94 protein-coding genes, 2 tRNA genes, 3 rRNA genes and 3 pseudogenes (2 of these 102 cut by a window edge) are annotated in these 115,343 nt (G+C 61.6%); 42 read left to right on the top strand and 60 right to left on the bottom strand.

The genetic code is table 11. The features are described from left to right. From mdeB to AC1M7R_RS14875, 4 genes are all read right to left on the bottom strand, one after another. Window positions 1-350, bottom strand: the beginning of a protein-coding gene (gene mdeB / locus AC1M7R_RS14890; protein ID WP_490609713.1) for an alpha-ketoglutarate dehydrogenase. It extends 2,347 nt beyond the left edge of the window; 350 of the gene's 2,697 nt are visible here — the first part of the coding sequence; the start codon lies at window positions 348-350; the stop codon falls past the left edge of the window. After that, window positions 347-769 (bottom strand): hypothetical protein, encoded by a 423-nt coding sequence (locus tag AC1M7R_RS14885; protein ID WP_092182050.1) that lies wholly within the window; start codon window positions 767-769, stop codon window positions 347-349. Before AC1M7R_RS14885 ends, mdeB begins: the two co-directional genes overlap by 4 nt. Window positions 770-815: 46 nt before the next feature. Continuing rightward, entirely contained in the window at window positions 816-1,274 is a 459-nt protein-coding gene (locus AC1M7R_RS14880; protein ID WP_072388649.1) for a transketolase, read from the bottom strand. A gap of 135 nt (window positions 1,275-1,409) precedes the next feature. Beyond that, the gene (locus AC1M7R_RS14875) at window positions 1,410-2,426 is read right to left on the bottom strand and encodes a 1-aminocyclopropane-1-carboxylate deaminase (protein ID WP_076405610.1); all 1,017 of its coding nucleotides are present in this window, start codon (window positions 2,424-2,426) and stop codon (window positions 1,410-1,412) included. Between the two features lie 200 nt (window positions 2,427-2,626). Here AC1M7R_RS14875 and AC1M7R_RS14870 point away from each other — a divergent pair, with 200 nt between their 5' ends. Next, on the top strand, window positions 2,627-3,136 hold the full coding sequence (locus AC1M7R_RS14870) for an Lrp/AsnC family transcriptional regulator (protein ID WP_072388653.1): 510 nt from the start codon (window positions 2,627-2,629) through the stop codon (window positions 3,134-3,136). A gap of 168 nt (window positions 3,137-3,304) precedes the next feature. Here the strand turns inward: AC1M7R_RS14870 and AC1M7R_RS14865 are convergent, their stop codons facing one another. Together AC1M7R_RS14865 and AC1M7R_RS14860 are read right to left on the bottom strand one after the other, a co-directional pair. Next, window positions 3,305-4,243 (bottom strand): AraC family transcriptional regulator, encoded by a 939-nt coding sequence (locus AC1M7R_RS14865; protein ID WP_072388655.1) that lies wholly within the window; start codon window positions 4,241-4,243, stop codon window positions 3,305-3,307. Between the two features lie 21 nt (window positions 4,244-4,264). Then, window positions 4,265-5,098 carry an oxidoreductase gene (locus AC1M7R_RS14860; RefSeq protein ID WP_072388657.1) on the bottom strand — a complete coding sequence of 278 codons (834 nt, stop codon included), beginning with the start codon at window positions 5,096-5,098 and terminating at the stop codon, window positions 4,265-4,267. Window positions 5,099-5,129: 31 nt separating this feature from the next. Here AC1M7R_RS14860 and AC1M7R_RS14855 point away from each other — a divergent pair, with 31 nt between their 5' ends. The 4 genes from AC1M7R_RS14855 to AC1M7R_RS14840 all read left to right on the top strand — a co-directional run bounded on the left by AC1M7R_RS14855 (window position 5,130) and on the right by AC1M7R_RS14840 (window position 9,324). Then, complete coding sequence (locus AC1M7R_RS14855; RefSeq protein ID WP_156682187.1) at window positions 5,130-5,270, top strand: hypothetical protein; 141 nt, start codon at window positions 5,130-5,132, stop codon at window positions 5,268-5,270. 54 nt (window positions 5,271-5,324) lie between these two features. Continuing rightward, the gene (locus AC1M7R_RS14850; RefSeq protein ID WP_072388761.1) at window positions 5,325-5,840 is read left to right on the top strand and encodes a sigma-70 family RNA polymerase sigma factor; all 516 of its coding nucleotides are present in this window, start codon (window positions 5,325-5,327) and stop codon (window positions 5,838-5,840) included. Beyond that, window positions 5,827-6,810, top strand: coding sequence for a DUF4880 domain-containing protein (locus AC1M7R_RS14845; RefSeq protein WP_072459566.1), 984 nt, complete (start codon window positions 5,827-5,829; stop codon window positions 6,808-6,810). Before AC1M7R_RS14850 ends, AC1M7R_RS14845 begins: the two co-directional genes overlap by 14 nt. A 141-nt stretch (window positions 6,811-6,951) precedes the next feature. After that, a complete protein-coding gene (locus tag AC1M7R_RS14840; protein ID WP_490609712.1) occupies window positions 6,952-9,324 on the top strand; it encodes a TonB-dependent siderophore receptor in 2,373 nt (790 codons plus the stop codon). A gap of 98 nt (window positions 9,325-9,422) precedes the next feature. Here AC1M7R_RS14840 and AC1M7R_RS14835 read toward each other — a convergent pair whose 3' ends face one another. Further along, window positions 9,423-10,931: a leucine-rich repeat domain-containing protein gene (locus AC1M7R_RS14835; RefSeq protein WP_490609711.1), complete on the bottom strand. Its 1,509-nt coding sequence runs from the start codon at window positions 10,929-10,931 to the stop codon at window positions 9,423-9,425. 67 nt (window positions 10,932-10,998) lie between these two features. After that, window positions 10,999-11,339 (bottom strand): annotated as a pseudogene (locus AC1M7R_RS14830) (DUF6124 family protein). 691 nt (window positions 11,340-12,030) lie between these two features. Between AC1M7R_RS14830 and AC1M7R_RS14825 the strand changes: the two are divergent. After that, entirely contained in the window at window positions 12,031-13,950 is a 1,920-nt protein-coding gene (locus AC1M7R_RS14825; protein WP_072388665.1) for a HAMP domain-containing methyl-accepting chemotaxis protein, read from the top strand. Window positions 13,951-14,057: 107 nt separating this feature from the next. On the opposite strand, the pseudogene AC1M7R_RS14820 reads toward AC1M7R_RS14825, so the two are convergent. The 5 genes and pseudogenes from AC1M7R_RS14820 to AC1M7R_RS14800 all read right to left on the bottom strand — a co-directional run bounded on the left by AC1M7R_RS14820 (window position 14,058) and on the right by AC1M7R_RS14800 (window position 18,607). Further along, window positions 14,058-14,280: pseudogene (locus AC1M7R_RS14820) on the bottom strand (FitA-like ribbon-helix-helix domain-containing protein). Between the two features lie 68 nt (window positions 14,281-14,348). After that, window positions 14,349-14,717, bottom strand: coding sequence for a glyoxalase superfamily protein (locus AC1M7R_RS14815; RefSeq protein WP_072388667.1), 369 nt, complete (start codon window positions 14,715-14,717; stop codon window positions 14,349-14,351). 123 nt (window positions 14,718-14,840) lie between these two features. Next, window positions 14,841-16,313 (bottom strand): N-acyl-D-amino-acid deacylase family protein, encoded by a 1,473-nt coding sequence (locus AC1M7R_RS14810; protein WP_490609710.1) that lies wholly within the window; start codon window positions 16,311-16,313, stop codon window positions 14,841-14,843. 1 nt (window position 16,314) lies between these two features. Further along, window positions 16,315-17,175, bottom strand: coding sequence for a MurR/RpiR family transcriptional regulator (locus AC1M7R_RS14805; protein WP_072388671.1), 861 nt, complete (start codon window positions 17,173-17,175; stop codon window positions 16,315-16,317). An 82-nt stretch (window positions 17,176-17,257) separates the two neighbouring features. After that, window positions 17,258-18,607, bottom strand: coding sequence for a GntT/GntP/DsdX family permease (locus tag AC1M7R_RS14800; RefSeq protein ID WP_490609709.1), 1,350 nt, complete (start codon window positions 18,605-18,607; stop codon window positions 17,258-17,260). A gap of 370 nt (window positions 18,608-18,977) precedes the next feature. Between AC1M7R_RS14800 and AC1M7R_RS14795 the strand changes: the two genes are divergently transcribed. Beyond that, window positions 18,978-20,423 (top strand): SulP family inorganic anion transporter, encoded by a 1,446-nt coding sequence (locus AC1M7R_RS14795; protein ID WP_072388675.1) that lies wholly within the window; start codon window positions 18,978-18,980, stop codon window positions 20,421-20,423. 88 nt (window positions 20,424-20,511) lie between these two features. Here the strand turns inward: AC1M7R_RS14795 and AC1M7R_RS14790 are convergent, their stop codons facing one another. Both AC1M7R_RS14790 and mdaB read right to left on the bottom strand, forming a co-directional pair. After that, window positions 20,512-21,414 carry a LysR substrate-binding domain-containing protein gene (locus AC1M7R_RS14790; protein ID WP_490609708.1) on the bottom strand — a complete coding sequence of 301 codons (903 nt, stop codon included), beginning with the start codon at window positions 21,412-21,414 and terminating at the stop codon, window positions 20,512-20,514. Window positions 21,415-21,500: 86 nt separating this feature from the next. Next, window positions 21,501-22,091, bottom strand: a complete 591-nt coding sequence (gene mdaB / locus AC1M7R_RS14785) for an NADPH:quinone oxidoreductase MdaB (RefSeq protein ID WP_072388679.1) — start codon at window positions 22,089-22,091, stop codon at window positions 21,501-21,503. Window positions 22,092-22,288: 197 nt separating this feature from the next. Between mdaB and AC1M7R_RS14780 the strand changes: the two genes are divergently transcribed. Beyond that, window positions 22,289-22,603, top strand: a complete 315-nt coding sequence (locus AC1M7R_RS14780; protein ID WP_072388681.1) for a putative quinol monooxygenase — start codon at window positions 22,289-22,291, stop codon at window positions 22,601-22,603. On the opposite strand, the gene AC1M7R_RS14775 is transcribed toward AC1M7R_RS14780, so the two are convergent. Next, entirely contained in the window at window positions 22,593-23,357 is a 765-nt protein-coding gene (locus AC1M7R_RS14775) for a sulfite exporter TauE/SafE family protein (RefSeq protein ID WP_072388683.1), read from the bottom strand. The genes AC1M7R_RS14780 and AC1M7R_RS14775 overlap by 11 nt on opposite strands. Before the next feature lie 218 nt (window positions 23,358-23,575). Between AC1M7R_RS14775 and AC1M7R_RS14770 the strand changes: the two genes are divergently transcribed. Both AC1M7R_RS14770 and AC1M7R_RS14765 read left to right on the top strand, forming a co-directional pair. Further along, complete coding sequence (locus tag AC1M7R_RS14770; RefSeq protein ID WP_072459573.1) at window positions 23,576-24,460, top strand: LysR family transcriptional regulator; 885 nt, start codon at window positions 23,576-23,578, stop codon at window positions 24,458-24,460. Between the two features lie 99 nt (window positions 24,461-24,559). Next, complete coding sequence (locus tag AC1M7R_RS14765) at window positions 24,560-24,904, top strand: cupin domain-containing protein (protein WP_053152030.1); 345 nt, start codon at window positions 24,560-24,562, stop codon at window positions 24,902-24,904. Window positions 24,905-24,970: 66 nt separating this feature from the next. Here AC1M7R_RS14765 and gntB read toward each other — a convergent pair whose 3' ends face one another. The 8 genes from gntB to AC1M7R_RS14725 all read right to left on the bottom strand — a co-directional run bounded on the left by gntB (window position 24,971) and on the right by AC1M7R_RS14725 (window position 34,425). Beyond that, the gene (gntB, locus tag AC1M7R_RS14760; RefSeq protein WP_072459574.1) at window positions 24,971-25,957 is read right to left on the bottom strand and encodes a guanitoxin biosynthesis L-arginine gamma (S) hydroxylase; all 987 of its coding nucleotides are present in this window, start codon (window positions 25,955-25,957) and stop codon (window positions 24,971-24,973) included. A 142-nt stretch (window positions 25,958-26,099) separates the two neighbouring features. Beyond that, a complete protein-coding gene (locus AC1M7R_RS14755) occupies window positions 26,100-27,215 on the bottom strand; it encodes an aminotransferase class V-fold PLP-dependent enzyme (RefSeq protein ID WP_072459575.1) in 1,116 nt (371 codons plus the stop codon). A 3-nt stretch (window positions 27,216-27,218) separates the two neighbouring features. After that, window positions 27,219-28,427: an MFS transporter gene (locus tag AC1M7R_RS14750; protein WP_490609707.1), complete on the bottom strand. Its 1,209-nt coding sequence runs from the start codon at window positions 28,425-28,427 to the stop codon at window positions 27,219-27,221. Then, the gene (locus tag AC1M7R_RS14745) at window positions 28,424-29,728 is read right to left on the bottom strand and encodes a hypothetical protein (protein WP_072388693.1); all 1,305 of its coding nucleotides are present in this window, start codon (window positions 29,726-29,728) and stop codon (window positions 28,424-28,426) included. Before AC1M7R_RS14745 ends, AC1M7R_RS14750 begins: the two co-directional genes overlap by 4 nt. After that, window positions 29,725-30,786 (bottom strand): threonine aldolase family protein, encoded by a 1,062-nt coding sequence (locus tag AC1M7R_RS14740; protein ID WP_490609706.1) that lies wholly within the window; start codon window positions 30,784-30,786, stop codon window positions 29,725-29,727. Before AC1M7R_RS14740 ends, AC1M7R_RS14745 begins: the two co-directional genes overlap by 4 nt. Window positions 30,787-30,796: 10 nt before the next feature. After that, a complete protein-coding gene (locus tag AC1M7R_RS14735) occupies window positions 30,797-31,759 on the bottom strand; it encodes a proline dehydrogenase family protein (protein ID WP_490609705.1) in 963 nt (320 codons plus the stop codon). A gap of 241 nt (window positions 31,760-32,000) precedes the next feature. Beyond that, window positions 32,001-32,888 (bottom strand): 3-hydroxyisobutyrate dehydrogenase, encoded by an 888-nt coding sequence (mmsB, locus tag AC1M7R_RS14730; protein WP_072459579.1) that lies wholly within the window; start codon window positions 32,886-32,888, stop codon window positions 32,001-32,003. A 10-nt stretch (window positions 32,889-32,898) separates the two neighbouring features. Continuing rightward, complete coding sequence (locus AC1M7R_RS14725; protein ID WP_072432062.1) at window positions 32,899-34,425, bottom strand: CoA-acylating methylmalonate-semialdehyde dehydrogenase; 1,527 nt, start codon at window positions 34,423-34,425, stop codon at window positions 32,899-32,901. Between the two features lie 138 nt (window positions 34,426-34,563). Here AC1M7R_RS14725 and AC1M7R_RS14720 point away from each other — a divergent pair, with 138 nt between their 5' ends. After that, the gene (locus AC1M7R_RS14720) at window positions 34,564-35,511 is read left to right on the top strand and encodes a LysR family transcriptional regulator (RefSeq protein ID WP_072388704.1); all 948 of its coding nucleotides are present in this window, start codon (window positions 34,564-34,566) and stop codon (window positions 35,509-35,511) included. Here the strand turns inward: AC1M7R_RS14720 and yfiB are convergent. From yfiB to aptA, 13 genes are all read right to left on the bottom strand, one after another. Further along, window positions 35,508-35,960: an outer membrane lipoprotein YfiB gene (gene yfiB, locus AC1M7R_RS14715; protein WP_490610484.1), complete on the bottom strand. Its 453-nt coding sequence runs from the start codon at window positions 35,958-35,960 to the stop codon at window positions 35,508-35,510. The genes AC1M7R_RS14720 and yfiB overlap by 4 nt on opposite strands. Window positions 35,961-36,031: 71 nt before the next feature. Continuing rightward, a complete protein-coding gene (dgcN, locus tag AC1M7R_RS14710) occupies window positions 36,032-37,282 on the bottom strand; it encodes a diguanylate cyclase DgcN/YfiN (RefSeq protein WP_072388708.1) in 1,251 nt (416 codons plus the stop codon). Then, window positions 37,279-37,854: a regulatory sequestration protein YfiR gene (gene yfiR / locus AC1M7R_RS14705; protein ID WP_072388710.1), complete on the bottom strand. Its 576-nt coding sequence runs from the start codon at window positions 37,852-37,854 to the stop codon at window positions 37,279-37,281. The genes dgcN and yfiR overlap by 4 nt, the downstream gene beginning before the upstream one ends. Window positions 37,855-37,984: 130 nt before the next feature. Further along, window positions 37,985-40,081, bottom strand: a complete 2,097-nt coding sequence (recD, locus tag AC1M7R_RS14700) for an exodeoxyribonuclease V subunit alpha (protein WP_072388712.1) — start codon at window positions 40,079-40,081, stop codon at window positions 37,985-37,987. Further along, window positions 40,078-43,767 (bottom strand): exodeoxyribonuclease V subunit beta, encoded by a 3,690-nt coding sequence (gene recB / locus AC1M7R_RS14695; protein WP_490609704.1) that lies wholly within the window; start codon window positions 43,765-43,767, stop codon window positions 40,078-40,080. The genes recD and recB overlap by 4 nt, the downstream gene beginning before the upstream one ends. Then, window positions 43,764-47,216, bottom strand: a complete 3,453-nt coding sequence (recC, locus tag AC1M7R_RS14690; RefSeq protein ID WP_072432066.1) for an exodeoxyribonuclease V subunit gamma — start codon at window positions 47,214-47,216, stop codon at window positions 43,764-43,766. Before recC ends, recB begins: the two co-directional genes overlap by 4 nt. Before the next feature lie 156 nt (window positions 47,217-47,372). Then, window positions 47,373-47,488 (bottom strand): 5S ribosomal RNA (gene rrf / locus AC1M7R_RS14685). Between the two features lie 159 nt (window positions 47,489-47,647). Further along, window positions 47,648-50,539, bottom strand: a 23S ribosomal RNA gene (locus AC1M7R_RS14680). A gap of 251 nt (window positions 50,540-50,790) precedes the next feature. After that, window positions 50,791-50,866: transfer RNA gene (locus tag AC1M7R_RS14675), tRNA-Ala, on the bottom strand. Between the two features lie 27 nt (window positions 50,867-50,893). Next, a tRNA-Ile gene (locus AC1M7R_RS14670) sits at window positions 50,894-50,970 on the bottom strand. Between the two features lie 65 nt (window positions 50,971-51,035). Next, a 16S ribosomal RNA gene (locus AC1M7R_RS14665) occupies window positions 51,036-52,572 on the bottom strand. Together the 16S, 23S and 5S rRNA genes with 2 tRNA genes alongside form the textbook arrangement of a ribosomal RNA operon. 622 nt (window positions 52,573-53,194) lie before the next feature. Continuing rightward, a complete protein-coding gene (locus AC1M7R_RS14660) occupies window positions 53,195-54,688 on the bottom strand; it encodes a CoA-acylating methylmalonate-semialdehyde dehydrogenase (protein ID WP_072458595.1) in 1,494 nt (497 codons plus the stop codon). A 72-nt stretch (window positions 54,689-54,760) separates the two neighbouring features. Further along, a complete protein-coding gene (gene aptA / locus AC1M7R_RS14655) occupies window positions 54,761-56,110 on the bottom strand; it encodes an omega-aminotransferase AptA (protein WP_072431746.1) in 1,350 nt (449 codons plus the stop codon). A gap of 122 nt (window positions 56,111-56,232) precedes the next feature. Between aptA and AC1M7R_RS14650 the strand changes: the two genes are divergently transcribed. From AC1M7R_RS14650 to AC1M7R_RS14640, 3 genes are all read left to right on the top strand, one after another. After that, complete coding sequence (locus AC1M7R_RS14650; RefSeq protein ID WP_072397786.1) at window positions 56,233-57,153, top strand: LysR family transcriptional regulator; 921 nt, start codon at window positions 56,233-56,235, stop codon at window positions 57,151-57,153. Window positions 57,154-57,286: 133 nt separating this feature from the next. Further along, the gene (locus tag AC1M7R_RS14645) at window positions 57,287-57,937 is read left to right on the top strand and encodes a TetR/AcrR family transcriptional regulator (RefSeq protein WP_072397787.1); all 651 of its coding nucleotides are present in this window, start codon (window positions 57,287-57,289) and stop codon (window positions 57,935-57,937) included. Between the two features lie 8 nt (window positions 57,938-57,945). Continuing rightward, the gene (locus AC1M7R_RS14640; RefSeq protein WP_072431745.1) at window positions 57,946-58,548 is read left to right on the top strand and encodes an IMPACT family protein; all 603 of its coding nucleotides are present in this window, start codon (window positions 57,946-57,948) and stop codon (window positions 58,546-58,548) included. 302 nt (window positions 58,549-58,850) lie between these two features. Here the strand turns inward: AC1M7R_RS14640 and AC1M7R_RS14635 are convergent, their stop codons facing one another. Next, window positions 58,851-59,279, bottom strand: a complete 429-nt coding sequence (locus AC1M7R_RS14635) for a hypothetical protein (RefSeq protein ID WP_271902890.1) — start codon at window positions 59,277-59,279, stop codon at window positions 58,851-58,853. Window positions 59,280-59,359: 80 nt separating this feature from the next. Here AC1M7R_RS14635 and AC1M7R_RS14630 point away from each other — a divergent pair, with 80 nt between their 5' ends. The 3 genes from AC1M7R_RS14630 (at window position 59,360) to AC1M7R_RS14620 (ending at window position 62,018) form a co-directional block, all read left to right on the top strand. Beyond that, window positions 59,360-59,710 carry a MerR family transcriptional regulator gene (locus AC1M7R_RS14630; RefSeq protein ID WP_072397790.1) on the top strand — a complete coding sequence of 117 codons (351 nt, stop codon included), beginning with the start codon at window positions 59,360-59,362 and terminating at the stop codon, window positions 59,708-59,710. A gap of 24 nt (window positions 59,711-59,734) precedes the next feature. Next, the gene (locus AC1M7R_RS14625) at window positions 59,735-60,421 is read left to right on the top strand and encodes an SDR family oxidoreductase (protein WP_072397791.1); all 687 of its coding nucleotides are present in this window, start codon (window positions 59,735-59,737) and stop codon (window positions 60,419-60,421) included. 238 nt (window positions 60,422-60,659) lie between these two features. Next, the gene (locus AC1M7R_RS14620) at window positions 60,660-62,018 is read left to right on the top strand and encodes an 8-oxoguanine deaminase (RefSeq protein WP_341965590.1); all 1,359 of its coding nucleotides are present in this window, start codon (window positions 60,660-60,662) and stop codon (window positions 62,016-62,018) included. Between the two features lie 43 nt (window positions 62,019-62,061). Here the strand turns inward: AC1M7R_RS14620 and AC1M7R_RS14615 are convergent, their stop codons facing one another. Continuing rightward, window positions 62,062-63,153 (bottom strand): calcium:cation antiporter, encoded by a 1,092-nt coding sequence (locus AC1M7R_RS14615; RefSeq protein WP_072397793.1) that lies wholly within the window; start codon window positions 63,151-63,153, stop codon window positions 62,062-62,064. A 196-nt stretch (window positions 63,154-63,349) separates the two neighbouring features. Here AC1M7R_RS14615 and AC1M7R_RS14610 point away from each other — a divergent pair, with 196 nt between their 5' ends. Further along, a complete protein-coding gene (locus tag AC1M7R_RS14610) occupies window positions 63,350-64,303 on the top strand; it encodes an adenosine deaminase (RefSeq protein ID WP_072431743.1) in 954 nt (317 codons plus the stop codon). A 76-nt stretch (window positions 64,304-64,379) separates the two neighbouring features. Here AC1M7R_RS14610 and AC1M7R_RS14605 read toward each other — a convergent pair whose 3' ends face one another. The 3 genes from AC1M7R_RS14605 to vimR all read right to left on the bottom strand — a co-directional run bounded on the left by AC1M7R_RS14605 (window position 64,380) and on the right by vimR (window position 67,750). Continuing rightward, window positions 64,380-65,756, bottom strand: a complete 1,377-nt coding sequence (locus tag AC1M7R_RS14605; RefSeq protein ID WP_072397795.1) for an MFS transporter — start codon at window positions 65,754-65,756, stop codon at window positions 64,380-64,382. Between the two features lie 86 nt (window positions 65,757-65,842). Next, the gene (locus AC1M7R_RS14600) at window positions 65,843-66,577 is read right to left on the bottom strand and encodes an ArsR/SmtB family transcription factor (protein ID WP_072397796.1); all 735 of its coding nucleotides are present in this window, start codon (window positions 66,575-66,577) and stop codon (window positions 65,843-65,845) included. Window positions 66,578-66,820: 243 nt separating this feature from the next. After that, a complete protein-coding gene (vimR, locus tag AC1M7R_RS14595; protein WP_072458597.1) occupies window positions 66,821-67,750 on the bottom strand; it encodes a transcription regulator VimR in 930 nt (309 codons plus the stop codon). A gap of 112 nt (window positions 67,751-67,862) precedes the next feature. Between vimR and AC1M7R_RS14590 the strand changes: the two genes are divergently transcribed. Beyond that, entirely contained in the window at window positions 67,863-68,876 is a 1,014-nt protein-coding gene (locus AC1M7R_RS14590) for a zinc-binding alcohol dehydrogenase family protein (RefSeq protein WP_123595667.1), read from the top strand. Window positions 68,877-69,068: 192 nt separating this feature from the next. Next, window positions 69,069-69,239 carry a hypothetical protein gene (locus tag AC1M7R_RS14585; protein ID WP_165887848.1) on the top strand — a complete coding sequence of 57 codons (171 nt, stop codon included), beginning with the start codon at window positions 69,069-69,071 and terminating at the stop codon, window positions 69,237-69,239. A gap of 1 nt (window position 69,240) precedes the next feature. Here the strand turns inward: AC1M7R_RS14585 and AC1M7R_RS14580 are convergent, their stop codons facing one another. Both AC1M7R_RS14580 and AC1M7R_RS14575 read right to left on the bottom strand, forming a co-directional pair. Continuing rightward, on the bottom strand, window positions 69,241-70,434 hold the full coding sequence (locus tag AC1M7R_RS14580; protein ID WP_072458598.1) for a multidrug effflux MFS transporter: 1,194 nt from the start codon (window positions 70,432-70,434) through the stop codon (window positions 69,241-69,243). Between the two features lie 96 nt (window positions 70,435-70,530). Next, window positions 70,531-70,728, bottom strand: coding sequence for a heavy-metal-associated domain-containing protein (locus tag AC1M7R_RS14575; RefSeq protein ID WP_072397800.1), 198 nt, complete (start codon window positions 70,726-70,728; stop codon window positions 70,531-70,533). Window positions 70,729-70,877: 149 nt separating this feature from the next. On the opposite strand from AC1M7R_RS14575, the gene AC1M7R_RS14570 reads away from it, so the two are divergent. From AC1M7R_RS14570 to cueR, 3 genes are all read left to right on the top strand, one after another. Next, window positions 70,878-71,261, top strand: coding sequence for a hypothetical protein (locus AC1M7R_RS14570; RefSeq protein WP_072397801.1), 384 nt, complete (start codon window positions 70,878-70,880; stop codon window positions 71,259-71,261). A 165-nt stretch (window positions 71,262-71,426) separates the two neighbouring features. After that, entirely contained in the window at window positions 71,427-73,808 is a 2,382-nt protein-coding gene (locus AC1M7R_RS14565; protein ID WP_337349684.1) for a heavy metal translocating P-type ATPase, read from the top strand. Beyond that, the gene (cueR, locus tag AC1M7R_RS14560; RefSeq protein ID WP_072397803.1) at window positions 73,808-74,221 is read left to right on the top strand and encodes a Cu(I)-responsive transcriptional regulator; all 414 of its coding nucleotides are present in this window, start codon (window positions 73,808-73,810) and stop codon (window positions 74,219-74,221) included. Before AC1M7R_RS14565 ends, cueR begins: the two co-directional genes overlap by 1 nt. A 127-nt stretch (window positions 74,222-74,348) precedes the next feature. Here cueR and AC1M7R_RS14555 read toward each other — a convergent pair whose 3' ends face one another. Next, entirely contained in the window at window positions 74,349-75,242 is an 894-nt protein-coding gene (locus AC1M7R_RS14555) for a PA4780 family RIO1-like protein kinase (protein WP_072397804.1), read from the bottom strand. A 212-nt stretch (window positions 75,243-75,454) separates the two neighbouring features. Continuing rightward, window positions 75,455-76,246 (bottom strand): AraC family transcriptional regulator, encoded by a 792-nt coding sequence (locus tag AC1M7R_RS14550; protein WP_072397805.1) that lies wholly within the window; start codon window positions 76,244-76,246, stop codon window positions 75,455-75,457. Between the two features lie 78 nt (window positions 76,247-76,324). Here AC1M7R_RS14550 and AC1M7R_RS14545 point away from each other — a divergent pair, with 78 nt between their 5' ends. Next, window positions 76,325-77,353: a bile acid:sodium symporter family protein gene (locus AC1M7R_RS14545; RefSeq protein ID WP_072458601.1), complete on the top strand. Its 1,029-nt coding sequence runs from the start codon at window positions 76,325-76,327 to the stop codon at window positions 77,351-77,353. On the opposite strand, the gene AC1M7R_RS14540 is transcribed toward AC1M7R_RS14545, so the two are convergent. Then, window positions 77,340-78,617, bottom strand: a complete 1,278-nt coding sequence (locus tag AC1M7R_RS14540) for an acetyl-CoA C-acetyltransferase (RefSeq protein WP_341965589.1) — start codon at window positions 78,615-78,617, stop codon at window positions 77,340-77,342. The two genes, AC1M7R_RS14545 and AC1M7R_RS14540, sit on opposite strands and share 14 nt — an antisense overlap. A 258-nt stretch (window positions 78,618-78,875) precedes the next feature. Here AC1M7R_RS14540 and AC1M7R_RS14535 point away from each other — a divergent pair, with 258 nt between their 5' ends. Both AC1M7R_RS14535 and AC1M7R_RS14530 read left to right on the top strand, forming a co-directional pair. After that, window positions 78,876-80,228: a 3-oxoacyl-ACP reductase gene (locus AC1M7R_RS14535; RefSeq protein WP_103894363.1), complete on the top strand. Its 1,353-nt coding sequence runs from the start codon at window positions 78,876-78,878 to the stop codon at window positions 80,226-80,228. 2 nt (window positions 80,229-80,230) lie between these two features. Next, window positions 80,231-81,085 (top strand): MaoC family dehydratase, encoded by an 855-nt coding sequence (locus tag AC1M7R_RS14530; RefSeq protein ID WP_490609703.1) that lies wholly within the window; start codon window positions 80,231-80,233, stop codon window positions 81,083-81,085. A 175-nt stretch (window positions 81,086-81,260) separates the two neighbouring features. Here the strand turns inward: AC1M7R_RS14530 and AC1M7R_RS14525 are convergent, their stop codons facing one another. Genes AC1M7R_RS14525 through AC1M7R_RS14510 form a run of 4 tightly spaced genes read right to left on the bottom strand, consistent with a single transcriptional unit; the run spans window position 81,261 to window position 83,520 of the window. Then, window positions 81,261-81,818: a DUF4136 domain-containing protein gene (locus tag AC1M7R_RS14525; RefSeq protein WP_072397810.1), complete on the bottom strand. Its 558-nt coding sequence runs from the start codon at window positions 81,816-81,818 to the stop codon at window positions 81,261-81,263. A 20-nt stretch (window positions 81,819-81,838) separates the two neighbouring features. Next, on the bottom strand, window positions 81,839-82,456 hold the full coding sequence (locus AC1M7R_RS14520) for a DUF4136 domain-containing protein (RefSeq protein ID WP_076405634.1): 618 nt from the start codon (window positions 82,454-82,456) through the stop codon (window positions 81,839-81,841). 12 nt (window positions 82,457-82,468) lie between these two features. Beyond that, the gene (locus tag AC1M7R_RS14515; protein WP_072458606.1) at window positions 82,469-83,218 is read right to left on the bottom strand and encodes a methyltransferase domain-containing protein; all 750 of its coding nucleotides are present in this window, start codon (window positions 83,216-83,218) and stop codon (window positions 82,469-82,471) included. Beyond that, window positions 83,215-83,520 (bottom strand): MazG-like family protein, encoded by a 306-nt coding sequence (locus AC1M7R_RS14510; protein ID WP_072397813.1) that lies wholly within the window; start codon window positions 83,518-83,520, stop codon window positions 83,215-83,217. The genes AC1M7R_RS14515 and AC1M7R_RS14510 overlap by 4 nt, the downstream gene beginning before the upstream one ends. A 164-nt stretch (window positions 83,521-83,684) precedes the next feature. Between AC1M7R_RS14510 and AC1M7R_RS14505 the strand changes: the two genes are divergently transcribed. After that, window positions 83,685-83,978 carry a hypothetical protein gene (locus tag AC1M7R_RS14505; protein WP_072397814.1) on the top strand — a complete coding sequence of 98 codons (294 nt, stop codon included), beginning with the start codon at window positions 83,685-83,687 and terminating at the stop codon, window positions 83,976-83,978. A gap of 124 nt (window positions 83,979-84,102) precedes the next feature. Then, window positions 84,103-85,452 (top strand): MATE family efflux transporter, encoded by a 1,350-nt coding sequence (locus AC1M7R_RS14500; protein WP_490609702.1) that lies wholly within the window; start codon window positions 84,103-84,105, stop codon window positions 85,450-85,452. Window positions 85,453-85,456: 4 nt separating this feature from the next. Here AC1M7R_RS14500 and AC1M7R_RS14495 read toward each other — a convergent pair whose 3' ends face one another. The 6 genes from AC1M7R_RS14495 to AC1M7R_RS14470 all read right to left on the bottom strand — a co-directional run bounded on the left by AC1M7R_RS14495 (window position 85,457) and on the right by AC1M7R_RS14470 (window position 92,082). Beyond that, a complete protein-coding gene (locus AC1M7R_RS14495) occupies window positions 85,457-86,254 on the bottom strand; it encodes a DUF4123 domain-containing protein (protein ID WP_072397816.1) in 798 nt (265 codons plus the stop codon). Then, a complete protein-coding gene (locus AC1M7R_RS14490; RefSeq protein ID WP_072397817.1) occupies window positions 86,251-87,564 on the bottom strand; it encodes a type VI secretion system Vgr family protein in 1,314 nt (437 codons plus the stop codon). The genes AC1M7R_RS14495 and AC1M7R_RS14490 overlap by 4 nt, the downstream gene beginning before the upstream one ends. 303 nt (window positions 87,565-87,867) lie before the next feature. Further along, on the bottom strand, window positions 87,868-89,781 hold the full coding sequence (gene speA / locus AC1M7R_RS14485) for an arginine decarboxylase (RefSeq protein WP_072397818.1): 1,914 nt from the start codon (window positions 89,779-89,781) through the stop codon (window positions 87,868-87,870). 130 nt (window positions 89,782-89,911) lie between these two features. Beyond that, on the bottom strand, window positions 89,912-90,283 hold the full coding sequence (locus AC1M7R_RS14480; RefSeq protein WP_072397819.1) for a translation initiation factor Sui1: 372 nt from the start codon (window positions 90,281-90,283) through the stop codon (window positions 89,912-89,914). Window positions 90,284-90,453: 170 nt separating this feature from the next. After that, a complete protein-coding gene (locus tag AC1M7R_RS14475; protein WP_072397820.1) occupies window positions 90,454-91,011 on the bottom strand; it encodes an NUDIX hydrolase in 558 nt (185 codons plus the stop codon). A gap of 3 nt (window positions 91,012-91,014) precedes the next feature. Further along, the gene (locus tag AC1M7R_RS14470) at window positions 91,015-92,082 is read right to left on the bottom strand and encodes a DUF2333 family protein (RefSeq protein ID WP_072397821.1); all 1,068 of its coding nucleotides are present in this window, start codon (window positions 92,080-92,082) and stop codon (window positions 91,015-91,017) included. Window positions 92,083-92,356: 274 nt separating this feature from the next. Between AC1M7R_RS14470 and AC1M7R_RS14465 the strand changes: the two genes are divergently transcribed. The 5 genes and pseudogenes from AC1M7R_RS14465 (at window position 92,357) to accC (ending at window position 98,549) form a co-directional block, all read left to right on the top strand. Beyond that, window positions 92,357-94,027: a diguanylate cyclase gene (locus tag AC1M7R_RS14465; RefSeq protein ID WP_072397822.1), complete on the top strand. Its 1,671-nt coding sequence runs from the start codon at window positions 92,357-92,359 to the stop codon at window positions 94,025-94,027. Between the two features lie 1,473 nt (window positions 94,028-95,500). Continuing rightward, window positions 95,501-96,025 (top strand): annotated as a pseudogene (locus AC1M7R_RS14460) (methyl-accepting chemotaxis protein); the annotation flags it as partial. Window positions 96,026-96,210: 185 nt separating this feature from the next. Next, complete coding sequence (gene aroQ, locus AC1M7R_RS14455) at window positions 96,211-96,663, top strand: type II 3-dehydroquinate dehydratase (RefSeq protein WP_072397824.1); 453 nt, start codon at window positions 96,211-96,213, stop codon at window positions 96,661-96,663. A 48-nt stretch (window positions 96,664-96,711) separates the two neighbouring features. Beyond that, window positions 96,712-97,176 (top strand): acetyl-CoA carboxylase biotin carboxyl carrier protein, encoded by a 465-nt coding sequence (accB, locus tag AC1M7R_RS14450; protein WP_076405638.1) that lies wholly within the window; start codon window positions 96,712-96,714, stop codon window positions 97,174-97,176. Between the two features lie 17 nt (window positions 97,177-97,193). After that, a complete protein-coding gene (gene accC / locus AC1M7R_RS14445; protein WP_072397826.1) occupies window positions 97,194-98,549 on the top strand; it encodes an acetyl-CoA carboxylase biotin carboxylase subunit in 1,356 nt (451 codons plus the stop codon). 76 nt (window positions 98,550-98,625) lie between these two features. Here accC and AC1M7R_RS14440 read toward each other — a convergent pair whose 3' ends face one another. After that, window positions 98,626-102,456: a dermonecrotic toxin domain-containing protein gene (locus tag AC1M7R_RS14440; RefSeq protein WP_490609701.1), complete on the bottom strand. Its 3,831-nt coding sequence runs from the start codon at window positions 102,454-102,456 to the stop codon at window positions 98,626-98,628. Window positions 102,457-102,777: 321 nt separating this feature from the next. Between AC1M7R_RS14440 and prmA the strand changes: the two genes are divergently transcribed. From prmA to AC1M7R_RS14400, 8 genes are all read left to right on the top strand, one after another. After that, window positions 102,778-103,656, top strand: a complete 879-nt coding sequence (prmA, locus tag AC1M7R_RS14435; RefSeq protein ID WP_123595681.1) for a 50S ribosomal protein L11 methyltransferase — start codon at window positions 102,778-102,780, stop codon at window positions 103,654-103,656. A 30-nt stretch (window positions 103,657-103,686) separates the two neighbouring features. Further along, entirely contained in the window at window positions 103,687-104,928 is a 1,242-nt protein-coding gene (locus AC1M7R_RS14430; RefSeq protein ID WP_072458613.1) for a DUF3426 domain-containing protein, read from the top strand. Between the two features lie 184 nt (window positions 104,929-105,112). Next, window positions 105,113-106,120 (top strand): tRNA dihydrouridine synthase DusB, encoded by a 1,008-nt coding sequence (dusB, locus tag AC1M7R_RS14425; RefSeq protein ID WP_072397830.1) that lies wholly within the window; start codon window positions 105,113-105,115, stop codon window positions 106,118-106,120. Further along, window positions 106,117-106,437, top strand: a complete 321-nt coding sequence (fis, locus tag AC1M7R_RS14420; protein WP_025211617.1) for a DNA-binding transcriptional regulator Fis — start codon at window positions 106,117-106,119, stop codon at window positions 106,435-106,437. Before dusB ends, fis begins: the two co-directional genes overlap by 4 nt. An 83-nt stretch (window positions 106,438-106,520) precedes the next feature. Beyond that, window positions 106,521-108,128, top strand: coding sequence for a bifunctional phosphoribosylaminoimidazolecarboxamide formyltransferase/IMP cyclohydrolase (gene purH, locus AC1M7R_RS14415; protein WP_072397831.1), 1,608 nt, complete (start codon window positions 106,521-106,523; stop codon window positions 108,126-108,128). Between the two features lie 154 nt (window positions 108,129-108,282). Next, window positions 108,283-109,578, top strand: a complete 1,296-nt coding sequence (purD, locus tag AC1M7R_RS14410; RefSeq protein ID WP_072397832.1) for a phosphoribosylamine--glycine ligase — start codon at window positions 108,283-108,285, stop codon at window positions 109,576-109,578. A 99-nt stretch (window positions 109,579-109,677) separates the two neighbouring features. Continuing rightward, window positions 109,678-112,449 (top strand): hybrid sensor histidine kinase/response regulator, encoded by a 2,772-nt coding sequence (locus tag AC1M7R_RS14405; protein ID WP_072397833.1) that lies wholly within the window; start codon window positions 109,678-109,680, stop codon window positions 112,447-112,449. A gap of 62 nt (window positions 112,450-112,511) precedes the next feature. Further along, window positions 112,512-113,108 carry a MarC family protein gene (locus AC1M7R_RS14400; protein WP_072397834.1) on the top strand — a complete coding sequence of 199 codons (597 nt, stop codon included), beginning with the start codon at window positions 112,512-112,514 and terminating at the stop codon, window positions 113,106-113,108. 13 nt (window positions 113,109-113,121) lie between these two features. Here the strand turns inward: AC1M7R_RS14400 and AC1M7R_RS14395 are convergent, their stop codons facing one another. Continuing rightward, window positions 113,122-113,940 carry a hypothetical protein gene (locus AC1M7R_RS14395; RefSeq protein ID WP_072397835.1) on the bottom strand — a complete coding sequence of 273 codons (819 nt, stop codon included), beginning with the start codon at window positions 113,938-113,940 and terminating at the stop codon, window positions 113,122-113,124. 214 nt (window positions 113,941-114,154) lie between these two features. Between AC1M7R_RS14395 and AC1M7R_RS14390 the strand changes: the two genes are divergently transcribed. Next, window positions 114,155-114,805, top strand: coding sequence for a hypothetical protein (locus AC1M7R_RS14390; protein WP_490609700.1), 651 nt, complete (start codon window positions 114,155-114,157; stop codon window positions 114,803-114,805). 36 nt (window positions 114,806-114,841) lie between these two features. Here AC1M7R_RS14390 and AC1M7R_RS14385 read toward each other — a convergent pair whose 3' ends face one another. Next, window positions 114,842-115,343 carry the end of a TcdA/TcdB pore-forming domain-containing protein gene (locus AC1M7R_RS14385; RefSeq protein ID WP_490609699.1) on the bottom strand. Its footprint extends 6,569 nt past the window's final position, so 502 of the gene's 7,071 nt are visible here — the last part of the coding sequence; its start codon lies beyond the right edge, outside the window; its stop codon occupies window positions 114,842-114,844.

The raw sequence follows: 115,343 nt of genomic DNA, 5'->3' as shown, positions 1-115,343 counted from the left end.
GCATAACTGGCGATGTGTCCACCCAATTCGCCATAGGCGTGATTGGCCCGGGCAACCATCGCCAGGGCATTCCAGCGCATGATGGATGCCAGGCGTTCCTCGATCGCCAGGTCTCCGGGAAACACCGGTTGCCGCTCGACGCCGATGGTATTGATGTAGGGAGTGCCATGGCTGGGCCGCCAGCCGATGTCCGCAGTGCTTGCCACGGCCAGCAGCATGTCGAGGATCTGTTTGGCCCGGTCCGTGCCGCCGTGGGCGGCGACCGACAGCAAGGCCTCGCGCCACTCGGCCATTTCTTCATCCTCGACAGCCCGGGCCGGCCATTGGGCATGGGGATTGGACAGGTTCATGGGCAACTCCTGCTGATGTCGGGTATCGCTTCGAGGTGGCGCGAATGACTGCCTCGGGCGAGGTTTTTGACTTGCTCTACCGCCGCCATGATGGAGCGCTCGCTCGTCTCGTCTGGGGCGACCGGGTAGAGGCATGGCTGAGCGATGGAAAGGTCGTGCAAGACGTGCTCATCGAGTTCACCGAGCACCACGAAACGGTAGTCACGCTTGGCCACGTGCCCTTCGACGAGCTTGCCAGGCGCGGTGTTCACCGTATCGACATGGATCAGCGCGACATTGTCGAAACAGCTGAACCCCTGATGGATCAAGTCAATGTGATCGCTATCGAGTCCGCTCACGATGACCACGATACGCGTATGACTGGAAGGCTCGCGCATCCACTTCATTGCGTGGATGCGCGCATGGGCGGTTCGGCTCATAAGCGTTGCCTTACTGGTTTGCACAGGCGAATTGACGAGGGCTGGGTTAAATGACGCCGCGCGCCTGCAGCACGCTTTTGGCCAGACGCCGGGTCGCCGATAACACCTCTTCCACCTGCCGATCCATCGCCGCAGTGGATGAAGCGATTGTTCCAAGTTCGACGACACGCAGCGGATGGCCGCAGACCGATCCCAGCCAGGTCAGGCCTGGCACCGTGCCGACTTCCAGCAGAAAGCTGTCGTGGGGAACGCCGCGCAACAGTTGGCTGGCATAACACGCGTCGCCTCCGGCAGACGGCTGCGCACTGGACCCGACCCGCAACCAGTCGACCCTCAGCGCCTCCGACTGCTGGACGGCCAGGTAGGCCACCTGGTCCCAGTCATCTATCGTCACGTGCAGCTTGTCGATCATGTACTTGGGCAACGCGGCGCTGGTCACGATGACCACTCCGGCATCCGCCGAAGGTTCCTTGATCCAGACTGCGGATTGCGATATCGCATGCATGGCGGTACTCCCGGCGGTTGGATTGCAGCGGCTCGCTCCGAGCGGCGATCCGGCGATGAGGCCGTGACATTCAACATGCATGCCGACTGCCCCACCGCCTCGTGAGCAAGCGCTCGCCTACAGGTCTGGTGTGAATCAGCCGTTGCGGAACAGGAAGCTGTAGGCGTTCAGGGCAGGCGCTCCGCCCAGGTGCGCGTAGAGCACTTTCGAGCCTTCGGGGAACTCGCCACGGCGGACCATTTCAATCATCCCGTGCATGGATTTACCTTCGTACACCGGATCGGTCAGCACACCTTCCAGGCTGCCGCACAGGCGAATGGCTTCCAGCGTGCCGTCGTTGGGCAAGCCGTATTCCGGATAGGCGAACCGAGTGTCGAGCACCACGTCCTCCTCGGTGATTTCGCGGCCCAGCTCCACCAGTTCCGCGGTATGCCGGGCGATACGCAGGATCTGTGCCTTGGTTTTCTCTGGCTTGGCCGAGGCATCGATGCCGATCACTTGCTTCGAACGGCCGTCCGCGGCGAAACCGACCACCATGCCGGCCTGGGTACTGCCGGTCACGGAACAGACCACGATGTAGTCGAACGTGAAGCCCAGCTGTTTTTCCTGCTCTCGCACTTCTTCGGCAAAGCCGACGAACCCGAGGCCGCCATAGGGATGCTCGGAACAACCCGCCGGGATCGGGAACGGCTTGCCGCCGCGCGACACCACGTCGTCCATGGCCTTCTCCCAGCTTGGCCGGATACCGATGTCGAACCCCGCGGCGTCCAGTCGTACCTCCGCCCCCATGATGCGAGACATCTCGATGTTGCCCACCCGGTCATACACGGCATCGGAGTAGTTGACCCAGTTTTCCTGCACCAGCACGCACTTCATGCCCAGGTGCGCGGCCACCGCCGCCACCTGGCGGGTCTGGTTCGACTGGATGCCACCGATGGAGACCAGGGTATCGCAGCCTTGCTCGATCGCTTCGGGAATCAGGTATTCGAGCTTGCGGGTCTTGTTCCCGCCGAAGGCCAGGCCACTGTTGCAGTCTTCACGCTTGGCATACAGCTGGACCTTGCCCCCCAGATGTTCACTCAGGCGCTTCAAGGGCGTGATGGGAGATGGACCGAAGGTCAACGGATAACGTTTAAAACGATTCAGGTTCATGACTCTGCTCCTCGATGATTGAATATCCAAGCGCCAGGCCGAGAAGCAAAGGGCTGCATTCCAGGCTCTTTCACGGGGGGCTTCGATGAGTTCAATACTAAGAAGAAACCAGAAAATATGTATTGCAAATTATTAGCAATTAAAGAAACATAATTTTTAGCTAGAACCATCAAACACACTTTTACTGCGTATAAACCCATATGAGCGCAACAAATACTCGCAAGAAGCCGAGCGAAACAGCGTCAACGCCACAGCCGCTGGATCGAACCGACCGCGCCATTCTCAAGGCCCTGCAGCGAGATGCCTCCATCTCCAACGTGGCGCTGGCCGAGAAGGTCAAACTGAGCGCGCCGGCCTGCCTGCGACGCGTCGAACGGCTCAAGCAGGCCGGCCTGATCAAGCACATCGTCGCACTGCTGGACAATGAAGCGCTGGAGGCGGGGATGGTGGTCTTGATCGGGGTGGTGCTGGATCGCTCCACGCCGGAGTCCTTCGCCGCATTCGAGGCGGCCGCGCAGAAAGTGTCCGGCTGCATGGAATGCCATGTGGTGACGGGAGAGTTCGACTACTTCATGTTGATACGAACCAAGGACAGCAACAGCTTCAACCGGCTCCACGCGGAGCAACTGCTCTACCTGCCCGGAGTTCGCCAGATTCGCTCGTTCATGGGGTTGCGCCAGGTCTTGTCGACCACTCACATTCCCCTTTGAGGCTCGTTGGCCCCGATCGCCAGATTGGCCAGATTTCCCTTGGGGGTGGCTTCGCGCATGCCCTCGCTTCATTCCACATTCTCAGGGCATGCCTGGACTATCGCCCAAAAAGTGGCGCAACGTCCTTATGCAATGACAGGGGCAGGATTTCCCCACGTCGTCACGTGGCTAATGCGATGACACATAGACAGACGGCGTGGCAGGCGCGGGTAACGCATAAGTCGCCTTCATCCACTCGATCTCGGCCTGGGGGGTGCGGCCGAAGAAGCGTTTGAACTCGCGGCTGAACTGCGAGGCGCTTTCGTAGCCGACGCTGAATGCCGCGGCAGAGATGTTCATGGTGTTGCGCAGCATCAGCAGGCGAGCCTGGTGCAGGCGCGTCGATTTCACGTATTGCATGGGCGAGGTGTCGGTCACGCTGCGAAAGTGCAGGTGGAAGTTGGGTATGCTCATGCCCGCTTCCTGGGCGAGGGATTCGACGTCCAGTCGCTTTTGGTAACCGCTGTGGATCTTGCGGATCGCACGGGTGATCTGGCCGAAATGTCCCTGGCGGCGCAGGGCGGCGCGCATTGAGCCGCCCTGCTCGCCGGTGAGGATGCGGTAGTAGATTTCGCGCCTCAGGGCAGGGCCGAGTATCTGCGCTTCGCCGGGGTCGCTCATGGCTTGGAGAAAGCGCAGGGTCGAGGCGCGCAGTGAGTCGTCCATGGGCGAGGCGTACATGCCTTTGGGCGGGGCATCGCTGGGGCCGAGGACCTCGTCCACCTGCAGCAGCAACTCGCTGGCCACCTGAAAATCCAGGCGCATGTAGATGGCCAGCATGGGCTCTGTCTCGCTGGCGTCGGTCTCCATGGTGAAAGGCACTGGCACGGACACCACCAGATAATGCTGGGCATCGTAGACATAGACGTCTTCGCCCAGGTAGCCGCGCTTGCGGCCCTGGCACAGGATCACGATGCCGGGGTCGTACAGCACCGGCGTGCGGGTCAGGGGGCGGTTCGAACGCAGGAAGCGGATGTCCTCCAGCGCGCTGAGGTTGTAGCCCTCCACCGGGGCAAGTTGTTCCAGCAACTGCACCATGCATGCGGTGCGGGGGTCGGCCTGAGTCATGGGTGTCCTCTTGCTTGGCGCTCAACCGTCGGTGGAACGGCTCAGTGTTTCCCATTGATCGATCTCGCGGGCGGTGCGGCTCAGTTTTTCGCGTACCAGGCTCAGTGCGTCACTGCCCAGCAGCAGGTGGGCCGGTGGCGTCGCGCTGGCGATCAGCTGCAGCATCGCCTGGGCGGCCTTGCGGGGGTCGCCGAGCTGCTTGCCGCTTTTCTCTTCCCGCGCTTTACGAACCGGGTCGAAGCTGGCGTCGTAGTCGGCAATGCTGCGCGGGGTACGTTGCATGGAGCGACCCGCCCAGTCGGTGCGAAACGAGCCGGGAGCCACCGCCGTGACGAAGATCCCGAACGGCAGCAACTCCTTGCTCAGCGTATCGGAGATCCCTTCCAGCGCAAACTTGCTCGCGCAGTAGTAAGAAATGCCCGGCATGGTGATGGTGCCCCCCATGGAGGTGATATTGAGGATATGACCGGCGCGGCGCTCGCGAAAATACGGCACGAACGCCTTGGTCACCGCCACCGCGCCGAACACATTGACGTCGAACTGGCGGCGCATCTCTTGCAACGGTGACTCTTCGAAGATCCCCTCGTGGCCATAACCGGCATTGTTCACCAGTACGTCCACCGGGCCATGACTGGCTTGTGTGGCGGCGACCACGCTGTCGATCCGGTCGAACTCAGTGACATCCAGGATGACCCCGCGGGCATGATCCGGCGCCAGTGCCTCGAAGGCCTGCAACGCCGCGTCACTGCGCACGGTGCCGATCACCCGGTGGCCCGCCGCAAGTGCCTCCCGCGCCAGGGCATTGCCCAGGCCACTGCTGACGCCGGTGATGAATAGGGTTTTCCTGCTGCTCATGGCGAGCCTCCGATAAGGTGGGGACGAGGCCATGGTATCGATGGGAAACCGCGGCACCTATGCCGGTTTGCCTTGCAGCCTTGCCTATTCCTATCAGGGCCGGACTGGCGTGACGGACGTCAATGCCCGGGCCGTTGACCTGGGCCGCTCGCGCACATTTGCCCTGGCGTGATCTGTCTGAATATAATGCGATTCATTATCAATTATGTCTGTTTCCGGGATGCTGATGCGCAGCAACGACACACTGGGCAATGCCGATCTCGCGCTGCTCTATAGCAGCCACCACTCCTGGTTGCACAGCTGGCTGAGCCGGCGCATCGGTTGCCGCGAAAGCGCTGCGGACCTGGCGCAGGACACCTTCGTACGGCTGCTCAAATCGCGTCAATTGAGTCCTTTGCGCGAACCCCGGGCTTATCTGAGCAGCATCGCACGTGGACTGATGATCGATCGGTATCGCCGTCGCGAACTCGAACGGGCCTACCTCGAAAGCCTTGCGCTGCTCCCTTCCCAGCAAATCCCGTCTGAAGAAGAACGGTTGCTGATTCTCGACAGCCTGGAACGGATAGACCGCCTGCTCGACCTGCTCAAGCCGAGGGTCCGCGAGGCATTCCTGCTGGCCCAGCTCGACGGCCTGACCTGCCAGCAAATAGCTGACAAGTTGTGCGTTTCCCGCTCTACGGTCGAACGCGACCTGGCCAAGGCCCTGCAACACTGCTATCGCTTGCGCTATGCCGAACAGTGAAGCCCGAGTGCCGGATCCGGCCGTGGTCGACCAGGCGATCCACTGGCTGGTGCGCCTGCGCTTCAATCCCGCCGATGAGCAGACCCAGCGCACTTTCGAGCACTGGTTGCAGCGGTGTCCGGAGCATTTGCTCGCGTGGCAGCGTGTGCAAGTCCTGGGCGACGATTTCGCGGGCATTCCCTCCGACCTGGCCCGGCATACCCTCAAGGGCAGCCGCTCGGGCATGCATCGGCGCAAGGCCCTGAAGCTGCTGGGTACCTTGGCCACCGTGGGTGGCGCGGCCTGGCTGGGCCGCGACTACACGCCGCTGCCGGCCATGCTTGCCCAGCAACACAGCAAGACCGGGGAGCGCAAGCGCTTCCAGCTCGATGATGGCAGCCTTGTCCAGCTCAACAGCGACAGCGCGGTCGACAGCTATTTCAACCCACAGCGGCGCCTGCTCGTGCTGCGGCGCGGCGAAATCATCGTGAACACTGGCGCGGACTCAGGCGCGGATTCACCGCGTCCGTTCTGGGTGCAGACACGGGACGGGATGATACGCACCCTGAATGCCCGGTTCCTGACGTACGAGCGTGACGACGGGACGCTCATCGCGGTGCAGAGCGGCACAGTCACCGTGTTTCCCGGGGCCAGCCAACCCGTTGCGGTCAACGACACCGTCCAGGCCGGAAGCCAGCGGCTGTTCACCTCGGATGGCGTTCGTGAGTTCAAGGATGACGGCCTGGATCTATGGAGCTGGAGCGACGGGGTGATCAGCGCACGCAATATGCGCCTCGGTGATTTCATCGGGGCCCTGTCGCGCTATCGCCCCGGCCTGTTGCGCTGCGCCGAAGAGGTCTCGGGCCTGCGCGTTTCCGGGACCTTTCAGCTTGCCGACACCGATCAGGTACTGGCATTGGTGGCGCAGTCACTGCACTTACAAATCGAATATCGAACCCAATACTGGGTGACGTTGAGCGCCGCCAGCTAGGCCCTGTCTGAAAAGCCTGAGTGTTTTTTTTGTCGCACAAAAATATCAAATAAAAATGAGGTGATTTCTCATTCTCGTTCGGCATGTAAGAAAGGCCGAAATACAGGCCTATCTGCCGATTCCCTTTAACGGAGCGAGTAAATGAGTTTGTCCCCGGTTCCACAGCGTCATCTACTGAATCGTGCCTTACAGGGTGCGGTCCTCGGCGTCATCGTGAGCAGCTACGCGCTACCGTCCATGGCGCAAACTTCGACCGTCGACCAGGCCCAACAGGTTCATCAGTGGAACATCCCGGCCGGCCCGTTGGCACCAGCGCTCGACCGCTTCGCGCGCGAGGCTGGCATCAGCCTTTCCTTCGATGCGTCAAGCGTGGCGAACCGCAATACCCAAGGCGTGAGCGGCACGCTCGATACATCCACGGCCCTATCGTCGTTGTTGCAGGGGAGCGACATCGAGATACAGCAGCAAGGTCCGAACGCCTACTTGCTGACGCCACAAGCCAAGGCGGACGGCGACCTCGAGGCCTTCCGCCTGGCGCCCATCCTCGTCAACGCCAAGGCCAGGGTCGATGGCACCGAAGACGCCAATTCCGTGGTCGCCCAGGAACTCTGGGTTGGCGGCAAGGTGGCCACCAGCATTCTCAACACGCCCGCCTCGGTGTCCGTGGTGACCGACAAGGAAATGAAGCAACGCAGCGTCAGCACCACGGAAGAACTCCTGCAATACACGCCGGGGGTCATTACCGACTATTACGGTACCGACGACCGCAACGATTACTTCCAGATCCGCGGCTTTCAAGCCACGACCTATCGGGACGGCCTGACCCTGGGTTCGATGCGCGGCGTGCGCGAGGAGCCATTCGCCTATGAGCGCGTCGAGGTGATACGCGGGGCCAACTCCACACTGTTCGGCCCGGCCGACCCGGGCGGCTCGGTGAACTTTGTGAGCAAGAAGCCCCGCTTCGACAAGTTCGGCCAGGGCTACGTCACCTACGGTTCTTTCGACCATGTCGAATCCGGCATTGATGTCGGGGACTCGCTGAATGAAGAGCAAACCCTGGCCGGTCGCTTCACGGCAAAGATGCAAGACAGTGACCGCGAGTACGACCATTCGCAGGACGACAACAAGTTCCTGATGGGCGGCCTGACCTGGGCCCCCACGGAGTTCACCTCGGCGTCCGTGATCGTGGACTACCTCAAGACCCAAAGCTCGCCCAACAGCGGCGGGTACCCGCTGGACAAGGAATACGATCGCGACAAGTTCTACGGCGAGCCCAGCTACAACTTCCACGATGTGGAACGCACCAATATCAGTGGCACGTTCAGCCATGATTTCGACAATGGGTTCGTGCTGCGCAGCAACCTGCGCTACAGCGAACTGACCGATGATTTCGGCTATGTGTTCCTCAGCGACTCCCCTACCCGCACCGGCACCACCGTCCCGCGCTATATCTTCGGCACCGACAGCGATGCCGAGCAACTGAACGGCAACTTGATGCTGCAATACGATGCCCGCTTCGAGAATATCGACAGCAGCACGCTGGTGGGTGTGGAGTATGGCGACTCCTCGACCGAGGAACGCTCGGTGTATGCCACGACAGGATCCATCGACCTGGCCAACCCGGTATTCACCGGCGTGCCAGGCGGTGTGGCGCCCTACAGCAATAACAAGCTCGATACTGAAACCAAGGCCGTGTTCCTGCAGCAGAACCTGTCCTTCTATGAGCGCTTTATCGTCACTGCCGGTGTGCGCAACGACTCGCTGGATCTCTCCAATACCGACATCAACAACGTAAAAGAGTCGGACAACTTCTCGGAAACGTCCTATCGCGGCGCACTGACCTATATCGTCAACGACGAAGTGTCCACCTACGTCAGCATGGTGGAGTCGGTCTCGCCGCCCACCGTCGGCGTCGTTCCGAAGACGGGCAGGCAATACGAAGTGGGTGTGAAATATGCGCCCATGGGCATGGACGCGCTGTTCTCGGCGGCCGTCTACGACCTGACCCAGGAAAATGTCAGCATCGCCGTCGTACTGCCCAGCGGTGTGATCGAACAACAGACCGTCGGCGAATCGCGCGTGCGCGGCCTGGACCTGGAAGCCAAGGCCGAGTTGACCTCCAACCTGAGCCTGGTGGGTGGCTATTCCTACATGGAGTCCGAAGTCATTCGCGGGACCTTGTACGACGGAAGTTCGCTCAAAGGGAATGAGTTCGCCACGGCGCCGAAACACTCCGCCTCGCTGTGGACCTACTACAACGTACCCAACACCGATGTCAGCGTCGGCCTGGGTGCACGGTATGTCGGTTCCTACTACTTCGATGCGGCCAACACCGGAACCAGCGATGGCACGACGCTCTTCGATGCGGCCTTCAACTACAACCTCTTCAAAGGCACAGACCTGGCGATCAACGTCAGCAACCTGCTGGATGAGCAACATGTGGTTGGCTCAGGTACCGCGAACTACTACAACCCGGGCCGCGAAATCACCGCAAAGCTGAGCTACAACTGGTAAAAAAACTGGCCGTTCATGAGCGCCCCCGGGCTGTGCAAGCAAGCCTGCTCCACAGCCCGGGGGCGATTTCCATCAGGACGAAACTAGCGCGGCGAGCATCAAATGCCCGGGCCGATGACATGAGCCGGCAGCCTGGCCAGGCGGTCCCATCCACCCGCGCAGATCTGCGAGCCATTGCGCAACGACAACCTCTCCAGTGGCAAGCGCTCCAGCACCGGCACCATGGCTGACGTGAGCCGCGATTCCCCCGGACCCGCTTCGAGCGTCAGGTGCCGCAATGGCAGCCCGGCAAGGTGGGCGACGCCGGCATCGGTCAGCCAGGGGCTTTCATACAAGCCCAGGCGTTGCAGTGGCAAATCACGCAGACACGCCAGATCACCATCGCGCAGGTCCAGGCCGCTGATTTCCAGTTGCTCCAACGGCAGGCCCATTTCGCACAGCTTGCGCAACGTCTTGCCATCAACCCCTTGGCAGAAACTCAGATCCAGCCGCTTCAGCGGCAGACCGGCCAGTTGTTTCAGTTCCTTCCAGGAAACATCGTTCAACGAGAGGTCCAGCGCTTCCAGTTCCAGCCCCTCCAGGTCCCGCAACGTCTGCTTGTCGATACCTTGCACGTCGCTGAGCCCCAACCGCTTCAAGGGGAACGCGTGCAGCACGTCGAGCCGCTCAATGATTTGTCGAGAGGCCTTGAGGTCCAGGTCCGCCAAGGGCATGCCTTCTAGTAGCTCAAGGTCGTCCTCGCACAGATACGAAGACTGCAGCGATAGCCGCTCGATCGGAAGATCCCGAATGGCGTTGAACGTGGCATCGGATGCATGACAATCATCGAGACTCAGAGAACGCAACGCGGTTAAACCCGAGAGCCAGGCAGGATCCTCCAGGATCTTGCTGTTCCAGCCCAGCGACAGCTGTTCGAGGGGATGGCTGCACAGATGCGCCGCCCCACGGGCGGTCAGTTGCCCGACACGCTCCAACGAAAGCGAGCGCAACTGGAGTGGCGAAAGCCCCAGCAGACCGTCGTCGGTCAATTCATCACAACGGTTCAACGACAACGCTTGCAGCCTGCTTTTGCTGCCCAGTTGCCTGAGGAAACGGTCGTCGAAATCTTCGCCGTAAGTTTCCAGTTCCAGTCGGCGCAAGCGCTCAAGGGAAGGGAGACTGGTGAGGTCATCGTCGCGGGAAAAACCGCTGATCTCCAAAGCCTCGAGGGCGACATCCGGCAGACGTCGCCAAAGTGCCTGATCGCAGCTGAACCTCGGGCTGCCAAGCACCAACGAACGCAGCGGCAACCCGGCCAAGGCGTCGAGCCACTGCGGCTCGGCGTTTTCCAGCGCCAGATGATCGACCGGCAACCCGCGAAGCTGCGGCAACAACGGTGCCGACCGATTCCTGTGTACCTTGACGTCCAACTCGGCTACCACGGCCATGGCGGCCGGATCGTACAGGCCAGCGGCGACGCGCACACCGTCCAGCGAAGCCTCGCCGGTGTCGAGCAGGTCGCGGTAAAGCGAAACCCGCGTGGCGATGTCATCCGGTGCGCCAGCGAGTCGGGCCATCAGGGCGTTGCGGTTGGAAGTCGGCACGGTCCAGGAATCCGAAGGGAACATGCGGCGTATGCTGCCGCAAAAAAGGGGTTTGATCGACACCCGTCGATCAAACCCGAACACCTTCGTTTTACCTGGGATCGACCACGTCCAGCGCCCGGTTCGCCAGGAGCTGGCCCAGTTCAATCAATTGTTGCAGGCCCAACGCAAAATGCCGCCGGGAACCGTCCAGCTCGAACGCAGGTCACCGGCCATGACATTGGCGCAGGCCAGGGTTTCGCTGAGGTTGGCCAACAGGCTCTCTGCATCCACGCCTTGGACAATAGTGAACAGTTGGCCTGGGGCAGGTTGCTTGTCGGGCGGATTGGGTTTGGGGTTCAGGTAGGAATCGATAACGCGTTCGGCGTTGGCATCGGCGGCGATGTCCAGGTGCAGCGGTGGGACGGGTGGGTCTGGGATGAGTTTGTCCATGGGTACTCCTAACGTAGGTGGGAGCCGCCACGTTCGCTGCTAAACGAGGGGGTGGCAGCCGCGCGCAGGTTAGCAGACCGGTACGTTAGGAAACCGGCGCACCCGAGGATGCCCTGCGCACAGCCGCCATAAGCATTCAGGCAATAGCGATGCCTGCACTCATGGGATTGCCATGCGCCTAACGTGACTTCCGAGCTGCTAAACCCGACCGCTGAATGGGCAGCGGTGGACAGAGACTAGGCACCGGAAACGGCAGGCGCAAGAGGTTGGGATTTTCTAGGAAATGTCCTGCAAGTCAATGGGAAAGGTCCCGGTACAAAGTGTTTCGTCCTGTGTGCTTCAACCATGTGCGCGGTGTATCGAGGCAGACGAAACCACCTGACGCGACGCCGGCACCACATAAACTATTCTTCACCCCAGCCCCCAGGTTTACGAGGTAAAGTCCCTTCGCTCATTCAAGAAACTAAGGTTTTAGCCCGCTCCCCGCGGGCTTTTTTTTGCCTGAAATTCCATTCCTCAGACCGCCTCTGTCGCCACGCCGGGACGAGCGGCGAAATGCCGACGCCAAAAAAAGTTTTCAGATCTCGGGGCAGCCGCCGATACAGCCCTGTTCACTTTTTTTGCTGGCTTAACAACAACAATCTTCCAGCCAACCGACGATCAAGCAGCACAACGTTCCTGGAGGAATTTGATGAATAGCTGGTTTGGCAACATTAGCGTCAACATGAAATTGGGCCTGGGGTTCGGCCTGGTATTGGTCCTGACCGGTATCCTGGCCTTGACCAGCTGGACCAGCCTGGGCGGGCTCATCCAGCGCAGCAACTGGATGAGCGACATCACCCAGCTCAATGCCGGGCTGACCAAGCTTCGCGTCACACGCCTGCAGTACATGCTGACCAACGGCGACGAGACCGCCGCCCAGAGCGTACAGACTGCCCTCGATGGGTTCCTGGCGCAGCAGAACGCCCTGCTCGCCAGCTTCAAGAGCCCCGAGAACGTCAGGCTGCTCAAGGAGCAGAACGCAACCATCAACGCCTATCAAGGCTCCCTGAACAAGATGCGCAGTGCCTACCGCACCGGTAACACGGCCCGTGAAGTCATGTCGGCCAACGCCGAGACCGCCTACAAACTGATCGAGGCGATCAACACCGACGTCCAGCACATGGCCCTGAGCGACGAGCGCTTCGAGCAGTTCCAGGCCATCACCCAGGCCAAGCAGGCATTCATGCTGGCCCGCTACGAAGTGCGCGGCTATACCGCCAACAGCAACGCCGACACCGAGCAAAAAGCCCTCAACCAACTGGACACGGCCATTGCCGCCCTCAAGCCGCTGAACCTGCATTTCGCCAGCACCCGCCAAGATGAGCTGCGCCAGCTGGAAAGCGCCCTGGCCCAATACCGCGGCGCGGTACAGGCCTTCAAACTGGCCAACGCCGATGTGGTGCAGGCGCGCAAGGAAATGACCGAGCAAGGCGCCACCATCGTCAGCCTGAGCGAGCAGCTGTACCAGATCCAGCTCGACCGCCGCGACGCCGAAAGCGCTCAGGCCCGCACCCTGCAACTGGTCAGCACCCTGCTGGCCTTGCTGGTGGGCATCATCGCCGCCGTGGTCATCACCCGGCAGATCACCCGCCCACTGAGCGAAACCCTGACGGTGGTCGAGCGCATCGCCAACGGCGACCTGTCCCACACCATCGTCGTCACCCGTCGCGATGAGCTGGGCGTGCTGCAACAAGGCATCGCTCGCATGGGCGTGACATTGCGCGACCTGATCAGCGGCATCCGCGATGGCGTGACCCAGATCGCCAGCGCCGCCGAGCAGTTGTCCGCCGTCACCGAGCAGACCAGCGCCGGGGTCAACAACCAGAAGGTGGAGACCGACCAGGTGGCGACCGCCATGCACGAAATGACCGCCACGGTCCAGGAAGTGGCGCGCAACGCCGAGGAAGCTTCCCAGGCCGCCGCTGCCGCCGACGGCGAAGCCCGTGCCGGCGACCAGGTGGTCAACGAAGCCATCGCCCAGATCGAGCGCCTGGCCAGCGAGGTGGTACGTTCCACCGACGCCATGACCATGCTGCAACAGGAAAGCGACAAGATCGGCAGCGTCATGGACGTGATCAAGTCGGTGGCCGAACAGACCAACCTGCTGGCCCTCAACGCCGCGATCGAAGCCGCACGGGCCGGTGAAGCCGGTCGCGGCTTCGCGGTGGTGGCCGATGAAGTGCGAGGCCTGGCCCAGCGCACGCAGAAATCCACCGAGGAAATCGAAGGCCTGGTGGCCGGCCTGCAGAACGGCACCCAGCAAGTGGCGGCCGTGATGAACAACAGCCGCAGCCTCACCGACAGCAGCGTGGCCCTGACCCGCAAGGCGGGCGCGTCCCTGGAAAACATCACCCGCACGGTGTCGAACATCCAGTCCATGAACCAGCAGATTGCCGCGGCGGCCGAACAGCAAAGTGCCGTGGCCGAGGAAATCAGCCGCAGCATCATCAACGTGCGCGACGTGTCCGAACAGACCGCCGCCGCCAGCGAGGAAACCGCCGCTTCCAGTGTCGAGCTGGCGCGGTTGGGTAATCAGTTGCAGATGATGGTGAGCCACTTCCGGGTCTGATCCCGGCAAGCGCCCGTTTACCCAAGGGGAACGGGCGCTTTTGTGAAGGCGTGGTTCAGGCGTTCCAGGGATCGATGACCTCAAGACCTGGGAAGTTGAAGTTCCTGCTATGACGAGTGGCTGCGCGCAGGCAACGGCAACTCAACGCCCTCAGCGCACCGAATCCATTACGGATACGGCTGCCCAGCCCCCCACAGCGCTCACCGGCGCCAGTGCGCGCCCCAGGATCAAACCGGCCTCTTGCTCCATGGAGCGGCCATTGTGGGCCGCAGCCAGGCGCAACTGTTCCTTGACCTTGTCATCGAGGTTACGAATCGTGATGCTGGCCATTTCGCCTCGGCAATCAATGAAATCATTGATTGCCGCCCAGGCCATCGCCAGCCGACTTGTCCAGACCTCTACACACTGATCCCGTTGGTGAAGACCAGCCGGTTGCCGAACGGATCAACCACCGCCATGTCCTGGGTGCCCCACGGCATGGCCTGGATGTGTGGACGGGCGAAAGGGTATTGCTTGGCCAGCAGTTGTGCCTGGAAGGCTTCCAGTTCGTCGGTCTCGATGCGCAGCGCCGAGCCCGGCGTGCAATCGCCGTGGTGTTCGGACAGATGCAGCACGCATTCGCCGCGCGACACTTGCAGGTACAGCGGGAAGTCATCCCCGAAGCGGTGCTGCCAGTCGACGGTAAAGCCCAGGAAGTCGACATAGAATGCCAACGCCTTGGTTTCATCGAAGATCCGCAGGATCGGGGTGGTTTTACCAAAGCTCATGGGGCGCTCCCTGGCTGAAAAGACCCAGTGTAGATGGGTTGACCCTAGTGCTTCGGCCTCGGCCCCGGCTTCTTTAGTGTCGTAGTGCCATTATTGTGACGCCAATCAAACATTATCGGCCGTCTACACGCCATTCCATGGGCCGAAACCCTGGCGCAGATCGCCCTCGCGCGCCAGGAAGCGCCCCTGGCGACGCCCGTTTGCCTGCCCTTGGCGATAACTCAGGACACCGTTGACCCACACGCCATCGATTCCTTGCGCGGCCCGTTGCGGTTCGTTGAAATCGGCGACGTCACGAACGGTTCGTGGATCGAACAACACCAGGTCCGCCCAATATCCCTCGCCAACGACGCCACGCTCCTTCAGGCCGAAGCGCGCCGCTGAAAGGCCGGTCATCTTGTGCACGGCGGTGTGCAGGGGAAACAGCCCGACGTCGCGGCTGAAATGCCCCAATACCCGTGGGAAAGCGCCCCACAGGCGCGGATGAGGAAACGGGTCCTCGGGTAGCCCGTCGGAGCCGATCATGGACAGCGGATGGGCAAGGATGCGGCGCACATCGTCTTCATCCATGCCGTAGTACACCGCGCCGGCCGGTTGCAGGCGACGGGCCGCCTCCAGCAGCGAAACGCTCCACTCGGCGGCGATGCCCGCCAGGTCGCGCCCGCCCATGTGCGGATGGGGCGTCGACCAGGTGATGGTGATGGGGTGGGCATCGGTCACTTGCTTGAGGTCCAGGGTCGAGGAGCTGGCGGCGTAGGGATAACAGTCACACCCGACCGGATGGGCAGCGGCGGCGTTTTCCAGCGCGGTGAGCACCTGCGCACTACGCCCCCAGTTACCGACGCCGGCACATTTGAGATGGGAAATGATCACCGGACTCTTCGCATGCCGGCCGATCCGGAAAGCTTCGTCCATGGCTTGGAGCACCGGCTCGAATTCGCTGCGCAAGTGCGTGGTGTAGACCGCACCGAACGCGTTCAGCTCTTCGGCCAGTTGCATGACTTCATCGGTGGAGGCGGCGAACGCATTGGCGTAGGCCAGGCCGGTGGACAAGCCAAGCGCGCCGGCCTGCAGGCTTTCGCGCAATTGCTGGCGCATGGCGGTGATCTCTTGCGCGCTGGCGGTGCGCAACAGGTCGTCCAGATGGTTGCTGCGCAGTGCCGTGTGCCCCACCAGTGCCGCCACGTTGACCGCTGGCATGGCCGATTCCACCGCTGCGCGGTAATCACCGAAGCTCGGATAGCAAAACGCCGCGGCGGTGCCCAGCAGGTTCATCGGGTCCGGCGGATCGCCGCGCAAGCTGACCGGCGCGGCGCTGATGCCGCAATTGCCGACGATGACCGTGGTCACGCCCTGGCTGAGCTTGGGCAGCATGTGCGGCTGGCGGATGACCACAGTGTCGTCGTGGGTGTGGACATCGATGAACCCCGGCGCCAGCACGCGGCCGGCGGCGTCCAGCTCCTCGATGGCCTGTGCGTCGGACAACGCACCGATGCGTTCGATGCGACCGGCGCGAATCGCCACATCGGCGTGGTAGCCGGGGGTGTCGCTGCCGTCGATGACCAGCGCATCGCGGATGAGTGTGTCGTACAGCATGTCAGTCTCCCAGGGGCAGATCGTCGTCGCCGCCACGGTAATCGTCGAGGGCGAGCTTGACCCGCCGCAAACGCTCTTGATTGTCTTCGGGATGAGCCAGGGCCAACTCGGTGGCAAGCACGTCGATGGCCAGCAGCATGCCGTAGCGTGCGGCCGTGGGTTTGTAGATGAACGAGGTCTCGGCGCTTTGCAGGGGCAGCACCACGTCTGCCAGTTGCGCCAGGGGCGAGTCGGCGCGGGTGATGGCCAGGATCGCGGCACCGTAGCTGCGCGCCAGCTCGACGGCCGCCAGCAATTCCGGGGTGATGCCGGTGAGCGAACAGGCGATGACCAGGTGTTCGTCCCCAAGCGAGGTGGCCGTGATGCGCATCATCACCGGGTCGCGACACGCGGCAATCGGGTAGCCGAACCGCACCAGCCGCACCTGCAGTTCTTCGCTGCACAGTGCCGACCAGCCACCGAGCCCGAACGCATGGACCATCCGCGCCTTGCCCAGCAATCGCACGGCATCGGCAAAGCGCGACTCTTCGAAGGCCGACAGGTGCCGACGCAGGGTCGACTCGATGTCGCCGACGATCTGCCCATAGAATGCCGACTGTTCGGGGGCGCCGGCCGGGTCGAGAAACCGGCTGCCGACCCCGCTGGCCTGGGCCAGCTGCAGGCGCAGGTCCCGCAGGTCGCGGCAACCGACAGTGCGGGCGAAGCGCGACAGCGTGGCGCTGCTGACCTCGGCGCGCTGGGCCAGTTCTTCCAGGCTGGCGGACGCGGCGAAGCCTACGTCATCGAGCATCAGACGGGCGATTCTTCCTTCGCCGGCGCTGAAGAAATCCTGCCGGGAGCGGATCTGGTAGAGGATGTCCATGACGACTCCTGTGTAGGCTCTGTACGAAAAGCCCTGATACTCATTCATGCTGCGTTGAAAACGGCCTCGCAATGCGCGGCGATCAGAGCAGGCGCGCAAGACCCAGTGTCAGGCCGAACGCGACCAGGGAGATGAGCGTTTCGAGCACCGTCCAGGTCTTGAAGGTCTGGGTGACGGTCATATTGAAGTATTCCTTGATCAGCCAGAAGCCACCGTCGTTGACGTGGGAAAAGATCACCGACCCGGCCCCGGTGGCCAGCACCAGCAGCTCGGGATGGGGATAACCCAGCCCGATCGCCACGGGTGCGACGATGCCCGAGGCGGTGGTCATCGCCACCGTGGCCGAACCGGTGGCGACGCGCATCAACGCGGCGAACAGCCAGCCCATCACCAGCGGCGACAACTGGAACGCCTGGGCCAGCCCGACAATCTGTTGAGTGACCCCGGCATCCACCAGGATCCGGTTCAAACCGCCACCGGCGCCCACTAGCAAGGTGATGCTGGCGGTCGGTGCCAGGCACTCATTGGTGAACTTCAGGATCGACTCACGGTTGAAGCCCTGGGCCAGGCCGAGTGTCCAGAAACTCAGTACCGTGGCCAGCAACAGGGCGATCACCGAGTTGCCGATGAACTGCAGGAACTGGTTGAAGCCACTGCCAGGTGTGGAGATCAGGTTGGCCCAGCCACCGATCAGCATCAGGATGACCGGCAGCAGGATGGTTCCCAGGGTGATGCCGAACCCCGGCAGGTTGGCGCGCGGCTCACGTTCGAGAAACTGCCGTTGCAGCGGGTTGTCGGCGGGCAACGAAATGCGTGGCACGATAAAGCGGGCATAGACCGGCCCGGCGATGATGGCCGTGGGAATGCCGATCAGGATCGCATACAGCAACGTCTGCCCTACCGAAGCCTGGAACGCCTGCACCGCCAGCATCGCCGCCGGATGGGGCGGGACCAGGGCATGCACCACCGAGAGCCCGGCCACCATCGGCAGGCCCACCATCAGGATCGACACGCCGGCACGACGGGCCACGGTGAAGGCAATGGGCACCAGCAACACGAACCCCACTTCGAAAAACAGCGGCAATCCCACCAGGAAGGCGATGCAGACCATCGCCCAGTGGGCGTTGCGCTCTCCGAACCGCTCGATCAGCGTCTGCGCCATACGCTCCGCGCCACCGGACTCGGCCATCATCTTGCCGAGCATGGTGCCCAGGGCCACCACCAGCGCGATATGTCCCAGTGTCTTGCCGACACCCGCCTCGTAGGCCCCCACTACCGCTGTCGGCGGCATGCCGGCCAATAGCGCCAGGCCGATGGACACCAGGGTAATCACGATGAACGGGTTCAGACGATAACGGGCGATCAGAACGATCAATGCAATGATGGCGATGGCGGCGTAGACCAACAGCCAATGACCGAAAGCAGGTGCCATGCGCTACTCCTCGAATGGGGTCACGTCGATGTGTTGTGAAACTCATAAATCATTTCAACGAGGAGTTTTCAAACTCACTGAAAGTAATTTTCGTGCACAGACAAGAAACGTCGCTGACGGACATCGCAACGCAGTCCTCATGAAAATCCCGCGCCGGACTTTCATGCAGAACCATTCGTGTGTGGCGAGGGGATTCATCCCCTCGCCACACACGGCTGGCCGCCCCGCACTCAATTCCGTACCATCCGCATCGGTCGATCGCTCCCACGCTCGCGCGTGGAATGCCGCCAGGGACGCTGCGCGTTCCGCTTCTACTGTTTTGCATCACGCCCGGTAGCCGACGCTCGACCGGCGCCCACTCAGGTAATCCATGAAACCAGCACGTCTTCGCGCCGACATCCTCGCCGGCCTCACCACTTCTTTCGCTCTGCTTCCCGAATGCATCGCCTTCGCCCTGGTGGCTCATCTCAACCCGCTGATGGGGCTGTATGGCGCGTTCATTCTCTGCACGCTGACCGCGCTGTTCGGGGGGCGGCCGGGCATGGTGTCGGGGGCGGCGGGGTCGATGGCGGTGGTGATCGTCGCACTGGTGGTCCAGCACGGCGTTCAGTACCTGCTGGCCACGGTGCTGCTGGGCGGCTTGATCATGATGGCGTTCGGGCTGTTGCGGCTGGGCAAGCTGGTGCGCATGGTGCCTCATCCGGTGATGCTCGGTTTCGTCAACGGCCTGGCAATCGTCATCGCCCTGGCCCAGTTGGAGCATTTCAAGCGCGGCGAAACCTGGCTCAGCGGCGCCCCGCTGTACTGGATGATCGGCCTGGTGACGCTGACCATGGCGATCGTCTACCTGCTGCCACGCCTGACCCGCAGCGTGCCGCCGGCCCTGGTGGCGATCCTGGGTGTGGGGCTGGCGGTCTACCTGCTGGGCCTGCCCACCCGAACGCTGGGTGACATGGCGCACATCGCCGGCGGGCTGCCGGTCCTTGCGTGGCCGGACATTGCCTGGAACCTGGAAACCCTGCAGATCGTGCTGCCCTATGCGGTGATCATGGCGATGGTCGGCCTGCTGGAAACCCTGCTGACCCTGAACCTGACCGATGAAATCACCGAAAGCCGCGGCTATCCGGACCGCGAATGCGTGGCGCTGGGCGCGGCGAATATCGCGTCCGGCCTGTTTGGCGGCATGGGCGGTTGCGCCATGATCGGCCAGACGGTGATCAACCTCAGCTCTGGCGGTCGCGGCCGCTTGTCCGGGGTGGTGGCCGGGGTGATGGTGCTGCTGTTCGTGTTGTTCCTGTCGCCGTTGATCGAGCGCATTCCCCTGGCCGCACTGGTGGGGGTGATGTTCGTGGTGGCGCAACAGACCTTCGCCTGGGCTTCGCTGCGGGTGATCAACAAGGTGCCGAAGAACGATGTGCTGGTGATCGTCGCGGTGACGGTCATTACGGTCTTCACCGACCTGGCCGTCGCGGTGTTGTGCGGCATCATCATCGCGGCGCTCAATTTCGCCTGGCAACAGGCCCGCGAGCTGTACGCCGACACGTATCTGGAGGCGGACGGCAGCAAGCTCTATCGCCTGCATGGCACGTTGTTCTTCGCTTCGACGACACCGTTCCTCAATCAGTTCGACCCGGCCAACGATCCGGCCCAGGTGACGCTGGACTGCCGCCACTTGAGCTTCGTCGACTACTCGGCCATCGCCGCGCTGAAAACCCTGCGCGAGCGCTACGCCAAGGCCGGCAAGCATTTGCGGGTGTTCCATTTGTCCGAGCGTTGCAAACAGATGCTCAAGCGCGCGGGCGTGCACCACGACTGAGGCGCTGGCAAACCCGCCAAGGGCGCGACCCTGCATTCAACGCCGTGTGGACTGATACGCCGCGATCGCGGGCAGCAACGGTGCCAGGCTAAGGCCGCGAGGCGTAGTCGGCGAGCTTGCCCTGGATGAAATCCAGGAAACACTGGATCCGCAGCGCCAGCTGGGAGTTGCGGTAGTACACCGCGTTGATGGGCTGGCGGTATCCGCTGTTGGCCTGCGCCAGCAGGACTTTCAATCGACCGGCCTGGATATCTTCCCGGGTCATGAAGTCTGACAGGCACGCGATGCCCTGCCCTTGCAGCGCCAGGTGGCGCACCGTCTCGCCGCTGGAGGCGCTGATGCTCGCCTGGGTCGGCCAGCGATCACCATGGAGATGGCGCAGGGGCCATTGATTGAGGCCATCGTTCTGGGCGAAGCCCAACAGCGCGTGTTCCGCCAGTTCGGCAACGCTGGCCGGCGTGCCATGCCGCTCCAGATAACCAGGACTGGCGAGAATGTGCAGCGGGCTGCAACCCAGGGGCCGGGCATGCAGGGTCGAATCGGTGAGGGTGCCGATGCGGATGGCGATGTCCGTGCTCTGCTCCAGCAGATCGATGATCAGGTCGTTGCTGTTGAGCTCCAGCTGGATGTCCGGGTAGAGGCCGCGAAACTCCTCGATGTGCGGGACGATGGCGTGGAGCATGAACGGTGAAGCGGCGTTGATGCGCAGCCGTCCGGCCGGTTTTTTCTGGCGGGACGACAATCGCTCCTCCAGCGCCTCCATCTGGTCGAGGATGCCCTTGGCCTGCTCGAAGAAATACTTGCCCTCCTCCGTCAGGTCCATGCGGCGCGTGGTGCGGTTGATCAGGGTGGTGTCGAGCTTGGCCTCCAGGCGCGACAAGGTGCGGCTGACCGCCGAGGGCGTCTGCCCGACCTGCTCGGCGGCGGCGGAAATCGACCCGCATTCGATCACGCAGATGAACACCTGCAACTCATCGGATCTGGCTTTCACATAGGCCCCTGTCGGCTGGTCGGTTCATGGCGAGGACATCGATCCCTCGCCACAGGATAGCAACGGGACACCGGACCAGGGCAAGGTCAGGCCTTCAGGCCGAACACTTCGCTCAGGTGCTGCTCATAACGCGCCATATCGGCTTCGATGTTCGGGCGTTTCATCACGTCCACGCACAGGAAGGTCGGCAGGCCGGTCATGCCCAGGAACTGGTTGGCCTTGTGGAAAGGGAAGTACACCGCGTCCACACCCTTGGCTTCGAAGAAGTCGGTCGGGTCGTCGAAGGCCTGCTGCGGCGCGTTCCAGGTCAGCGACAACATGTACTGCTTGCCGTGCAGCAGGCCACCGCTGCCGTATTTCTGGGAAGCATCGGAGCGAGTACGGCCGTCATTGGCGTAGAGGCTGCCATGGCCTTGGGTGAAGACTTCGTCGACGTACTTCTTGACGGTCCACGGTGCCCCCATCCACCAGCCCGGCATCTGGTAGATGATCACGTCGGCCCAGAGGAATTTGGCAACTTCCTCCTTGATGTCGTAGCCGCCATCGATGAACGTGGTCTTTACATCCAGGCCGCCACGGTCCAGCACGCTGAGCGCTGTCTCGTGGAGCGTCGCGTTGTAGCGACCGTCGGAATGCGCGAACTGTTTACCGCCATTGAGCAGCAGAACTTTTTTCATGGAGTCACCTCATCGGGTTCCACGGCGTACTGATTGGAAGTCGCCGGATGGAGAGTTGAAAAACGATGGCGGCAGAGTACCGATGAGCCTCGCGCGGAATAAGCACCGCAGCGGCAAAACTCATTTGACTTACAAGCACGAATCCGCGAGCGATTGTTGCCTTAAAATCCTGGGCACTGACCCTCCAGGAGCCTTCCATGAGCCAATTGCACGGTTTCATTCTTCACGCTAAGACTCGCCCGGAAAAAGCCGAAGCCTTCGAAGCGCTGTTCCGGGCCTATGTCGAACCAAGCCGCGCCGAGCCCGGCTGCATCGAATACCACATGCTGCGGGATCGGGAAGATCCGACGCTGTTTATCTTCTATGAGATCTGGGAATCCCAGGCCCACCTCGACGTGCACTCGAACCTGCCGCACATGAAGGCGTTTTTCGAGCACCGTATGGATTACCTTGAGCGCGACTTCGAGATCCGCCGGGTCGACATGCTCAGCCCGTCCTCGGCTAGCCGCTGACCAGCAAGTGGACGCCCAGCGCGCCCAGGCCGACGAAAAACACCCGCCGGAACAGCACGGCGCTGATCCGCCGACGCAAGGCCTGGCCCAGCCACATGCCCAACAGCGCCGGGGCCAGCGCCAGCACCGAAGCGCTCAACTCACCGCCACCCAGGGCGCCGCGCCATAGCAGGCCGGCGGCCAGTGCGAGCGTCGAAACGGTAAAGGACAGCCCCAGCGCCTGCACCAGCTCATCCTTGCTCAAGCCCAGGGCTTGCAGGTAAGGCACCGCCGGAATCACGAACACTCCGGTGGCGCAGGTGATGACACCGGTCAGCAATCCACAGAGCGGGCCAAGCCACGGCTCGATCCGCGGCGCCACCCGCAGTGTCGGCAGCATCAGCCCGCTCAACGCATACAGCAGCAACGCCCCGCCCAAGGCCCGGACCACCCAGGGCCCGCCCGACATTCCGATCCATAAGGACCCGAGGCCGGTGCCGAGAGAAATCGCCAGCAGTAGCGGCCATAAACGCCCGATCAAGGCGAGCAGATGGCCGCCGGACGCCAGTTGCCAGATATTGGTCAGCGTGGCCGGAATGATCAGCAACGTCGCAGCCTGCACCGGTGCCATAGCCAACCCGAGCAGGCCCATGGAAAGGGTCGGCAGGCCGAGGCCGATCACGCCCTTGACGGTGCCGGCCAGCAGGAAGGTGGCGATGACCAGCAACGACAGCGCCAGGCCCAGGTTCTGATAGAAAACGATGAGAGTGTCCATGGCGCTATCCTGGCCTGCGCACGCCGATTTGGAAATCTGCCATATACTGAGGCAGCCTCTTGCAGGACAAGAGGCAGAGAAGTTCACGCATCTGGCATTTTCGCGAGCAGGCTCGCTTCCACAGAGAAAAAGTGGATGCCCCTCACATGAGGCGCGCGCATCCTGCCCGCGAAGGTGTCCCATCGGCCACCGCCGAACCCGGCAGAGAATCAACGCCCATGCATTTCGACTTCACCGACCTGCGCCTCTACCTCAACATTCTCGACACCGGCAACATCACCGCCGGTGCCAGCCGCAGCCATCTGTCCCTGGCGGCGGCCAGTGCCCGGGTCCGCGCCCTGGAGGCCTCCCTGGGGATCGCCCTGTTCGAACGCGGGCGGCGGGGCGTCACACCGACCCCGGCAGGCAAGGCCTTGGCGCAACATGCCAGGGTGTTGTTGCAGCATGCGGAGCACTTGCAGCAAGACCTGGCTGAATACGCCAAGGGGGTCAAAGGCCGCGTGCGGCTGTTGTGCAACACCAGCGCCATGAGCGAATACCTGCCCGAATTGCTGGCGACGTTCCTCAAGGGCCACCCCAATCTGGACATCGACCTGCAGGAACTGCCCAGTACGCGGATCACCCACGCGTTGCGCCAGGGCGCGGCGGACCTGGGCATCGTCTCCGACGCAGTCGACACCGATGGCTTGCAGACCCGTCCCTTTCGACACGATCCACTGACCTTGATCCTGCCTTCCGGGCATCCCTTGGCGGACGGTCGCGTGGTGAGTTTCAGCCAGACCCTGGCCCATGATTACGTCGGCCTGAACGCTTCCAGCGCCCTGGCGGTTTACCTCGAGGAACAGGCCTTGCACAGCGGGCTGCGCATGCAGATCCGTATCCGTGCCGACAGCTTCGACGGGGTGATTCGCATGGTGGCCCACGGCGCAGGCATTGCCATCGTGCCGAGGGCCGCCATCGAGCGCCGCACGCCCGCGCCCTCTTACCGATGCCTGCCACTGCAGGAAGCCTGGGCGCAACGGGCCTTGCTGCTGGCCGCGCGCGACTTCCAGGCATTGCCGGCCTACGCCAGGGCGCTGGCCCTGCACCTGGCCGGCGATTGATTGCGTTTCTGGGTAGCCGGATGTCGAGTACAGACAACTGACCCCACGCCCGGGCCTATAGGGTGCTCTTGAGCTTACCGTCCACTGCCCGGAGTCCCTATGACCGCACCTATCACTGTCCTGCGCGATACCCACCCGCTGCCCGTCCTCGACGCTTGCAAGTGGGAAAAGCTCGAAGGCGACCCGCACACCGTCAACCTCAACGCCTACACCAGCGAAGACGGCAGCAAGATCATGGGGACCTGGATCTGCACGCCGGGCAAATGGCGTGTGGACTATGTGAAGTGGGAATACTGCCACTTCCAGGAAGGCTACTGCATCATCACCCCGGACGGACACGCCCCCATCCATTTGAAGGCCGGCGATATCTTCGTGGTGGAGCCGGGCATGAAAGGCACCTGGGAAGTGGTCGAAACGGTGCGCAAGTACTTCGTCTTCGCCTGATACCGCTCCGACAGATCCGCGCGTTGCGCTGTCCTCGCCCCTGAGCACAGCGCAACAGGACGCCCCCTATCCCGTGACCTGGATGGTCGCGATCTTCCCGCTGCGATAGGCCTCGAGTATCTGATGGATACTGGACCGGGCCTCCCCCCTGGCCGTAAAGATGCCACCACAGCCGCGATTGGCTGCAGCGTAGCTTTCGTCTTCCATCAATATCCGATGCGCGTGCGGCAGGTTCCAGAAAGGAACGCCGGCAAACAGATGATGGGTCAGGTGATAGTTGTCGCCATGCATGCCGATGAACAACCGCTCGATCCAGGTGGGGAAACGATTGCGCGTCAGCTGCACCTCATCCTTGTACACGCCGAACATGCCGAAGTGCTCGGAAATCTCTGAGAACCAGCCGATGACCTGGAACACCGTGAAGTACGGAACCAGCCAGAACAGGACATAGCCCCACGGGCCGATGAAATGGCTGAACAGCAGCAGGATGGCGCCATGAACCGCCAGCAGCTTCACGCCCTGCCACGGGCTCGCCAGGATGTCCCCGGCGCGATTCTTCACCAGGTAGAGGAAATACTTGTAGGTGTTGACCAGCGTTACGCTCCTGAACAGGTGACGGGACAGGAAGTCCAGGCGATCCCGAGCCTCGTACAAGCCGGATTCGATATAGAACCGGTGATCGGGATCCTTGTCCTGGTCACCCAGGTGATGATGGTGCATCTGCACATGGGAGCGACGGTACGCTTCGTAGTTCTGGAAGATCGGATAAGCCAGCAGGTACTCGCCGACCCACTTGTTGATCACTTTGTTCCGGGCCATGGTCATGTGCGCCGCCTCGTGCAGAAGCGAAGCCAGGGCCCGCTGCCGCGAGCCGATGAACAGCAGCGCCAGGGGATACAGGACATTGTAGCGATGGCCCAGCAATACAGCCGAAACAATGACCATGAGGTCCGCACCCAGGGCAACCAGCCAGTGCCAGTTGTCTTTCCTGTACAGCGGACGCAAGCGCTGCCTCAGTTCAGCAGCAGGATTGAACCTGTTTACCTCGTTCATCGGAATTCCCTTTCGTACTCAACGTGATCAATACAGGCGACGCCCGCCTGCACGGCCCTCAATCATTCTTCCAAACAATCAGTGCGGTACTTACCAGGCAGTCCACTGCCATGGTTTCTTGCGTTTCATGCCCTCCGGTCATTCAAAGTTGCGACAGTAATGCGATGACTTCATCGATGTCCCGGACGCTGTTACTGGCGTTGACGGACAAGCGTACGAAACGCTCATGCCCCTGCTTCAACATGAAGTACGGCGTATGCGACGCATACCCAGGCCAGCCGTTGACGCCGCGCGAGCGCAGGTAGGCGACCAGCTCCGTGGCCGGGCAGCGGGCATGGGTGAAGGCGATGATGCCCTGGTGCTGCGTGCCTGGGGCAATCAGGTTGATGCCGGGCATCGTCGCCAGCCGCTCGAACAGGTTGCGATAGCGTTCGGATTCCGTGCCGTAGGCCTTCGACAGACGCTCCTTGATCGCTTGGTTCAGCCCCACCACGGCGGCATTGTTGCGTTCGGCGTATTCAAAGCCGCGCGCATCCTGGAGCGTCCGATGGACCGTGCCATGCACATCCACGCTGGCCCGTCCCAGATCGGTGAAACGAGGCCGCGCGGTAGCCAGGAAACGCTCGGAAAGAAAGGCAAAGCCCGTGCCCCGTGGTCCGCAGAGGAATTTCCGGCCAGCGGCGGTCAGCACGTCACAACCGATGGCCTGCACATCCAGCGCCAGCATTCCCGCCGACTGGCAGGCGTCGACGAAGTACAGGCAAGGAAAATCCCGCAGCAGGTTTCCCACCGCCGCGATGTCGTTCACGATGCCGCAGCAGGAAGGCACATGGACCACCGAGACCAGCTTGACCTGCGCACTCATGTGCCGGGCCAGCCAGTGCAGGTCCAGGTTGCCATCGGACAGCAACGGCATCACGTCGACCACCACGCCATGCAGGCGCTGCAGCGTAGACAGTGCGATCAGATTGCCCGCGTATTCATAGGGCGTGACCAGAACGCGATCGCCTTCGGACCAGGTCAGCGCCTCCAGCGCGGTCACCCAGGCCTTCGTCGCGCCGTCGAACAGCGCGATGTTGCGTGCAGAAGCCCCCAGCAGGCGGGCGATGTTTTCGTAGACCTCGACGTCCAGGACAGGCGAATGATTCAGCTCGGTCTCATAGGCGCCCGCCTCGACTTCCTCCTGCAAGTAGGCCTGCATCAGACTCAATGTCTCTGGGGACATGATGCCCGACCCCGCAGTGTTGAAATGGATCATCCATTACCCCTTTCGCCTTGAACCCAGGAAATAGAAAACACTGGCCGCGACCACGCACAGCGACAACACATGGAACATCGCCTGGGGCGCATACAGCGACAGCACGAATCCGCACAGCACAGGCCCCAGGGCCGCGCCCAGGTTGGAGAGGTTCTGCGCGCCGTAGTAAACGCCTCGCATGTCCTCCGGCGCGATGTAATCGATGAACAGGTACTCGGCCGGGATGATGATGATTTCACCCACGGTGAAAACGATCATCGCGACCACCCAGGCCATCCAGGCCTGTGCATGAGCGAACCCCATGAGCCCCGCGATGAAAAACGCCATGCCCAGCATCAGCATGCGGAACAGGTTCTTCTGGTGGATCCTGGAGCCGATCAGGTATTGCAAGCCAATCACCACGCAAGCGTTGGTGGTCACCAGGTAATTGATGATCCGGTAGGTGTTCTCGGGGGTGCTGGTGACGATCAGGTATTGCGACAGATAAGCCGTGAACTGTCCGAACACGATGGCACTGAGGACACCTCCGATGGTGAAGCAGACCAGCCGGTAATTGCGCACCAGATGGACCAGCACGCGGGCGAACGGCTGGTTCATGCGCTCCGTCTGTCCTGCCCGCGGCAGCCGCGCACCCAGGCTGCTGTAGAACGCCACGAACCCCGCGCCGATGATCGCCGAGACCGCGAAGGGCATGCCGGGACTGATCTTGGCGAACAGCACGCCCAGGAACGGACCGATGGCGTAGCCGACGTTGGTCAGGGTGTATTTCATGGAAAACACGCCGCCGCGCTTGTCCGGCGTCACCAGGAAACCAATCCCCGATTTCACCGCGATATCCACCACCGCATAGGACAGGTTCACCACCACAATGGCAATGATGAACGGCACCAGGCTGCCGACCTGGAATGCCACGGCAAAGGCCAGGGCAAACAGGCTCGCGGCGGCCAGCAGGATCCGGTCGTTGGAAAACCTGTCCACCAGGAAGCCGCCATACACTCCCAGAACGGAACTGACGATCAACGCGCCGCCCACCACCAGGCCGATGTCGGTCACGCCCAGGCCGAACGCCTGGGAGAAATAGACCACCAGGTACGGCAAGGCCATGGCCCGGGCAATGGTCAGGACAAATGTTGCCGACAGCAACAACACCACCGGCCTGGTGTAGACCCTGGCTTCCCCCGACACGGTCAGCTCTCCCGACAGGTCCTTCATGCCAGCATGTCCCTGTACACGCCGGGCTCGTCTTCGCGCAGCAGTTCGATGCTGTGCTGAATGGCGGCGCGATCCTTGCCGAGAATGAAGACATGGCCAGGGCAGTTTTCCAGGGAGACGGTTTCCTTGAGCTCACCTTCGTCCTGGATCTTGATGCTGTGCACCCCGGCAATCGCCTTCCACCGCGCCAGCTCCGGCGCCCGCTTGATGAGCCCGGACTGTCGGGCGATCAGGAACACGCAACTGGAGTGGAAATAGAGCCTTTTGCGCGGCCGCTGACGGTAATCGAAGAAGGCCTCGGGATTGACCAACGAATCGATCCACAGGCTCAACTGGTTATGCCCCAGGGCCCGGGTGTAGGCCGACAGGTCGATACCGCCCGGCATGCGTGCGGCCGTTTCCAGCAACACCGGTTCGTCGTCGACGATCATCAGCTCGCTGTGACCGACGCCCTGGCGGATGCCCAGCGCATCGAGCACGGAAAAGATGTACCGCGACAGCCGACTGTAGACATCGGCGTTGTCCACCGGACACATCAGCTGGTTGTAGTCATGCACCGGCGAGTCGCCGATCCGGGTGCGAAAGACGCGGATGATTTCGCTGACATAGTGCTGGCCGTCGACGCTCACGGTATTGACGCAATACTCGATATCCACATCGCTGGACTTGCTCGCCGACAGCTCGGACTTGAAGTCGCAATTGTCCAGGTATTGCTGGACCAGGATTTCATCGTTGTCTTCGAGAAAGAGGTTGCGGCTCGACTTGATGATCTCGAACGCTCGCTCGACTTCGCTTTCCCGCGTGCAGATATGGATGTTGTCCGAGCCGGCGCTCTTGATCGGCTTCAAGACCACGGGCAGGATTTTCTGCTCCTTGATCCAGTCCTGGATCGCCGCCAGCGACCCCGATTTGAAATGCTTGATCGAACGCACCCCCGCCCTTTGCAGGGCCTCATGCATTTCGAACTTGTCGCGCCAGCGAATGGCATGGCTCGGGTCGTTCCGACGCTCGACTTCGAACAGCGCCGCCAGGTGAGCGGCCAGTTCGACACCGAACTCACAACCGGCCAGCACGAACTGCACCGAATATCCGGACAGGGCCTGGCGCAGCTCGGCATCCGAGCGGTAGAGAATGTCCTTGATGAAATCGGCGGGACGGAACCAGGGCTTGTAGAACTCGTTGACGTTGGCGGTGGAACGCAGGTGTACGCACTCCAGCCCCCGGGAAATGAAAGCAGGCGCGATCAGGCTGCCGATCGAATAGGCATCGACGATCAGCACGACATTCTTCTTGTAGATCACTTGACCGTCTCCCGGGCCTGGCTCAGGGCTCGCACGGCATCCTTGATAATGCCGGCCGCCTTGTGGATATCTTCACGGGTGATGTTGATATGCGGCATGAAGCGCATCTCCCTGGCGTTGTAGGGCAGCCCGCCAACGCCCTGCTGGCGCAGATAGCCGGCGAACTGCACCGGGGCGATCCCCAGGGCGGAAATGTCCAGGGTCACCATATTGGTGCCCTTGTAGCGGGCCGGCGCTTGATCGATGCCGTCGAGCAGTCGATACAGCAACGCCGCGTGCTCGTGGTCTTCGGCCAGGCGTTCGACGTGGTTGTGCATCGCGTAGAGTCCGGCGGCGGCCATCATGCCGGCCTGGTGCAGGTCCCCCCCGAACCATTTGCGGTACTTTTTGGCCCGCTGTATCAGTTCCAGCGAGCCCACCATGATCGAACCGATCGGCGCTCCCAGGCCCTTGGACAGGCACATGGACAGGAGGTCGGCGTTATCGGTATAGGACGTCACGTCGATGCCGGAGGCGATGGAGGCATGGAGAATCCGCGCTCCATCGAGGTAACGATAGGCCCCGATGCCCTGGGCGTAGGCGAAGACGTCGTTCATCTGTTGCAGGGGAAAGATCGCGCCGCCTTTGCACCCCAGCGTGTTCTCGATGACCACCACCCGGGGCAAGGCATAGTTCTGGCTCCAGCGGCATTTGGAAGCGTAGAGCCTTTCCAGGTCGCTGACATCGAACAGCCCGCTGTCGTGGGTCGATAGCGAGAAGTTGACCCCGGAAAAAGCCGATGTCGAGGCAGATTCATAGAAATTGATGTGGTAGGACGCATCCAGGAAGATCTCATCGCCCGGATTCGTCATGGCCTTGACCGCCAACTGGTTGCTCAACGTACCGCCAGAGGTGAAAAGCGCCGCCTCCTTCTGGAAGTACTGGGCGCAGTATTCTTCCAGGGCTCGTACGGTCGGGTCTTCGCCGAAGCAATCGTCCCCCACTTCCGCCTGATAGATCGCCTTGCGCATGCCTTCCGTTGGCTTGGTGACCGTATCGCTTCTGAGATCGATAAACATGAGGGCTTCCTTAGTAACCTGCGCCAAAGACAATGCGGGAGGGATCGTAGAAATCGGCCAAGGCCTCGAGGACGTTTTCAGGCGACTCCGCCAATCGGTGCAGGAAGTGCAGGTACCAGCTGTCGCCATAAACCGCCGCTATCCGGCAGGCCACCCCCGCCTCCCTGGCTTTGCGCAACGCCTCGGGCTGCACACCGTGGAGCATCTCCAACTCGTGAATCCGGGTGTGCAGGCCCTGGTCGAAGATGCGCTGGATCAGGCCTGGATCCTGGGTCGCACAACTGACCGGGACCCCGGCATCCAGGATATCGGCGAGCAGTTTCAGATAGCGCTCATCAAGTTCCGCACCGCGAGGAAGAGCAACTTCAGGCGCTTCGTTATAGACACCCTTGACCAACCTGATCTTGCGACCATGACCAATGATGGCCGGCAGATCATTTATCGTCCTATGCAAATGGGCTTGAACAGTAAGGCCGACATTTGAATGGTCAGGGGCCAGTTTGGAATATATTTCCAGGATCTTATCGACCGCAGAGGAATGTTCCATGCTGATCATCACTGGAATATTATGCTCCGCAGCGGCGGACAAGATAGTGGCTGCGTTGCGATAAGCAGTTTCCGCGGATATGAGCATACCCACGGCGCTTAAATCGAAACCTAACTGGGGAGTTAATTTGGCCTTGGCGAAAACCTGAATGGATTTCAAGTATTCATCGACAAAGGCCTGGACCACTCGCGGATCATGGTTTTCTTCGCCGACATATTCGACACCCAGCCTGTAACCCTTGTCCCAGAGCAGTTTCAACTTTTCAGGAAGCCCGTCCAGGCTGGACGAAACGATGTAGCGCTGCGCGGCGCGCTCAAATAACCTGAAGAATAACGAGTCCCTATTGAAGGCATCTCGACATTCCTGATTGAGTGCCAACTTTTTTAGGCCGGCAGCCGTAAGTACGCATGTATCCTGCGAAGGCATGGGTATCGCTCCTTGATATGTAGTGCTCGTCCTGAGCGCCGAGTATTGTGCAACGATTTTTGTCTGTCAACCCTCGAAAAATAATGGCCCGCTCCAATTCTCCAAAGTTTCATATATATATGAAACCCGGGAATAACGGAGCGGACCCAACATTAAATATTATTTATTACAGCTTCACGAAACATCGGACGCTCATATTGTCCCCGCCGCGGTTCAGGCGGGGACAAGCATCAGGCAATGGTTATTGAGGCTTGCGGTAGCTGTTCACGATGGCCGAGAAATCCTTGCCACCCTCGCCGCGCTGGCTCATCGCCTGATACAGCTGTTGTGCCACCGCCCCCAACACCACCGGTTGACGAGCCTGCCGCGCAGCCTCGGTGGCCAGGCCCAGGTCCTTGAGCATGAGGTCGGCCCCGAAACCGCCAGTGTAGCCACGCGAGGCCGGCGCCGTTTCGATCACCCCCGGCCAAGGGTTGTAGGTATCCGAACTCCAGCAACGTCCGGTGGAACTGTTGATGATGCCCGCCAGCACCTGGGTGTCGATGCCCAGGGCATCGCCCAGGGCCATGGCCTCGCTGACCCCCACCATCGAGATGCCCAGCAGCAGGTTGTTGCAGATCTTGGCGATCTGCCCGGTCCCGACCTCGCCACAATGCACGATGTTACGGCCCATCTGAGCCAGCACCGGCTGCAAGGTGGCGAATAGTTCGGCGGTGGCGCCGACCATGAACGTCAGCGTGCCAGCTGCCGCGCCTCCGGTACCACCCGAGACGGGCGCATCGGCCATGGGCACGCCTTGCCTGGCGGCTGCGGCAGCGACATCACGTGCGGTCTGCGGGTCGATGGTGCTGCAATCCACTGCCGGAGTGCCGGTGGCAATCCCCGCCAGCACGCCGTCCTCACCCAGCCAGACACTGCGCACATGGGCGGCGGCCGGCAGCATGGTAATCACCAGCGCAGCGCCCTGGGCCGCATCGCGAGGCGAGGTGCTGATGGTGCCACCCAGCGCCGCCAGTTCAGCCAGCACCGTCTGGTTCAGGTCGAACAGGTTCAGCGAATGGCCAGCCTTGAGCAGGTTGCGCGCCATCGGGGCGCCCATGTTGCCCAGACCGATAAATGCGATGTTCATGTCCGGCTCCTTAACGCAGGTTGATGGTGGTGTTCACACCGTCATTGATGCTGTCGTCGTCGAACCAGCGGGCGGTGACGGTCTTGGTCTGAGTGTAGAACTGCACCACCTGTTTGCCGTACGGACCGAGGTCGCCAAGCTTCGAACCGCGGGAGCCGGTGAAGCTGAAGAACGGCACCGGAACCGGAATCGGGATATTGATCCCCACCTGGCCCACGTCGATTTCGCTCTGGAATTTACGCGCCGCCGCACCGCTCTGGGTGAACAGCCCCGTGCCGTTGCCGAATGGGTTGGCGTTGACCAGGGCAATCGCCTGATCCAGGGTGTCAACTTCCAGCACCACCAGCACCGGACCGAAGATTTCCTCGGTGTAGATACGCATGTCGGTGGTCACGCCGGAAAACAGGGTCGGGCCGACAAAGTTGCCCTGCTCGAAGCCCGGCACGCTGATGTCGCGACCGTCGAGTTCCAGCTTCGCGCCTTCGTTCACGCCGCTCTCGATCAACTCGAGAATCCGCGCCTTGGCCCGCTTGGAAATCACCGGACCGATGTCGGTGCCCGGCTCGCTGCCCGCATTGACCTTGAGCTTCTGTGCCAGGGCCTTGAGTTCTGGCAGCCATTGCCTGGCCGCGCCCACCATCACCACCACGGAAGTGGCCATGCAGCGTTGGCCCGCCGCACCGAAACCGGCACCGACCAGGGCATTGAGGGTTTGTTCGCGATTGGCATCCGGCAGCACCACGGCGTGGTTCTTGGCGCCCATCATCGATTGCACACGCTTGCCATGGCGCCCCGCCAGCTCATACACATGAGTACCGACCGCCGTGGAACCGACGAAGGAAACCGCCTTGATGTCCTTGTGGGTGCACAGCGCATCCACCACGTCCTTGCCACCATGCACCACATTGAGCACGCCGGCCGGCACGCCGGCTTCGATCGCCAGCTCCACCAGCAACATGGTCGACAGTGGATCCTGTTCCGACGGCTTGAGGACGAAGGTGTTGCCGCAGGCAATGGCCATCGGGAACATCCACAGCGGAATCATCGCCGGAAAGTTGAATGGAGTAATCCCGGCACACACGCCGATGGGCTGGCGCAAGGTGTAGGTATCGACGCCGCCGGCGACGTTCTCGGCGAACTCGCCCATCTGCAGGGTGCCGATGGAACAGGCATGCTCGACCACTTCCAGGCCGCGGAAAATATCGCCCTCGGCATCCGCCAGGGTCTTGCCCTGCTCGGCGCTGAGCACCGCGGCAATGCGTTTCGAATGCTCGCGAATCAATGCCTGGAGCTTGAGCATGATGCGCATCCGCGCGCCGATGGGCGTCAGCTTCCAGGTCTGGAACGCGCGCTGGGCCGCGGCAATGGCGGACTCGACCTCCGTCGCGGTGGCGAACGGGACTTTCGCCAGCACCTGCTGGGTGGCCGGGTTGATGATGTCGTGCCATTCATTGGAGCGGGATTCGACCCACTCGCCATCGATCAACAGTTTGACGGTTTGCAGGGTGGTGTCGCTGGGCGTGAGGGAAACGTTCATGCTGGCCTCCGGATTGTTCTTGTAGGGAGCGCTGTTTCGAGCAAAGGCCAAGGTATGCAGAGACCTTGGTGATGAGACGGTTTTTGGAGTATAGATGTGCAAACTTCTAATAAGAACGCACATAAAAACCGGTCCATCATGCAAAAAAACATCACCTCCCTGGGGTCGCTGAATTGGGACGACCTCAAGTTCTTCCTGGAAGTGGCCCGCACCCGCAAGGCCAGCACGGCGGCCAAACGCCTCGCTGTCGACTACACCACGGTGTCGCGTCGCATCAGCTCGCTGGAAACCTCACTGGGAACGCTGCTGTTTGAAAAATCCCGGACCAACGGTTTCGTGCTCACCGCCGAAGGCCTGCGCCTGCTCAGCTACGCCGAGTCCATCGAGAGCACCCTGCACATGGCCTGCGAACAGGTTTCGGGGTCTGGCGTCGCATTGTCCGGCCACGTGCGCATGGGCTGCACCGAAGGCTTCGGCAGTTTCTTCATCACGCCGCAACTGAGCCACTTCGTCGATGCCTACCCGGCCATTTCGGTGGACATCCTCCCGCTGCCGCACTTCATCAGCCTCTCCAAGCGAGAAGCCGACATCGTCATCGCGCTCGAGCGCCCCGAACACGGCCCGTACGTGTGCTGCAAGTTGTGTGATTACCGCTTGCAGCTCTACGCTACCCAGTCGTATCTCGATAATCACCCACCCATCCAGCGCCCGGCGGATCTGGGCAAGCATTCGTTCATCAGTTACGTCGACGACCTGGCATTCAGTTCCGAGCTGCTCTACCTGGCGAATGTCCTGCCTGGGGCCAATGCCCATCTGCGCAGCACCAGCGTGATCGCACAGTACGTGGCGGCGCAGCAAGGGCGCTCCTTGGCGATCCTGCCGTGCTTCCTCGCCGCCCAGGATCCAGACCTGCTGCCCGTGCTACCGGAGGAAATCAACGTCACCCGGCAGTTCTGGATGTACTGCCGGGAGGATCTGCGCAAGTTGAAGCGGATCACCTTGTTGTGGGATTACATTCGCGAAGTGACCGAACAGAACCGGTCGCTGCTGATGGGAGACAGCCGGGAGATGGTGTTCGCCGACTAGTCGGCGATGACCACGATGGCGACTCGACGGTTCTCGGTACGCCCGCTGACCGTGTCATTGGAGGCCACTGGCTTGCTGCTGCCCAGGCCGCGCAGCTGGATATTCTCTTCGCGCATGCCGACACTGGTCAGGACCTTGCCGACGCTGTTGGCGCGCCGTATCGACAATTGTTCGTTATACGCCTGGGAGCCAGATGCGTCGGTGTGGCCATCGACGCGTACCCGTTCGATGCCAGCCCCCAGCAGGGCCTTGCCAATCCGCTCGACGATCTCGGTGCTGGCCGGGTTGAGGGTTTCCACGTCGCTGCCGAACAACACCTTGCCCGACAGGCCGAACGCCCAACCCTCATCGGTCAGTTTGAAGCCTTGCTCCTTCAATACGGTGATTTGCGCCGGAGTCAGCCCTTTCGGCGGTGTGGTCTGGCACCCCCCCAGGGCCAGGATGGCCATGAACAGAAATACGAAGGACCGTCGCAGGCTGGATTGGAAAAATGAACGCACGGATTGGCTCCTGATTGTGGTTAAGCAACGGGGTGCTCCGCCCCCGACGAATGTCGCCCTCCCCGGGCGAGACGCTTGGCCTGGTACATCGCTGCATCGGCGGCATGCAACAAGGCGCCTGGAGTGGTGCCATGCTCGGGATACACCGCAATGCCGATGCTCAGGGAAGTCAGCACCGAGGCATTGCCGGGCAACTGGATCGGCATTTCCATGCTGGCGATGATTTTCTCAGCGATCATTTCGGCATCCTCCAGCTTGTGCAACGGCGAGAGCAGCACGGCAAATTCATCCCCGCCCAGCCGCGCCACCAGGTCATCCTCACGCAACTGCGCCCGGACCCGGGTTGCCACAGCCGTCAGCACCGCATCTCCCGCAGCGTGACCAAAATTGTCGTTGATCCCCTTGAACCGATCACTGTCCAGGTACAGCACGGCCACTTGCTCGTCGAGCTTGCTGGCGTTGCGCAGGGCGCGAATCAGCCGGCCTTCGAAATACGCCCGGTTGGGCAATCCGGTCAGGCTGTCGTGACTGGCCTGGTGGGCCAGGCTTTCGTTTTCGCTTTGCAGGTGGGTCTGCCAGGATTCGAGTTCGGCGAGCAGTGCATTGAAGTCATTGCCCAGGTTATCCAGTTCAGCGATGGCGGCCGGTGGTACCCGCCGGTCCAGGGCCCGCTCGCTGCGCGCGGCGTGGGCCACTTCCGCCAGGCAACGCAAAGGGCCGGTAATCGCCCGCAACTGACGCCGGGCCAGGTACAACGCCATCCATGCACTGACCGCCGTGCAGAGGATGATCCCCGCCAGGCCGCTGAGCAGGAAGCGCAACAGGCTGCCGCCGTGCCCCGCCAGCAGGACGCTGCCGATGGCCTGGCCCTGGTGAACAATAGGCAGGCTGATGGGCTTCTCAAGGAAGGCCTTGGCGATGTGCATTTCCAGATCAGACAACAAGCCGGTTTCCGGTCGTTGCCAGCGCGCCAGCAAGCGACCGTGTTCATTGAACACCTGGGCGTCGGCCACCTCTTCGGTGCTGGCGATCAAGGCCAGCGCTTCGGTGGCGGCAGCCGAGTCATCGAACACCACGGCCGCTTCCACGGTGTAGTTGATCGAACGCGCGATCAGGTGCAGGTTGTGGTCGGCGTATACCCGCAGCGCCAGGACACCGAGCAAGGTCAGGGAAATGCTGGCCATGGCGATCGCCACCAACGCGACGATCAAGTGACCGCGCCCGATGACCGAGCCCAGGGTAGGAAGAATCCTTGGGGTGGACAGGCTCATGGTGCCGCCGGCCTGCGTCGGGAAAGCTGCAAGACACTGGGATGGATACGCACGCCGCTGCGTGCCACGGAATCGAGATTGACCTCGAACGACACCTGCTCGTCACCCACCCGCAGGCAGAAGAGACTGCCCACGGTGCATGGGTCGCCTCCTTCGCTGATGCTCAAGACCGGCTTGCCGATCAAGGAGGCGTACAGACGGGTGCGCTCCTCGCTGGTGAGCCGTCCCACATAGACCGCGTTACAGTCGGTCGCGATGCCGGGATGATCTGCCAACAGACGCTGGACGGTGACCGGTCGGCCCGTGGCCTGGGCGGTCCCCTTGACCAGGTCATCGGTATATTGGGTCGGCCCGACGATGCACAGTTGCAACTGCGTGGGCTCCACCGGCCATCGGGCATAGCTGAGAATGCCCAATACCACCTGGGTCACCGACTCGGCTCGCTGTTCAGCCCTGGTCGTGGTTGCCTGATCCTGAGCAGCGATCACAGGCGGCAACAGGCCCAGAAGACTGGCAAGCAAGTAATGCTTCCAACCCTTGCTGCGCGCCGCCTCTCGACCAGCCACATCCATGAAGAATCTCTTGTCGGTCCGATAAATGCCGGAACGATAGCACAGTGCCAAAAACCCAGCGAGACAGCGTCCTACGTCTCTTCTGACAGAAGCAGGCAGAATCGCGACCGACCTAAGAAAGCCGAATCATTCAGTCGTCCCGATCCAGATCCAGCATCAACCCGCTCAGCCGCTTGACCTTGCGCCGAACCGCTTCCTCGAACACGCCCGCCCGGGGTTCGATCAGGCTGAACCACTGCTTGGCACGGGTAATGGCCGTGTATACCAACTCCTTGGTCAACACAGGGTTCAGCGCATCCGGAAGGATCAAGGCCGTATGGGTGAACTCCGAGCCCTGGGACTTGTGCACCGTCATGGCATAGACGGTTTCCACGTCATTCAAGCGGCTGGGCAGGACAAAACGCACACCACCTCGCCCATCGTTACGAGGGAATGCGACCCGCAGGACCTGCTTGCCCGCCTCCGGCCCCTCACGCTCGGGCAACCTGAGGGCAATGCCGATATCACCGTTCATCAGCCCCAGCCCGTAATCGTTGCGGGTCATCAACACCGGGCGCCCTTCGTACCAGTGGTGATCGCTGTCGATAAGACGGGCCTTGAGCAACGCGGCAGTGATCCGCTGGTTCAACCCTTCGACACCCCACGGGCCCTTGCGCACGGCACAGAGCAACTGGAAAGCATCGAATGCCGACAGGACTTCCCGGGCCCAGTCGGCCCAGCAATGGTCGTCCAAGGGGCGGGAAGTGTCCGGGCGCCGTTGTCGCAACACATTCAAGTAGTGTCGGTACCCCTGGGGGCCCTCCGTGCGCCCCTCGAGCAGCAAGCGCTCCAGCCCATCATCGTGCTCCCCCTTCAGCGCCAGGGAGAACAGATCGGCATACTGCTTGCCCTGCAGGAGCTGGCGAGCCTTTTCGGCTTGCTGCTGGTTGACCCAGCGAGCCAGTTGGCCGATACCACTGCCCTCGCCGAAGCGTCGTGAATGCCTGAGCATGACCACTTGCTGGGCCAACGGATGGGTGCCGTCGAGGTCCTGCTGCAGATCACTGGTCGCCAGGTTCTCGCCGCTGACCGATTCAAGCCAGGCCCGAGTCCGGGGCGTGTACCAGCCCTCTTCGGCGTCTCGACACAAGTCCCCCAGGACCGCACCGGCCTCCACCGAGGCCAGTTGATCCTTGTCTCCCAACAGCACCAGACGGGCCTGGGCCGGCAATGCATCCAGCAGATTGGCCATCATCTCCAGGTCGATCATGGAGGCCTCATCGACCACCAGCACATCCAATGGCAACCGGTTACCCGCATGGTGGCGGAAATGACGGGTCCCGGGCCGACTGCCCAACAGACGGTGGACGGTGGTCACGTCGCAGGGAATGCGCTCGCGTACGGCGGCGCTCACCTCCAGGCTCAGGACCTGCTGGCTGATGGACTCCGTCAGGCGTGCCGCGGCCTTGCCGGTGGGCGCGGCCAGGCGAATGCGCAGCGGCTTGCCGGCCTCGACGGCGGGTGCCTGGAGTAAGGCCAGCAAGCGCACGACAGTGGTGGTCTTGCCGGTTCCCGGCCCTCCGGTAACGATGCTGAAGGCGCCGCGGGTGGCCAAGGCACAGGCAAGTTTCTGCCAATCGATCGCCCCCGGGCCGGCAGCCGTCCCGAACAAGCCATCCAGACGCTCGCGCAGATCATCGGGCGCCGCGTCCCGCTCGGCAAGCCGTTGCCGCAGCGCCTCGTCGATCCGCCGCTCATAGCTCCAGTAACGACGCAGGTAAAGCCGTTTACCTGACAACACCAGCGGGCGCTGCCTTGCCTCCTCGCTCTGGTCCGCAGCCAGGGCCACCAGACGGCTGGAGGCCAGGGTTCTGCACCATTGAGCCCCGTCCAGGGTTTGCAGTAACTGTGAAGGCAACAGCATTGCCCCGGCCTGCAGGTCGCCCTCGGGGGGTAGCGACAGGGCAAAATCCGGTTCCTTGAGTGTTTCGTACAGGTCCAGGCAGACATGCCCATGCCCCAGCTGATGACTGGTGAGCGCGGCGGCGAGCAGCACCAGTGGATCATCGTCGGGCGCCAGCTCCTGGAGGAACGCGACGAACGCCTTGTCCAAGGCACGCAACCATCCTCGCTCGACCCAACGGGTCAGCAGCCGCAACAGGTCATCGGCACGACTCAGGGGCGACAGCTCTACCAGGCTGTCGTCGTCGGAGGTGCCGGGCAGCAGATCGGCGAAAGAACGACTCATAGCAATTCTCCCTGTACCCATGCCGGCTCGGCCTTGGGCTCGGGTACGCCCTGGAACAGACGATCCAGTTGTTCGATCAAGGCTCGAGCAGGCCTGGTGAAATACACGCCCTGACTGGTGGCGCGGGTGCCACGAAGAAACAGGTACAACGCGCCGCCGACATGGCGGTCGTAGTCATAATCGGGCAGGCGCGCCTTGAGCTGGCGGTGCAGCGCCAGCAGGTACAGCACGTATTGCAGATCGTAGCGATTATCCAGGATCGATTGCTCCATCGCCTGCGAGGTATAGGCCGCGTCATCGGCCCCCAGCCAGTTGGATTTGTAGTCCGCCACGTAATAACGACCGTCGTGCTCGAACGTCAGGTCGATGAACCCCTTGAACATGCCGTTGAGCAGCACCGGTTCCGCGGCGACGCGGGCCACGCCACCGTGGGTGAACTGGCAGACCAGTTGATCCAGCTTGAGAACATCGACCTTGTGGCTGGCGAACCAGAATTCCATTTCGACCTGGAACTGGTCCAGATGCGCGAGCACCACGGGCGCCTGGTTGCTGCCAATCTGCAAAGGCAGGGCCACGAGGTGTTGCAGCCAGTCATTCAGCGTCGTGATCCAGCCTTTCCAGCCTCGACGATTGCAACGCCGGGCAATGACGTCTTCGATGACCGAGGGCGCAGCCGCGAATCCTTCGCCCGCGATCCACTCCAGAAGACCATGAAGGAAGGTGCCCGGGTTGGGGCCACGGGGAAAACGATGGATATCGCCGCCAGCAACGGCAACTGCCCTTGGAGCCTCCGGATCGAGTCGCTCGTCGTCGAACAGTTTCTGGGCTTGTGGGTCCTCCGGCGCGGCGTCACTGCCCGCACTCAGGCTTTCACCGATACGTAGCGCACTGTAGGAGGCAATCCACCAGTTCTCGCTGGCTTTGCGGGCAGGCTTGAGCGGTTCGCGCAATACCGCCTCACTGCGTGGAGGCTGGTAATGCTCGTCGGTCGCCAGGGGCATCTCCTGGCAACTCACGGTCGCGCTGCCTTGTTGCAGGTCTTCCAGCCAGCGCTTCAGCTCCACCGAGTCGGCCAGCGGCGTTCCGCCACCCAGCAGATAGCCCAACGCGGACAAATGCAGGATCGAGGTGTTGTTACTCCCTCGCTTGAGATCGGCGACACCCAGCCAACAGGCATGCTGGGCACGGGTAAGTGCCACGTAGAGAAGACGCAGGTCCTCGGCCAGGCGCTCCTCGTCGGCCCTGGCAATCAACTCGACGGTGGGCCTGAGACTGACCTGCGCCCTTCCCGATTCATCGTGGTAGTGCAGAGGCAAGCGGGTACCATCCACCGGCTTGGTCGAACAGATGAACGGAAGAAACACCAGCGGGTATTCAAGCCCCTTGGACTTGTGGATCGTAACCACCTTGACCAGTTGCTCATCGCTTTCCAGGCGCAGGATCTGCTCCTCTGCGACCTGTCCGGACAACGCCAGGTGCTCCGACAGGTGTCGAATGAGGGCCTGTTCACCATCCAGCTCTCCGGCGGCCTGCTGCAGCAGTTCGCACAGGTGCAGCAGGTTGGTCAGTACCCGCTCACCGTCGCTGCGCGCCATCAACGCCTGGGGCAGCTCGAAGTCATGCAGCAGCCGCCGGAGCATGGGCAGTACCCCCTGGGTCCGCCAAACCGTGCGATAGCCACGGAATTGCATGACCCGGGCTTCCCATACCAACTCGTCCTGGTTGAGCCGCTCCAGCTCCGTCAACGGCAGGTTCAAGGTAATGCTGGCCAGCGCAGCCCGCAGCGGCCGTTCGACATCGGGCTCGGCGCAGGCTTTGAGCCAGATCAGCAGGTCGCGCGCCTCCTGCGAGGCAAAGACCGAATCCTTGTCCGATAGATAGACACTGCGCACGCCCCGTGCGGACAGCTCATCTCGCACGGCCTGCGCTTCCTTGCCGTCGCGCACCAGGATGGCAATGTCTGCAGGCAACAACCGACGGAGTCCGCTTTCAGGGTCCATGAAGCCATTGCGACCGGCCTGGCCCCCATTGAGCAACCCCGTGATTGCACTGGCACAGGCCGCCGCCATGTTCTGTCGATACACCGCGCCGGAAAGCGGTTGTTCCGATGGCAGGTGCCAGATGTTCATTGCCGTGACGGCCTGGCCCGCAATCTGCAGGAACTCGTTGCGCCCTTGTGACTCAACGGGCAAAAACGGCACCGGATTGTTCCCGGAAGCCTCACGAAACAGGAACGCTCCACGCCCCTGCGGACGAGATTCGGCGTATTGGAAAACATGGTTTACCGCACCCACCATGGCATGGCTGGAACGGAAATTCGTCCCCAGCGTATGCAACCTGCCGGCGGTGGCTACTCGGGCCCGCAGGTAAGTGTGGATATCGGCGCCGCGAAAGGCATAGATGGCCTGTTTCGGGTCACCGATCAGGAACAGGCCGGTTTCAGGGTTGTTGCCTTCGATACGGTAGATGCTTTCGAAGATCCGGTATTGAACCGGGTCGGTATCCTGGAACTCATCGATCAGCGCAACTGGAAACTGTTCACGGATCAGGCTCGCCAGGCGCTCGCCGCCTTCGGCCTGCAGCGCCGCATCCAGACGCAGCAGCATGTCGTCGAACCCCATCTCTGCGCGTCGGCGCTTCTCCGCCTCGAAACGCGCCCCAACCCATTGCGCCGCATGTTGCAACACTGCGGCATCCGGAGTAGGCAAGGCTTCCAGGCTGGCCTTGAGACCGACCATGGCGTCCAGTCCTGGATGACTGGGCACCTCTCCCTTCCAGGCCTGCGCCATGCCCTCGGGCGTCAGCCGGGTGAAGCCGGTGCCGATGTCCAACAACTCGACGCTTTCGTCCTCTACCCAGGCAGAAATCTTCTGGAACCAAGGCTCGAAGTAGCGAGCCTGCATCTTGCGCGCATCGACAAGCTTGTTGGCAACACCTTGCTGGCAGATTTCCAGCAGTTCCACCGCCCATTGCCGCCAGGGTGCCTTGAGATCGAGCAAGGCAGCACTGCGCTCGCGTAGCGATGCGGCGATGAGCTCGGCCGGCTCGGGTCCCTCGCCATTGCCATGCTCGCTGGCGAACAGTCCCTTCACTCGCGGCAACAGGGAAGCCGGTCCACCCCAATGGGCCCGCACCCAGTTCAGCGCCTCGCCTTGCATTGAATAACAGAACATCCGCCAGTAGTCGCGCAACACCTCGCCGAGCAACTCGCTGTGGTCGGTTTCCAGGGTCTGGGTAAACAGGCTGCCGCTGTCGAAAGCATGCTCGCGCAGCATGCGCTGGCACCAGCTGTGAATGGTCGAAACCGCGGCTTCGTCCATCCATTGCGCGGCGATGTCCAGCCGATTGGCGCAGGCAGGCCAATGCTCCTCGGCAAATTCGCCGCGCAACTGGACGATCAGTGAGTCCGGGGCCGGTATCTCGTCACGAAAGAAACGTGCCGCTTCGGCCAGGCGAGTACGGATACGCTCACGCAGCTCCTTGGTAGCGGCGTCTGTAAAGGTCACCACCAGGATCTGTGGAGGAAGCAGCTCGCGACCAAACCCGGTCGCCGGTCCACCATGACCCAGTACCAGGCGCAGGTATAACGCCGAGATGGTAAAGGTCTTGCCAGTACCGGCGCTGGCCTCGATCAACTGGCTTCCATGCAGGGGAAACGCCAGGGCCAACGGTGTCTGCCGGCTCATGAGCGTGCCTCCTCGCCAGCCGCCGAACGCCATGGAGCCTCGAACAGCGGCCGATAAAGCGCATTGCACCAGTCGGGAAACGTTTCCTCAGCCATCAGGGCTTCGAAGTCGGCAAATTGCCGGGCCAGGGCAGGACTCTCCCGTCGCTCGCCTTCAGAGTTCTGCCCATCGCCTTCGTAGGTTTTCCGAGCAGCCGCCATGGCCTTGACCGGCTCGGGCTGGCCAAGCCAGGCAAAGGCAGTCTTCACCGCGACCGGCAACGGTTGGCGCATGCCGGCCTGCCAAGCCTGTAGCAGATCGCTGAGCAATCTTTGAGCGACAGTTTCTTCAAAAGGCGGCAATAGCAGGCTGTCATCGCTGGCCACCAGTGCGGTAGTCATCGACAAGCCATTGGCGCATGCCACTAGGTGGTTTACCCAGGGTCGGATGAGACGATGCCATTTACGAGTCTTCGCAGAGCCGATGCTATTGGGTATTGCAGTAATGGCAAGGACGGCGCCATCGGAACGCTGGTGCAGGCCACTAAGCCATCCTTCGACACTCACTCCCTGCAACTGAAGGCTGACCGGCACGGCGCTGGTCAGTGGTACAGGCCATGACGCGAGGATCTGCTGATAACGCTGGAGCAAGTCAGGCAAGGGCTCGATCAGCTCGCGCTGCAGGCATTCACCAAAACCGGCCATTGGTAACAGGCCGCTGTTCTGAAGCCTCCTGGCGTGGGCCGAAAGGGCGAGATCCGGCTGATCCATACGTGCCAGGGCAGCCTCCAGTAAACTGTCACTCAGGCTGTAGCGTTCAAGGGCATCGAGAACGAAAGGCTCGTCATCGGCCAGCGGAGCCTCGATGGTCTCGAAGAACACCTTGAGTCGTTGGCTGAAGAAATGGCGGACGGGGTTGCGCATGAAATCCTGCAACTGTCCGAGGCTCAGGGGTTCTTCCTGCACATATGGCTCCAGTAAAGGCGGGCTGAGAGCCGTGTTGCGATCGCCGTGCAGCAACCGCCATTCGCTGGCATAACTGAACAACTCATCGCCCTGGAGAAAATAACGGGCACTGAAGGGTTGCAGAGGGTGCTCCAGGGTCAGCGCCTCGAGAAGATCCTCACCAGTACCCCCCAGCCGCCAGCCACTGGCGATGTGATCGCGCAATTGTCCTATCAGCACTGATGCCGGTCGTTCGCTGTTGTCGCGAATACTGCGCCCCACCCAACTGATGTAGAGTTTTTCCCGGGCCGAGAGCAGCGCTTCCAACAACAGGTAACGATCATCCTCACGCCGGGAACGATCGCCCGGACGATAGTCGCTGCCCATGAGATCGAAATCCAACGGCGGCTGGGCCCGTGGATAATCGCCATCGTTCATCCCCAGCAGGCAAACCAGCTTGAAAGGGATTGCCCGCATTGGCATCAGCGTGCAGAAGTTCACCGCTCCGGCGAGAAAACGCTGGGACAGTCGCCCCTGGTCAAGGCCTGCCAGCCAGGCTTCACGCACCACGGTCAACGGCAGCTCATCCTGCAGACCAACCGACTCGCAGGTTTCCAGCCAGTTTTCGCGCAGGTCTTCGAGCTGGGCCAGCAGATGATCCTCATGCTCGTTACCCGCCAGGAAAAACAGCTGCATCAGGTCGTGCAAACGCGACCCCCATGTCTGCGGCGCTGCTGGCTGAGTAAGCGCCTGATGAGCGACTTCCAGAGCATCCAGCAAGGCGACCAACGGGCCGATCAACGCCGCATCGAGGCCGCCGATTTCATCGTAAGGTTCAATTCCCTCATAGGCATCCGAACTGCCAACGGCATACCCCAGCAACATACGACGCAGACCAAAACGCCAGCTGTTCTGCTCAAGCTCCGCGGGCAGTCCCAACGCGGCACGATGATCGGCACTCATGCCCCAGCGAATACCCGCGCCCTCGATCCACCGATGCAGGGTCGGCAAATCGGCTTCATCGATACCGAAACGCCCGCGCAGTGCCGGGACATCCAGCAAATCCAGGATCTCACTTACAGGAAAGCGACTATCGGGCAGCTTCAGCAGATGCTCGACAGCAATCAGCAAGGGATCCCTTCCGCGCTGCCCCTGGTCGGTCAGGGTGAACGGAATGAAACGTGGATCCGTCCTGTCGAGCTGGCCGAACACGGCGCGGATATGCGGTGCATAACTGTCGATATCCGGAACCATGACGATGATATCCCGGGGACGCAACGTAGGATCCGCACTGAAATGAGCCAGCAACTGGTCATGAAGAATCTCGACCTCACGCTGGGCACTGTGGGCCACATGAAACCGAATGGACCCGTCTCGCCCTGTATCCACGGCGGGCCACGTTGCGCGGGTTTCATCCAAGGGGCGCAACTCAAGAATGTCATCCTGCAACTGATTGAGGAGCGTCGTGGGATTGCCTTCGCTGAACAGGTCGATTCGTCCATCTCGAAAAACAGAACGATAACTGTTGGGATCGTCGTAACTGTCGAGCAGGTTGATATAGTCGCGCCCTTGCTTGCCCCAGGCTGCCAATAAAGGATGAGCGTGCTGATGCAGAGTTTGCGGATCGAGAACGGCAGGCATACCGGCCCTTCGCGCCTGACGCTTGTATTGATGCCGTAGCAGGTCCTTGTCAGCCACGATATCCGCCCAATGATGGCGGCAGGGATTATGGACACACAGCAGCACCTGGCTGAACCGTGACAGACCGGCGAGCGCCTCGAGGGCCTGGGCGGGTAGCGAAGAAATGCCGAACACGATGACCCGGCTTGGAAGGCCTTTGGGTGGGCTCTCCAAGCTGTTGATCCGTTCGATATATCGTTGATGCACGCCAGCACGGCTTTGAGCCATGCCTTGCTCTCCCACATCCAGTAGCAAGGCTCGCCACAGTTCGGCCTGCCAGCAATTGGCCGGTGCAAGCGCCTTGGCTTCACCACGCACATTTCTCGTTTGATGTCGGCCCTCTGCCCAATCCTCAAGCCAATCGGCACGGTACACCTGGTATTGATCGAACAGGTCGGCAAGGCGCTCGGACAACTGGTAACGCTTGCGCAGGTCGGTGTCGTGGGTCAGAAAACGGCGCAGTGGCTCGAAATGAGGCTGCTCGATCAATTGCGGCAGGAGACGCATTAGTCGCCAGGTCAACGGGGCCTTGTCGAGCAGGGAATTGGCGGGAATTTCGTCACGTCCCAAAACCGTACGATAGAGATGCCACATGAAGCTGCCTGGTAACTGCACATCGATGGCAGCTGCGATACCGCAGCCACCGCTACCATCATCTTCCGGATCCTCAGCCAATGCGAGCTTGAGCCACTGGGCAATGCCGTTGCTTTGTACGAGTGCGATTTCATTTTCAAGAGGGGCCAGCGGATACCGCCGCATCAAGCTGATGACCAGACTGCGCAACTCATCCAGGCGATTTCCGTGAACCACCATGAAAGCAGGGCTGAGGGACGTTGCGTCCGGCATAGAAGGCATCCTTGGAAAGAGCATAAGCTAGGGCCGAACCTTAGCACTGTCGGGCAGTTGTGACAGCCGGGAACGGTCCGCGTCTGTCGTAAGAACTTTCCTGGAGGCAAAACAAAACCCCTACCTGCGTCAGCAGATAGGGGTTTCGGAATTTAATCTTGACGATGACCTACTCTCACATGGGGAAACCCCACACTACCATCGGCGATGCATCGTTTCACTTCTGAGTTCGGGATGGGATCAGGTGGTTCCAACGCTCTATGGTCGTCAAGAAATTCGGTAGCCAGCGCGTGCCTTACGGTCACGTTCCAGCGAATGGGTATGCGATAGTTTGTGTGTTGCCTGCAAGCACGTTCGAACTTTCGGTTCGTTTCGTCTTCACAACACCGCAATCTGGTCTCTGTCGAGTCGACAGATTGCTTGGGTGTTATATGGTCAAGCCTCACGGGCAATTAGTACAGGTTAGCTCAACGCCTCACAGCGCTTACACACCCTGCCTATCAACGTCGTAGTCTTCGACGGCCCTTCAGGGAGCTCAAGGCTCCAGTGAGATCTCATCTTGAGGCAAGTTTCCCGCTTAGATGCTTTCAGCGGTTATCTTTTCCGAACATAGCTACCCGGCAATGCCACTGGCGTGACAACCGGAACACCAGAGGTTCGTCCACTCCGGTCCTCTCGTACTAGGAGCAGCCCCTCTCAAATCTCAAACGTCCACGGCAGATAGGGACCGAACTGTCTCACGACGTTCTAAACCCAGCTCGCGTACCACTTTAAATGGCGAACAGCCATACCCTTGGGACCGGCTTCAGCCCCAGGATGTGATGAGCCGACATCGAGGTGCCAAACACCGCCGTCGATATGAACTCTTGGGCGGTATCAGCCTGTTATCCCCGGAGTACCTTTTATCCGTTGAGCGATGGCCCTTCCATACAGAACCACCGGATCACTAAGACCTACTTTCGTACCTGCTCGACGTGTCTGTCTCGCAGTCAAGCGCGCTTTTGCCTTTATACTCTACGACCGATTTCCGACCGGTCTGAGCGCACCTTCGTACTCCTCCGTTACTCTTTAGGAGGAGACCGCCCCAGTCAAACTACCCACCATACACTGTCCTCGATCCGGATAACGGACCTGAGTTAGAACCTCAAAGTTGCCAGGGTGGTATTTCAAGGATGGCTCCACGCAGACTGGCGTCCACGCTTCAAAGCCTCCCACCTATCCTACACAAGCAAATTCAAAGTCCAGTGCAAAGCTATAGTAAAGGTTCACGGGGTCTTTCCGTCTAGCCGCGGATACACTGCATCTTCACAGCGATTTCAATTTCACTGAGTCTCGGGTGGAGACAGCGCCGCCATCGTTACGCCATTCGTGCAGGTCGGAACTTACCCGACAAGGAATTTCGCTACCTTAGGACCGTTATAGTTACGGCCGCCGTTTACCGGGGCTTCGATCAAGAGCTTCGCGTTAGCTAACCCCATCAATTAACCTTCCGGCACCGGGCAGGCGTCACACCCTATACGTCCACTTTCGTGTTTGCAGAGTGCTGTGTTTTTAATAAACAGTCGCAGCGGCCTGGTATCTTCGACCGGCGTGGGCTTACGCAGCAAGTGCTTCACCCTCACCGGCGCACCTTCTCCCGAAGTTACGGTGCCATTTTGCCTAGTTCCTTCACCCGAGTTCTCTCAAGCGCCTTGGTATTCTCTACCCAACCACCTGTGTCGGTTTGGGGTACGGTTCCTGGTTATCTGAAGCTTAGAAGCTTTTCTTGGAAGCATGGCATCAACCACTTCGTCACCCAGAGGGTAACTCGTCATCAGCTCTCGGCCTTGAAACCCCGGATTTACCTAAGATTTCAGCCTACCACCTTAAACTTGGACAACCAACGCCAAGCTGGCCTAGCCTTCTCCGTCCCTCCATCGCAATAACCAGAAGTACAGGAATATTAACCTGTTTTCCATCGACTACGCTTTTCAGCCTCGCCTTAGGGACCGACTAACCCTGCGTCGATTAACGTTGCGCAGGAAACCTTGGTCTTTCGGCGTGGGTGTTTTTCACACCCATTGTCGTTACTCATGTCAGCATTCGCACTTCTGATACCTCCAGCAAGCTTCTCAACTCACCTTCACAGGCTTACAGAACGCTCCTCTACCGCATCACTTACGTGATACCCGTAGCTTCGGTGTATGGTTTGAGCCCCGTTACATCTTCCGCGCAGGCCGACTCGACTAGTGAGCTATTACGCTTTCTTTAAAGGGTGGCTGCTTCTAAGCCAACCTCCTAGCTGTCTAAGCCTTCCCACATCGTTTCCCACTTAACCATAACTTTGGGACCTTAGCTGACGGTCTGGGTTGTTTCCCTTTTCACGACGGACGTTAGCACCCGCCGTGTGTCTCCCATGCTCGGCACTTGTAGGTATTCGGAGTTTGCATCGGTTTGGTAAGTCGGGATGACCCCCTAGCCGAAACAGTGCTCTACCCCCTACAGTGATACATGAGGCGCTACCTAAATAGCTTTCGAGGAGAACCAGCTATCTCCGAGCTTGATTAGCCTTTCACTCCGATCCACAGGTCATCCGCTAACTTTTCAACGGTAGTCGGTTCGGTCCTCCAGTCAGTGTTACCTAACCTTCAACCTGCCCATGGATAGATCGCCCGGTTTCGGGTCTATTCCCAGCGACTAGACGCCCTATTAAGACTCGCTTTCGCTACGCCTCCCCTATTCGGTTAAGCTCGCCACTGAAAATAAGTCGCTGACCCATTATACAAAAGGTACGCAGTCACCCAACAAAGTGGGCTCCCACTGCTTGTACGCATACGGTTTCAGGATCTATTTCACTCCCCTCTCCGGGGTTCTTTTCGCCTTTCCCTCACGGTACTAGTTCACTATCGGTCAGTCAGTAGTATTTAGCCTTGGAGGATGGTCCCCCCATATTCAGACAAAGTTTCTCGTGCTCCGTCCTACTCGATTTCACTTCTAAGATCCTTTCGCGTACAGGGCTATCACCCACTATGGCCGCACTTTCCAGAGCGTTCCGCTAAAATCAAAGAAGCTTAAGGGCTAGTCCCCGTTCGCTCGCCACTACTAAGGGAATCTCGGTTGATTTCTTTTCCTCAGGGTACTTAGATGTTTCAGTTCCCCTGGTTCGCCTCTTGCACCTATGTATTCAGTGCAAGATAACCATCTTGTGATGGCTGGGTTCCCCCATTCAGACATCTCCGGATCACAGTCTGTTTGCCGACTCCCCGAAGCTTTTCGCAGGCTACCACGTCTTTCATCGCCTCTGACTGCCAAGGCATCCACCGTATGCGCTTCTTCACTTGACCATATAACCCCAAGCAATCTGGTTATACTGTGAAGACGACATTCGCCGAAAATTCGTACGCTTGCTCTACGAGCAACTCACAAATTTTACCTTAGCCTGAACCGTTACCAGTGAAAGTAACGTCCAGTCTATCTTTCTATCACATACCCAAATTTTTAAAGAACGATCTAATCAAAAGACTAGAAATCAACATTCATCACCGTTCGGTGGAATGCTCATTTCTAAGCTTTAAACGTTGGTGCCAATCGGTAATGGTGGAGCCAAGCGGGATCGAACCGCTGACCTCCTGCGTGCAAGGCAGGCGCTCTCCCAGCTGAGCTATGGCCCCGTATCGCTACAGGGTACACCATGAAATTGGTGGGTCTGGGCAGATTCGAACTGCCGACCTCACCCTTATCAGGGGTGCGCTCTAACCAACTGAGCTACAGACCCAATCGTCTTCTTCAATGAATCAAGCAATTCGTGTGGGAGCTCATGCAGCAGCTGCTGTCGTCGATTAAGGAGGTGATCCAGCCGCAGGTTCCCCTACGGCTACCTTGTTACGACTTCACCCCAGTCATGAATCACACCGTGGTAACCGTCCCCCCGAAGGTTAGACTAGCTACTTCTGGTGCAACCCACTCCCATGGTGTGACGGGCGGTGTGTACAAGGCCCGGGAACGTATTCACCGCGACATTCTGATTCGCGATTACTAGCGATTCCGACTTCACGCAGTCGAGTTGCAGACTGCGATCCGGACTACGATCGGTTTTGTGGGATTAGCTCCACCTCGCGGCTTGGCAACCCTCTGTACCGACCATTGTAGCACGTGTGTAGCCCAGGCCGTAAGGGCCATGATGACTTGACGTCATCCCCACCTTCCTCCGGTTTGTCACCGGCAGTCTCCTTAGAGTGCCCACCATTACGTGCTGGTAACTAAGGACAAGGGTTGCGCTCGTTACGGGACTTAACCCAACATCTCACGACACGAGCTGACGACAGCCATGCAGCACCTGTCTCAATGCTCCCGAAGGCACCAATCCATCTCTGGAAAGTTCATTGGATGTCAAGGCCTGGTAAGGTTCTTCGCGTTGCTTCGAATTAAACCACATGCTCCACCGCTTGTGCGGGCCCCCGTCAATTCATTTGAGTTTTAACCTTGCGGCCGTACTCCCCAGGCGGTCAACTTAATGCGTTAGCTGCGCCACTAAGAGCTCAAGGCTCCCAACGGCTAGTTGACATCGTTTACGGCGTGGACTACCAGGGTATCTAATCCTGTTTGCTCCCCACGCTTTCGCACCTCAGTGTCAGTATCAGTCCAGGTGGTCGCCTTCGCCACTGGTGTTCCTTCCTATATCTACGCATTTCACCGCTACACAGGAAATTCCACCACCCTCTACCATACTCTAGCTCGACAGTTTTGAATGCAGTTCCCAGGTTGAGCCCGGGGCTTTCACATCCAACTTAACGAACCACCTACGCGCGCTTTACGCCCAGTAATTCCGATTAACGCTTGCACCCTCTGTATTACCGCGGCTGCTGGCACAGAGTTAGCCGGTGCTTATTCTGTCGGTAACGTCAAAACAATTACGTATTAGGTAACTGCCCTTCCTCCCAACTTAAAGTGCTTTACAATCCGAAGACCTTCTTCACACACGCGGCATGGCTGGATCAGGCTTTCGCCCATTGTCCAATATTCCCCACTGCTGCCTCCCGTAGGAGTCTGGACCGTGTCTCAGTTCCAGTGTGACTGATCATCCTCTCAGACCAGTTACGGATCGTCGCCTTGGTGAGCCATTACCTCACCAACTAGCTAATCCGACCTAGGCTCATCTGATAGCGCAAGGCCCGAAGGTCCCCTGCTTTCTCCCGTAGGACGTATGCGGTATTAGCGTCCGTTTCCGAGCGTTATCCCCCACTACCAGGCAGATTCCTAGGCATTACTCACCCGTCCGCCGCTCTCAAGAGGTGCAAGCACCTCTCTACCGCTCGACTTGCATGTGTTAGGCCTGCCGCCAGCGTTCAATCTGAGCCATGATCAAACTCTTCAGTTCAAACATCTTTGGGTTTTGAGAAAACCCTAAACTTGGCTCAGCAATCGTTGGTTACATCTTTGATTTCTCGCGGAGTAACTTGTGATGCTGATAATCTGTTGACTAGCAGTCTGACTCCACAAGCACCCACACGAATTGCTTGATTCAGTTGTTAAAGAGCGGTGGGTGAGCCTTTCGTCTCAACCGAGGCGCGCATTCTACAGCGCCCCGTACATCTGTCAAGTGGTTATTTTCAGAAGTTTTCAAAGTTTCCTTTGCAACTTCAACCACTTGCGCTTTCGATCTCTCGTCAGCGGGAGGCGAATTCTACAGCGTTAGCCGCTGCTGTCAACACCTCTTTTCCAGCGTCTTCGATCGTGAAGATCGAAGTGCCGACGGGACTTGACTGCAACCCCTGCCGGCCCCTTCCGGACTTCGATGATTTGAAGTCCTGCACACCCGAAAACTTCATAACTTATTGAATCTCAAGAAGTTTTACGTTTCGACTGCGCCGGAAGTGGGGCGAATTATAGAGACTCAGAATCTGCCGTCAACAGCTATTTTCATAATTCTGTCATATCGGTTAAAAAGCCGTGAAAACACAGAGGCCGGCGCCCTGCGGCGCCGGCCTCTGTGTTTTCAATTACAAGCTGGGAAACGCGAACTGCGAAGCCTCATGACTGGCGCGCTGCGGCCAGCGCTGAGTAATGGCCTTGCGTCGAGTATAGAAACGCACGCCATCCGGGCCGTAGGCGTGCAGATCGCCAAACAGCGAACGCTTCCAACCGCCGAAGCTATGGTAGGCCACAGGCACAGGCAACGGTACGTTGACGCCCACCATGCCGACCTCGATCTCATCGCAGAACAGCCGCGCCGCCTCACCATCACGGGTGAAGATGCAAGTGCCGTTGCCATATTCGTGATCATTGATCAGTTGCATGGCCTCTTCCAGGCTATTGACCCGGACAATGCACAGCACCGGCCCGAAGATCTCTTCCTTATAGATGCGCATCTCGGGCGTCACGCGATCGAACAGGCAACCTCCGAGGAAGAAACCTTCTTCGTGCCCGGCCACACTCAAGCCACGACCATCGACCACCAGCGTCGCACCCGATGCCACACCGTCCTCGATATAACCGCTGACCTTGTCGCGATGCTGTCCAGTCACCAACGGCCCCATGTCCAGACCGCACGAGGTTCCGGCGCCAATCTTCAGCGCTTGGATCTGCGGAACCAGCTTGCTCACGAGCGCATCCGCCACCTGGTCACCGACACAGACAGCCACCGAAATAGCCATGCAACGTTCGCCGCAGGAACCATAGGCAGCCCCCATCAAGGCACTGACCGCATTGTCCAGGTCCGCATCCGGCATCAGCACCGCGTGGTTCTTCGCTCCGCCCAGCGCTTGGACGCGCTTGCCACGCCGAGTGCCCTCGGCATAGATGTATTCGGCAATCGGCGTCGAACCGACAAAACTCAGCGCCTTCACTTCCGGCGCTTCGATCAGCGCATCCACCGCAACCTTGTCGCCATGCACCACGCTCAATACGCCCTTGGGCAGCCCGGCTTCCAGAAGCAGTTGCGCAATCAGCAAGGTCGAGCTCGGATCGCGCTCGGAGGGTTTGAGGATGAAACAGTTGCCGCAAACGATCGCCAGCGGGTACATCCATAGCGGGACCATCGCCGGGAAGTTGAACGGAGTGATCCCCGCCACGACACCCAGCGGTTGAAAGTCCGACCAGGCATCGATGTTCGGGCCTACGTTGCGGCTGTATTCGCCCTTCAGAATTTCCGGTGCGGCGCAGGCGAACTCGACGTTTTCGATACCACGCTTGAGCTCACCAGCCGCATCTTCCAACGTCTTGCCATGCTCCTCGCTGATCAGTTGCGCGATACGCGACTCGTTCTGCTCAAGCAGTTGCTTGAAACGGAACATCACCTGAGCACGCTTGGCCGCCGGCGTCTTGCGCCAGGCAGGGAATGCCGCATTGGCTGCGTCGATAGCCTGTTGGATAGTGGCATTGTCGGCCAATGGCACTTTATGGATCGCCTGGCCGGTGGATGGGTTGAATACATCGGCCGTACGAGCACTGTCACTCAACAACTCGCCATTGATCAAATGCGGGATGAGGCTCATGGAGATCTCCGAAAATTATCCACAGGCGCCCGTGCCCGGGCGCCCATCATTGAATGTATAAAGAAGAGAATGTCAGTCCAGCTTGTTCAGCACTTCACCAACCGCATCGAATAGACGATCCAGGTCCTGAGGCTTGCTGTTGAACGTCGGCCCGAACTGCAGGGTATCGCCGCCGAAACGGACGTAGAACCCGGCCTTCCATAGGGCCATGCCCGCCTCGAACGGACGTACGATTGCATCGCCATCCCGCGGTGCAATCTGGATCGCTCCCGCCAGGCCGAAATTGCGAATATCGATGACGTTCTTCGCCCCCTTGATGCCATGCAGGGCATTTTCGAAATGCGGCGCGACCTCGGCCACGCTCTGCACCAGGTTTTCCTTCTGCAGCAAGTCCAGCGCCGCCAGGCCCGCAGCGCACGCCACTGGGTGTGCCGAATAGGTATAACCGTGGGGAAATTCCACCGCGTATTCGGGCGTCGGTTGGTTCATGAAGGTCTGGTAGATCTCGGAACTGGCGATGACCGCGCCCATGGGAACAGCACCGTTGGTGACTTGCTTGGCAATGCACATCAGGTCGGGGGTCACTCCAAAGCTATCTGCACCGAACATCGAACCGGTACGGCCGAAACCGGTGATAACCTCGTCGAATACCAGCAGGATATTGTGCTGGTCGCAGATGTCCCGCAGGCGCTTGAGATAACCTTCAGGCGGCACCAGCACACCGGCGGACCCGGCCATCGGTTCGACGAATACTGCGGCGATATTTGAAGCATCGTGCAGCTCGATCAGCTTGAGCAGCTCATCGGCCAGAGCGATACCGCCCTCCTTCGGCATGCCACGGGAATAGGCGTTGCTTGCCAACAGGGTGTGGGGCAGATGGTCGACATCCTGCATGGGCTGGCCGAACAACTTGCGGTTGCCGTTCACGCCACCCAGGCTGGTGCCCGCGATGTTGACGCCGTGATAACCACGGGCTCGGCCAATCATCTTGGTCTTGGTCGCCTGACCCTTGAGGCGCCAGTAGGCACGTACCATTTTCACGGCGGTATCGGCGCACTCGGAACCCGAGTCAGTGAAGAACACGTGGTTGAGGTTGCCTGGCGTCAGGCTGGTGATTTTTTCCGCCAACTGGAACGACAGCGGGTGGCCGTACTGGAAACCTGGCGAGTAATCGAGAGTTCCCAGCTGTTTGGCGACCGCCTCCTGGATCTCCTTGCGAGTGTGCCCGGCGCCACAAGTCCACAGCCCCGACAGCGAGTCGTACACCTTGCGCCCCTTGTCATCGACCAGCCAGCTGCCTTCGGCCGCGACGATCAGACGAGGATCGCGCAGGAAATTGCGGTTGGCGGTGTAAGGCATCCAGTGGGCATCGAGCTTGAGCTGGCTGGCCAGTGAAGCACCAGCGTGTTCGGGCATGTTCATCGACAAAACCTCGCAAGGAATAGACTGCATGAAGACGGAAGTGTGGTTGCGACTACGTTGCCACGGGGATAAAGTCGGTGAAATTCAACTTTTCTAACCTTCAGTCAGCGGTTCACTAAACTATGAGCGTTCGCCGCCCCGATCCGTTGGCCCAGGTCAGCGATTTCGATATCCGCTTGCTGCGCATCTTTCGAAGCGTAGTGGAATCCGGAGGATTTTCTGCGGCGGAAACCGTGCTGGGTATTGGCCGCTCAGCCATCAGCCAGCAGATGAGCGATCTTGAGCAAAGGCTGGGGCTGCGCCTGTGCCAGCGCGGAAGAGCCGGCTTCTCGCTGACGGAAGAAGGTCGCGAGGTGTATCAATCGGCGCTGCAGCTACTGAGCGCGCTGGAAAGCTTTCGTACCGAGGTCAACGGCCTCCACCAGCACCTGCGTGGCGAACTGATCATCGGCCTGACCGACAATCTCGTCACCCTGCCTCACATGCGCATCACCCATGCCCTGGCTCAGTTGAAGGAGCGCGGGCCCGACGTACAGATCCAGATTCGCATGATTGCCCCTAACGAAGTCGAGCAGGGCGTACTCGACGGGCGCCTGCATGTCGGCGTAGTGCCCCAGGCCAGCCCCCTTTCCGGGCTGGAGTACCAGCCGCTCTACAGCGAACGCTCGCTGCTTTACTGCGCCGTCGGGCATCCGCTGTTTTATGTGGATGACCTGCAGCTCGACGAAGCGCGCCTGAACAGCCAGGACGCCATCGCGCCAACGTTCCGCCTGCCTGCTGAAATCCAGGCCCGTTACCAGGCACTCAACTGCACTGCCAGCGCATCGGACCGCGAAGGGATGGCGTTCCTGATTCTCACCGGGCGCTACATCGGCTATCTGCCGGATCACTACGCCAACCTCTGGGTCCAGCAAGGCCGGTTGCGCGCCCTGAAACCCAGGGAACGCTTTTATGACCTGAGCCTGGTGACGGTGACGCGCAAGGGCCGACGTCCTCATCTGGTGCTGGAGAGTTTTCTCGAGAATCTCGCGGCTACCCGCTGACACCTCGCAGATGCGTGGGCAGGGTTTGCCCAGCGATAACTGAAAGGCTTTTGTCACAACGGCACTTGTCGGATCATCGCCGGTGCGCTATCAACGCATTTGCTTGCCCCACAGACCCAGTTCGGAAACGTCCATGACCTTCGAAGTCCCTGCCCACGGTGGCAAGCCCACCGGCCGAATTCGTCAAAAGAACGAAGAGACCATCCTCAAGGCCGCTGAAGATGAATTCGCCCGGCACGGATTCAAAGGCACAAGCATGAACACGATCGCCCTGAATGCCGGACTGCCCAAAGCGAACCTGCACTATTACTTCACCAATAAACTCGGGCTGTATGTCGCAGTTCTGAGCAACATCATCGAATTGTGGGACAGCACCTTCAACACCCTCACGGCTGAGGATGATCCGGCCGAAGCCTTGACCCGTTACATCCGCGCCAAGATGGAGTTTTCCCGCCGCCACCCCCAGGCCTCGCGGATCTTCGCCATGGAAGTGATCAGTGGCGGCGAATGCCTGACCGAATACTTCAACCAGGACTACCGTGCCTGGTTCAAGGGTCGTGCAGCGGTGTTCCAGGCCTGGATCGATGCCGGCAAGATGGATCCGGTCGATCCGGTACATCTTATCTTCCTGCTATGGGGCAGCACCCAGCACTACGCCGACTTCGCCACCCAGATATGCCGCGTGACGGGACGTAGCAAACTGACCAAACAGGACATGATCGAGGCCGGCGACAACCTGATCCGCATCATTCTCAAAGGCTGCGGCCTTACCCCCATCCTCTGAGTTCCAGCATGCCTTTTACCCTTGTCGGCCTTTGCGAGTACCGCGAAGAAATCCGCAAAAGCCGCTTCATTACATTCGCCGCCCCCATCACCAGTCCCGCCGAGGCCCAGGCCTTCATCGAGCAGCACAGCGACCTGGACGCAACGCATAATTGCTGGGCATGGAAACTGGGCGATCAATATCGCAGCAATGATGATGGGGAACCGGGAGGAACCGCTGGAAGGCCGATCCTGGCCGCCATCGAAGCCCAGGCTTGCGATCAGGTCGTGGTGCTGGTGATCCGTTGGTACGGCGGGATCCAGTTGGGCACGGGCGGGCTGGCGCGGGCTTATGGCGGCGGCGCGAACAAGTGCCTGCAGAGTGCCGACAAGACAGAATTGATCAGCCGCGTGGCTCTGCATTGTACCTGCGCGTTCGCAGAGCTGGCCCTGTTGAAGCTGCGTGTCGCCGAATCTGGCGGACTGATAAACAACGAATCATTCACCGCCAACGGGGTGGAGTTGCAGTTGGCGGTAGCCGAAGCCCAGATCCAGACCTTGCAGGCACAATTGGCCGACTTGAGTCGCGGCCGAATTGTGCTGGTGCGAACCGACGGCGCTGATAACACCTGATCAAAATTGCCCACAACCACTGTGCACCCGGCTGTGGATAACCTGAGCACATTCCTTTGCAACCCTTCTGTCATGCGGCTTTGCGAGGGTTGTTCATTTTTCGTCCAAGCGCCTGGCCAATCCACAATTCCATCCATAAAACAAACGCTTGCAGGGGGTTATCACTTTTGGAAGAAAGCCGGCCAACGCTTATGCCCGAGTCTCGGGCTTTCACACAATAACTGTGGAGCAAGCTGTGGATAACCCGTTCATGTCTCCCGCGCCCCCAGGAAATGCATGGTTCTCAAGCGCTTGCTCACTTTTTAACCATTCCCCGCATGGACAAAACGAGCTTGCTCGCCACGTACAGGCAACAGCTGGACGACGGCCCACATCAACTCGAAAAACAGAAATACCCACACCAGCGCGCTGGCGCCATGCAGCAGCGCGTAAAGCATCCAGGTCGCAAACAGCAACCGACCCATGGCGTCATACCGCCCGTACAGTGGCCGCGGATCCCGAATCCGCAGTACCGACCATACACAAACGATCGAGCCCAAGAGATTGGCCACCAACAGGTGCATGACCCCAAACGGGGGCAACTCTCCAGGCAGGCCGAGCATCTGGGTCGCGCCCAGCAACCAGCCGTGCAGAGCGGCGAAACTCCATGGCGTGGCGAATGCCGCAGTGACGATCAGGTCGTACCAGGCGCCACCGAGCACCACGCGACGAAATTGCAGTGAAGTCCACATAGGCATTGCTCCAGATAATCAAGGAGCGAAAAGACTAAAGCCTGGGGTAAGCTCCAGGGTCAAGCTTTCCGGAGATTGCCATGCGAATCGGTGAACTAGCCCAGGCCTGTGCCGTGAGTCGTGACACGCTGCGCTTCTACGAGCAGCGCGGACTGATTGCGGCGGGCCGTAGCGCCAATGGGTATCGCGACTACCCCGCCGACATGGTGCAACTGGTGCTCTATATCAAGACAGCTCAACGCCTGGGCTTTACCCTCGGCGAGATCGGCAGCAGCGTCGCCGCCCTGCGGCAGGCACCTGACCCGGACCGCGCCGTGGCTCAACTGCTGCAGAACAAACTGAACCTGATCGAAACCCGCATGAACGAACTCGACGCTTTGCGTCACGAGCTGAAACAACGGCTCGGGCAACGTTGTCCATTAAATCCGTGACCATTTCTTTCTAGGATGCTCCCCATGAATTCGGCAAAAAACGCACTGATCATTGGCGCCTCTCGGGGGCTGGGCCTTGGCCTGGTGAAAACGTTGCTGAGCGATGGCTGGAACGTGACCGCCACCGTACGCAATCCGCAGAACGCGCAGGCATTGAAGGCGCTGGGCCCGGTTCGAATAGAAAAACTCGACATGGATGACCAGCAAGCCGTAATCGCCCTGAGCCAACAGCTCAAGGGCGAAACCTATGATCTTCTGTTCGTCAACGCGGGCGTCAAAGGCCCGGACAACCAGAACCCCGGCGGCGCGACGCTGGCCGAAGTCGGCCAGTTGTTCTTTACCAACGCAGTGGCACCGATCAACCTGGCCCAACGGTTCGTTGGCCAGATCCGCGAAGGCAGCGGCGTCCTGGCATTCATGAGTTCGGTCCTGGGCAGCGTGACCATGCCCGACGCGCCGGAACTGGCGTTGTACAAGGCCAGCAAGGCCGCGCTCAATTCCATGACCAACAGCTTCGTTACCCAACTGGGCGGACGGCCATTGACGGTACTGTCATTGCACCCGGGCTGGGTGAAAACCGACATGGGCGGTGAAGGGGCGGATATCGACGTCGAAACCAGTACTCGTGGATTGATCGACCAGGTCAACGCCTTTGCCGGCAAGGGTGGACATCACTTCGTCAACTACAAGGGCGAAACCATCCCCTGGTAATGACGGACATTGGCAATAGGCTTACTTGCCAAGACAACGGGCCAGCCGGCATCAACGCCGGGTGCCCTTGCACATTCGCGAGTAAGCCCGCCTGCCCAGGAGCACGCAGCCCGGCACTGGAAATGTGTCCGGCAACCTGAGTAAACTCGCGCTTCGCCCCCAACGGCGACCCTGGATCAGCAGACAGGGCATCACTGAGCTGGCTAACCTGAACCCACTTTCAGAGGAGCCGGCCACCATGCCTGCGACCCGTACCTGGTTGAAAAATCCCCTCGCCATCTTCACGGCCAACGACCTCGACGCCCGTGGCGGCCTCGTCCTGCAAGGCGGTGTGATCGTCGAACTGCTGAGCGCGGGCCAATCCCCTTCCCTTCCCTGGGACAACGTCTTCGATGCACGCGACCATGTCGTGCTGCCGGGCTTGATCAATACCCATCACCATTTCTACCAGACGCTGACCCGCGCCTGGGCGCCGGTGGCCAACCAGCCATTATTCCCGTGGTTGAAAACCCTGTATCCGGTGTGGGCGCGGCTGACGCCGGAAAAACTTGCCCTGGCGACCCGAGTGGCACTGGCTGAATTGCTGCTGTCGGGCTGTACCACGGCCGCCGACCATCATTACCTGTTCCCCGAAGGGTTGGAAAACGCAATCGACGTGCAAGTGCACAGTGTCCGCGAACTGGGCATGCGCGCGATGCTGACCCGCGGTTCCATGAGCCTGGGCGAAGCCGACGGTGGCCTGCCGCCGCAGCAGACGGTGCAACAGGGCCAGGTAATTCTCGATGACAGCCAGCGCTTGATCGAGCGTTACCATGAGCGCGGCGACGGCGCGCAGGTCCAGATCGCCCTGGCGCCCTGCTCTCCATTCTCGGTCACCCCCGAAATCATGAAAGCCAGCGCCGACTTGGCGGACAGCCTCGATGTTCGCCTGCATACACACTTGGCAGAGACCCTCGACGAGGAAGACTTCTGCCTGCAGCGTTTCGGCCTGCGTACCGTGGACTACCTGGACAGCGTCGGCTGGCTCGGTCCTCGCACCTGGCTGGCCCACGGCATTCATTTCAACACCGACGAAATCGCTCGCCTTGGCGCCGCCGGCACCGGCATCTGCCATTGCCCCAGCTCAAACATGCGCCTGGCCTCGGGTATCTGCCCCACCGTCGAGCTGACCGCCGCCGGCGCCCCCCTTGGCCTCGGTGTGGACGGTTCGGCTTCCAACGACGCCTCGAACATGATCCTGGAAACCCGCCAGGCGCTGTACATCCAGCGCCTGCGCTACGGCGCACAGGCAATCACGCCAGAACGGGTGCTGGGCTGGGCAACCCGGGGCTCGGCGCAGTTGCTCGGACGCAGCGACATCGGCGAACTGGCGGTAGGCAAACTGGCTGACCTGGCCCTGTTCAAGCTCGACGAGCTGCGCTTTTCCGGCAGCCACGATCCGATTTCAGCCTTGTTGCTGTGCGGCGCGGACCGGGCCGATCGGGTGATGATCGGCGGACGATGGCGCGTCATCGACGGCCAGGTCGAGGGGCTCGATCTGAAGGGGCTGATTGCCGACCACGGTCAGGCGGCGCGGGAACTGATCGCGGGTATCTGAACTGAAGCCTGCTCGCGATGCACACTGCTGTCGCGAGCAGGCCTTAGAGGCCCAGCAGCGACAACATGATGAAGGTCGCGAACAGGACGAAGTGAGTCATGCCTTCGATGGCATTGGTTTCGCCATCGTTGAGGTTGATGGCGCTGACGATCAGGGTGATGAAGATCATTACTGTCTGCACCGGGGTCATCGCCATCTGGAAAGGCTGGCCGGAGTAGAGCGCCATGGCCTCCATCACCGGCACTGTCAGGATCACCGTTGATAACGAAGCCCCCAGGGCAATGTTCACCACCGACTGCATCCGATTGGCGAGAGCGGCGCGCAGGGCGGTGAGGATTTCCGGTGCGGCGGAAATGGCCGCCACCAGTATCGCGGTGACCACCGGCGGTGCGCCTGAGCCCTCCAGGCCCAGGTCGATGGCCTTGGACATGACCTCGGCCAGCGCGCCGATCAGCACGACGCCAAACACCAGCGCACCGATGGAAAACGCCAGGCTGATGGGCTTGGGCTCGTTCTCCAGCGGTTCTTTCCGGCGGCGCTTTTCCGGATAGCTGTAGCTGAAGAAATAGCTGTGAGGTCCGACCTGCATGCGAAGAAAAAGGGTGTACAGCACGATCATCGCGCCGATGGTGAATGCCGAATAGTGCTTCCAGTTTTCCTGGGGAATGAATTCGGGCACCACCATCGAAACGCCCATGGCGGTGAGAATCATCACGCTGTAGGTGCGTGCCGAATCGTCGTTATAGACCTGCTCGCCATGCTTGAGCCCACCCATCAGCGCGGCGAGCCCGAGGATGCCATTGATGTCGAGCATCACTGCGCTATAGATCGTGTCCCGCACCAGAGTGGGAGATGCCTGGTTGCTCATCATGATTGCCAGGACCACGACCTCTACCAGTACCGCCGACAGGGTCAGGATCATGGTGCCGTATGGATCGCCGACCTTTTCCGCCAGCAGTTCGGCGTGATGGGCCACGCGCATGGACGCCGCGATAATAAAGCCGATCAGGACCAACCCACCCGTCAGCGCAACGATCCGGCCACCGCCCAACAGCCAGTGTTCCAGCGGATAGGCGACGAGCGCCGCCAGAAGCGCCAGCAACAACAGTTTTTCTTGCTTGATCAATGAGGACATCCCAGGCCTGCACTGTGCGCGGAGTCATGAGCTACTAGACTGTGGGGGGCTACGAACGTTTCCTCCGATTCATCGACCCGCGAGGCTCGCGGTGCGCAGCCTTGCCCAGACAGTGGATCGGCCGGTCAGGTTTTACCAGACATTACGGCCAGCCTCTGTAGAATGGCTGCCATCGATTCGCTGATGAGAAAAGAACATGTACGACTGGCTGAACGCCCTGCCCAAGGCTGAACTACACCTGCACCTGGAGGGCTCGCTGGAGCCCGAGCTGCTGTTCGCCCTGGCCGAACGCAACAGGATCGCCCTGCCGTGGAGCGACGTCGACACCCTGCGCAAGGCCTATGCCTTCAACAACCTGCAGGAGTTCCTCGACCTGTATTACCAAGGCGCCGACGTCTTGCGCACCTCCCAGGATTTCTACGACCTGACCTGGGCCTACCTGCTCCGTTGCAAGGAGCAGAACGTGGTCCACACAGAGCCGTTCTTCGACCCACAGACCCACACCGACCGTGGCATTCCTTTCGAAGTGGTGCTCAACGGTATCGCCGCCGCCCTCAAGGACGGTGAACAGCAACTGGGCATCACCAGTGGCCTTATCCTCAGCTTCCTGCGTCACCTGAGCGAAGAACAGGCCGAGAAAACCCTCGACCAGGCGCTGCCCTTCCGCGATGCCTTCGTGGCCGTGGGCCTGGACAGCTCCGAGATGGGGCATCCACCGAGCAAGTTCCAGCGGGTATTCGACCGCGCGCGTCACGAAGGCTTCCTGACCGTGGCCCACGCAGGTGAGGAGGGCCCGCCCGAATATATCTGGGAAGCCCTCGACCTGCTGAAGATCCAGCGCATCGACCACGGCGTGCGGGCCATCGAAGACGAGCGGTTGATGCGGCGGATCATCGACGAACAGATTCCGCTGACGGTCTGCCCGTTGTCCAATACCAAGCTCTGTGTGTTCGACGACATGTCGCAGCACAATATTCTCGACATGCTCGAGCGTGGCGTGAAGGTGACCGTCAACTCGGACGATCCGGCGTACTTCGGCGGCTACGTCACGGAAAACTTCCACGCGCTGCACACTCATCTGGGCATGACCCAGGACCAGGCCAGGCGTCTGGCGCAAAACAGCCTGGATGCACGCCTGGTCAAGCCTTAAGCCTCACAATGAGCGACTCGCCACAGAAAAAGACCTGTGGCGAGTACTCTTGCTCCCCTCGCCACGGTCGTGTTCGTTACCTGGTGGCTTCGCTCAATTCTTCCAGGGTCCTGCCCCGGGTTTCCATCCCGAACAACCACACCACTCCGGCCGCCACGGCGAAGCACAGCGCGCCCAAAGCGAATACACCGCCCTGTCCGGTGATGGGAAATACCAGACCGGTCACCAGTGGCCCGAGCAACGAGCCGATGCGACCGACCGCGGAGGCAAAGCCCGAGCCCGTGGCCCGCGCCGAGGTGGGATACAGTTCCGGCGTGTAGGTGTAGAGCACCGCCCACATGCCGAACAGGAAGAACTGCATCAGCAGACCGGTGCCGATCAACAGGCCAACGTTGCCGCCGAACACCGCGCTCTGCCCATAGAGAAACGCCATCACGCCACCGCCCAACAGGGTCATGACACACACAGGCTTACGTCCCCAGCGTTCCACCAGCCAGGCCGCCATCAGGAACCCCGGGATCCCGCCCAGGGAAATCAGTACGGTGTAATACACCGACTGGGTCACGGCAAACCCCGACTGTTGCAGGAGCGCGCTCAGCCAGGATGTCAGCCCGTAGAATCCCAGCAGGGCGAAGAACCAGACACTCCAGATCATCATCGTGCGCTGGCGATACAACGGTGACCAGATCCGCGCCAGCGCCGAAAAGAACGTGCCCGGCGCATCCACCTGCCTCGGCAGCCGGATCGGCTCCGGCAGTGCCTGGCTCCCCAGGGAGCGCCGGACCTTGTCCTCGATTCGTCCCAGCACGGCGTCCGCCTCGCCATCCCGCCCGGCTTGTTCCAGCCAGCGCGGCGACTCGGGAATGAAGAAGCGAATCACCAGGACGAACACCGCCGGTACCGCCAGCACCAGAAAGATGTCGCGCCAGCCGATCACCGGCAGCAGGAAATACGACAGCGCCCCCGCCGCCACGAAGCCCAGCGGCCAGAAGCCATCCATCAAGGCAATGTAGCGTCCCCGCTGCCTGGCCGGGATCAGCTCAGAAAGCATGGACTGGGCAATCGGAAATTCCATGCCCATGCCGATCCCCAGCAGGATGCGAAACAGCGTCAGTGTCTCGATGTCCTGGGCGGTGGAGCACAGGTAACTGGCGACGCCCCACAACACGATGCTCCACTGGAACACCGGTTTGCGCCCGAACCGATCAGCCAGCATGCCCGATAGCGACGCCCCCACCACCATGCCGAAGAAGCTGGAGCTGGCCAGCAGTCCCGCCTGGGCAGTGCTCAAGCCGAACTCGACTTTGATCGAGCCCAGCAGGAAGGTCATCATGGCCAGGTCCATCGAGTCGAAGAAAAACGCCAGGGCGATGATGATGAAGATAACCCGGTGATATCCGCTGATGGGCAGCCGCTCCAAGCGTTCTGCCGCACTGTAACGGTGAGTGTCCATATTGCGTCCCCCAGTCCGATGATCGTCGGCCCGAGTGTGCGCGAACCTCGCGGCTGGCTATTGCTGAATACGACCTTTCGATAGCCCTAGAGCGCCATTTCCAGGGCATCCTGCCTGGCGAAACGATGGATTTCCTGCTGGCCGAGCACCGTCACCTGCAAGGCGCGTGAGTCGTTGGGCAGGCTCAACCAGCCGGACTGCATGAACAATTGCAGCAACGCAGCCCCCAGGGCGCCTCCCAGGTGCGGACGGCGTTCGCTCCAATCGGGGCAGGCGCAGGCGGTGCGGGCGTTGCGATGGGCCAGGGCCTGGATGAACAGGCCATGACCGGCCAACTGGCTGGAACCCTTGTGGGTGACGATGACACGCTGGTCGCACTGCTCGATCCAGCCGGCATCCAGCAGGCGCTGGTACAGGTCGGCCGCCAGGGTGCCTCCCAAGTGATCGTCACACAGCCTGGCCCGCAACAACGAGGCCGGGGCCGACGGCGCCTTGGTTGGCATCACCCCTCGCTTGAAGACCTCCGGGATCTGTCGCGGTGTGCTGGCGAGCGTGGCGCTGGCCAGGGCCTCGACAGCCGCGCCGATCTCGGGTGCCGCGAGGCGGAAAAACCGTTTGCGTCCCCGGGCTTCGACTTTCAACAGGCCACCGGCGGACAGGCGCCCCAGATGAGCACTGGCCGAGGACGGCGATAACCCGGCCAGCAAAGCCAGCTCTTCAGCCTGCCGCGCCGTGCCGTCCATCAGCGCCCACATCATTGCGCTGCGCTTTGGGTCGGCCAGCAGCGTGGCGATCTGGCTGATGCAAGGTGCATGTTCCATGTATTCACTCCCTGTTGAATCATTCGTCTACTGCTCTGGGGCCTGGTGACCCGTCATGAGGCGCCGCCCAAGGCGGCCCGACCGCGGGAACCGACGGCATCGATGCATCGACGGGACAATGCTTCCCCCGTGCCGTGTCGATTCAGGCGGCCGTTAGTATAAGCGTGGCGACCAAGCTTTCCTGTCCTCCGGAAACCTTTGGAGGCGATTGTTCATGAGGGAAAATTCTCTATTTGCCCGCGACTATTGGTCATCCTCTGTCGAGCGCGGAAATTGCGCGGTCAAATGTCCACAGCGGGCCTGGAGCATTTCCCGCAACAGGTTGATGGGCTTGCTCAACTGTGCCCGATGAGCACACAGCAGATTCAGCGGCGCACGCTCGCATTGCAGGTGCGGCAGCAGGATCTTCAAGCGTCCGGCCAGCACATCGGTCGAGACATCCAGCCACGACTTGTAGGCGATGCCCGCCCCGGCCACCGCCCAGCGTCGCACCACGTCGGCATCGTCGCTGAAGCGGTCCCCGCTGACGGTGAGACTCACTTCCCGCTTACCGTCATGAAAGCACCAGCGGTCATGGACCCGGGTACCGAGCATGTACAACAGGCAATTGTGCTGGGCCAGTTGTTCCAGCTGACGAGGTTCGCCATGGCGGGCCAGGTAGTCCGGCGCAGCACATAGCACCCTGCGGTTATCCGCCGCGATCGGAAGGGCCACCAGGCTAGAGTCCTCCGGTTCGCCATAACGCAGCGCGATGTCCACGGGTTGCTTGAACAGGTCGGCGATCCGATCCCCCAGCAACAGCCGCACCGTCAGCCCGGGATGCTCGCCCTGGAATTCGTCCAGCCAGGGCAGCAGCAGGTTGCGCCCCAGATCCGAGGGTGCGGACAGCTGCAGCACACCACTGACCCGGTCCTGGCCACTGGTCAACAATCGCCGTCCCTCGTCAAGGCTGCTCAGTGCGGCCCGGGCATATTCGAGGAAGCTCTCCCCTTCGGCGGTCAGGCGCAGGCTGCGGGTCGAACGGGCCAACAGCCGGGCCCCAAGATGCTGCTCGATCCGCTTCAATGCGGCACTGGCCACCGCTGCCGACAGGTCCATGACCCTGGCCGCGGCAGAAAGGCTGCCCAGATCCGCCGCCCGGACAAAGAGCTGCAGGTCATCGAATCGAAGCATGGCGACTCCATTATCAAAAAAATATTGAAAGAGCCTGTTCTTTTAGCCGGTTTTATCGCGTCGATAAATAGCTAACCATTGGTGGCATCCAATCATCTGACGGAGCCGCTCCATGAAAGCCATTGCCTACTACCATTCGCTGCCGATCACCGACGTGAAATCGTTGCAGGACATCGAGTTACCCGAACCTGTCGCAGGTCCCCGGGACCTGCTGGTGGAAGTCAAGGCCATTTCGGTCAACCCGGTCGACACCAAGGTCCGCCAGAATGTCTCGCCTGAAGGTGGCGCCGCCAAGGTGCTGGGCTGGGACGTGGCCGGTGTGGTCAAGGCCGTGGGCAGCGAAGTGTCCTTGTTCAAGGCCGGTGACAAAGTGTTCTACGCCGGTTCCATCGCCAGGGCGGGTGGCAACAGTGAATTGCACGTGGTGGACGAGCGCATCGTTGGCCACATGCCTGTGACCCTCGGTTTTGCCGAGGCGGCCGCACTGCCATTGACGGCCATCACCGCCTGGGAGCTGTTGTTCGAACGGCTGCAGATCCGCGAAGGCCAGGACAACAGCGACCAGAGCCTGCTGATCGTCGGTGCCGCGGGAGGCGTGGGTTCGATCCTGACGCAACTGGCTCGCCGGCTCACCGGGCTGAAGGTCATCGGCACCGCTTCCCGGCCACAGACCCAGGAGTGGGTACGGGGCCTGGGGGCCGATCTGGTGATCGATCACAGCCAACCGTTGAGCCAAGCACTGAAAGCAGCGGGCCAGTCCCAAGTGACCCACGTTGCCAGCCTGACCCAGACCGACCAGCATCTGGAGCAATTGGTCGAGGCCCTGGCCCCCCAGGGCAAGCTGGCGCTGATCGACGATCCCAAGGCGTTGGACGTAACCAAACTCAAGCGCAAAAGCCTGTCGCTGCACTGGGAATTCATGTACACCCGCTCGCTGTTCGAAACGCCAGACATGATTGAACAGCACCGCCTGCTCAACCGTGTCGCCGCGCTGGTCGACGCCGGCACCCTGAAGACCACCGTCGGGGAACACTTCGGCATCATCAACGCCGAAAACCTGCGCCGCGCCCATGCGCTGCTGGAAAGCGGCAAGGCCAAGGGCAAGATCGTACTCGAAGGCTTCTAGCGATCGGCATGGCAGCTTGCTTGCGATGAATATGAGGAGGCACGGCACAGCGTGCCGCTCTCATCGCAAGCCTGCCCCTGGACGGAAATAGCCACCGTCAGTCTGACAATTGACCGTTGTCACAATTGCGATCGTATTCCGGTCTACACTCGAGGCCTTTGCAACGCAATCTTTTACGTGAGGAGGTCAGCAATGAAGATCCTGATAAAAGAAGTGGCAAAATCCCAGTGGCAAGTGCGTCTTGACCAGCATGTCGTCACCTTCCGTACCGAGGCCGAAGCCAAGGCCTTCGCCACCACCCTCCAGGCTCGAATTCTCGCGCCGCACCAATTCCCTGAACAGCAACAGCGCGCGGCCGGCTGAATCAGTCCTGACGACCGACGACCCGGGCATCCTGCAAGCGCCGGGTCAGCATGGCCGTGCCAACGACCAACAGTCCGCAAAGGCTGATGACCAACGCCATCGGCACGGCCGTACCGTCATGCAACGCCGCCACCAGCGCGGCAGAACCGGCAGCCACGGAGAACTGCAGGCACCCCAGCATGGCTGAAGCACTGCCAGCCCGGGCACCTTGGCCGTTCATGGCACATGCAGACGCGTTGGGAATGATGCATCCCAGGCTGGAGATGCAAACGAACAGAGGCACCAGCAACGGCCACAAATGCGCAGGCTGCAAGGCGCAAACACCCAGGAGGCTCAGGCCGGCGGCCAGGTAGACCCATACCGCGCGGACCAGCAGGAAGGCCGGGCCACGCTTGGACAGCAACCGAGCGTTGAGCTGCGCCACCAGGATAAAACCGGCTGCGTTGGTCCCGAACAGCCAACCGAAGTGCTCGGCCGGCACGCCGTAGAGCTTGATGAATACGAACGGCGAGCCGGCGATGTAGGCAAACATCCCGGCCATCGCGATCCCACCTGTCAACGCATGCCCCAGGAAGACCCAATCGCCCAACAGCCGACCATATTGGCGCAAGGCGCCGGACAATGGTTGTCGGGGCATGTGGGGCGGCAGGCTCTCGGGCAGCCACAGGGCCACGGCCGTTGCGGCCAGGGCGCTGAACAGGGTCAGGCCGATGAAGATCGATTGCCAACCGTACAGGTTCACCAGCAGGCCGCCGAGCATCGGGGCCAGGATCGGCGCCAGTCCCATCACCAGCATCAGTTGGGAAAATACTTTGGCCGAGCCGACCGCATCGCATTTGTCGCTGACCACCGCGCGGGAGATCACCATACCGGCACATCCGCCCAGGGCCTGGACGAAACGGGCCCCGATCAGCCATTCCAGGCTCGGTGCGTAGGCGCAGGCCACGGACGCCAGGGTGAACAACCCGACGCCCGTCAGCAATGGAATGCGCCGACCGAAGCGATCGGCCACGGGCCCGTAGGCCAGTTGCCCGATGGACAGTCCAAGGAAATAGGCGGCGAGCGTCAGCTGGATATGTTTTTCGTCAGTGCCGAAGGCGGCAGCCATGGCCGGAAAGGCAGGCAGGTAGAAATCGATCGCCAAGGGACCGAAGGCGCTCAAGGCGCCAAGAATCAGAATGATACGAAGGTTCATCGGGCGTCCCGTTCAGGCGTCAGTCGGCAGCCCGACAGTCTATCCGTGCCGGGCGCCCTTGAACATTCCGATAGGTCGCTAACGATTAAAAATAATTCAGGCGGGAGTGACCTCGTACCCCTCCTCCTGGATGGCCTCGACCAGCGTCTCGACCGGCAAGGAACTCTGGACCCGTACCGTCTTGGCGCCGAGGTCCACCTGCACGTCGGCGGATGGATCCCTGGCCTGTACAGCCTGGGTGATGGCCCTGACGCAATGACCGCAGGACATTCCCTGGACATTGAGTGTTTGCATGAAATGACTCCTAGGCAGTTGAGGTTGTCGGCAGTTTCAAGCTTGCCATCATGGCAAGGTCAAGTTCTGGCGAAAACTGCCGGGCTGGCAATCGGCAACGCGCTCAGCCAAGCTGCACACATCAAGGATTTCACACCGGAGGTTCAGTCATGCGCTGGTCAGCGTTCAGCCTGTTTTGCATGCTCGGTTTGTCAGCAGTGGTTCCCCAGGCTTCGGCCGCCGGCGAAGACTACGGCGTGCTGATCATTTCCCGCGAGCGCCTGGAAGTACCGACTTCCTGCGAGATTGGCATCTATATCGACGACCAACTCACGGCCAGGCTGTTTCAGGAAACGAGTACCTCCTTCAACCTGCCGCCAGGACGATTCTCCTTGCGTCTGAAACTATTGCCAGGCCAGGTGCCGGGATGCAGTCCAGGCATGCTCGCGCCAGGCTCGCAAGACGTCACCCTCAAGGCCGGGGACATTCTGAAGTTCCGTATAGCCGCCAATCAGCAAGGCATGTACCTCAAGCAGGCAACGCTGGGTTATTGATCACCAGGATCGAATGAAGCGCTGCCTGCAGGCGCGAGCCAGCTCGCGATAGGGTCGCGCCTTCAGCCGCTCGCTTCCAGATGACTGGATAGTTTGAACTGGCTCTTGACCTTGCCAGCATGGCAAGGTTGATCCTGTAGTCATTCACTACAGGGAGCCTGACCAATGTCCGAATCCACCACGTTCAATCTGCCGATCGCCGGCATGACCTGCGCCAGTTGCGCCGGTCGGGTCGAGCGGGCGTTGAGCAAAGTCGCCGGCACCCGCGCCGTCAGCGTGAACCTGGCGACGGAACAGGCCCGGGTCGAAGCCCCCGCACAAAGCCTGCCGGCCTTGATGCAGGCCGTCGAACACGCCGGCTACAGCGTGCCCGTCCAGCCCCTTGAACTGAAGATCGAAGGGATGACCTGCGCCTCATGCGTCGGCCGGGTCGAACGCGCCCTGGGCAAAGTCCCCGGCGTGAACCGCGTCAGTGTCAACCTGGCCAACGAGCGCGCCCACCTTCAATTGCTCGGCCAGGTCGATTCGCAAGCCCTGATCGACGCAGTCAAGCGTGCCGGTTACGACGCCAGCGTCTGGCAGGCCGAGCCCCCCCAGGACAGCCAGATCCGTCGGCTGGACCGAGAACGCCTGGTGCTGATACTGGCGATCATGCTGTCGTTGCCGCTGGTGCTGCCGATGCTGTTGCAGCCATTCGGCGTGCACTGGATGCTCCCGGCCTGGGTGCAGTTCGTCCTGGCGACGCCGGTCCAGTTCATTTTCGGGGCGCGTTTTTATGTCGCGGCCTTCAAGGCAGTGCGTGCCGGGGCGGGGAACATGGACCTGCTGGTGGCCCTGGGCACCAGCGCCGGCTACGGCCTGAGTATCTATGAATGGGTGCTCGCCGGTTCGTCGCATCTGTATTTCGAGGCTTCGGCGGTGGTGATTGCCCTGGTATTGCTGGGCAAATACCTGGAGAGCCGTGCCAAGCGCCAGACCGCCAGCGCCATTCGCGCCCTCGAAGCCCTGCGCCCGGAACGGGCAACGCAGGTGATCGACGGCCAGGAACGGGACGTCGCCATCAGTGCCCTGCGCCTCGATGACGTGGTGCTGGTCAAGCCTGGAGAGCGCTTTCCAGTGGACGGTGAAGTCCTGGAGGGACAAAGTCATGCCGACGAGGCGCTGATCAGCGGCGAGAGCCTGCCGGTCCCCAAACAGCCCGGCGACAAGGTCACCGGCGGCGCCATCAATGGCGAAGGCCGCCTGTTGGTACGCACACGGGCCCTGGGTACCGAGACAGTCCTGGCGCGCATCATCCGCCTGGTGGAAGACGCCCAAGCGGCCAAGGCCCCCATCCAGAAACTGGTGGATAAGGTCAGCCAGGTATTCGTGCCCGTGGTGCTGGTGCTGGCCCTGGCCACCCTGGCGGGCTGGTGGCTGTATGGGGCGCCGCTGGAGACGGCATTGATCAATGCCGTCGCCGTACTGGTGATCGCCTGCCCTTGCGCCCTGGGCCTGGCGACACCTACAGCAATCATGACCGGTACCGGCGTGGCGGCGCGCCACGGGATTCTGATCAAGGATGCCGAGGCTCTGGAGCGCGCCCATGAAGTCAGCTCGGTGGTCTTCGACAAGACCGGTACCCTCACCTCCGGCACACCACGAATCGCCCACCTGGCGGCCCTCGACGGCGACGAGGCTACCTTGTTGCAACTGGCTGGTGCCCTGCAACGCGGCAGCGAACATCCCCTGGCCAAAGCAGTGCTGGACGCTTGTGCCGAGCGTGGCCTGGATGTGCCGAACGTCAGCGACAGCCAGGCCCTGGCCGGACGCGGCATCGCCGGCAGCCTCGATGGTCGGCGCCTGGCCCTGGGCAATCGTCGCCTGCTGGACGAACTGGGCCTGGCCCCCGGATCGCTGGCCGAGTCGGCCCAGGCCTGGGAAACCGAAGGCCGGACTCTGTCCTGGCTGGTCGAACAGAACGCCACGCCCCGCGTGCTGGGCCTGTTCGCGTTCGGTGACACCCTCAAGCCTGGTGCTCTGGCGGCTGTGCAGGCGCTGGACGCACGGCATATCACCAGTCACCTGCTCACCGGCGATAACCGGGGCAGCGCCCGAGTGGTTTCCGAGGCGCTGGGTATCGCCAATGTGCATGCCGAAGTGCTGCCGGGAGACAAGTCCGCCATCGTCGTTGAATTGAAGAAAAACGCCGTGGTGGCCATGGTCGGCGACGGGATCAACGACGCCCCGGCCCTGGCCGCCGCGGACATCGGTATCGCCATGGGCGGCGGTACCGACGTGGCCATGCACGCCGCCGGCATTACCCTCATGCGCGGTGATCCACGGCTCGTGCCGGCGGCTCTGGACATCAGCCGCAAGACCTACGCCAAGATCCGCCAGAACCTGTTCTGGGCCTTTGTCTATAACCTGATCGGCATTCCGCTGGCGGCATTCGGCTTGCTCAACCCCGTATTGGCCGGCGCCGCCATGGCGCTGTCGAGCGTCAGCGTGGTGAGCAATGCGCTGCTGTTGAAATTCTGGACACCCGAGCACCTGGAGGACAAGTGATGAACATCGGCCAAGCGGCCCGCCAAAGCGGCCTGAGCGCGAAGATGATCCGGTATTACGAAGCCATCGGCCTGCTCAAGGCCGCCCATCGAACCGACAGCGGCTACCGGATCTACGGCACCGAAGACCTGCACACCCTGGCGTTCATCAAGCGCTCCAGGGATCTGGGGTTTTCCCTGGAAGAAGTCGGCAAACTGTTGACCCTCTGGCAGGACCGACAACGGGCCAGCGCCGACGTGAAGGCCTTGGCGCGACAGCACATCGACGAACTGAACCAGAAAATTCGTGAGCTGGCCGGGTTGCGCGACACCCTTCAGGACCTGGTGGAGCACTGTCACGGCGATCACCGCCCGGACTGCCCGATTCTCAAGGAGCTGGCATCGGGGTGCTGCGAAAAGACCGCGGATGCCTAGACCCGCGTCCCCTTGAGGATTTGAATGCCCCCCAGGACATCAATGCGGGAGCGACCGGCATCGACGATGCCGATACATCCGGCATCACCGCGAACTGACTCGCTCCCACAGAGCTCGAGCAACCGAATCACTGCATCCAGGGCGGAGGCGGCTCTTCGGCCTTGCCAGGCGGTGCATCCTCGGCCGCACGCAGGGCCTGGCGACGTTCTTCTTCCCGACGGGCGGCCTCGATCTCGCGCATGACCCCACCCACATCCGCCAGTTGCTCCGGCTCAGCGAACTCACCGGTCAATACACTGCCAGGATGCAAGGTGCCGGCCTCGTAAAGCGCCCACATCTCCTTGGCATATCGGGTGCGCTTGAGCTCCGGCGCGAACCGGCCGAAATAGGACGCCATGTTGCCTACGTCCCGCTCCAGCATGCTGAAGGCATGGTTGTTACCGGCGGCATCCACGGCCTGTGGCAAGTCGATGATCACCGGACCGGTCGGCGCGAGCAGCACGTTGAACTCCGACAGGTCCCCGTGCACCAGTCCGGTACACAGCATCAGCACGATCTGGGAGATCAGGAACGCGTGGTACTCACGGGCCTGTTCTGGCTCCAGTACCACATCGTTCAGCCGTGGGGCTGCGTCGCCGTACTCGTCAGCCACCAGCTCCATCAACAGCACGCCCTCGAGGAAGTCGTACGGCTTGGGCACGCGTACCCCGGCATTGGCCAGGCGGAACAGCGCCGCCACTTCGGCGTTCTGCCAGGCGTCTTCAGTTTCCTTGCGTCCGAACTTGGAGCCCTTCGCCATGGCCCGGGCCTGGCGGCTGTTGCGCACCTTGCGGCCCTCCTGGTATTCGGCGGCCTGACGGAAACTTCGCTTGTTCGCCTCCTTGTAGACCTTGGCGCAACGTAGCTCATTGCCACAGCGCACCACATAAACAGCTGCTTCTTTACCACTCATGAGTGGGCGCAGCACCTCGTCGACCAGACCGTCCTCGATCAGGGGTTCAATGCGTTTTGGAGTCTTCATCAGCTTTTATTCTGGGTCCTTTGTGACCAAACACGCGAATGACAGCCGTTATACGGCAATACAACCTCCACGGGGAGGGGTTGCCGACCTGTGTAGAGGCAATGCACACAATGTGCCGATATCGACAGAGTCGAATCATAGCCGAGAGCAGTACCGGTGTTGCCAAGCGATGCCCTGGTTATTGCGACAAGAACTGACAACCCACGCCAGGCTCAACGCTTGAACAACTCGCCCGGCGTGAACCCGAACATGGTCTTGAATGCCGCAATGAAAGCGGAGGTGGAATCATACCCACACGACAACGCCGCGCCGGTCACGCTGTCCCCCTCTTCCAGCGACCCCAGGGACGACAACAACCGCATGCGCTGTCGCCAGGCTCGGAAGCTCAGACCGGTCTCACGCTGGAACAGACGCATCAAGGTCTTTTCCGACATGCCCAGGCGTTCGGACCAGGCCTGCAGGGTGGCGTTCCGTTCGGGCTGCCCGATCAGTTCGTTGCACAATCCCAGCAAACGCACGTGACGGGGCAGCGGCAGGGAGAATTCCACTTCCGGCAACGTTGCCAGCTGGTCCAGCAGCACCTGCACCAGCCGCTCCTGCGGCGTGTCTCCCTGGGGATAATCGGCCGGCCACTGGCAGAACACCTTGATCAGTTCCCGGGCCAGCGGCGTGACTTCCAGCACCCGACAATGGCCATCGGCCCAGGGGCAGGCGTCGCGATGGACATACAGGCTGCGCATTTCCGCCCGGGTGGAGGTCACGACCTGATGTTCCAGGTCCGCCGGGATCCAGATGCCCCATTGCGGCGGGGCGAAGAAACTGCCAGCAGCGGTATGCACTCCCAGGACACCGCTGATGGCATAGGAAAACTGCACCCAGTCATGCCGATGGGCCTGCGTCCATGAACCGGCGTTCAAACTTTCGACACGGGCGTACAGCGGCCTGGGCAACTGAATCAGGTCGGGAATGCGGCGTTCCAGCTGCTGGTGTCCGTTAGTCGGCATTGAATGGCCTTATGTCGCAAGACGGTGGCAGGGGCCGACGTTAGGCTAAGTCATCGTTTCCTACAACTGTGGTGCACTATGGCAATCTTCAGACACCTCAAGCGCATGGTGACCGACTGGTTCCTGTGCGGCATGCTGCTCGCCACATTGCTGGCGTACTTTTTTCCCACTTTCGGCGCCACCGGTGGCGCAATGCATGCCGAATGGGTCGTCAATATCGGCATCTTCGTAGTGTTCTTCCTGCACGGGGTGAACCTGTCCGGCGAGCAGGTCCGTCATGGCCTGAAAAATATCCGGCTGCACCTGATGGTGCAGGTCTTCACCTTCGCGGTATTCCCACTGATCTGGCTGGCCTGCAATGCATTGCTGGGCAGCCATGTTCCGCCACTGCTGATGCTGGGGTTCCTATACCTGTGCGCCCTGCCCTCGACCATTTCCTCTTCCGTGGCCCTGACCGGTAGCGCGGGCGGCAACGTCCCGGCGGCGATTCTCAACGCGAGCCTGTCCAGTGTGCTGGGGATTTTTCTTACGCCACTGCTGGTCAGTTTCGTCGTCGGGCGGGGCGCCGGGGGTATCGACCTGGGCTCCACGCTGCTGGATCTCTGCCTGATGCTGCTCCTGCCGCTGGTGCTCGGGCAGTTCCTGCGGCGCTGGCTGGCCGGTTTCTTCGGCCGCTACAAGCGCTACACCGCCATCATCGACAAGCTGGTGATCCTGCTGCTGGTCTATGCAGCGTTCTGCAATTCCATGGTGTCCGGGATCTGGCAGCAGCAAGGCCATGGCGTGCTGCTCAGCGCCGTACTGGGCAGCACCGTGCTGCTGGCAGTCATCCTGTGGACCACCACTCGCACCGCCCGTGCCCTGCGGTTCAGCAATGCCGATGAAATCGCCGCGGTGTTCTGTGCCAGCAAGAAGTCCCTGGCCGCCGGCGTCCCGATGGCGGCGCTGATCTTCGGCGACCATCCCGGCCTGGGACTGATCCTGTTGCCGATCATGATCTACCACCCGCTGCAGCTGATCGTTTGCTCGATCCTGGCCGAGCGCTATGCAAGCCGCCGGCGGGTCTCGGCCACCCAGCCAGCCAAGGCAGTGCTCAACGCTCGATGATGGCCGTCACGCCCTGGCCGGCCGCTGCGCAGATGGAAATCAGCCCTCGTCCCCTGCCCGCGGCATCCAGCAGCTTGGCGAGGTTGGCGACGATTCGCCCGCCCGTGGCGGCAAATGGATGCCCGGCGGCCAGGGAACTGCCCTTCACATTCAGCCGGCTGCGGTCCAGGGCACCGAGCGGGGCGTCGAGGCCCAGGCGGGTCTGGCAATAGTCCGCATCCTCCCAGGCCTTGAGGGTGCATAACACCTGGGCGGCGAACGCTTCGTGGATTTCGTAGTAATCGAAATCCTGCAGAGTCAGGCCGTTGCGCGCCAGCAGCCGCGGTACCGCATAGGCTGGAGCCATGAGCAACCCTTCGGCACCGTTGACGAAATCCACCGCCGCGGTTTCGCCGTCACGCAGATACGCCAAAATCGGCAGTCCCCGGGCCCTGGCCCATTCTTCACTGCCCAGCAACACCAGCGAAGCGCCGTCGGTCAGCGGCGTGGAATTGCCAGCGGTCAGCGTCCCCCTGGCGCTTTTTTCGAAAGCCGGTTTGAGAGAGGCAAGCTTTTCCAGGGTCAGGTCCGGGCGCAGATTGTTGTCCCGGGTCAAACCGAGAAACGGCGTCATCAGATCGTTCTGCCAGCCCTCGGCGTAGGACGCGGCCATTTTCTGATGACTTTCCAAGGCCAACTGATCCTGGTCCTCTCGGGAAACCTGCCAGGTCTGGGCCATGAGTTCGCAATGCTGGCCCATGCTCAGGCCCGTGCGCGGCTCATTGATGCGAGGCAGGTCGGGGATCAGATGACGGGGACGCAGTTGCAGGAAGGTCTTGAGCTTGTCGGCGGTGCCCTTGGCTCGATTGGCTTGCAGCAGGATCTTGCGCAGCCCTTCGTTGACGGCAATCGGAGCATCCGAGGTGGTGTCCACGCCACCGGCGATAGCGCTGTCGATCTGGCCAAGGGCAATCTTGTTGGCCACCAGCAACACAGTCTCCAGCCCTGTGCCGCAGGCCTGTTGCACATCGTAGGCCGGGGTGCTGGGAGACAGTCTCGAGCCCAGCACGCATTCGCGGGTCAGGTTCATGTCCCGGGAGTGCTTGAGCACCGCCCCGGCAGCCACTTCGCCGAGGCGCAAGCCATGCAGGTTATAGCGCTCGATCAGCCCCTCGAGGGCGGCTGTCAGCATCGCCTGGTTGCTGGCGGTGGCGTAAGGCCCGTTGGAACGGGCGAAGGGAATGCGGTTTCCACCGATGATGGCGACGCGGCGTGGCTGTGTCATGAAGAACCCCCGTGTATGTTCGGATGTGCCCGGATAAAACCACAGGCGCTGTATCGCGAGCAGGCTCGCTCCCACATCAGCCCAGCTTAGGCCTTATACGAAAAGTCGCCGAGCTGCGATCAGACAGGCCTTTTGCTGCGTTGCATGCTCGTTGCCCTGGCACTTTCGACACTCAAGCCTAGGCTTTATTTGGTCGATCGAACGACCGATTGCCAATCATGGTCCACACTTGGAAGCTCATCAGCCGGAGAGTGTTCCATGTCTGACCGTTATATCGACTTCGCCAACTCGGCCCTTGGCCTGCGCCTGGTGGGGGCGCTCGGCTTGCCCTCGCCGGTACGCCTGGAGCGCTGGCAGGCCGGTCGGCTGCGGCCGATCGAGGGCGCGCTGCTGCTGGGTGGTGGCCCACTGACCGAACAGGTCGGTGCGTTCGCCAAACGCCTGACCGACGCGATTTTCGTCTACGGGGGCGAGCCGACGCTGGCCACCGAGTGGATCCCCGGCCATGGTCCGAAAATCAAGGCCGTGGTGTACGACGCCAGTCATCTGGTCCAGGTGGATCAACTCAAGCAACTGCGGGAGTTCTTCCAGCCGCTGATGAAGAACCTCGACCACAGCGCCCATGTCGTCATCCTCGGGCGCGCCCCGGAAAGCCTCGGCGAGCCGTTCGCCGCCAGTGCGCAACGGGCGCTGGAGGGGTTCAGCCGGTCACTGGCCAAGGAGCTGCGTCACGGCGGCACCTTGCAACTGTTGTATGTCGGCGACGGTGCCGAAGCCCAGTTGGAGGGCGCGCTGCGGTTCTTCCTGTCACCCAAGAGCGCTTACATTTCCGGGCAAGTGATCCGCCTCCAGGCCTGCGAGACCCAGGTCCAGGACTGGACCCGGCCACTCACGGGGCTCAAGGCGCTGGTCACCGGCGCCGCCCGTGGAATCGGCGCGTCCATCGCCGAGACCCTGGCCCGTGACGGCGCCGATGTGATCCTGCTGGACGTCCCGCCCGCCAAGACCGATCTCGACGCCTTGGCGGCACGCCTGGGCGGGCGTAGCGTCACGCTGGATATCTGCGCCGAAGAGGCCGCCGCCCAATTGATCGAACACTTACCCGATGGCGTCGATATCGTGGTGCACAACGCCGGCATCACCCGGGACAAGACCCTGGCCAACATGACCCCGGAATTCTGGGACGCCGTGCTGGCGGTCAACCTCAACGCACCGCAAGTGCTGACCAAGGCCCTGCTCGACAGCGGCACCCTGCGGGACAATGGCCGGGTAATCCTGCTGGCGTCCATCAGCGGCATCGCCGGCAATCGCGGCCAGACCAACTATGCGGCCAGCAAGGCCGGGCTGATCGGCCTGGCCCAGGCCTGGGCCCCGGTCTTGAAGACACGAGGGATCAGCATCAACGCCGTGGCCCCGGGTTTCATCGAAACCCGCATGACCGCCGAAATCCCCTTCGCCCTGCGCGAAGCCGGGCGACGCATGAGTTCCCTGGGCCAGGGCGGGCTGCCCCAGGATGTCGCCGAAGCCGTGGCCTGGCTCGCACAACCGGGCACCGGGGCCGTCACCGGCCAGGCATTGCGGGTATGTGGGCAGAGCCTGCTGGGAGCATGACCATGACGACTCAATGGCATGAAGTCAGCAGCGCACCGAACATGTCCGGGCTCTACACAAAAGCCGCGACACGACGCAAGGTCACTGGAACGACCTTGCCGGACGACGGACTGCGCCAGGTGCTTCAGGTCGATCAACAACGCCTGGCGGCCTACCGCAAGGTCTGCGGCTTCGTCGAAAACGGACTGTTGCCGCCGACCTATCCTCATGTGCTGGCGTTCCCCTTGCAGATGCAACTGCTCACCGCCAGCCACTTCCCCTTCCCGCTGCTGGGGCTGATCCACCTGAGCAACCGCATCCGGGTGCTGCGTCCCATGGGCGGCGTCAGCCAGGCGAGGGCCAGTGTCCATGTGGAAAACCTGCGCCCTCACCCCAAGGGCGCGGTATTCAGCCTGGTGACCTGTCTCGACGATCAACTGGGCCCCTTGTGGGAGGCCGAGAGCGAGATGCTCTGCAAGGGTGTGCAACTGGGAGGCGCACTGGTAGAGCCACCTTTACCGGATACCCCGGCATTGACCGAGGTGGCGCACTGGGCCGCTCCCGCCGACATTGGCCGGCAGTACGCCAAGGTCTCCGGCGATTACAACCCGATCCACCTGAGCGGCATCAGCGCCCGGCTGTTCGGTTTCCCCACGGCCATCGCCCATGGGCTGTGGAACAAAGCCCGGACCCTGGCGGCCCTGGACGATCGCTTGCCCAAAGCCAATGTGGAAATCGAGGTGACCTTCAAGAAACCGGTGCGCCTGCCCAGCGAAGTGACGTTGCTGGCGAGCGCCGCAGGGTCCAGCGGCGATTTGCAATTGGTGGGATCGGGTGAGTTGGAACATATGGTGGGAAGTTGGCGGCCAGTTGTCTGAACGGTCCCAGACCAATAGACCTACCCCGGCACACCCGCCACACGGACGTTTTCGGGGCGGCGTCCAATCCTGGTCGCTCGGAAAAGCGGGCTTGCGCGAAGACGTTGCACCAGCCTGACCCTATGCCAGGCGAGACTGTGTTTGCGCGTCCGACATCCGGTCCACCACCAGCCAATCATCGCGGCGGGTAATTGGACAGGATCCGCGCCACGGTTTCACGTACCGCCGCGCTACGGTCGGCCGGGTTGGGCGAGGTGCTGAGCAGTTGCTCGTCACTGCCCCGCCATACCAGCTTGCCGTCCTTGCCATCGAGCAGGTCGACCTGCACCGTGGCGACCTTATAGCTGATGTTGCGGGTTTCGTTGTACATCGGGCCTCCTCCATAGCCATACCATGGACTCCCCCAACCGCCACCGTAGCTCGTGGTGACCTGCTGTTGACGGTCTTCCACGATCAGGTAGGCCTGGACCTGCACATCGCCTCGCCCACCGGCAGGAGCCGGACGCAGGCCGCGCTGGTCGAGCTGATCGGCCACGGCCTGGCGGATCCGCTGTTCGGTCAGGTCACTTTTTATCCGCGGATCGTCAGGGCGGTATTGCAGCGCCGGTTCTTTCCAGCTCCAGCTTCGGTAGGCCGCGAAATCGCGGCTGGTGTCGAAGTCATGATTGACCTGGGTGCCCGCACAAGCGCCAAGCAGTGCAGCAAAAGCCAGTAGAACGAGACGGCGAAACATGGTTTTTCTCCGTTACATGATCAACTTGGCGGATAAGCCGACAGGGCTTTTTCCACCGCTTCGCGAATGGCATCGGTGCGTTCGCCCTGTGTGCCGCGCTGGCTGGTTTCGGCACTGGAACTCCACACGGGCTGGCCCGTGCGGGCATCGAACAGGTCCAACCGGACCACCACGACCTGCTCCTGATACGTGCGCACTATCGGTACCGTGTGATACATGCCATAGCCTGGACCGTAGCCGTGATAGCGGTTGTAGCCACCGTAATACCCCGTGTCGTAGTCGTCCCGGACCTGACGCACGCGGGTCTCCAGATGGAGACTGGCACTGACGAACAGGTCGGCTGCACGGTTGTCCTGCAACGGCCGCAGCCCCCTTTGGTCCAGGGCGTTGCTCACCGCCTCGGCCACCTGGGCCGAATCCGCCCAGGCGGTACCCGGTGGCAACTGCCCGTTGCGCCAGGTCCAACTGCGATAACGCCCATAGTCACGAGGGGGTGCCGGATAGGCGCTACGATCGAATACCGTGGCGGCTTCGGGAGGCGCCGGGGGCAGCGGCCTGGACGTCGCGACATACGGATTGCTGGACTGGCAGGCCACCAGCCCCAGGCACAACACCAATAATCCTGAACGGCCTTTCATCTCGCCCTCCGATCACACCGGTCGGCAGATCCAGTGCAGATAACGTCCCAGCCCGGCGAACGCCGGATGACGGCGGTGAGCCAGCTCCATTTCCAGCAACTGTGCAAGCTCTGCGCGCGCCTGGAATTCCACCGGCATGTAGTCATGGAAAACCCGCACCCCACTCTCGGTTTCGACCTGCCACAGACCTTCAAGTTGCGCCGCCAATTCCCGCGGATCAAGGGGTTGTTGCGGGGTCAGGCTCTGTTTTTCGCCCGCCATGTCGTTTTTGCGCAACTTGCGGAAGTGGCCCTTGAGCAGGTTGCGGTAGACCAGTGCATCGCGGTTGTAGAACGCCAGGGACAGCCATCCGCCCGGTGCCGTCAGTTGGTGCAGCACCGGCAGGATCGCATGGGGCTGCGCCAGCCACTCCAGCACCGCATGACACAGCACCAGGTCATACGGTCCGGTGAGCTGACCGGGCAGGTCCTGCCACGGTGCCTGGATGAAGGTTGCACTCCGACCGGCCTCGGCGAACCGCTGGCGGGCCCCCTCTATCATGGGTTCGGCCGGCTCGGCCAGGGTCACCTGGTGGCCTCGCTCGGCCAGCCACAACGACATGTGGCCCAGGCCGGCGCCGATGTCCAGCACGCGCAGCGGACGCTCTGGCAAGGCCTCGAGCAGATCCGCCTGGAGCACCGCCAGGCGGATCGCGCCTTTGGCCCCTCCATAGATCTTTTCGGCGAAACGCGTGGCGAGCTGATCGAAATGACGGTCGCTCATTGGCCGAACCGCCGCTCGCTGTCGGCCAGCTTGGCACGCACGACGCAATCCATGTCCAAGCCCAATTCGCTGCACAACAGCAGCAGGTACAACACGATATCGCCGATCTCCTGCCCGGCGTGGGCCAGTTTGTCCGCGGGCAGTTCACGCGACTGGTCCTCGGTCAGCCACTGGAAGATCTCTACCAGCTCGGCCATTTCCACGCTGGCGGCCATGGCGAGGTTTTTCGGGCTGTGGAATGGGCGCCAATCGTTACGGTCTCGAATGGCGTGCAGGCGTTCGGTCAGTTCAACAAGGTTCATCGGGCTCTCCTGAATGCCCATAGCTTCGGGGGGATGACGGGGGAAGGCAAGCGTCTCGGTACGAAGCGGCGATTTGCCTCATAATCGAACGATCCAGGCCTCGGGCAACTCCTACAATCAGGGCCAGCGGCTCGATTCCAACTTCTTTCCATCAGGACGCACACATGCAGGTAGAAAGCTTTTTCGAATGGCTCGGCCAGGCACTCGGTTCGATGATCCGTTTTATCGTCGATCTGCTCAGCGGCCTGTTCAACACCCTCGCCAATGCCGGCGGCAACTTCGTCGAAGGCCTGTCGCGAGCACTGGGCATGGACACCTCGATCATCAGCATCATCGCGCTCATTCTTGGCCTGTTGATGCTGTATTCGGCGATCCGCGCCTTCATGCGGGCGTCGATCATCCTCGGCATCATCTGGCTGGTGCTGGGGCTGTGGTTGCTGAGCTGGATCATCCACTGAAGCACTTGCCCTACCCCGTTAGCATCGTGGCAAGGAAGCTTGCTCCTGCGCCACGATGAGTCCCGTGACCCGAAGAACGCCAGCGCAAGAACCCGCTACAATCGCGCTCCATCAAGGAGCCCGCATGTCCAACCTGATCACCGACTGGCGCGACCGCCTGACCCATCGCCGGGTCTGGGCACTGGCTGCGCCGATGATTCTCTCGAATATTTCCGTCCCCCTCGTGGCGCTGGTGGACAGTACCGTCATCGGTCACCTGCCTCATGCGCATCAGTTGGGCGCGGTGGCGGTCGGGGCCAGTCTGTATACGGTGCTGGCCTGGGCCATGGGCTTCCTGCGCATGGGTACTACCGGGTTCGCGGCCCAGGCTGCCGGACGCGGGGACGGGGCGGCGTTGCGGCAGGTGCTGCTGCAAGGCCTGCTGCTGGCAATGGGATTGGCGGTGATGCTCGGCGCGGTAGGCGTGCCATTGAGCGACGTGGCGCTGCACTTCATGCAGCCGTCGGCGGAACTCGATCAACTCACCCGGGATTTCTTTCATACCCGGCTTTTCGGCCTGCCGGCGGCGCTGGCCGCCTATGCGCTGGTGGGCTGGTTCCTAGGGGCGCAGAATGCCCGGGCACCGCTGGCGATCCTGCTGACCACCAACCTGGTGAACATCGTCCTGAACCTGTGGTTCGTGCTCGGCCTGGACTGGGGCGTGATCGGCTCGGCCCGGGCCTCGGTGCTGGCGGAGTGGACCGGTGCGCTGGTGGGCCTGGTGCTGGCCCGCCAGACCCTGCGCGCCTGGCCGGGACGGATCGCCTGGGCAGTCCTGGGAATTTGGCAGAGCTGGCGTCCGCTGCTGGCAGTGAACCGGGACATATTCATCCGCAGCCTGGCCTTGCAATCGGTCTTTTTCCTGATCACGGTCCAGGGCGCGCGGCTGGGAGACGCGACGGTGGCGGCCAATGCGCTGCTGCTCAATGGGCTGCTGTTGACCGCCCATGCCCTGGACGGCCTGGCTCATGCCGTCGAAGCGCTGTGCGGCCACGCCATCGGTGCTGGCGATCGCCTGGCCCTGCGCCGCTCGCTGGTGGTGGCCTGTGGCTGGTCGCTGATTGCCAGTGTCGGATTCGCGCTGCTGTTCCTGATTGCCGGGCATCTGTTCATCGATATGCAGACCGATATCCCCGACGTACGCACCACCGCCTACCGCTACTTGCCCTATCTGGCGCTCCTGCCGCTCATCGCGGTGTGGAGCTACGTGCTCGACGGCCTGTTCATCGGCGCCACCCGCGCCCGGGAAATGCGCAACGGCATGCTGCTGACCCTGCTGCTGGTGTTGCCCTTCGCCTGGGCGCTGCAAGGCCTGGGCAACCATGGGTTGTGGGTGACCTTCCTGCTGTTCATGTCGCTGCGCAGCCTGACCCTCGGCGGTTTCGCCTGGCATCTGCATCGACACGACCGCTGGCTCGGTGCCCGCGCCGACTGACGCTTCAGCCTTCGCCGTTCTGCCACGACCGACGCAGATATTCCAGACGCTCGTGCTGCGACTCGCCCCTGAGTTCCGGCACCGGCCGGGCATCGGGGTACTGCAGGCGCAGCCACAACCAGCCATCGAGCACTTCGCGTTCGGTAAACCCCAGTTTCAATCCTTGCTCCAGGTATTCCCAGAGCACCCGGTAATCGCGTCGGGTGGCGCACGACCATTGCCAGGCATGACGTTCCAGCAGGCACTGTTGCAGCTTGTTCTGCTGCCGGATGCTGAGGCTGTGCTCGTTTTCCAACGCGCCAACCGGTAGACCGGGATTGGAAAGTTGCTGCCAGCCCTGGCTGCCGATGGCCCGGTCGGCCCATGTTCCGCCGAACCAGCGCATCAGGCTGATGGGGCCCAGCCAGCAACTGAGTTCGGCCGGGTCGCAACCGTCGAAGAAATAGCTGGCGGTGTGGGGGTTGTAATAGCTCAGCAACGCTTTGTGATGCAGGCCCAGCGTCACCGCCAGCATTCGTCGCAGATGGGCCAGCAACTGCGCGACTGGCGAAGCACTCACCAGCAGCAACCCCGGCCAGGCGTCCGGATCCAGATGGCACAGCCCGGCCAGGGCCGGCGATTGCTGCAAGTCCACCAGTAGCGGGCCATGCTCCCGAAGCCCATGCCATTCGGTCTGCTCGAACAAGGCAAAACGCCGAACCTCTGCGAACTGCTCGTGCAGAAGGCGCGCCGCACCCGGTGCGCCCGGCAGGTCGAGCAGCAACCATTGAGGCGTGGACCCGGACATGGCGACAGCACTCATGGGGCGGAGCTCGCGCCGCCTTGAGTGATCAGCCGGCAGGTGCACACCGGCTGGCCACAGGGACTGAAGCTGCCGCCCCCAGGCAACAGACACAACAGGATCAACGGCTCGGCCGCCTGGATCGCAGCCAACAACACAGGATCGACTCCGAACGAGCTGGCCGGCTCGTGGAAGGCTCCCCCAGCCGCCTCATTCTCCATTGGCATGGATAACCGACCGCCGAGAAAGGCACTGACCATGGGACGATCCGGGTCGCCTTCGATAAAGCTCACCAGCACCTCGGTCCCTTCATCGATTGCGCCCGGCCCGCAAGCGGCGAGCTCCGGCGCCAGGGGCAACCAACAATGACTGGGGCTGGCTCCCTCGCCTTGGTAGACCCAGTCGAACTGCACCGCCACCCGCCCCGCCATCTGCAACGCTGACTCGTCCACCGCCGCCACCCACCCGCGTTGCTGGCCCAGCATGCGCGGCTTCGAAGGCCTGTCAGCCGCAAGCGGCTGCCCATCGGCAACGGCGTGAAAGTGATTGCCGTACCCACCGGCATCGCCGCGATGCTCGACCCGGGTCAATAGCCAGCGTCGATTCCAGGCCTCGAACGGATGAGCGGACAGCACCAGAGCCTGCCCGCAATGCAGATTCATCAGGTCGCTATGGCCCTCGGCGAGCTGCGCCTCGCAAGCGGCGGTTTGCACGTTGAACAGGTGGACGCCAGGGGCCTGGCATCCGGCGCCATAACTCGCCTCCCGGACTGGCGAAAAACTGCGCGAACCGTCCGCAATGACCAGGCAATGTCCTGCGCGCCCGTGTTCGAAATGGAAATGCAGGCCAGCCTGGGCACACAGGCGCTGGAGAAATCGCAGATCCGATTCCCGGTACTGGGTACAGTAATCCAGCGGGGGATAATCCTTTTCCAGATCCAGGCACAGGTCGTGCCCGCCGATGCCGTGGGCCTTGAGCACCTCGCGGATGATCTGAGGCACGGTGCGAGCGCTGAATACCCGCTGGTTGAAGCGTTGCGCGAGGCACCCCAGCTTCGGCCCGATACGCACCCGGTAAGCGCCGTCATGCCGGTGTTGCACAAGTTCATGAAGCTGACCATGGATACCCCGGCCCGAGTCCCCGAAGCTCAACCAGACGCTGCGGTACAACATTGCCGCCAGGTCCAGGTGGGCATCACCGGGCAACAGCTCCACGTCATAGCTGAACGGCTCGTTGATGGCTTCGCTACCCATGAAGGCCGACACGACAAAGGGTTCGGGCAGACCGGCTATCTCCAGACGAAAGAGTGGCTCGTTGGCTGGATCGGACATCGGCGTATCTCTACAGGAGGGGCGGCCGGGGATTCTCGCTGAGAGCCATGGCCGAGTAGAGGGCCCAAGTACAAGTTAGGAAAGGGACTACATGAAATAAGGACAGCACGGGTTAAATGGACCGGTGTGTGGAAATAACAACGGCACAAATAAAAACGCCCTCCGGGACTATCCGAAAATCCCCGCAGCACACGGCGTATTTTCTGACAGCTCGAAAGGGCGATGCCAATCGGTCGTGGGGCCGCCGAAAAGCTTTCGGCGGCGAGGGAATATTCCCCCACCACCGGGCGCTTCAGGCTCCGCTCAGGAAGACAGGTAGGACGAACGGGTCAACCCCAGGCGCAAGGCGTCGAGGAACTGGGTCCGCTCGGCGGCGCTGATGCGGGCGCTGGCGCACTTGTCGCGGTAGTGGGTCATCAACTCCTCCGGCGACAGGTGCACGTAGCGCAGCATGTCCTCGATGGTGTCGTGGGTTTCGATACCGGCGTGGTACACGCTGCCGTCGGCATTCTGGTAGATGTTCACCGAGTCGGTGTCACCGAACAGGTTGTGCATGTCGCCGAGAATTTCCTGGTAGGCCCCCACCAGGAAGATACCCAGCAGGTAGTCTTCACCCGGGTTGAGGGAGTGCACCGGCAGGCTGGTCTCGATGCTCTGCTCGTCGACGTACTGCTTGATCTTGCCGTCGGAGTCGCAGGTCAGGTCTTGCAGCACGGCACGACGCAGCGGCTCTTCGTCTAGGCGGTGCAGCGGCAGGATCGGCAGCACCTGGCCGATGGCCCAGGTGTCCGGCAGGCTCTGGAAGACCGAGAAGTTGCAGATGTACTTGTCCGCAAGCTTGTCATTGAGCTCGTCCAGCACCTGGCGGTGGGAACGCTGGCGGGCCTTGAGGGAGTTGTGCAGGCGACGGCACACGGCGAAGTAGCACTGTTCGGCGAGGGCTTTCTCCGCCAGGGTCAGTTTGCCGTCGGCGTACTGGGCGGCCACGTCGCTCATGTAGTGGGTGGCGCGCCAGTAGGTTTCGGTGACCATCTCGATATCGGTCGGCCCCAGCAGATCGACCAGCCATTGCACGGTTTCGGGCAAGGCTTCCTTGTTTTCGATCACCGGCACGTCGTCGTGATGCTTCTCGACATCAGTCACCTGCACCACCAGCATCGCGTGGTGGGCGGTCAGGGAGCGACCGCTTTCGGAGAAGATGTGCGGATGCGGCAAGCCCTGGGCGTCGCAGAATTCCTTGAGCATGCCGACCACGACACCAGCGTAGTCGTCCATGTCGTAGTTGATCGAGCTGGCGTTGCGCGAATGGGTTCCGTCGTAGTCCACGCCCAGGCCACCGCCGACGTCGATGTGATCCACCGGCAGGCCGAGGTTGCGCAGCTCGCCGTAGTAACGGATCGCTTCCTTGAAGCCATGCTGGTAGTCCGCCAGGTTGGCGATCTGCGAACCCATGTGGAAGTGCAGCAGGCGGATCCCCTGGTCCAGGCCGGCGCCGCGGAAACGCTCCACCACCGACAGCAACTGGGCGGCAGAGAGACCGAACTTGGATTTCTCGCCACCGGTATCGGCCCACTTGCTCGAGGCCAGGGACGACAGGCGAACCCGCAGGCCAACCTGTGGCTTGACCTTGAGGGACGCGGCCTCTTCGATCACCAGGCCGACTTCGGATTCTTTCTCGATCACGATGAACACGTTGTGACCCAGCTTCTGGCCCATCAGCGCCAGGCGGATGAACTCGCGATCCTTGTAGCCGTTGCAGACAATGGTCCCGCCCTTGGGCGCCAGGGCCAGCACCGCCAGCAGCTCCGGCTTGGAACCGGCTTCCAGGCCGATGGAAACGTTCTGGGTCGCGATGATGTTCTCGATCACCGCTTCCTGCTGGTTGACCTTGATGGGATAAAGCGCGGTGTATTGGCTCTGGTATTCCAGACGCGCGATGTTGCTGTCGAATGCACCGGTAAGCTGGCGCACACGGTCTTGCAGGATGTCTGGAAAGCGCACCAGCAGAGGTAGGGAAAGGCCACTCTGGCGCAGCTGGTCGACCTGTTCGAACAGGTCGATGGGTGAACTGTCGGGACCGTTCGGACGGACTTCTACGCGACCGGCGTCATTGATCGCGAAATACCCGGCCCCCCAATGGCGAATCCCGTAAACACTGCGGCTGTCCGCAACTGTCCATTGGCTGCCATCGTCTTTGCGTGTGCGTCGTACGGACATCGAAGTCCCCTATGAATGAAGTCGAAAATGCGCCATCCGGTCAGAGGCCGGCGCAGTCTGGAGAGTGAAGATGACGAATTGCCTGTCAGCAGGGTAGACCTTGCTCACCGGGCTGAGTTTAGAAAGCCGTTCAGCCGCCGGATTTTTTCGCCTTGAAACCGTGCCGGGCCAGTTCGGCCAGCAGCAGCTCGACGTGATCGCCCTGGATCTCGATGACACCGTCTTTCAACGCGCCACCGGTGCCACAGCGTTTCTTCAACGTAGTAGCCAGTTCCTTGAGCGCGTCCTCGGCCAACGGCACGCCGGTGATGGTGGTCACCGTCTTGCCGCCGCGACCTTTGCTTTCGCGGCGCACGCGGGCGATACCATCCCCGGCGGGGATGACGGTCTGTTTGCAGATGCAGGCATCCACCGGCTGGCGGCAATCAGGGCAATGACGACCGGCGTCGGTAGAAAATACCAGGCCACCCAGGGCGGCGAAGGATGCGGCTTTTTTGGCCACCGGCAATCCTCTCGGGAGGACAAAGACTGGCCGAGACAAGCAGTGCCCCGACCGCGAAGCCCCACTCAGGCAGGGGCAGCGCTACTGGACCGGAAGACGCCGGTCCAGCTTGAAAAGTCGCGCAGTGTAACGGCAAAAAGCCGACTTGCTAAGAGCCAATCGGCGCCAATTTACTGCTTCTTTGCGACGCCCTCGCCATGGACCCGCAAATAGCGCTCCAGGGCCGCCAGGGAGTCCGGGCAATAAGGCTTGCACCGGATTTCTTCCAGCACCTGCCCGATGGGCAGGAAACGCGCCTCGAGCACCTCTTCCGGCTGCAGGACCAGAGGGCCGTCCCACACCGCCGAGAACGCCGAGCACCATAGCCGGCTGCCGGGGTCTTCGAAGTAGAAATGGTCGTGGGCCATGAGTGGAACGCCGCTCACCCCCAGTTCTTCCGCCAGCTCGCGGGCCGCCGACTCGGCGTAGGTCTCGTTCGCCTGCACCATTCCGCCCGCAGCCACATCCCAGAAACCGGGATAGATCGCCTTGCTCATGGTCCGGCGGTGAACGCACAGCTCACCGGCCGAATTGAACAGCATGATGTAGGTGCCGCGTCCGATCAGGCCACGTTCCCGCAGTTCCGAGCGCACCAGGCTGCCCAGCAGGTTATCGTTTTCGTCGACCCAAGCGATCAGCTCGGCATCCGAGGCCACCCGATGGGCGGCCTCCCGGGCGCTTTCGTTCATGGATCAGCCCTGGTTCAGCAACTGCCGCAAGTCGATCACCGCCGCGTTGGCACGGGAAATGTAGTTGGCCATGACCAGCGAATGGTTCGCCAGGACGCCGAAGCCACTGCCATTGAGGATCATCGGGCTCCAGATCGGCTCCTGGGACGCTTCCAGCTCGCGGATGATCTGGCGCACGCTGACCGTGGCGTTCTTCTTCGCCAGCACATCGGCGAAGTCCACCTCGATGGCCCGCAGCAGGTGGGACAGCGCCCAGGCCTGGCCGCGAGCTTCATAGAACACGTTATCGATCTGCAGCCACGGGGTTTCGACACGTTCTTCGTCGACTTCCGGCACCTGGCCCGGCGCAGGGGCCTCGGTTTTCAATGCGGTATTGAGCTTGACCCGACCGACACTGGCCGACAGCCGCTGGGACAGCGAGCCCAGGCGGGTGCCGACGTCACCCAGCCAGTTGTTCAGGTTGTCGGCACGGGCGTAGAACAGGGCGCTTTTCTGGCTGGGGTCAGACAGGCGTGCCTGGTATCGGCTCAAGGAGTTGATGCCCTCCTGGTATTCCGACTCGCTGGAGGGCAGCACCCAGCTGCGATTGTCGAAGTTGAAGCGCGGCTCGGCCTTGGCCAGGTCGGCGTCCTCGGCGGACTGGGACTGGGAACGGGCGAAGTCCTTGCGCAAGGCGCGGCTCAGGTCGCGGACCTGGACCAGCACGCCGTATTCCCAGCTCGACATGTTGTCCATCCACAGGCCTGGAGGGAACCGGTCGTTGGAAATATAGCCACCCGGCTTGGTCAGCAGGGTTCCAGCGACGCTCTTGAGGGTCTCGACAGTGGTATAGCCCACCACCATCTGCCGGCCGTCTTTCTCGGCGGCCGCCTGGGCATTCTGCTGTACCGGGAACAGGGACGGCTCCTGGCTCCAGTACCAACCGATGGCGATGGTCACCAGCAGGTACAGGCCCACCAGCGTGGCCAGCGCGCGGCTGAAGAACAGCCCGCCCAGGTAGCTGCGGGTGGCCGATTTCGGCTCGGCGGCACGTTCAGGCGCGCTGCCCGCGCGGTTTTTCCAGTCCAGCATGGCGATGTCCCTTCAATCACTTGAGTTCACGGTTCGACCACAACCCTACGCCATCGTGCCTGACTTGAAACGCGGAATCACGCCAGCCAGGGCGAGGCAATCGGACCGCCACTATAAAGGAAGCGCCGTCATCGGCCTATGATGACCATTGGGTCAGAAACTGAATTTCATCCCGAGGCAGATTATTGACGTATGACACTCATGCGAGGGAAAAGAGGTGCTAGCATAGAGCCACCAGTCGACCTCAGCATGCACCCTAACTAGTAGTCAGGATATGACCGAGCCAGAAGACCCCAGCCGTGAGCGCCTCAAGCACCACTTTGCCCAGCGGGTAATTCATCAGGCTCGCCAGATCCTGGAGATATGGCAGCGCCTGCAACGCAGCGAATGGTCCAGCACCGATCTGTCGGAGCTCAGCGAAGCCACCCTGCGCCTGCAGCGTTTCGCCGAGCGCTTCGAGCAACCGGAGCATACCCAGTTGGCCCAGGGCATCAGCCAGTCGCTGCAAGCGGTGGATGCCAATCGCGGACGACTGAGCAGCCACCTGATCACTGAAATCAATCGCTTGATGCAGCGCCTGTCCCGCACCGGCCTGCGTCATGGCGATCAGCTCGAACAAACCTTCCTGCCGCCGCTGCGCAAGCCTATCTATGTGCTACTGCAAGACCATGACCGTGCCGAACGACTGGCCAAGCAGCTGGAATTCTTCGGCCTCAGCGCCCAGGCCCTGGAAAGTGTCGCGGCGTTTCGCGCCTCGATGGTGGAGCGCCTCCCCGCAGCGATCGTCATGGATGTGGATTTCAGCGGCCCCGGTATCGGCCTGAAACTGGCCGCCGAAGCCCAGCAAGGCCTGGAGCAGCCGTTGCCGCTGCTGTTCTTCAGCTTGCTGGAAACCGACACCCCGACCCGCCTGGCGGCGGTGCGGGCCGGTGGACAGGAGTTCCTGACCGGAACCCTGGAAGCCTCGAGCCTGCTGGAAAAGATCGAAGTGCTGACCTGCGTGGCCCAGTACGAGCCCTATAAAGTGCTGATCATCGACGACTCCCGCGCCCAGGCCCTGCACACCGAGCGCCTGCTCAACAGCGCCGGCATCGTGACCCGCACGTTGATCGAGCCGATCCAGGCCATGGCCGAACTGGCCGATTTCCAGCCAGACCTGATCATCCTCGACATGTACATGCCTGCCTGCACCGGTACGGAACTGGCGAAGGTGATCCGTCACAATGACCGCTATGTCAGCGTGCCCATCATCTATCTGTCCGCCGAAGATGACCTGGACAAGCAACTCGATGCCATGAGCGAGGGCGGCGACGACTTCCTGACCAAGCCGATCAAGCCGCGGCACCTGATCACCACCGTGCGCAACCGCGCGGCCCGGGCGCGCAATCTCAAGGCGCGCATGGTTCGCGACAGCCTTACGGGGCTGTACAACCACACCCATATCCTGCAGTTGCTCGAAGACTGTTGCTTCCGCGCTCGTCGCGAAGACAAGCCCCTGAGCTTCGCCATGCTGGACATCGATCACTTCAAGCGAGTCAACGACAGCCACGGCCACCCCATGGGCGATCGGGTCATCAAGAGCCTGGCGCTGTTCCTCAAGCAGCGGCTGCGCAAGACCGATTTCATCGGCCGTTATGGCGGCGAGGAGTTCGCCATTGTCATGCCCGACACTGATATCGACGCCGCATGCACGGTACTGGATGAAATTCGCCAGCGCTTTGCCGAAATCCACTATCCGGCCCAGCCCCATGACCTCTGGTGCACATTCAGTGCCGGGGTGGTGGAAATGAGCGAAACGTCCGACAGCCTGATGATGGCCAGCCAGGCGGATGCAGCGCTGTACCGCGCCAAGCATGCCGGCCGTAATCGGGTGCAGAGCGCGCACCAATCAAAGCAAAGTGCCACTTTTTCATCGGAATCCACCGATTCAGTCATAAACCTGTAACCAAGGCGCAATAAATTCAGGCACTTACGATTCTGCCCCCGGTAGACCCCGATGCGCCTGAAGCTGCTGACGAACCTCAATACCCTCCTTTTGGTGGCCGTGTGTCTTGGCCTCGGCGCCACGCTCTGGTGGTCTCAGATCGCCCTGGAGCGCCCCTATTTGCTGATGGAGCGTTACCTGGGGCTGTCACGGCAATTCCAGGGCGAAGTGGCTCGCAACATCGAGGACTATCTGGCCAGCGGCGACGCCCTGCGCCTGAGCGCCGCCACCCAGGCCCTCGAAACCTCGCAACAGGATCTGGACCAGTTCCCGCCGGAACTGGCCCAGGGCCTGCGCCCGAGCCTGTCGAGCCTCGATGGCTTCAGCAAGAACGATCTGCTGGCCGCCGGCAAACTGGCCGCAGATCCCCAGGCCCTGCTGCTGCAGGCCGAACGTGAGCTGAGCGCCAACCTGGACCGCCTCGCCCAATACGCCAACGGTGCACCCGCCTACCTGGCCCCACTGTTCGCCGCATCGCAGCATTTGGGCCGGCTGTCGCTGACCCGGGAAAAAATGGTCAGCGGCGGCCGCAGCGAACTGGCCGCCGACGTCGAACGGGAATTGGCCAATATCCGCACCCAGGCCGAACAGATCGATAGCCTTCCGTTGCTCGGCGTAACGGCCAGCAGCGAATCCGGCAGCGATGACTTCGCCGCACTGATGGGTCTGGAAACCCAGGAAAAGACCGCCGCCGAAGACGCCGGCATTGCCCTCAAGCGTGAACTCAACAGCCTGCTTGGCCGTTATCCGGCAGAGCTGGGACGCACCCAGGCACTGATCCAGAAGCGCACCGAGTTGAGCAACGCCACGCACCTGAAAACCGCCGATGTGCAGCAGGCCATTGATGCCATGGAGCCCGCTGTGCGTGCCCAGCACGGACAGATCCAAGGAGAGGTCCGCTTGATCCAAGGCGTGATGATCGGCCTGATCCTGCTGATCGCCCTGCTTATCGATACCCTGCAACGACGCCTGGCCCGGACCCTGACACACCTGGCGCCCGCGCTATCGACCTGGGCCGAAGGCGACTTCAGTCGCGATATCCATGTCGGCGCCAGCAACCGTGAGTTGCGGGACATCGAGGCATCGCTCAATCGACTGCGCGCTTATCTGACAGACCTGGTAGGGGCCATCCATTTGAATGCCGAGCAGGTCGCCGGCAGCAGCCGGGCCCTGGCCGAGCTGAGTGCGCAAATGCACAGCGGCGCGGAGCACCAGGCCGGCGACACGGCACTGATCCGCGATTCCCTCAGTGAATTGGAGGCAACCATCCAGCAAGTCGCCGGTGACGCCAGCCAGGCCGCGCAGGCCAGCCGCAGCGCCGGACACGCTGTGGAACAGGGGCAGAAAGTCATTGGCCTGAGCCTCACCGGGCTGCATGCACTGGTGGGCGAGGTGCAAGGCAACGCGCAGATGATCGAACAACTGGCCGAGGAATCGGCCACCATTGGCGGCGTGCTGACGGTGATCCGCTCGATCGCCGACCAGACCAACCTGCTGGCCCTCAACGCCGCCATCGAAGCCGCTCGAGCCGGGGAAATGGGCCGGGGGTTCGCGGTGGTGGCCGAGGAAGTGCGCTCCCTGGCGCAGCGTACCGCAGGGGCCACGGCCGAGATCCAGGCCCTGATCGCGCGCCTGCAACTGGCCGCGCGCCAGTCCGTGGACGGCATGCGCGCCCAGGTCGAACACGCCGAGGCCACCGCCAACCAGGCCCAAGCGGCCGACGGTGCACTGGACAAGATCGTCGATGCCATCCAGACCATCGCCGACACCGCGGTGCGCATCGCCGACGTCACCGCCCAACAGAGCGGCGCGGTCAGCGAGATTCGCGATCACAGCGAACGCATCCACCAACTGGGCGGGGAAAACCTGCTGCGCATCGGCCAGGGCCGGGAACAGGGTGACAACCTGTTGGTCCTGGGTGGGCGCCTGCACACCGCCGTGCAAGCCTTTCGCGTCTGACTCGCGGCACAGCCTGCCAATCCAGGCTTTTGCGCCACGGATGACCGGTTTTTAGAGCACGGTCACAAATTTCGCGCAAACATCGGTCATCGTGCTGGCTATTGCCGAGAACTGGACAGTCATAAAGGCTTTGCGGCATAGTCGCCGGGTTCTGACACCTGCTCACGGATAACAAGGAACAGCAGATGGCGACCCTATTGGTCCTGCATGGACCCAACCTGAACCTGCTTGGCACCCGCGAACCGGGCGTCTACGGGGCCGTCACGCTCGCTCAGATCAACCAGGATCTGGAGCAGCGGGCCCGCACCGCCGGCCATCATTTGCTCTATCTGCAAAGCAACGCCGAGTACGAACTGATCGACCGCATTCATGCCGCCCGCGACGAAGGCGTGGACTTCATTCTGATCAATCCCGCAGCTTTTACGCATACAAGTGTCGCATTACGTGACGCGCTGCTGGCGGTGAGCATCCCATTCATCGAAGTGCATTTGTCCAACGTGCACAAACGCGAACCTTTCCGCCATCACTCCTATTTCTCCGATGTAGCGGTAGGAGTGATCTGCGGCCTTGGCGCCAGCGGTTACCGACTGGCCCTGGAGGCCGCCCTAGAGCAGCTTGAAAGACAGGCAACAGCTTGAACAACAAGCGTTAAACGCCCCTGACCGACCCTTGGGAGTTGATGATTCATGGATATCCGTAAAGTTAAGAAACTGATCGAATTGCTGGAAGAGTCCGGCATCGACGAGCTCGAGATCAAGGAAGGCGAAGAGTCCGTACGTATCAGCCGTCACAGCAAGACTCCGGCCCAGCAGTACTACGCCCCGGCCCCTGTACAGGCTCCGGCCGCCGCACCGGCTCCGGCCGCACCTGCTGCAGTTGCTGCTGCTCCAGCCGCTGCCGCCGCGCCTGCGCTCAACGGCACCGTCGCTCGCTCGCCGATGGTAGGCACCTTCTATCGCAAGTCGTCCCCAACCTCGCCGTCCTTCGTTGAAGTGGGCCAGACCGTGAAGAAAGGCGACACCCTGTGCATCGTCGAAGCCATGAAGATGATGAACCACATCGAAGCTGAAACCAGCGGTGTGATCGAGTCCATCCTCGTTGAAGACGGCCAGCCGGTTGAGTACGACCAACCGCTGTTCACCATCGTTTGAACCGCGGAGAGCCTTTGATGACTGCGAAGCTGGAAAAAGTCCTGATCGCGAACCGCGGTGAAATCGCCCTGCGAATCCTGCGCGCCTGCAAAGAGATGGGCATCAAGACCGTCGCCGTTTATTCCAAGGCCGACAAGGAACTGATGCACCTGGGCCTGGCAGACGAGTCCGTCTGCATCGGTCCGGCATCGGCCGCGCATTCCTACCTGCACATCCCGGCGATCATCGCCGCGGCCGAAGTGACCGGCGCCACCGCCATTCACCCAGGCTATGGCTTCCTGGCGGAAAACGCCGATTTCGCCGAACAGGTCGAGAACTCCGGTTTTGCCTTCATCGGCCCGAAAGCCGAAACCATCCGCCTGATGGGCGACAAGGTTTCGGCCAAGCACGCGATGATCGCGGCCGGCGTACCCACCGTTCCAGGTTCCGACGGCCCGCTGCCTGAGGACGAGGAAACCGCCCTGCGCATCGGTCGCGAAGTCGGTTATCCGGTGATCATCAAGGCCGCTGGCGGCGGCGGTGGTCGCGGCATGCGCGTGGTCCACAAGGAAGAAGACCTGATTTCCTCGGCGAAGCTGACCCGCTCCGAAGCGGGCGCGGCGTTCGGCAACCCGATGGTCTATCTGGAAAAATTCCTGACCAACCCACGCCACGTCGAAGTCCAGGTACTGTCCGATGGCCAGGGCCACGCCATCCATCTGGGCGACCGCGACTGCTCGCTGCAACGTCGTCACCAGAAGGTCCTCGAAGAAGCGCCTGCACCGGGCATCGACGAGAAGGCACGCCAGGAAGTGCTGGCCCGTTGCGTCAAGGCCTGCATCGACATCGGCTATCGCGGCGCCGGTACCTTCGAGTTCCTGTACGAGAACGGTCGTTTCTACTTCATCGAAATGAACACCCGTGTTCAGGTGGAGCACCCGGTTTCGGAAATGGTCACCGGTATCGACATCGTCAAGGAGATGCTCAGCATCGCCGCCGGCAACAAGCTGTCGTTCACCCAGGATGACGTGGTCATTCGCGGTCACGCACTGGAGTGCCGGATCAACGCCGAAGACCCGAAAACCTTCATGCCAAGCCCAGGCACGGTCAAGCATTTCCATGCCCCGGGCGGCAACGGCGTTCGTGTCGACTCGCACCTGTACAGCGGTTATGCCGTTCCGCCGAACTACGACTCGTTGATCGGCAAGCTGATCACCTACGGGGCGACCCGCGACGAAGCCATGGCGCGCATGCGCAATGCGCTGGACGAAATCGTGGTGGACGGGATCAAGACCAATATCCCGCTGCACCGCGACCTGACCCGCGACGAAGGCTTCTGCGAAGGTGGCGTCAACATCCATTACCTGGAGCACAAGCTGGCCAACCAGCATTGATGCCCGTGTGATGTAAAAAAGACCCCGGTCCGTTGGCCGGGGTCTTTTTTTTCCTTTCCCAGTGACGATGAACGGGTCAGCTCAGCGCCACCGTGGGGAACGCGTGTGCCTCGATCTGGGCCGAGGTCGCAGGTCGGCCCTGGAAGGTGAGCACCGCACCGTTGGCACTGGCCGCCAGCGGTTCGCTGCGTACGCGCGCCATGAATTCGCGCGCCCGCGCCGACACCGGGTCGGAACTCTTCTTCGCCCTGGCCAGCACCGGGATGTAATAGCGCTCGACCTGGCTGCGCGAGGTCTTGAAGACCGAGGTCATACCGCTGCGCAGGTCCAGCGAGACTCCATAGGTATTGCCGAAGCAGGATGAATACGACCAGTGATCCCAGGTGGGTCGCAACCCCTTGCGCCTCATCGCCGACCTCACTCGACCGCCAATGTCAGCCCCCGTCAGCCAATCTCCCCCCGCCAGCGTGGCGCGGATATCCTTGGCCGCACCGCCCAGGCGCCGGATCACATCCCCCAGGCTGCGCTCGATGAGGGCACGGATATTGTGATCGAAATGGATGACGGCCCCCGCCCTGGTGCTCGGGTTATACAACGAAGCGATTACGCATGTCTGGGCGTTCAGCGAGAACAGATAGTTGTCCGCCACCGATTCGCTGAACCTTGCCACCACCGCCTCGCCCTGCAACGCGCCCCTCGATACATCCGGGTAGACATGGCCAGGAAACGCTTCGCGCAGGTCCTTCACGCGCCCGAGGACCAGCACATCGTCGGCGCCGCCCCTCAAGCCGACTTTGTCGTGCACCCACTTGCCATCCCCCATCCTGCGGATGGGCAGTTTGTACAAGGCATCGGGACGACTGGCGTCCACCAGGCACAGGCCACCGAAGTAAGGGTCCTCTTTCACCTGGTAGTACTTGCCCTTGCTGCGTATGTAGTACTTGTTTTGCGGCTGCGACGCGCTGGAGGGGCTGCGATAGGTACCCTGGAAGAGGCCTTCATCGGTCACCCGCTCCAGATTCCCAGGGGGTTTGCCGACCGCCTGCCTTGGCTTGAAACGGATGGGCTGGACGACCGGCCCGGTGTCCTTGGCGATGACCGGCGCCACGCGCCGCAAACGCTGCGCGGACAATGACATCGGCGTCATGACCTGTTTCAGGCTCCTGGCTCCATTGCCCACCAGGGAGGCAAGGGTTCCGGCTCCCAGCGCGGCGAAGAATACGCCCCAGGAGGCCATCAGCCAGTAAGCCAGGGCGCGATCCGTGTCGCCTTGCCCATGCGCCTCGGCGGCCTGCCTGACGCTGGCGGCGATGAAGACCGCATCCAGCAGCAGGGCAAAGGGCGGGTACACCAGGCACACGGGGGCAGACGCAAACAGCAGCCCCTTGATCACCTGCTCCCTGATGACCTCGGCGCGGCTTTTGGTGACATCTTCCACATCGCTGATGGCGCGCTCTACCCAGGCATCGAACTCGGTCCGGATATCGATCACCCGATTGAACTCGCGCAAGGTATCGAGGCCACCTTTCGATGCCTGCAGGACCAACAGCGAGCGCCTGACGGCCGTGCGCGCAGCGAGTGCGACTCGCGCCAGCACGTAGTCATGCAGACGCGCGACGACCTTGCCGGTGAAATCGCGGTACGGGCGGAACGTGACGCCGTCCGGAGCGTCAGGCGTGTACAACCAGGAAAAACCCTTCGGATCGAAGTAGGTAAAGACGTAGACACCCATGACGATATGGCCACCCACGGAGAACCTGATCACGCCTTCGCGCTGCACAAGCGAGCCCGAGTAGAGCGGGCCGACCGTGGGCACCGACTCGCTCAGCAGGGTGACCTGGCGTGTAAGCCACCAGAATTCGTCGGCGCTGAGCTGGGACTTGCCTGTTGCGACACGCAGGTCGCGGTCCATCCGGGTCAGCAGCAGATTGCGGTAGGCACTGCGCCGCCTGGCGTACTGCGGGGTGCTGGCGTCGAGAAACCGGGCACGGACCTGCGCCGCATATTGCTCGCCCAGATACGCCCGCCGCAGATACGACGCCAGCTCCGCACTGCGAACCTGGCTCAGGTCCTGCCCCACCGATGAGCGCACACCTTTTGCGGGATGGTCGATCCCTGAGTTGTCGTCATAGCCGTAGATGGCGAGATCCAGCAGGCTGGCGACCTGCGTCTTGCCACCCGCCAGCCCGGGGCTGTAGTCGATGAGCACCGTCGCGGGGTCCACCGGCTCCTGGACACCCTTGCTGCGCATGTAGGGTGCGATCGCCTGGGTGACGACGCGCCTGGCGAAATCGGCGAACACTTCATAGCCCGCAAGCGCTTTGTCGAACACCTGCTGATGCCTCAGGAGCTCCTGGCTCAAGCTGCTGATGTTACGCCGTGACTCCAGGGGTAGCGCGCTGTACCAAAGAGGCGATTCGTCCTGCTCCACTTGCGCGAGGTTGTGGGCAAGGCCGGTTGCGACGATGTCACCCACGCAGGCCTGGAAGCCGGTCACCGTGGCCCTGGGATCCTTGCTGGCATTCCAGAACGATGGCTTGTCCGCCACCTTGGCAAAGTATTCCCGGGCCACGCTCCGATCGGCTGGAGAAATCCGCTGCAACAAATATTCGCGACCCGCTTCACTTCGGGTCCAACCGCCGATCTCCACGCTGACCGCCCACAGCGATGGCAGCTCGATCCACTCCTGGCCATCCGGCTTGTCCGGGGCATACAGCAGCAGATCACCTTGCAGGTCATGGCGATAGAACAGCAGGACGTCAGTGCATTTCAATGCGTTTGGCAGCACTACCCCGGCCACCTGGAAAAGGCTGCCCGCCTGTACCATGGGGCCGCCTGTACACAGGGCTTTCACCGCGTCATGGTGGGCAGGTTTCAAATGGCCCGCGCAACGGGCGACGAACGCGCTATGCAGAAGCCGCGCCACGAACCAGTCGAACAAGGCGTCCTTCAGGTCGTCGCGGCCATAGCGGCTGACCAGCGCCTGCCGGTAGCCGGCCGGAGCGTCCACCTGGGTCAGCAACTGAGTAATGAAGGCGGATGAAAGAGGCTGGTTGCGCAACATGCCGCCGTTTTCCACCAGGAACACCGAGACGCTGTCCTGCCTCAACGGCCCCACCGTCAACAGCTCGCTCAGGCTGTGGGCCCGCACCGGCTGGTCGATGACGGTTCGCCACAGCAACTGCACGCGAATACTGTCCGGCTCGACTTCCATGTCCAGCTCATGCCTGACGTACTCCCTGGCCAGTTGCCGCGCAAAGGCCCGTAGCGAACCCAGGCCATCGAGCAATTCATCCACCAGCGCCGCCGCTTGGGTGGACTGCTCCTGCAACGTCTCCAGTTGCGTACGCTCGGCCTCGCCCAGGGTTCGCAGCCAGTCAGGCAACTGCCCGCGAGTCATTGCCTCAAGACTCCGTCGCTCCAAAGGCGTAGCCAAGGCGGTCAATCGATTGCCGCGACGCCATGAATCCTGGAACAGCTCGATCGTCTCTCGGAGCTCATCGACGCCCAGGCCCGCCAGTCGGGCAGGTTGGAAAGCCAGGTCGATGAGAGCCATGTGCTCGTTGAGTCGCTGCCCGACCCTCTCTCCAAGCTCTGGGTCGAGACCAGTCATCCGCCAATGGCGCCGCAGATAATCCTTGTAGTGATCGACAAGACCCGATGCGACCCCTTCGACTGTCTGGGCGATGACCTCCTGGCGCTCGGCCGCGAATCCCCGGTCAGCCGCCCCCTCCCAACGGTAGGGCGCATCCTGCTCTTCATCGATGACCACCAGTTCCCGGTCGATCAATCGCTGCAGCACCGTGTCCATCAGGGTGCCTATGAAATGCGGATCGATGTTGCCTTCGTAAAAGTGTGTGCGCAGCTCGACTAGCAGACGCTCCTCCAGCACCTCCAGAAAAGTCATCTGGCTGTTCCATCGAGCATCGAGCGCAGCCTGCCATCGAGTCAGTTTCTGCAAAATGCCCTGTGCAGTTTCCCCCTGGGGGGAAGGCACCGGCCCCGTGCCGTTCGCCTTCCCTTGCCGTTCGGCAGTGTTGTCCATCACATTCCTCCCTGTCGTGTGGACCCGCACCTTATCCGCCCCGCGTCGTGCCGGGGCCATACATATGTATATCGGCCAGGAGACGAGCCACGCTTATCCACTTTGACCTCGACCTGGCGTACACTGCGCAGCTTTCGCAGCCCTGGGGCTGCTCCTGTAGATTTATTTCCAAAGGTGCCCGCCATGCCTTGGCTGCAAGTACGCCTGGCCATCCGCCCGGAACAAGCCGAAACCTACGAAGACGCGTTTCTCGAAGCAGGCGCCGTGTCGGTAACGTTCATGGATGCCGAAGACCAGCCGATCTTCGAACCGGAACTCAATACCACCCCGCTGTGGGCCCACACCCACTTGCTGGCGCTATTTGAAGGCGGCACCGAGGCGGCTGGCGTACTGGCCCATCTCGAAGAGCTGACCGGCAGCCCGCTGCCGGAACATCACAGCGAAGTGATCGAAGACCAGGACTGGGAACGCAGTTGGATGGACAACTTCCAGCCGATGCGCTTCGGCCAGCGCCTGTGGATCGTGCCAAGCTGGCACGCGGCGCCCGACCCCGACGCGGTAAACCTGCTGCTGGATCCGGGGCTGGCATTCGGCACCGGTACCCACCCGACCACCGCGCTGTGCCTGGAATGGCTCGATGGCCAGGACCTGAAAGGGTGCAACGTGCTCGATTTCGGCTGTGGCTCGGGCATCCTGGCCATTGCCGCGCTCCTGCTGGGCGCCAGGGAAGCGGTGGGCACCGACATCGACATCCAGGCCCTGGAAGCCTCTCGCGACAACGCCGGGCGCAACAACATCGACCCTGAGCATTTCCCGCTTTATCTGCCGCAGGACTTGCCACAGGTCCAGGCCGATGTGCTGGTGGCCAACATCCTGGCCGGCCCGCTGGTCTCCCTGGCCCCGCAACTGTCGAGCCTGGTCAGGCCGGGTGGGCGCCTTGCGTTGTCGGGCATCCTCGCCGAACAGGGCGCGGAAGTCGCCGCCGCTTATGCCGCGGACTTTGACCTGGACCCGATCGCCGATCGTGATGGCTGGGTGCGCATCACCGGACGTCGGCGCTAGAATGACCGCCTGTATCCACCGGATTGCCGCATGACCGACAGCTTCGTCACCCAGTGCCCGCATTGCCACACCAGTTTCCGCGTCAGCCATACTCAATTGAGCGTGGCGCGCGGGGTGGTTCGCTGCGGCTCGTGCCTGCAGGTGTTCAATGCCGCACGGCAATTGCTGGAACAACGCGCCGCCAAGGAAACCGCTGTCCCCATTGCCCCACCGGTCAAGCCTGTCGCCACCGAAGCGCCGCCCCGTGCCATCAGCCAGAAACAGTGGACCGCCGCCGAGCTGGACCTCGATGACCTGGACAAGGAGCTGGCTCGCCTGGAACGGCGCGACAAACGGGCGCCGGGCACTGCCGGTCGACGCCGCGAAGACAATCTGAGCGCACAACGCGATCCCCTGTCCGACGAGCAAGAGGCTTGGTCCGACAGCCTGTACAGCGAATCCCCCGCCGAGCGCTTCGAGGCCGTCACCCAGGCGCCGATCGAGCCGTTCTCGCCTCATGAGCCCGCCCGACCGCCGCGCACCGAGCCTTCCCTGTCCCTGACCCTGGAGCCCCTGGAGCCGGACGACGAACCTGTCGCCCCGCTACGCCTGGAGCCCGTGGACGAGCCCGGTGAACATCTCGAACGCCTGTCTGCCACCGACGACCTCGACGAAGAGCCGGAGCCGGAGCCGGAGCCGGCGACGCCGCCGCGCAAGAAACGCGAGCGCCAGGAACCCGGGATTCGCGCCGAAGTCCTGCAGGACCTGGACGACGACCCGTTGCGGCTGGACTGGCGCAAGCGTCGCTCGCCATGGGGCCGACGCTTGCTGTGGAGCCTGTTGATCCTGCTGGCCACCGCGGCCCTGGCCGGACAATACATCGCCTATCACTTCGAAGAACTGGCCCGCCAGGATCAATATCGCCCCTGGTTCCTGCAAGTCTGCCCGGTCATCGGTTGCGACGTTCCATCCAAGGTCGATATCGCGAAGATCAAAAGCAGCAACCTGGTGGTACGCAGCCACCCGGAGTTCAGTGGCGCCCTGGTGGTGGACGCGATCATCTACAATCGTGCGCCCTTCTCCCAGCCGTTCCCTCTGCTGGAACTGCGGTTCGCCGACCTTAACGGTCACCTGATCGCCAGCCGTCGTTTTAAACCCGGGGAGTACCTGGGCGGCGATGTCGAAGGCCTTGGGGAAATGCCCCCGCAGACACCGATCCACATCGCACTGGATATTCTGGACCCGGGTCCCAAGGCGGTGAACTACAGTCTGAGCTTCCACTCGCCCGAGTGAGGCGACCCGCGTCAGGCGAATGACGACGGCTTTCTGGGCGACCCCACCCAGACCAAACCGCTGGCGATAACGAATCAGCTGTTCAGATTTTATCCAATTCGATCTTTATCCAGTCATCGAGAGCGGGTATCATGCCAACCCTTTTTCGAAGTCTCATGATCCGGCCCCACTTCAGGGAAGTCCTATGTCGGCGGTACGCATCGGCCCATATACATTGCAGAACGGTCTGGTTCTCGCCCCCATGGCGGGCGTCACCGATCAGCCCTTTCGTCAGCTGTGCAAGCGACTGGGTGCAGGTTTAGTGGTTTCGGAAATGGTCACCAGTGACATGACGCTGTGGAACACCCGCAAATCGCGTCTGCGCATGGTCCACGAAGGCGATCCCGAGCCCCGCTCGGTACAGATCGCCGGTGGCGATGCGCAGATGCTGGCGGAAGCGGCCCGGGCCAACGTGGCGTTGGGGGCACAGATCATCGACATCAACATGGGCTGCCCGGCGAAAAAAGTCTGCAACAAGGCTGCCGGTTCCGCGCTGTTGAAGGATGAGGCCCTGGTTACCGAGATCCTGCAGGCGGTCGTCGCCGCGGTCGATGTGCCGGTGACCCTGAAGATCCGCACCGGGTGGGACCGGGAAAACAGGAATGGCCTGACGGTGGCGAAGATCGCCGAACAGGCGGGGATCACGGCACTGGCAGTCCATGGCCGCACCCGTGCCGACCTGTACACCGGCGAGGCCGAGTACGACACCATCGCCGCGATCAAGCAGGCGGTGTCGATTCCGGTCTTCGCCAATGGCGATATCGATTCGCCCGAGAAGGCCCGGTACGTGCTGGACGCGACCGGTGCCGACGGCCTGTTGATCGGCCGGGCCGCCCAGGGGCGGCCGTGGATTTTCCGTGAGATCGAACATTTCCTGCGCACCGGCGAAAAGCTCGCTGCGCCGCAATTGTCCGAGGTGGAACGAATTCTGCTGGAGCATCTGGCCGCGCTGCATGCCTTCTACGGAGAAGTCATGGGCGTACGCATCGCTCGCAAGCATGTGGGCTGGTATCTCGCAACCCTGCCGGGCGCCAGGGAGTTTCGCGCCCGCTTCAATCGTTTGGATGGTACGCAAGCACAATGCGCCGACGTTCAGGCCTTCTTCGCTGAACGTTACAAGAGCCTGACAGGGGACGAAGGGGTGGCCGCATGACGATGATGACCGAGACTTTAGTGAGTGGAATAACACCCGTGAGCGACAACGTGAATTTGAAACAGCACCTCAATACGCCCAGCGAAGAGGGTCAGACCCTTCGCGGGAGCGTCGAGAAGGCGCTGCACAATTATTTCGCCCACCTTGAGGGCGCTGCCGTCACGGATGTGTACAACCTGGTGCTTTCGGAAGTCGAGGCACCCCTGCTCGAAAGCGTGATGAACTACGTCAAGGGCAACCAGACCAAGGCCAGTGAGCTGCTGGGCCTGAACCGCGGCACCCTGCGCAAGAAACTCAAGCAGTACGATCTGCTGTAAGCATTCAATCAAACCAGAAAGGCGCCCGCGTAAAAAACGGTCGCCTTTTTTGCTGACTTCCCTTGCTTTTGATGGAAATTGAAATGACCGACCAGACCACCCGCCTGCCGATCCGCCGCGCCTTGATCAGCGTCTCCGACAAGACCGGGATCCTCGAATTCGCCCGTGAGCTGCAACAGCTGGGCGTCGAGATTCTCTCCACCGGCGGGACCTTCAAGCTGCTGCAGGACAACGGCGTCGCCGCAGTGGAAGTCGCGGACTACACCGGTTTCGCGGAAATGATGGACGGTCGGGTCAAGACCCTGCACCCGAAGATCCATGGCGGGATCCTGGGCCGTCGCGGCATTGACGATGCCATCATGAACGAACATGGCATCAAGCCGATCGACCTGGTGGCGGTCAACCTCTATCCGTTCGAAGCCACCATCAACAAGCCAGGCTGCGACCTGCCGACCGCCATCGAGAACATCGACATCGGCGGCCCGACCATGGTTCGCTCCGCAGCCAAGAACCACAAGGACGTGGCCATCGTGGTCAACGCCAGCGACTACGCCAGCGTGCTGGAGAACCTCAAGGCCGGCGGCCTGACCTATGCCCAGCGTTTCGACCTGATGCTCAAGGCCTTCGAACATACCGCCGCCTATGACGGCATGATCGCCAACTACATGGGCACCGTGAACCAGGCCGCCGACACCCTGAGCACCGAAGGCCGCAGCGAGTTCCCCCGCACCTTCAACAGCCAGTTCATCAAGGCCCAGGAAATGCGCTACGGCGAGAACCCGCACCAGAGCGCGGCATTCTACGTCGAAGCCAAGCCTGCCGAAGTCGGCATCGCCACCGCCACCCAGCTGCAAGGCAAGGAGCTGTCGTTCAACAACGTGGCCGACACCGATGCCGCGCTGGAATGCGTGAAGAGCTTCGTCAAGCCGGCCTGCGTGATCGTCAAGCATGCCAACCCGTGTGGCGTAGCGGTCAGCCCGGACGCCGAGGGCGGTATCCGCCAGGCCTATGAACTGGCCTACGCCACCGACACCGAATCGGCCTTCGGCGGCATCATCGCCTTCAACCGTGAACTGGACGCCGAGACCGCCAAGGCCATCGTCGAGCGTCAGTTCGTCGAAGTGATCATCGCCCCTTCGGTCAGCGAAGAAGCCCGCGCCATCGTCGCCGCCAAGGCCAACGTGCGCCTGCTGGCCTGCGGCCAATGGTCGGCCGACCGCGCACCGGCCTGGGATTACAAGCGTGTCAACGGCGGCCTGCTGGTTCAGAGCCGTGACATCGGCATGATCGGCAGCGACGATCTGAAAGTCGTGACCCAGCGCGCCCCCAGCGAGCAGGAAATCAACGACCTGATCTTCGCCTGGAAAGTGGCCAAGTACGTCAAGTCCAACGCTATCGTCTACGCCAAGAACCGCCAGACCATCGGTGTCGGCGCCGGTCAGATGAGCCGTGTGAACTCGGCCCGCATCGCCGCGATCAAGGCTGAACACGCCGGCTTGCAGGTCAAGGGCGCTGTCATGGCCTCCGACGCGTTCTTCCCGTTCCGCGACGGCATCGACAATGCCGCCAAGGTGGGTATTACCGCAGTGATCCAGCCGGGCGGTTCGATGCGTGACAACGAAGTGATCGCAGCCGCTGATGAAGCCGGCATCGCCATGGTATTCACCGGCATGCGCCACTTCCGTCATTGATACACCGATCAACTGTGGGAGCGAGCCTGCTCGCGATAGCGTCGGATCAGTCAACATTGAAGTCCACTACACGCCGCCATCCGAGCAAGCTCGCTCCCACAGAAAAGCATCTGCGCGATGCTCAACAGAATCAGCGTCATCCGAGGTTTTTGAAATGAATGTTTTGATCATTGGCAGTGGCGGCCGTGAACACGCCCTGGCCTGGAAAGTGGCCCAGGATTCGCGTGTGCAGAAGGTCTTCGTGGCACCGGGCAATGCCGGCACCGCCATCGAAGCCAAGTGCGAAAACGTCGCCATCGACGTGCTGGCCCTGGAACAGCTGGCCGATTTTGCCGAGAAGAACGTCTCCCTGACCATCGTCGGCCCGGAAGTGCCGTTGGTGGCCGGTGTCGTCGACCTGTTCCGCGCCCGTGGCCTGGATTGCTTCGGTCCGACCGCCGGTGCCGCCCAGCTGGAGGGCTCCAAGGCGTTCACCAAGGATTTCCTGGCACGTCACAAGATCCCGACCGCCGACTACCAGAACTTCACCGAAATCGAACCGGCCCTGGCCTACCTGCAGGAAAAGGGTGCTCCGATCGTGATCAAGGCCGATGGCCTGGCGGCCGGTAAAGGCGTGATCGTGGCCATGACCCTGGCCGAGGCCGAAGCCGCCGTGCGCGACATGCTGGCCGGCAATGCCTTCGGCGATGCCGGCTCCCGCGTGGTGATCGAAGAGTTCCTCGACGGCGAAGAAGCCAGTTTCATCGTCATGGTGGACGGCAAGAACGTCCTGCCGATGGCCACCAGCCAGGATCACAAGCGCGTCGGCGACGGCGACAGCGGTCCGAACACCGGTGGCATGGGCGCATACTCCCCAGCCCCGGTGGTCACCGCCCAGGTGCACCAGCGCGTGATGGACCAGGTGATCTGGCCGACCGTGCGCGGCATGGCCGAGGAAGGCAACGTCTATACTGGTTTCCTTTATGCCGGCTTGATGATCGACAAGGCCGGTAACCCAAAAGTCATCGAATTCAACTGCCGCTTCGGCGATCCTGAGACCCAACCGGTGATGTTGCGCCTGCAGTCGAGCCTCGTGCTGCTGGTCGAAGCCGCCCTGGCCCAGGCGCTGGACAAGGTCGAAGCCCAGTGGGACCCGCGCCCGAGCGTCGGCGTCGTACTGGCTGCCGGAGGTTATCCGGGCGACTACGCCAAGGGCAGCGTGATCCATGGCCTGGACGCAGCGGCCCAGCAGGAAGGCAAGGTCTTCCACGCCGGTACTGCGCTCAAGGATGGCCAGATCGTCACCGCCGGCGGTCGCGTACTGTGCGCCACTGCCATGGGCGCCAGCGTCGACGCCGCCCAGCAGCAAGCCTACAGGCTGGCCGCCGCCATCGACTGGGAAGGCTGTTTCTACCGCAAGGATATCGGCTATCGTGCCATTGCCCGCGAGCGTGGTGAAAATCTGCAATAACCCGGCCTTTCAGCCAGGCAGGGGCGTGTGGCCCTTGCCTGTCTGCCGGGACGCCGCGCATAGTTATAATCTGGCATCAACCTTTGAAGGGAACTCGCCGTGCGCTGGCTCAGGATTGCCATAGGCTTTACCGTTACCCTGCTGACGCTGCTCTGCATGCTCCCGGCCCAGGCCGCGCCAGGCAGTGGTTGGGCGGTATTGCTCGACGAACAGGGCGACCTGAAGCTGAGCGACATCCGCTCCGCCCGCTACACCAATCAATTCAGCCCCATCGACCTGGACCGCCTCAAGGCGGCCGAACCGGGGGGCGCGCTGTGGTTGCGCTTTCGCCTGGCGCCCGACAAACATGAACAGATCCTGCGTATCTTCGCGCCCGACCTGTCGCGCCTGAACCTCTACGTACTGGACGGCGACGCACTGATCGACCAGCAGATCGGCGGTAATGCCCAGCCTCGCACCGAGCCTTCGGTGCCCAGCAGCGACGTCATGCTGGCCCTGCCCCGCAGCGACAAGCCCCTGGATGTCTACCTCAGGCTGGCATCGCGGCACGAACTGCGTCCCTATATCACACTGCAACCGGCAATCATGGCCGCCGCCGACCAGAACCAGACCCTGATCTATGGGCTGCTGTTCGGCTGCATCGCCATGCTGATCCTGCACAACCTCACCCGCTACGCCTACACCCGCTCACGCAGTTGCCTGTGGCTGGCGGCCTGTGAAGGGCTGCTGATGCTAAGCCTGGTGCTGTTGCTGAACCTTGCGGGAGGCTGGCTACCGGACTGGCCAGCGGTGCAGACGCCTGGCGCCTACCTGGCCCTGCTGCTGACCGCGCCCTGCGGGCTGATGTTCGCCTACCGCTTTTTCGCGCCCCTGGGGCCGCACCCGCTGAATCGGCTGCTGCTGGGGGACATCGTCTTCATCATGCTGTGCTGCCTGTTGCTGCTGTTCGTCAACACGCTGCCGCTCAACATCATGACCTATGCGTTGGTGGCCCTGGCCGGCCTGAGCATGCTGTTCGTCAGCGCCTGGCACTGGCAGAAGGGCTACCGCCCGGCCCGGCTGTTCGTCGCGGCCATGGTGGTCTTCAACCTCGGCACGCTGATCATCCTGCCCGCGCTGCAAGGCCTCACCGAAGTGGCACCCCAGGGCCTGATCGTCACGTTGCTGGTGTTCATCTGCATCAGCGGCCTGCTGATGAGCGTCGCCCTGGGCGAGCGCCAGCGCTCGATCAACGAAAGTCGTTTCAGCATCAGCCGCGACCTGGCTGCCAGCAACGCCGAGATCAATGCCAAGGCGGAATTCCTGGCCAAGATCAGCCACGAGATCCGCACCCCGATGAACGGCGTGCTGGGCATGACCGAACTGTTGCTGGGCACGCCACTGTCGGTCAAGCAACGCGACTACGTGCAGACCATCCACAGCGCCGGTAACGAGCTGCTCACCCTGATCAACGAGATTCTCGACATCTCCCGGCTTGAATCCGGCCAGATCGAGCTGGACGACGTACAGTTCGATCTCAACGCGCTGATCGAGGATTGCCTGAGCATCTTCCGCGCCAAGGCCGAACAGCAGAATGTCGAACTGATCAGCTTCATCCAGCCCCAGGTACCCCGGGTAATCAGCGGCGACCCGACGCGGCTGCGCCAGGCGTTGCTGAGCCTGCTGGAAAATGCCCTGAAGAAGACCGACGAAGGCGAAGTACTGATCGTCGTGGCCCTCGACGAGCGCAGCAAGCAGCCGCGCCTGCGCATCGCGGTGCAGGACAGCGGATCGCCCATGGATGCCGAGGAGCGCGACACGCTGATGCACGCCGAATTGCACAGCAAGAACTTCCTCTCGGCCACGCGCCTGGGTGGAAACCTGGGCCTGGTCATCGCCCGCCAGCTGATCATGCTGATGCACGGCGAGTTCGGCATCAAGAGCGGCAACCAGGGCAGCACCCTGTGGCTGACCCTGCCATTGGACCCGGACCGCCTCGAACACCCGACCTCCGACCTCGACAGCCCACTGCAAGGCGCACGGGTGCTGGTGGTCGACGACAACGAAACCTGCCGCAAGGTACTGGTGCAGCAATGCAGCGCCTGGGGCCTGAACGTCAGCGCGGTGCCATCGGGCAAGGAGGCCCTGGCGCTGCTGCGCACCAAGGCGCACCTGCGCGATTATTTCGACGTGGTCCTGCTGGACCAGAACATGCCAGGCATGACCGGCATGCAACTGGCGGCCAAGATCAAGGAAGACCCGAGCCTGAACCACGATATCCTGCTGATCATGCTCACCGGCATCAGCAACGCGCCGAGCAAGATCGTGGCACGCAACAGCGGGGTCAAGCGCATCCTCGCCAAACCGGTGGCCGGTTATACCCTCAAGACCACCCTGGCCGACGAGCTGAACCAGCGCAACAGGGGCCACGCCCCCAGTTCCCCGGCAAGCGCGGGGCCTACCGCCCCGGTGAAGGTACCCAGCGACTTCCGCATCCTGGTGGCCGAGGACAACAGCATTTCCACCAAGGTCATCCGAGGCATGCTCGGCAAGCTCAACCTGCAACCCGACACCGCCAGCAACGGCGAAGAAGCCCTCAAGGCGATGAAGGAGCAGCGCTACGACCTGGTCCTGATGGATTGCGAGATGCCGATCCTCGACGGTTTTTCCGCCACCCAGCAATTGCGTGCATGGGAGATGGGCAACCAGCGGACCCGCACGCCCGTGGTCGCCCTGACAGCGCACATCCTGGCCGAACACAAGGAACGGGCCCGCCAGGCAGGGATGGACGGTCATATGGCCAAGCCGGTGGAACTGTCGCAACTGCGTGAGCTGATCGAACACTGGGTGGCCCAGCGCGAACAGCAGAACCGCACGGCGCAAACGTCCTGAGCCGACAGACGTCCCATCGCCTGATAGACTCCCGTCGTCCTTCTCTGCCTTGAGCCTCGACCATGCTCCATGTGCTGTTCAGCGTTTACCTGAAGATGCTGGTGCTCTACAGCCCCTTCTTCGTGTTGTCCTGTTTCATCAGCCTGACGCGTGGCTATTCGCGCAAGGAACAACGGCGCCTGGCCTGGAAGGTCGCGATCGCAACGCTGGTCTCCAGCGTCTTGCTGTATTTGTTCGGGCGGGTGATTTTCACTGTGTTCGGCATTACCGTGGATGCGTTCCGTATCGGCGCTGGCAGCGTGCTGTTCATCTCGGCGCTGGGGATGGCCCAGGGCAAGTCGGCCGTACAGACCGACAACGTCCAGCAGGACGTGACCATCGTCCCGCTGACCATTCCCCTGACTGTCGGCCCTGGCACCATCGGCGCCTTGCTGGTGATGGGCGTGAGCCAGCCGCACTGGGACGACAAACTCACCGCCATCGTCAGCATCGCCCTGGCCAGCTTCACTGTCGGCGTCGTGCTCTACCTGTCCAGCCGCATCGAGCGGATCCTGGGTGACCAGGGCTTGCAGATCGTCAGTCGCTTGATGGGGCTGTTTGTCTGCGCGCTGGCGGCGCAGATCATCTTCACAGGGGTGAAAGGCTATCTGGGGCCATAGCCCCGACGCCCCTTCACCCCAGCCTGCGACGGTTGAATCGCTGGCGCAGGACTTCCCTGCGGTGCTCGCCCAGGTACTCTTCGATGTCCTGCCGGAACTCTTCGTAGCGCGCCGGATTGAAGGTCACCAACGATTTGCCGCGAAAGATTTCCCGCGCCGAGGACTGCCAGTTCACGAACAGTACGCCGCCGTTACTCGAAGTACCGACCTGCCTGATCGAGGCAGACGAAGCGATCAGGGTACCGTTGGCCAACTGCTCGCAAGGGATGACCGACAGGCGCGCCCCTTCGGGCGTCTTGACCTGGCTGTTGAACAGGTTGAGGGTGTTGTTGTCCTGCTTCAGGCCGTCGATCGTGGTGTTCACCACGGCACCGAGCACCGAAGCCGCCGGCACGCTGGCCTTCACCCCGTCGATGATCCCCTTGACGATATCGCTGATGACATTGTCCATGTCCACCCGCTGGGAGCTTTCGGAGTAGCGGGTGTAGCCATCATCGGCCACGAAACACCCCAGGTCCCGCAGACAGTGAATAAAGGCGTCGTACCAGGCCAGGGTGTTCTTGCCGCGAGGCACTTCGTAGTTGGCCTCCATGATCGCCATGGTCATCAGGTTTTCCATGATCGCCATGTTGGTGAGCGACATGTTCGTGCCGTAGCCCAGCAACGCATCCCCCAGCATCAGTGCATCCAGGGCCTTGGTAGGGCTGTCATGCATTTCTGCGGAACGACGCACGCGTCGATGGGCAGAAGCCAGCGCCTTGCGCCTGTCGATACGGGCGCCGATCAGTTCAATACTTTGTTCAACGCTGATTTTACTTTCAAACTGTTCCATATAACTTTCCTTGGTTATTCAATGACCGCTCCTGCGGACCAGCGTCAATCTAATTTATTATTCAAACGCACTACAACTCCGCCCCATTACAGCGTATGTAGTTACAACCGCTCATTACAATAAAATATTCAGCCTCAAAATAAGCGGCGTTAGCCATACACACTTTTCTCTTTGCATTGTATTTATAAAAAAACATTCCCAAGGAGAATCTTCCATGAACGACGAATCATTGACCGGACTGGTCACAGGCCCTAATCTGCTGTCTTATATCGAAACGCTGTCCCTGCAGGACCACAACGATATTGCCGATTGCAACAACATCGCCACCCAATCGGCGGACCTCGGCCATGACCGCTACACCGACGCCAAGGGCTGGTTCGAAGAATATGCCCGCACCCTGAACTTCCTCGGCTGGGCGCTACATGGCGACTCCATCTTCACCCGCACGCAACATCTCGTATCGGGCTCCGTGGCCGACTTCCTGGTCCAAAGCGCCTGGTCCATGAGGGATTCGCGGCAGGCGAACGCCATGATCGACACCCTCGACGCGTTGAAGATCGAGCGCCTGGCCATGCTTTCATTCGACAATGAAACCCGGAAGGGGGAATCGTTCCAGATCATTCCGGCTCGCTACGACACCCAAAACAATCTGAACATCGCCGTGTATAAACTCCAATTGAACGTGAACATCAAGAAGCGTGGTTTTCTGTTCTGGAACTGGGAACAGCGCTCGGCCACAATCACCCAGCAACGCATCTTTTTAAGATTGGACAGGAGCGACCTGGAGCGCAAGCGCGGACTGATCAGGAACAAACTGAACGAGCAATCCATGCGGCGATTCAATTTAAGGAGAATCGCCTCATGAATGGCAGAATGATCTAATTCAGCACTTTAGGCCGTCTCAACCCACCAGGTTGCTCTCTAATACTTGCGGGACGCTCAGCAACTCTTTCAGCGTTATGCTGCCCTGAGACTTCTGCCGAGCGTCCATTCGCTTGACCAGCGTCGAAACAGCATAACGCCGATGTTCTTCAAAACTGAGCAGCACTTCTCCACGCAGATTGATATCCGCGGCATAGGCTTCTCGGAATATCACACTGTGCCCATTGTCCGGGTCGATGATTACCAGGTGTTCATCGACAAGACTCAGCAGCAGCTTTTCCGGTTCGTCCAATTCCCAGATCAGCTTGCCCGGCTCTGTCGCTGCGTTGTCCAGGGTATGCCGGCAGTTGAGAATGACCGACTCGAGCCTCAACCAGGCCGCTTTCGACAATCGGTAGCTCTGCGTGCCTTGCCCCATGCGCAGGACCAGGGTCGTGATGCCGTCGGGCATGAGCGGCAGGAAATCGTCGATCTTGGTCTGCCCTTCCATGACCATGACCTCGCCAACGCGCTGCACATAA

The organism is Pseudomonas sp. MS01C9, from assembly GCF_058202755.1.
This window is presented reverse-complemented; position numbering and strand designations above follow the sequence as displayed.

Bases quoted from the DNA above. Each gene is read 5' to 3' on its own strand.
- AC1M7R_RS14885 (WP_092182050.1), bottom strand. From the start codon at position 769: ATGAGCCGAACCGCCCATGCGCGCATCCACGCAATGAAGTGGATGCGC.
- AC1M7R_RS14880 (WP_072388649.1), bottom strand. From the start codon at position 1,274: ATGCATGCGATATCGCAATCCGCAGTCTGGATCAAGGAACCTTCGGCG.
- AC1M7R_RS14875 (WP_076405610.1), bottom strand. From the start codon at position 2,426: ATGAACCTGAATCGTTTTAAACGTTATCCGTTGACCTTCGGTCCATCT.
- AC1M7R_RS14870 (WP_072388653.1), top strand. From the start codon at position 2,627: ATGAGCGCAACAAATACTCGCAAGAAGCCGAGCGAAACAGCGTCAACG.
- AC1M7R_RS14865 (WP_072388655.1), bottom strand. From the start codon at position 4,243: ATGACTCAGGCCGACCCCCGCACCGCATGCATGGTGCAGTTGCTGGAA.
- AC1M7R_RS14860 (WP_072388657.1), bottom strand. From the start codon at position 5,098: ATGAGCAGCAGGAAAACCCTATTCATCACCGGCGTCAGCAGTGGCCTG.
- AC1M7R_RS14855 (WP_156682187.1), top strand. From the start codon at position 5,130: ATGGTATCGATGGGAAACCGCGGCACCTATGCCGGTTTGCCTTGCAGC.
- AC1M7R_RS14850 (WP_072388761.1), top strand. From the start codon at position 5,325: ATGCGCAGCAACGACACACTGGGCAATGCCGATCTCGCGCTGCTCTAT.
- AC1M7R_RS14845 (WP_072459566.1), top strand. From the start codon at position 5,827: ATGCCGAACAGTGAAGCCCGAGTGCCGGATCCGGCCGTGGTCGACCAG.
- AC1M7R_RS14840 (WP_490609712.1), top strand. From the start codon at position 6,952: ATGAGTTTGTCCCCGGTTCCACAGCGTCATCTACTGAATCGTGCCTTA.
- AC1M7R_RS14835 (WP_490609711.1), bottom strand. From the start codon at position 10,931: ATGTTCCCTTCGGATTCCTGGACCGTGCCGACTTCCAACCGCAACGCC.
- AC1M7R_RS14825 (WP_072388665.1), top strand. From the start codon at position 12,031: ATGAATAGCTGGTTTGGCAACATTAGCGTCAACATGAAATTGGGCCTG.
- AC1M7R_RS14815 (WP_072388667.1), bottom strand. From the start codon at position 14,717: ATGAGCTTTGGTAAAACCACCCCGATCCTGCGGATCTTCGATGAAACC.
- AC1M7R_RS14810 (WP_490609710.1), bottom strand. From the start codon at position 16,313: ATGCTGTACGACACACTCATCCGCGATGCGCTGGTCATCGACGGCAGC.
- AC1M7R_RS14805 (WP_072388671.1), bottom strand. From the start codon at position 17,175: ATGGACATCCTCTACCAGATCCGCTCCCGGCAGGATTTCTTCAGCGCC.
- AC1M7R_RS14800 (WP_490609709.1), bottom strand. From the start codon at position 18,607: ATGGCACCTGCTTTCGGTCATTGGCTGTTGGTCTACGCCGCCATCGCC.
- AC1M7R_RS14795 (WP_072388675.1), top strand. From the start codon at position 18,978: ATGAAACCAGCACGTCTTCGCGCCGACATCCTCGCCGGCCTCACCACT.
- mdaB (WP_072388679.1), bottom strand. From the start codon at position 22,091: ATGAAAAAAGTTCTGCTGCTCAATGGCGGTAAACAGTTCGCGCATTCC.
- AC1M7R_RS14780 (WP_072388681.1), top strand. From the start codon at position 22,289: ATGAGCCAATTGCACGGTTTCATTCTTCACGCTAAGACTCGCCCGGAA.
- AC1M7R_RS14775 (WP_072388683.1), bottom strand. From the start codon at position 23,357: ATGGACACTCTCATCGTTTTCTATCAGAACCTGGGCCTGGCGCTGTCG.
- AC1M7R_RS14770 (WP_072459573.1), top strand. From the start codon at position 23,576: ATGCATTTCGACTTCACCGACCTGCGCCTCTACCTCAACATTCTCGAC.
- AC1M7R_RS14765 (WP_053152030.1), top strand. From the start codon at position 24,560: ATGACCGCACCTATCACTGTCCTGCGCGATACCCACCCGCTGCCCGTC.
- gntB (WP_072459574.1), bottom strand. From the start codon at position 25,957: ATGAACGAGGTAAACAGGTTCAATCCTGCTGCTGAACTGAGGCAGCGC.
- AC1M7R_RS14755 (WP_072459575.1), bottom strand. From the start codon at position 27,215: ATGATCCATTTCAACACTGCGGGGTCGGGCATCATGTCCCCAGAGACA.
- AC1M7R_RS14750 (WP_490609707.1), bottom strand. From the start codon at position 28,427: ATGAAGGACCTGTCGGGAGAGCTGACCGTGTCGGGGGAAGCCAGGGTC.
- AC1M7R_RS14740 (WP_490609706.1), bottom strand. From the start codon at position 30,786: ATGTTTATCGATCTCAGAAGCGATACGGTCACCAAGCCAACGGAAGGC.
- AC1M7R_RS14735 (WP_490609705.1), bottom strand. From the start codon at position 31,759: ATGCCTTCGCAGGATACATGCGTACTTACGGCTGCCGGCCTAAAAAAG.
- mmsB (WP_072459579.1), bottom strand. From the start codon at position 32,888: ATGAACATCGCATTTATCGGTCTGGGCAACATGGGCGCCCCGATGGCG.
- AC1M7R_RS14725 (WP_072432062.1), bottom strand. From the start codon at position 34,425: ATGAACGTTTCCCTCACGCCCAGCGACACCACCCTGCAAACCGTCAAA.
- AC1M7R_RS14720 (WP_072388704.1), top strand. From the start codon at position 34,564: ATGCAAAAAAACATCACCTCCCTGGGGTCGCTGAATTGGGACGACCTC.
- yfiB (WP_490610484.1), bottom strand. From the start codon at position 35,960: ATGGCCATCCTGGCCCTGGGGGGGTGCCAGACCACACCGCCGAAAGGG.
- dgcN (WP_072388708.1), bottom strand. From the start codon at position 37,282: ATGAGCCTGTCCACCCCAAGGATTCTTCCTACCCTGGGCTCGGTCATC.
- yfiR (WP_072388710.1), bottom strand. From the start codon at position 37,854: ATGGATGTGGCTGGTCGAGAGGCGGCGCGCAGCAAGGGTTGGAAGCAT.
- recD (WP_072388712.1), bottom strand. From the start codon at position 40,081: ATGAGTCGTTCTTTCGCCGATCTGCTGCCCGGCACCTCCGACGACGAC.
- recB (WP_490609704.1), bottom strand. From the start codon at position 43,767: ATGAGCCGGCAGACACCGTTGGCCCTGGCGTTTCCCCTGCATGGAAGC.
- recC (WP_072432066.1), bottom strand. From the start codon at position 47,216: ATGCCGGACGCAACGTCCCTCAGCCCTGCTTTCATGGTGGTTCACGGA.
- AC1M7R_RS14660 (WP_072458595.1), bottom strand. From the start codon at position 54,688: ATGAGCCTCATCCCGCATTTGATCAATGGCGAGTTGTTGAGTGACAGT.
- aptA (WP_072431746.1), bottom strand. From the start codon at position 56,110: ATGAACATGCCCGAACACGCTGGTGCTTCACTGGCCAGCCAGCTCAAG.
- AC1M7R_RS14650 (WP_072397786.1), top strand. From the start codon at position 56,233: ATGAGCGTTCGCCGCCCCGATCCGTTGGCCCAGGTCAGCGATTTCGAT.
- AC1M7R_RS14645 (WP_072397787.1), top strand. From the start codon at position 57,287: ATGACCTTCGAAGTCCCTGCCCACGGTGGCAAGCCCACCGGCCGAATT.
- AC1M7R_RS14640 (WP_072431745.1), top strand. From the start codon at position 57,946: ATGCCTTTTACCCTTGTCGGCCTTTGCGAGTACCGCGAAGAAATCCGC.
- AC1M7R_RS14635 (WP_271902890.1), bottom strand. From the start codon at position 59,279: ATGTGGACTTCACTGCAATTTCGTCGCGTGGTGCTCGGTGGCGCCTGG.
- AC1M7R_RS14630 (WP_072397790.1), top strand. From the start codon at position 59,360: ATGCGAATCGGTGAACTAGCCCAGGCCTGTGCCGTGAGTCGTGACACG.
- AC1M7R_RS14625 (WP_072397791.1), top strand. From the start codon at position 59,735: ATGAATTCGGCAAAAAACGCACTGATCATTGGCGCCTCTCGGGGGCTG.
- AC1M7R_RS14620 (WP_341965590.1), top strand. From the start codon at position 60,660: ATGCCTGCGACCCGTACCTGGTTGAAAAATCCCCTCGCCATCTTCACG.
- AC1M7R_RS14615 (WP_072397793.1), bottom strand. From the start codon at position 63,153: ATGTCCTCATTGATCAAGCAAGAAAAACTGTTGTTGCTGGCGCTTCTG.
- AC1M7R_RS14610 (WP_072431743.1), top strand. From the start codon at position 63,350: ATGTACGACTGGCTGAACGCCCTGCCCAAGGCTGAACTACACCTGCAC.
- AC1M7R_RS14605 (WP_072397795.1), bottom strand. From the start codon at position 65,756: ATGGACACTCACCGTTACAGTGCGGCAGAACGCTTGGAGCGGCTGCCC.
- AC1M7R_RS14600 (WP_072397796.1), bottom strand. From the start codon at position 66,577: ATGGAACATGCACCTTGCATCAGCCAGATCGCCACGCTGCTGGCCGAC.
- vimR (WP_072458597.1), bottom strand. From the start codon at position 67,750: ATGCTTCGATTCGATGACCTGCAGCTCTTTGTCCGGGCGGCGGATCTG.
- AC1M7R_RS14590 (WP_123595667.1), top strand. From the start codon at position 67,863: ATGAAAGCCATTGCCTACTACCATTCGCTGCCGATCACCGACGTGAAA.
- AC1M7R_RS14585 (WP_165887848.1), top strand. From the start codon at position 69,069: ATGAAGATCCTGATAAAAGAAGTGGCAAAATCCCAGTGGCAAGTGCGT.
- AC1M7R_RS14580 (WP_072458598.1), bottom strand. From the start codon at position 70,434: ATGAACCTTCGTATCATTCTGATTCTTGGCGCCTTGAGCGCCTTCGGT.
- AC1M7R_RS14575 (WP_072397800.1), bottom strand. From the start codon at position 70,728: ATGCAAACACTCAATGTCCAGGGAATGTCCTGCGGTCATTGCGTCAGG.
- AC1M7R_RS14570 (WP_072397801.1), top strand. From the start codon at position 70,878: ATGCGCTGGTCAGCGTTCAGCCTGTTTTGCATGCTCGGTTTGTCAGCA.
- AC1M7R_RS14565 (WP_337349684.1), top strand. From the start codon at position 71,427: ATGTCCGAATCCACCACGTTCAATCTGCCGATCGCCGGCATGACCTGC.
- cueR (WP_072397803.1), top strand. From the start codon at position 73,808: ATGAACATCGGCCAAGCGGCCCGCCAAAGCGGCCTGAGCGCGAAGATG.
- AC1M7R_RS14555 (WP_072397804.1), bottom strand. From the start codon at position 75,242: ATGAAGACTCCAAAACGCATTGAACCCCTGATCGAGGACGGTCTGGTC.
- AC1M7R_RS14550 (WP_072397805.1), bottom strand. From the start codon at position 76,246: ATGCCGACTAACGGACACCAGCAGCTGGAACGCCGCATTCCCGACCTG.
- AC1M7R_RS14545 (WP_072458601.1), top strand. From the start codon at position 76,325: ATGGCAATCTTCAGACACCTCAAGCGCATGGTGACCGACTGGTTCCTG.
- AC1M7R_RS14540 (WP_341965589.1), bottom strand. From the start codon at position 78,617: ATGACACAGCCACGCCGCGTCGCCATCATCGGTGGAAACCGCATTCCC.
- AC1M7R_RS14535 (WP_103894363.1), top strand. From the start codon at position 78,876: ATGTCTGACCGTTATATCGACTTCGCCAACTCGGCCCTTGGCCTGCGC.
- AC1M7R_RS14530 (WP_490609703.1), top strand. From the start codon at position 80,231: ATGACGACTCAATGGCATGAAGTCAGCAGCGCACCGAACATGTCCGGG.
- AC1M7R_RS14525 (WP_072397810.1), bottom strand. From the start codon at position 81,818: ATGTTTCGCCGTCTCGTTCTACTGGCTTTTGCTGCACTGCTTGGCGCT.
- AC1M7R_RS14520 (WP_076405634.1), bottom strand. From the start codon at position 82,456: ATGAAAGGCCGTTCAGGATTATTGGTGTTGTGCCTGGGGCTGGTGGCC.
- AC1M7R_RS14515 (WP_072458606.1), bottom strand. From the start codon at position 83,218: ATGAGCGACCGTCATTTCGATCAGCTCGCCACGCGTTTCGCCGAAAAG.
- AC1M7R_RS14510 (WP_072397813.1), bottom strand. From the start codon at position 83,520: ATGAACCTTGTTGAACTGACCGAACGCCTGCACGCCATTCGAGACCGT.
- AC1M7R_RS14505 (WP_072397814.1), top strand. From the start codon at position 83,685: ATGCAGGTAGAAAGCTTTTTCGAATGGCTCGGCCAGGCACTCGGTTCG.
- AC1M7R_RS14500 (WP_490609702.1), top strand. From the start codon at position 84,103: ATGTCCAACCTGATCACCGACTGGCGCGACCGCCTGACCCATCGCCGG.
- AC1M7R_RS14495 (WP_072397816.1), bottom strand. From the start codon at position 86,254: ATGAGTGCTGTCGCCATGTCCGGGTCCACGCCTCAATGGTTGCTGCTC.
- AC1M7R_RS14490 (WP_072397817.1), bottom strand. From the start codon at position 87,564: ATGTCCGATCCAGCCAACGAGCCACTCTTTCGTCTGGAGATAGCCGGT.
- speA (WP_072397818.1), bottom strand. From the start codon at position 89,781: ATGTCCGTACGACGCACACGCAAAGACGATGGCAGCCAATGGACAGTT.
- AC1M7R_RS14475 (WP_072397820.1), bottom strand. From the start codon at position 91,011: ATGAACGAAAGCGCCCGGGAGGCCGCCCATCGGGTGGCCTCGGATGCC.
- AC1M7R_RS14470 (WP_072397821.1), bottom strand. From the start codon at position 92,082: ATGCTGGACTGGAAAAACCGCGCGGGCAGCGCGCCTGAACGTGCCGCC.
- AC1M7R_RS14465 (WP_072397822.1), top strand. From the start codon at position 92,357: ATGACCGAGCCAGAAGACCCCAGCCGTGAGCGCCTCAAGCACCACTTT.
- aroQ (WP_072397824.1), top strand. From the start codon at position 96,211: ATGGCGACCCTATTGGTCCTGCATGGACCCAACCTGAACCTGCTTGGC.
- accB (WP_076405638.1), top strand. From the start codon at position 96,712: ATGGATATCCGTAAAGTTAAGAAACTGATCGAATTGCTGGAAGAGTCC.
- accC (WP_072397826.1), top strand. From the start codon at position 97,194: ATGACTGCGAAGCTGGAAAAAGTCCTGATCGCGAACCGCGGTGAAATC.
- AC1M7R_RS14440 (WP_490609701.1), bottom strand. From the start codon at position 102,456: ATGACTTTTCTGGAGGTGCTGGAGGAGCGTCTGCTAGTCGAGCTGCGC.
- prmA (WP_123595681.1), top strand. From the start codon at position 102,778: ATGCCTTGGCTGCAAGTACGCCTGGCCATCCGCCCGGAACAAGCCGAA.
- AC1M7R_RS14430 (WP_072458613.1), top strand. From the start codon at position 103,687: ATGACCGACAGCTTCGTCACCCAGTGCCCGCATTGCCACACCAGTTTC.
- dusB (WP_072397830.1), top strand. From the start codon at position 105,113: ATGTCGGCGGTACGCATCGGCCCATATACATTGCAGAACGGTCTGGTT.
- fis (WP_025211617.1), top strand. From the start codon at position 106,117: ATGACGATGATGACCGAGACTTTAGTGAGTGGAATAACACCCGTGAGC.
- purH (WP_072397831.1), top strand. From the start codon at position 106,521: ATGACCGACCAGACCACCCGCCTGCCGATCCGCCGCGCCTTGATCAGC.
- purD (WP_072397832.1), top strand. From the start codon at position 108,283: ATGAATGTTTTGATCATTGGCAGTGGCGGCCGTGAACACGCCCTGGCC.
- AC1M7R_RS14400 (WP_072397834.1), top strand. From the start codon at position 112,512: ATGCTCCATGTGCTGTTCAGCGTTTACCTGAAGATGCTGGTGCTCTAC.
- AC1M7R_RS14395 (WP_072397835.1), bottom strand. From the start codon at position 113,940: ATGGAACAGTTTGAAAGTAAAATCAGCGTTGAACAAAGTATTGAACTG.
- AC1M7R_RS14390 (WP_490609700.1), top strand. From the start codon at position 114,155: ATGAACGACGAATCATTGACCGGACTGGTCACAGGCCCTAATCTGCTG.